We start from the raw sequence: 115,343 nt of genomic DNA on the forward strand, positions 1-115,343 counted from the left end.
TGGTTGCCGCAGCCGAAACCGTTGCGAGCCTGATCACCAACCCTGCCGCACTGAACCCACTGGAAGTGCTGGCCTGGCCGGGCGTACTGGTCGCCGATGCGAGCGACCCGCAAGCGCTGAATGCCGACGCGCTGGCCCTGTTCAATCAAGGCCTGAAAGAGTTGAAGGCCGGTCGCGAGCGCGAAGGCGCGGAGCTGGCACGGCTGATCAACGAGCGCCTGACCTCTATCGAAGAAGACGTCGTGACCTTGCGCGAGCTGGTGCCGCAGATGCTCGCCACCCAACGCCAGAAAGTCCTCGACCGCTTTGCCGACATGAAGGCAGAGATGGATCCGCAGCGCCTGGAACAGGAAATGGTCATGCTCGCGCAAAAGAGCGACGTGGCCGAAGAACTGGATCGCCTGAGCACCCACATCATCGAAGTGCGCCGGGTGCTCAAGTCCGGCGGTGCGGCCGGACGCCGCCTCGACTTCCTGATGCAGGAACTCAACCGCGAAGCCAACACACTGGGCTCCAAGGCCTTCGACCCGCGCAGCACCCAGGCCGCCGTCAACCTCAAAGTGTTGATCGAGCAGATGCGCGAACAAGTGCAGAATATTGAGTAAGGCTACCCCGACATGACCCACAGCACCGGCACCCTGTACATCATTTCCGCCCCCTCGGGCGCAGGCAAGAGCAGCCTGGTCAAGGCTTTGACCGACGCCAAACCGGAAATTCGCGTTTCCGTCTCGCACACCACCCGCGCCATGCGTCCGGGTGAAGTGGACGGCGTGAACTACCACTTCGTCTCGCGTGAAGCGTTCGTGAAGATGGGCGAGCACGGCGACTTTCTCGAGCGCGCCGAGGTTTTCGGCAACCTCTATGGCACCTCGCAAAGCCACCTGCAGCAAACGCTGGACGCCGGTCACGACCTGATTCTGGAAATCGACTGGCAAGGCGCCGAGCAAGTACGCAAGCTGATGCCACAGGCACGCTCTATCTTCATCCTGCCGCCGTCTTTGCAGGCTTTGCACCAGCGCCTGACCAACCGCGGTCAGGACAGCGACGAAATCATCGACGGGCGGATGCGAGAAGCCGTCAGCGAAATGAGCCACTACGTCGACTACGACTACCTGATCATCAACGATGATTTCGCCCATGCACTGGACGATCTGAAGGCGATTTTCCGCGCCAATCAGCTGATTCAGAAGCGCCAGCAGCAGCTTCACGGCAAGTTGCTGGCCGAATTGCTCGGTTAATAAGCACTTCCCAAAACCGCTGCAAGCGCTTTACATTGGTGCTTGCAGCGCGTTGAAGAGCTTGGTCAAAAAATCAGCGCTTCCCTAATCGCTGGTGATTTTTTAAACTGTTGAGTCCGCTCGCCCAACCGGGCAGCGCGCATATTGCATTCGCTCCGAGGAATACCATGGCCCGCGTAACCGTTGAAGACTGCCTGAACCACGTGGAAAACCGTTTTGAGCTGGTCATGCTCTCTACCAAACGTGCCCGTCAACTGGCCACCGGCGGCAAAGAGCCACTGGTTCAGTGGGAAAACGACAAGCCTACCGTTGTAGCGCTGCGTGAAATCGCTGAAGGCCTGATGAGCTACGAGTTCATCGCCGAGCAGGAAATCGTCCAGGATGAGCCGCTGTTCGCAGCGTTCGAGGACGAGTCCAACGAGGCCGTCTAAGCCTATGCCTGGTCGACGTAGCACGGCGCGGGATCACAGCTTACGGCAGGAATTATCATGCCGAGCATAGACGCCCTCGCCGATCGCTTATCGACCTACCTCGGCAACGACCAGGTCAACCTGGTCCGCCGAGCGTATTTCTACGCCGAACAAGCCCATGACGGTCAACGCCGTCGCAGCGGCGAGGCGTACGTCACGCATCCTCTTGCCGTGGCCAATATTCTTGCCGACATGCACATGGACCATCAAAGCCTGATGGCCGCGATGCTGCATGACGTGATCGAAGACACCGGTATCGCCAAAGAAGCGCTGCAAGCGCAGTTCGGTGAAACCGTGGCCGAACTGGTCGACGGGGTCAGCAAACTGACCCAGATGAACTTCGAGACCAAGGCCGAAGCCCAAGCCGAAAACTTCCAGAAAATGGCCATGGCCATGGCGCGCGACATTCGCGTGATCCTGGTCAAACTCGCCGACCGCCTGCACAACATGCGCACGCTGGAAGTGCTGTCCGGCGAAAAACGCCGGCGGATCGCCAAGGAAACGCTCGAAATCTACGCGCCCATCGCCAACCGGCTGGGCATGCATGCGATCCGCATCGAATTCGAAGACCTCGGCTTCAAGGCCATGCACCCGATGCGTTCCGCGCGGATCTACCAGGCCGTCAAGCGCGCCCGGGGCAACCGCAAGGAAATCGTCAACAAGATCGAAGAATCCCTCGGCCATTGCCTCGCTATCGACGGCATCCAGGGTGAAGTCAGCGGTCGTCAGAAACACCTCTACGGCATCTACAAGAAAATGCGCGGCAAGCGTCGAGCCTTCAACGAGATCATGGACGTCTATGCGTTCCGGATCATCGTCGACAAGGTCGATACCTGTTACCGCGTGCTAGGCGCTGTACATAATTTGTACAAACCGTTGCCGGGGCGCTTCAAGGATTACATCGCGATCCCCAAGGCCAACGGCTATCAGTCGCTGCACACCACGCTGTTCGGCATGCACGGCGTACCGATCGAGATCCAGATCCGCACCCGCGAAATGGAAGAGATGGCCAACAACGGCATCGCCGCCCATTGGCTGTACAAATCCAGCGGTGACGAACAGCCGAAAGGCACTCACGCCCGTGCCCGCCAGTGGGTCAAAGGCGTGCTGGAAATGCAGCAACGTGCCGGCAACTCGCTGGAATTCATCGAGAGCGTAAAGATCGACCTGTTCCCGGACGAGGTCTATGTGTTCACGCCCAAAGGCCGGATCATGGAGCTGCCGAAAGGCTCCACGGCGGTCGACTTTGCCTACGCGGTACACACCGACGTCGGCAACAGTTGCATCGCCTGCCGGATCAACCGCCGTCTCGCGCCGCTGTCCGAACCGCTGCAAAGCGGCTCCACGGTCGAGATCGTCAGCGCCCCCGGCGCTCGCCCTAATCCGGCGTGGCTGAATTTTGTGGTCACCGGTAAGGCGCGTACGCACATCCGCCATGCGCTGAAACTGCAACGTCGCTCCGAGTCCATCAGCCTCGGCGAACGCCTGCTGAACAAGGTGCTCAACGGTTTCGACAGTTCGCTGGAGAAGATCCCGGCCGAACGCGTCAAGGCGATGCTCACCGAGTACCGCCTCGAACTGATCGAAGATTTGCTTGAAGACATTGGCCTGGGCAACCGCATGGCCTATGTGGTCGCCCGCCGCCTGCTTGGCGAAGGCGAGCAGTTGCCAAGCCCGGAAGGCCCGCTGGCGATTCGCGGCACCGAAGGCCTGGTGCTGAGCTACGCCAAGTGCTGCACGCCGATCCCGGGCGACCCGATTGTCGGGCACCTGTCGGCGGGCAAAGGCATGGTCGTGCACCTCGACAACTGCCGCAATATCAGCGAAATCCGGCACAACCCGGAAAAATGCATCCAGCTCTCGTGGGCCAAGGATGTCACCGGCGAATTCAACGTCGAACTGCGCGTCGAGCTGGAACACCAGCGCGGCCTGATCGCCCTGCTGGCCAGTAGCGTCAACGCAGCCGACGGCAATATCGAGAAAATCAGCATGGACGAACGCGATGGTCGCATCAGCGTGGTCCAGTTGGTGGTCAGCGTCCACGACCGAGTGCACCTGGCCCGCGTGATCAAGAAACTGCGCGCCTTGACCGGAGTGATCCGCATCACCCGCATGCGTGCATAACGCAACCCTAACAAGGAGTCATACATGACCAAGACTGTTATCACCAGCGACAAGGCCCCGGCCGCCATCGGTACTTACTCCCAGGCGATCAAGGCTGGCAATACCGTTTACATGTCGGGTCAGATTCCTCTGAACCCAAAAACCATGGAACTGGTTGAAGGCTTCGAAGCCCAGACCGTCCAGGTGTTCGAGAACCTCAAAGCCGTGGCTGAAGCCGCTGGCGGTTCGTTCAAGGACATCGTCAAGCTGAACATCTTCCTCACCGACCTGAGCCACTTTGCCAAGGTCAACGAGATCATGGGCAAGTACTTCGACCAGCCATACCCGGCCCGCGCCGCCATCGGCGTGGCTGCCCTGCCGAAGGGTTCGCAGGTTGAAATGGATGCCATTCTGGTCATCGAGTGATGCGCACGGCGCGGCCTTCAAACGCCGCGCCGACTGCTGCAAGAAAAGGTTTTGAAAGGATTCCACGATGCGCAAAGCGCTAGCTCTCCCGCTGCTCGCCATTTTTCTCGGCGGCTGCGCCAGCAACCCTGCCGACCGTGACATCAGCGGCACCTGGATCAACCAGGTGGCGATCGATGCCGCAGCCAAGGGCGGCCCCCTGCGCGAAGCGCTTCAGGCTTACGGCCCGAACCTTGAGTGGGACGTCAACACCAAGGCCAGTCAGGCCCGCTACACCAACGGTTTTGAGAACGTCGAAGGACGGCTGCTGGGTGAGAAATCCGGCGCCTGGAAAGTCGACTTCTATGGCAGCTCCGCCAGCGAGCTGAAACGTGATGGCGGGCAGTTGCAGCAAGCCGCCAGCGATAACGAACCTGAGCAACTCTTCGATCGTGCACAGATTCCGGTGCCGGAAGGCGCACCGATCGGTGCCAGTTTCGAACGTGCGCTGTATTCGGCCTATATGGGCGGCAACTGGACAATCGCCAGTGGTCAGGGCGAAGGCAGCACCGTGCAGTTCCAGGCTGATGGCCAGGTTTCCGGTTTGCCGGGTGCCGACCGTTATGCCTTGTGCCTGGCGGGCGATTGCGCGTCGATGAGCAGCACCAACGACAACATGTGGTTACAGCTCAACGGTCAGGGCAATGCCTACATCTTTGCGCGCAAGGGCAAGGAACTGGAGATTTTCCAAGCCGTGAACACGGCACTGGCGGATGAAATGCCGCAGTACACGCCGGGCGAGCGCAAGTGGTTGCTGGAGAAGCAGTAACCCGCTTCTGAAACCACTGAAGATCAAATGTGGGAGCGAGCCTGCTCGCGAAAGCGGTGTATCAGGCAATATCACTTTGACTGACACACTGCTTTCGCGAGCAGGCTCGCTCCCACAGTTGTTTTGTGTTGTTAAAAAGTCAGCATTTACCTTCGAGGATCGCGGCGTAGCCTTCGCGATAGCTTGGGTACGTTGGTGTCCAACCCAACGCCTTCGCCCGGGCATTGCTGCAACGTTTGCTGCCGGTGCGCCGCACGCTGGCGTCGTCCGCCCATTCGGTAACGCCCAGATACTCGCGCAGCCAGCCCACCACTTCAGCTAAAGGCGCCGGCGCATCGTCGACGCCAATATAGTAATCCTCCAGCTTTACACCCTGACGAGCCTTCTCCAACAGGAACGCCAGCAATCCAGCTGCGTCATCGGCATGAATCCGATTGCCATACAGCGGCGGCTCGACGGCTACGCGATAACCGCGACGCACTTGAGTCAACAGCCATTCGCGGCCCGGGCCGTAGATGCCGGTCAGACGCAGGATGCTCGCCGGAAGGCCACTGTTCAGCGCCACCTGCTCCGCTTCCAGCATCAACCGCCCGGAATAACCAGAAGCAATGGTCTCGGATGTCTCGTCAACCCACTCGCCATTCTGCTGCCCATAAACGCTGCTGCTGGAAACGAAGATCAGTCGCTCAGGGACTTGGCCGTAGTCATCCAGCCAACTCAGCACATTCTGCAAACCCTGCACGTAAGCCGCGCGATAACCGGCCTCGTCGTGATCGGTGGCCGCGGCGCAATACACCAGATAGTCCACCGCCCCCACCGGCCAGGTCGCCGGGCAGTCCTCGTTGAACAGGTCACCGGCAACGCCGATCACCCCAGCAGGCAGCTTCGAAACGTCCCGGCGCAGGCCGTGAACTTCGTAGCCAGCCGCCAGCAATTGCGTGGCCAGACGACTGCCGACATCACCACAACCGGCAATCAAAACAGAAGGCGCGGACATCAAAAAACTCCCATCGGAAAGGTACAGACTAGCTCTGGCACAGGACGAACGGCTAGCAATGCAGGAAAAAAAGATACTCTATTACTTTTGTTAACAAGAATTACTTGCAATAATGCACGCCACTTTTGTTCTCGGCCTTACGAGGCCTGGTAGAGCATCACCGTTTTTCTATCTCAGGTCCGGCCAGCATGACACGTAATCAAATTCCCGCTTCGCCAACCAATCGACCTCGCGCCTGGAGCGCAGTGGCGGCTCTGCTGCTCAGCCTGATGCTGGCACCGACTGCCGCATTCGCCGACGCCCAGGCACCTGCAACGCCAGCCGCCACCGAGCAAAGCGCACCAGCCGCTGCTCCGGCTGCCCCGGCCGCTACCGATCCAGTGCAAGCGGTCGATGCGGCCGACGCCCCTGAAATGCTCGAAGCCGACAACACCTTGGGCATGGTCCACGACCTTTCGCCGTGGGGCATGTACCAGAACGCCGACATCATCGTGAAAATCGTGATGATCGGTCTGGCCATCGCATCGATCATCACCTGGACCATCTGGATCGCCAAAGGCTTCGAGCTGATGGGCGCCAAGCGTCGTCTGCGTGGTGAAATCGCTGCGCTGAAAAAAGCTACCACCCTGAAGGAAGCCAGCGCCACCGCCGGCAAGGAGGGCACCCTCGCCAACCTGCTGGTCCACGACGCCCTCGAAGAGATGCGCCTGTCGGTCAACAGCCGCGAGAAAGAAGGCATCAAGGAACGCGTCAGCTTCCGTCTTGAGCGTCTGGTTGCCGCCTGCGGTCGCAACATGAGCAGCGGCACCGGCGTGCTCGCCACCATCGGTTCCACCGCGCCGTTCGTGGGCCTGTTCGGTACCGTGTGGGGCATCATGAACTCCTTCATCGGCATCGCCAAAACCCAGACCACCAACCTTGCTGTCGTAGCGCCCGGTATCGCTGAAGCGCTGCTGGCCACCGCACTGGGCCTGGTTGCAGCGATTCCTGCGGTAGTGATCTACAACGTCTTCGCCCGCTCCATCGCCGGTTACAAGGCGCAGGTTTCCGACGCCTCGGCAGAAGTGCTGCTGCTGGTCAGCCGCGACCTCGACCACCAGCCTGAGCGCAGCTCGCAGCCGCACATGGTTAAAGTGGGGTAATCGGCCATGGGCCTGCATTTGAAAGAAGGCGCAGACGACGATCTGGCCGAGAACCACGAAATCAACGTCACGCCGTTCATCGACGTGATGCTGGTGCTGTTGATCATCTTCATGGTGGCCGCGCCGTTGGCCACTGTGGATATCAAAGTCGACCTGCCTGCCTCGACCGCCAAACCGGCGCCGCGGCCAGAGAAACCGGTTTTTCTCAGCGTGAAAGCTGATCAGCGCCTGTACATCGGCGACGATGAAGTGAAGGCCGAAACCCTTGGCGCCGTCCTCGACGCCAAGACTCAGGGCAAAAAAGACACCACGATCTTCTTCCAGGCTGATAAAGGCGTGGATTACGGCGACCTCATGAGCGTGATGGACAAGCTGCGCGGCGCCGGTTACCTGAAGGTCGGTCTGGTCGGACTTGAGACGGCAGCCAAGAAATGATCACGACGCGCCATAAGCTGACGCGTTACAGCGGTAGCCTGGCCGTGGTGCTGGGCGTTCATGCGCTGGCCATCGCGCTGGCGCTGAACTGGACCGCCCGCCCGCCCATCGAATTGCCGCCGCAGGCAATGATGGTCGAGCTGGCCCCGGTTCCGGCCCCGCCACCGCCTGCTCCGCCGAAAGTCGTCACACCGCCGCAGCCACCGGCTCCGGTTGAAGAGTTGCCGATTCCGAAGCTGGCCGAAGCACCGAAAGCGGAAATCGCGGTGCAGAAACCCAAGCCGAAGCCAAAACCTAAACCGCCGAAGCCGGTCGAGAAGAAGCTGCCTGATCCGCCGAAGGAAAAACCTTCCGAGGAGAAACCAGCCGACACCCAACCGACTCAGGCACCGACGGAGAAATCCGCCCAGCCTGCGCCGGGTCCTTCGCCAGCCCAAATGGCTGCGAAAGCCAGTTGGCAAGGCACCTTGCTCGCGCATTTGGCGAAGTACAAAAAATACCCGCAAAGTGCTCAGGCGCGGGGTAAAGAAGGCTTGAACCGTCTGCGCTTTGTGGTCGATGCCGAAGGTAATGTGTTGTCGTTCGAACTGGTAGGCCGCTCCGGCAACGCCGATCTGGACCGGGCCACCTTGGAAATGATCCGCCGCGCGCAACCGCTGCCCAAGCCACCGGCCGATATGTTGACCAATGGCTCGATCGAAATTGTTGCGCCGTTTGTGTACTCCCTCGAACGCCGCCGCTAAGCAACACCGCAATACCCTGTGGGAGCGAGCCTGCTCGCGAAGAGGTCGTGTCAGTCAGCCCATGCTTGTCTGACCCAGCGCTTTCGCGAGCAGGCTCGCTCCCACAAGGGCTCTCCGTTAGCCGGAAGAACCAGCCAAAAAGGCACCGAAAGGTGCCTTTTGCATATCTGGCAACGGCAAACCGACATTGCCCGGTGTCGCATTCCTCACTCAGTCTGATAACGTGCGTCTATCGATTGCAGCCGGTATGCTTGGCCCGCATCTTCATGGACGCTTGCTATGACCCTCACAGAATTACGCTACATCGTTACCCTCGCCCAAGAGCAGCATTTCGGCCACGCCGCCGAACGTTGCCACGTCAGCCAGCCGACCCTGTCGGTGGGCGTGAAGAAGCTTGAAGACGAACTCGGTGTGCTGATTTTCGAGCGCAGCAAAAGCGCCGTGCGCCTGACCCCGGTTGGCGAAGGCATCGTCGCCCAAGCGCAGAAAGTCCTTGAACAAGCCCAAGGCATCCGCGAACTGGCCCAGGCCGGCAAGAACCAGCTGACCGCGCCACTGAAAGTCGGCGCGATCTACACCGTCGGCCCGTACCTGTTCCCGCACCTGATTCCACAACTGCACCGGGTCGCCCCGCAGATGCCGTTGTACATCGAAGAAAACTTCACCCACGTGCTGCGCGACAAACTGCGCAACGGCGAGCTCGACGCGATCATCATCGCCCTGCCGTTCAACGAAGCCGACGTGCTGACCCTGCCGCTGTACGACGAGCCGTTCTACGTACTCATGCCGGCCCAGCACCCGTGGACACAGAAAGAAACCATCGACGCCGGGCTGCTCAACGACAAGAGCCTACTGCTGCTCGGCGAAGGCCACTGCTTCCGCGATCAAGTGCTGGAAGCCTGTCCGACCCTGACCAAGGGCAACGACGGCGCCAAGCACACCACCGTCGAATCCAGCTCGCTGGAAACCATCCGGCACATGGTCGCCTCCGGTCTGGGCATCTCGATCCTGCCGTTGTCGGCCGTCGACAGCCATCACTACGCCCCCGGCGTGATCGAAGTGCGTCCGCTGTCGCCACCGGTGCCGTTCCGCACCGTGGCCATTGCCTGGCGCGCGAGTTTCCCGCGGCCGAAAGCCATCGAGATCCTCGCCGACTCCATTCGCCTGTGTTCGGTGGCCAAGCCAGCGGCACCGGTTACGGCCGGTTAAGCGAGCGTCATGACTGAGCTGTCGCAAGTGTCGGTGACGGCACTCAAGGGTGTCGGCGAGGCCATGGCCGAGAAACTGGCCAAGGTCGGTCTTGAGAACCTTCAGGACGTGCTGTTTCACCTGCCGCTGCGCTATCAGGATCGCACCCGCGTGGTGCCGATCGGTGCGCTGCGACCGGGGCAGGACGCCGTGGTCGAAGGCACCGTCAGCGGCGCTGACGTGGTCATGGGCCGCCGGCGCAGCCTTGTCGTGCGCCTGCAGGACGGCACCGGCGGCCTCAGCCTGCGCTTCTATCATTTCAGCAATGCACAGAAAGAAGGCCTCAAACGCGGCACGCGGGTTCGCTGTTACGGCGAAGCCCGGCCCGGCGCGTCAGGACTGGAAATCTACCACCCGGAATACCGCGCCATCACCGGTGACGAACCGCCGCCAGTCGATGAAACCCTGACCCCGGTTTATCCACTCACCGAAGGCCTGACCCAAGCGCGTCTGCGTCAGCTGTGCATGCAGACGCTGACGATGCTCAAGCCAGACACCTTGCCCGACTGGCTGCCAACCGAACTGGCGCGCGACTATCAACTGGCGCCGCTGGCCGATGCGATCCGCTACCTGCACAACCCGCCCGCCGATGCCGACGTCGATGAACTCTCCCTCGGCCATCACTGGGCGCAGCATCGCCTCGCTTTCGAAGAACTGCTGACCCATCAACTGTCGCAGCAGCGTCTGCGCGAAAGCATGCGTTCGCTGCGCGCCCCGGCAATGCCGAAAGCGACCAAGCTGCCACCGAAGTATCTGGCCAACCTCGGCTTCAGCCCGACTGGTGCGCAACAGCGTGTCGGCAACGAAATCGCTTACGACCTCAGCCAGCACGAACCGATGCTGCGGCTGATTCAGGGCGACGTCGGCGCGGGCAAAACCGTAGTCGCCGCCCTCGCCGCCCTACAAGCGCTGGAGGCCGGCTACCAAGTCGCACTGATGGCGCCGACCGAGATTCTCGCCGAACAACACTTCATCACCTTCAAGCGCTGGCTCGAACCGCTGGGCATCGAAGTGGCGTGGCTGGCCGGCAAGCTCAAGGGCAAAAACCGCGTCGCCGCGCTGGAACAGATCGCCAGCGGCGCGCCGATGGTGGTCGGCACCCACGCGCTGTTTCAGGACGAAGTGCAGTTCAAGAATCTGGCGCTGGTGATCATCGACGAACAGCACCGCTTCGGCGTGCAACAGCGTCTGGCGCTGCGGCAGAAAGGCGTCGGCGGGCGCATGTGCCCGCATCAACTGATCATGACCGCCACGCCGATTCCGCGGACGCTGGCGATGAGCGCCTACGCCGACCTCGACACCTCGATCCTCGACGAACTGCCGCCCGGACGAACGCCGGTTAACACCGTGCTGGTCACCGACACCCGTCGCGTCGAAGTCATCGAACGCGTGCGCGGTGCCTGCGCCGAAGGCCGTCAGGCCTATTGGGTGTGCACGCTGATTGAAGAATCCGAAGAGCTGACCTGTCAGGCCGCCGAAACCACGTTTGAAGACCTCACCCTCGCCCTCGGCGAACTGAAAGTCGGACTGATTCACGGGCGCATGAAACCCGTCGAGAAAGCCGCCGTCATGGCCGAATTCAAGGCCGGTAACCTGCAACTGCTGGTCGCGACCACGGTGATCGAAGTCGGCGTCGACGTGCCCAACGCCAGCCTGATGATCATCGAAAACCCAGAGCGCCTCGGCCTCGCGCAACTGCACCAATTGCGCGGCCGCGTTGGCCGGGGCAGCGCCGCCAGCCATTGCGTGCTGCTCTACCATCCGCCGCTGTCGCAGATCGGTCGCCAGCGTCTGGGCATCATGCGCGAGACCAACGACGGTTTCGTCATCGCCGAAAAAGACCTCGAACTGCGCGGCCCCGGCGAAATGCTCGGCACCCGCCAGACCGGCCTGCTGCAATTCAAAGTCGCCGACCTGATGCGCGACGCCGACCTGCTGCCCGCCGTCCGCGACGCCGCCCAAGCCCTGCTGGAACGCTGGCCGACCCACGTCAGCCCATTGCTCGACCGCTGGTTGCGCCATGGGCAGCAATACGGCCAAGTGTGAGCACCGTCGCAGTTTCTGACAGATCGTTCTGACCAAGCTGGTTATACTCCTGCCATTGTTTCAAAAACGGATACAGATCATGACCGAAGCCGCTCTCGCCCCCGAATCCCCGCACGCGCCGTCTGTCATTCGGCTGCTGCTAGGCAAGCTGGGCATCGCCTACGAAGAAGTGCTCGATCACCACGGCCTCAATGCATCGCGCAAGGTACAAGCCGTGTTGCTCGACGACGCCGTCGGCGCGCTGATGGTGCTGTTTCCGCAGAGCCAATTGCTCGACCTCAACCGCCTCGCCGAACTGACTGGCCGTCGCCTCACCGCCGTCTCCACCGAGCGTCTGGAAAAAATGCTCGGCAAACACAGCCTGAGCCTGCTGCCAGGCCTGCCGGCGCTGACCAGTTCGCCGTGCCTCTACGAAGAAAGCCTGCTGCGTGAGCCGAAGTTGCTGATCAACTCCGGCGAGCCGGGCCTGCTGCTGGAAATCGCCAGCGAAGACTTCAAGACCATGCTGACCAAGGCCAGCGCCGCCAACTTCGGCGAAGCCCTGAGCAGCATCCGCCCGAACCTCGACCGCCCGGACGATGACCGCGAGGAAATCACCCAGGCCGTGCAAGCGTTCACCGCGCGGCGCATTCAGCAGCGTCTGGAAGCGACCATCGAAATTCCGCCGCTGGCCGAGACGGCACAAAAAATCATCAAGCTGCGTGTTGACCCCAACGCCACCATCGACGACATCACCGGCGTGGTTGAAACCGACCCGGCGCTGGCCGCGCAAGTGGTGAGCTGGGCAGCGTCGCCGTACTACGCCTCGCCAGGCAAGATTCGTTCGGTGGAAGACGCGATCGTCCGCGTACTCGGCTTCGATCTGGTGATCAACCTTGCGCTGGGCCTGGCCCTCGGCAAGACCCTGAGCCTGCCGAAAGACCACCCGCAACACACCACGCCGTACTGGCAGCAATCGATCTACACCGCCGCCGTCATCGAAGGCCTGACCCGCGCCATGCCGCGCGCCCAGCGCCCGGAAGCCGGCCTGACGTATCTGGCCGGTCTGCTGCATAACTTCGGTTACCTGCTGCTGGCCCACGTGTTCCCGCCGCACTTCTCGCTGATCTGCCGCCACCTGGAGGTCAACCCGCACCTGTGCCACAGCTACATCGAGCAACACCTGCTCGGTATCAGCCGCGAACAGATCGGCTCGTGGCTGATGCGCTACTGGGACATGCCCGATGAACTGGCCACCGCTCTGCGCTTCCAGCACGACCCAAGCTACGACGGCGCCTACGCCGAATACCCGAACCTCGTCTGCCTGGCCGTGCGCCTGCTGCGTGGACGCGGGATTGGCTCTGGACCGGATGAAGATATTCCGGATGCGCTGCTTGAACGTGTGGGCCTGACCCGCGACAAAGCCAACGACGTCGTCAGCAAAGTGCTCGAAGCCGAAGTGCTGCTGCGTGAACTGGCTTCGCAGTTCAGCCAGGCCTGAACGCAAGCGGGCAAGCGACCTCCAGTTGGAGCGACGCTTGCCCGCGATATACCCAACCTCCGGCTTAATCCGACTTGTTCAGGTAACGGATCACCCAGCCTTTATCGGTCCCCGAGTCGGTGAAATACACTCCGCCCACCACGATACGCCCATCATCCATCACGGCCATGCCGTGTGGGTATTCGAAACCCGCGCTTTCATTGAAAACAGTAAATCCCGTACCGAAGAAAGAAGGGTCCGGAGAACCATCCGCCTGAAAGCGTGCGGTAACCGCGCTGAGAGTCTCGTCAAACACACCGTTGCCACTACTACCGCAAACGATGACTGAACCGTCCGTACGAGGCACGCAATGCAACCACCTGACGCCTTGGGAGACAGGTGACGAAATCAGTGGATTACCACCATTGAACACCCGATTGTAGGAACCGCTGAAATTGAGCACCGCAATCAAGCCTTGAGGCACGCCGTTCACCGCCGCACCGCCGGCCACAACGATTTTGTCGTCGACTATTGCCGCAACGTCCAGGCTGATCCATTCATCGCGGGGCACATATACCGCTCCTTTGGTTCCAAATCCCCTGTCGACCTTGCCCGCTGCATCGAAACGAGTCACGTAAGCGCCAGGCTTACCCACCGCGAAATAATTGCCGCAGATCACCACGGCGCCGTCAACCTGGGTCGCGACCGCTTGCGCAACGATGTCCGAAGGCGAAATCTCTGCAAGCTCTATGAACGCAAAGCCAGTGCCGTTGAAGGTCTCATCGGGTGAGCCATCCGGCTCGAACCTCAGAACGATACCTTTTTCCCGTCCGGCAGCATCTCTAACGGTACTGACCACGACGATTTTTTCATCCAGTTGTTGAGCGGCCATCCCTGCTGCGCCAGCCGTTGCGGCACCGCTGCCAGACTCTTGCACCACCCCGGAATATGCGCCTCCTCCCATCTTCTCGTAAGGAAGATAAAGCACGCCTTGTTCGCCGAAGGACGTTTGCAGTTGCCCGTCCTCGCGCTGTCTGACCAGCACCAGGCCCGTCGAGTATTTCGCGCCTTCTGCCGAGTACTCAGCACGGACCAGCCAACCGCCATCGCTCAGCGGTGTAAACCCGAGGATCCGGCTCATGTAGAAATTTTCTTTCAGGCTGATCTCGAAATAGCCGGAGTCTTCTCCACCGAACGCTGAGTCGAGAGCACCGTCTTCAAGCAGACGAACGATCCCCGTAGGCGCACCGGGTGTCGAAAGGCGAACGGCAACCAGCAATTTGTTTTGCGGCAGCGCCAGCAACGCCCTCACGTCATATCCCGAGAACCCGGGGAACGGAAATCTGAGGATGCCAGCGTCGCCAAAGGTCGGATCGAGAGACCTAGGGGTCGAAATACTCTGTGTTTGCGTCATGAGCTTGCTCCATCAAGTCGTTGAAGTCCCTTAACGCCGGAACTGGAACTTGAGTAGAGCATCGCGACGGTACACAAAACACCTGATAGAAATGACAGTCCGGATGTCTTTGCGAGCCGAAATAATGGCCTTACAAGACAAGCGCACCGTTATTCAGTGCGCGTGCATGGGTTTGTTCAAGCGAACGACTTCTTAAGCTTTAGCCGTCGCCTTTCTTGGTTTCAAATACTTCATCAACCCTTGGAACCACATCACCAGCGCCGGATTGCCCTTGAGCTGGATCGACTTGTCCTGAATCCCCTGCATAAACGCCAACTGCTTGTTCTTCGCCTGCATCGTGGCAAAGCCATAACCGGCATCTTTAAACGCAATCGCAAACGCCGGCTCTGCCACCACGCCAGACTTGCTGGTGATGCGCTGATCCTTGACCACGAAATGCCGCGCCACTTTCCCATCCAGCGTCTGCAGCTGAAACACCAGATCCTTGTCACCCAACTGCTGCTGGAACGCAGGATTTGTCCGGCTGGCCTTCCCCATCAACAAACCCATCATCCACAGAAGAAAACGAAATTTCATGCGCACAGCCTCAAAAGGAAAATGAACGGCCGGGGCAGTGTAAGGGATTCGGACGATAACGCCAGTATCTGACTCTGTTGGAGGATGATACAGACCATTTCCTGCACGATGACCGCCAAGTCACGATTCAGCGCTCGCCCACTGATCACCTTTCCTACACCTGTTGAAACACATCCCTGTAGGAGTTGGCGAAGCCTGCGATCTTTTGATCTTCCGCCCCGCGAATCTATGGGAAATTTCCTGCAAAGTGCGGGGCTGTGCCTGAACTAGGCGAGTTGCTGCGGTGGGGATAGGCTCTGTGTGTCGCCGCAAAATCGGTGGCCGGATGTGCAAGTCCGAACTCGGGGAAATCAATTAACTGCTCAGGATTTACACCGATGACCGATGAAACATTCAGCACTGAAGCAACCTCACCCTACGAATCCCTCAATTCTAAGAAAGTCCACGAAGCCGCCGAACGCGCCCTCGACCACCATTTCAAACCAGCCGTCGAACCACACCCCAAACGCGAGAACGGCCTCTTCAAACTCTCTTCCGGCACCGACGCCGAAGCCCTCATGGCCAACGCCTCCGAAGACCTCCTGTCCATCAGCGTCATCGCCTGCGACCTCGCCGAGGACCTCCACGGCTCCCGCCGCTCGGTGACCCTTACCCTGAGCAGAATGGCGGATGGCGTGCGATTGATGGTGGAAGGGACGCTCGACCAGATTGAAGTGCGAAGCGTGGCGGCCAAGCCGTAGCGAGATTTGCGGATGAAAAAAGGGGACGTTATGTCCCCTTTTTGAATATTCCCTGCTTCACCACTGGCAACCTGTTTCAGGTTTCGAATCCACGTTGTAATCGTTTTCAAACGAATACTTCTTTGCGGATTTGTAATTCGTATACGTCATCGCATCAACCCGGCCACCCTGAGTGACCATCTGATACTCACCTGTTAGTGCGCCATCAACTACTTCAACCCAAGTTGTCGTGTACTGGTAGGGCCGGCCATAGACCAATTCCTCTTGTTCAGTATTGCGATGAACCAGAGTGATGGCCTTCTTCGACTTGCTGTACTTGACGCCAGCACCGCTCCACTTGGCGACAGAGTCGTAATAGGTTCTGAATTCAAAATTTATGGGTTTGCCTTCGTAGGAGCGGAAGCAAAAAACCTCGGTCGTGACCTCGCTATGAGCCGCCAGAGGAACGAAAACGAGCAACGCGGAAAACAATGCAGACGAAAATTTCAAACCGAATATTCCTTTAGCGGTTCATGGGTAATAAAAAACATGCTTTCAGCAACTCAACGAGCGCTGGTCACGCCTCTGGCGCCACAGCGCTGCGCTCAACCACCCTCGCCGGGATCTTCGAAGCCTTTCCCGCTTCCGACATACGCGATGCGTATTGCCTGTACGCCGGCACCGCTCGCTCTTTATCGTTCATAGCCCAATAGCTATCTGCGAGATTCAGGTAAGCCACCGTCCGCTCTGGGTTGTGTGCAATTACCGCATTCAACAGTTCAATGGACTCTACGTAGTAACCCGCTTCGCCGAGTAGAAAACCTAGGTCGTTGGACCAGCCAGGATGCTGTCGGAAGTAGTACTTTCCGGTGATATAACTCTCAGGAGAACACGCGCCATGTGAATCATCGCCCATCAGTGCCTCACCCATCACTCTTTTGAAAGAGCTGCTGTCACCCTTCCGATACGCCGCCAGCGCCGTATCCAGCAGGTCCGCCGAATAGACAGTCATGAGTTTTTTATAACCGCCCTGAGGTCCGCTAATGTTCGCAGCCCGCAGCTTTTGAAGAGCCTCGAACCCATCGAAGGACGCCAGAGTGATAGAGCCCAATGTCCGCACCGGCAACTCCGCCACGCTGATGAGCGAGCGATCGCAATACTCGTTGTTAACCAACTGCAATATTTGCTTTAGCTCAAACTGCCTTGAACTTCTATTGAAGGCGAACAACAGGTTGAAGTTGTAAACTGCGTTATCTTCTTCGCTGGTTACCAGCGCGATGTAATCCCCTGCCTCAACGAACGGCTGCTTGACCACAGCTTCCTCAGCCTGCGGATCAATGACAGTCATGACGCCAGGGCGACCTTTGATTACATGGACGCTGAATACACCCTGAAGCGCAGACGAGTACTGACTCTTGATCAGAGGCAGCGCCTTCGACGTATCGAGCAAGATGTCCTCGTCACGCGCTTGTTCCGACGCAATCAACAATCGGTTAGAAACTTCGTCCGCATCGCCCGCCAGCACAAACACCTTTTGCCGTGATGCATCACCCAGCAAGCTAGCCGGAATTTCCTTCAGGACTTGTGGGGCAGCGAGTGCGTATGAAGTGGTTAGCAGCCCAAGGCTCAACACGATAAAGCGGAAGAACATATTCACTCTTTCAGTCCCTGAATTTCGGATCGCTCAACGACGCGTTGCGGAATCTTCTGCGCTTTACCGGCGGCACTCATCGCGTCGCGGTACTCGCGGTAATAACGCTGCGCTTCCTCTTGGCGATCAAGTCGCCATAGCGAATCAGCCATGTTCAGCATCAGCACTGTGCGTTTGCCGACAGCTTCAACGCCTCGATAAAACTTCAGCGCCAACTCATCGTTGCCGCCCTCGGCCAAGTAGAAACCGAGGTCGTTGTAAGCCTGAACACTTTGCGCCGGGGGATGACACGCCATGTAGGATTCCGGGCTTAAAAAGCTCAGGCTCCATTCGATGGACTCTGCGCGGGACTGTGCCGGCTCGATACTCGAAGCATATTTCAGCAGGTCCTTGGGTGGCTTAGTCTCCAAGACAGGATTGAGCACCCCGCCCTCTTCGGAAACCCATTGCTTGCCTACCCATTTACCCTCACAAAACCGCTCGTAACTCTCAGCAAGCACGCAACCGGTTTCCATCGAAATCAAATCGCAATGCCCTTGTGATGTCGCTATTTCCTCACCGTTCTCACCTATGACTACGCCGTACTCCACCGCAGTCGCCAGTAGAAATTTTTTGTCAGGGCTGAGCCATTCAGGATAAGCCTGGGCACCAATGCCGGCATGAAACAACGGGAACGTTTTTCCATTCGCGGTGAACCAGGCAGTGGTAGATTCCACGACGGGTGATGTCCATTTTTTTGCCTGGAACGTCACTGTGTTTCCGGCGCCTCCCACTATTGGCGGGTCAACGGCAAAGACATTGGTAGCGCTGAACAAGCTGCCGATCATCAACACCCACTTAAGGCTGGCCATAGCAAATCCTTTTCGCCGTTAGCCGGCCTTTTGTTTTGTCAGGCACTTTGCATATCCGTCCGCAAACTTGGCGTCGAATGACAACGCCACCGGTTCATCCAGCTCGGCCGAGGTGTTGAGCAATTTGTGAGTAGCCGGGGTGTATTTGATCCAGCCAATCGTGCCGCTGCCGTCGGTGTCGAAAAACAGCTGAGCGCGCACTACTTCACCGTCGTCCTCGTCGATCAGCAGGTTGACCTTGTCCTTGACGACATAACGAAACGGAAAATCGCTGCTCCTGACAAGCTCAGTAAGGTAGCCGTAGCAACTCCCTTCACTGGCAGTCGCGGGCAGTGAATGAGGTAAAAGCGAAAGCGCAATCAGCACAGGCCGAATGAAAAACCAGTTCATCCACTCACTCCTCATCCATCGGCGACGATTCCACGTCGGTCATGCTCAGCAGCCGGAATTCGTTGCTCACAAACTCGTAGTAACGATCCCGGTTACCACTTTCCAACGCATTCCCCTGCGCATCTTCTTCGCCGTCGAGCGTGATGCCGGAGACGATGATCAAGCGGCTGTCGGGCTGATAGGCCATGCCGAAGGTGCTGCCGTCGTAAGCATTCGGCAGACCGCCAACGACTTCCCCAGTCTGAGCATCCAGCACTTCGCCGCAAATGGCGCTACCGCCACAGCCGAGCCTGTGAAGGATGTAATGGCCGGCGAAGTTGACCTTGCCTTTCAGGGCTTGCACCCGTGCCTGATCCATCATTGGGCTGCTGTTTTCTTGCGGCACCAGCTTATGGTTGGAGCCGGTGAAAACTGGCGTGACGGTGTAATCCTTGAAGGTTGGATCGGCAGCGAATGCCATGGACGCGGCAACCAATAACAGGCTGCCGAGAAGAACCGAAAATCCTTTCACGCTGTAGCTCCGTCGACGTAATGCATTTTGGGGATGTTCATTCGAAGGCAATGCCGCGCACCGCTTTCCTGATTTGCTCGAACCCTTCGTTGCTGATCGCCAGCGGGGCGGATGAACCCGATTCCGCCGAGCCGATCAGCACGTATTTGCCCCTCAGCAGGCAAAAAGCGACGCGGGTTATGTGCCGTCGGGACTTGTCGTGGAAACCGAAGATGAACCCCGAAGACTTCTCTCCACCCCATTGCTCAAAGGTGTAGGTGTTCGCACGACCGGCCAGCGAGTTGGGTACCCAGCCCTGATCGGTACGGGTCGCCGGACACCTGCGGTCGTTGTCGTCACGCAGTATTTGCACCGCAAACGCATCGTCTTCCGGGGGTTTCCAGTCGGTGAGAAGCGAAAAGTACTCCGAGTTTTCACACATCAAACCAAACCACGGCTGGCTCAGGTCACCGTGTTTCTCGAAGTGCCAATCGGCACCACTTGACGTCTGCGCTTGCCACAAGCTGGGGGCGCTGGACGGTTTGGGCAGTTGTTTGGCTGCGACAAATACCGAATAGAAATCGTCGAACTTCAGCCATTGGTTCTGCAGCAGTGGCATGGAGAACCGACACGAACCCATGTCTACAACTGTCTCGGTCGGGCCTTGCGCAACCGGCGACTGGCCGGGCTCGTTACCGACCAATACAGGACCTGCGCCAGTCACATAACCCATCTGTAAAAGCACGACCAGACCAATGATCAATTCGCGGAGGCATCGTAGTTTCACGTCACATCCTTCGAATTGATCAATTGCAATTCACCATCCCGATACAACACCTCACACCCCACCCAAGCCGGATCCACCTGCGGCATCACCGCCGACGGCTTTCGCAACTCACGCAGCAACGTCGAGCCATGCGACAAGCGCCCACCCATCCGCGCAATCACTGCCCGCGCCGTTTGGTAATGCGCGTGCCGCCCCGGATCGAGTGTGTCTTCGAGCAAGATGTCGGCGCCGAGGATGCCCTGCACCTGCCCCGGATAAATCATGAACCCGGTGGCCTGCTCCGCACCTTCGCGACCGTCCTGCCAGAAGCTGCCGTCGCGGGTGCGCACGTCGGGATGCGGCGCGAACCAATGCTCGCGGTCCGCCAGTGGCATGGCGTGATGAAGCCGGAAGAAGATGCGCATGAGGTTGTCGCGATACCACTCGCGCACTTGCAGGTAGTAGCCGCGCAGGCCCGGCAGGCCGCTCGAATGCGCGAGGCGGATCAGCCCTGACCATTGCGGGAATGGCTGTAGCGGCAGTTCGCTCGATGCGGGTCGAGGTGTAGCCGGATCGGTTTCCCACGGCAATCGATGCGGACTGTTTTCAAGGTTGTCGTAAGCGGTCGGCGGGCGACCCAGCCAATCACCGCCACTGCTGGCCAGCGCCGTGGCAATGCACAGATTGCCTTGCACCACGAACACGTAAAACCGGGTGAACCAGTCCGCGAGTTGTTGGCCACCGGCAGCTTGGGCGACAAGTTCGGCCAGTTCTCGATCAAAGCGTTGCAAGCCGTTTTCAAGATTCAGCAAATGGCGGCGAGCCTTGCGTTGCATACGCAAAAACAGCGGCAACGAACGCAGCATCTTCAGCGGTTGCCATGGCAAATGCGGCGTCGCGCCACCGACTTCACCAGCGTAGTTACTCGCACTGATGCCCCAGTCGGCCAACCGGGCGAGGAACAGGTCATTGTTGATGTAGGACGCGCCGCCGAACACCGCGGTGAACGGCTCGTTGTCCTGCAACACCCGCGCATCCCACCGCGCCATGATCGCCGGAATACTCGCAGCTGCTCGGCGCTGGGCGTATTCCACCAGCACGCTCGGTTGCGGCGGCAGGATCTCGGCGATGTTCGCGGCGGTCAGGTGTCTGCGCCAGCCGTAATCGCTGATCGGCCGGTATTGCAGCAGCCACAATTGCGAGCCATCCCAGGCCCATTCGACGTCGCCGGGCACGTAGTGGAACACACGCAGTACGTCTTGCAGAAAGTGCCAGAGCAGGTCTTCGGTCAAGCCATGGGCCGGCGTGAACGTGCCGCTGCGCCACGCATCGCCGAGCCGCGAAAGCGTTGATCGCGAGGGGCTGACGTGACCGTCGGCCAGCGATTCGAGATGGCCTTCAACCCACTCCAGTTCTACCGAGAGATGGCGCACAAACGCGATCCCGGAAACTACCGGCGTGATGAAGCGTTGCACCACCACTTCCTCGACGCCTTCGGCCGTCAGTTCGGCGATGCGTTTCGGCACGTTGGCGGTCGGTTCGCGCAGATAGGTGGTGCTCAAACCGGCATTCGCCGAATCGGCCTGATCCTCGCCATAACTGGAGGAGCGCACCGCCCAGGTCACATCAGGTTGGGCGGCGAGAAATACCGGCAGGCGCGGATCGCTGCAATCGTTGAGCGTCAGCGCTGCCGGCACCGGTTGCCGGGCCAGTTCAGCCAGGCGCAAACGCCCGCCCTTGGTGTGCGCGACAAACCCGCGCTCGCCCGACTCCAGCCACTGCGCGAACTGCGCGGGCGAGTCGATCCACGGGTAATGACCCCAACCGGGTTTCAGGCTGATGGTCAGATCTGCGCGGGCGAGAATCGCCGACCATGCCGCCGCTTGCTCGATGCCGAGCACCGCATCCTGATCGCCCCAAACCAGCTCGACCGGATCGGTGATCCACTCCAGCAGTGGCAACGCGGTATCGGCGCGAATCAGATCCCAGTGCGGCACAAACGCACGGCAGCGCGCATAGCCGGCGCCCATGCGCTGGTACTGCGCAGGCGTCCAGGTCTGGTGGGAGAACTTGCGCGCGAACAGCGTGGGTTTGTTCGACAGCAGCCAATGAATGGTCTTGCGAATCGGCAGCGGAGACATCAGCGCCGGCAACCGCCGCTGCCACAAAAATGCACCGACCGGCGCCAACAAAACGCTGCGCGAAAAGTGCCCGGGCCGACGTTGCAACGCATGCAATACAAGCAAGGCATTGACCCCGACCGCCATGATCGCGCTGCCCTGCTGGGTCATCGCCAGCAAGGTCTGCGCGTAGTCCGCTAGATCCACACAGGGTGGCTGCGGATTGGCGCCGAAGCCCGGCAACTCCAGCGGCACCACGTCGTAGCGCTGGAAGTGCGGCAGTGCGTCGTCCCACCAATCGGCAGCGCTACCGTTGCCGGCCAGCAGGTACATCAACGGCTTGCTCATGAGCGATCCTCAGGTCAGATCGCGCAGAGCGGCGTCGAGGGTTGGATAGCGGAATGTGTAGCCAGCCTCGGTCAAACGCTGCGACACCACGCGCTGACCGTCGAAGAACAACTGCGCCATCTCGCCTGCCAATGCGCGCACTGGCGCGGCGGGAATATGGAACCACACCGGACGCTTGAGGACCTTGCCGGCCTGCTCGGCGAACGCGGCCTGACTGACCGTTTCGGGCGCGACCATGTTGTAGGTGCCGCGCAGACTGTCGTCGTTGAAAGCCCGCGCGATCACCTGAAGCACATCGTCGCGATGCACCCAGCTCATGATCTGCCGACCATCGCCCATGCGCCCGCCGAAACCCAAGCGAAACGGCAGCAGCAACGGTGTCAACGCACCGCCGGGGCCGAAGACCACGCCAAGACGCAGTACCACCTGACGCACGCCAAACTCGGTGGCCGGTTGCGCGGCGGCTTCCCAACGCGCGCAGAGTTCAGCCATGAAACCGTCGCCCTTGCTGGCGTGTTCATCGAGGTTTTCGCTGGCATCGCGCACGCCGTAGAAGCCGATGGCCGAGGCTTGAATCCATAGCGTTGGTTTTTGCTTGGTATTCTTCAGCCAGGTTATCAACGCTTCGGTGGTGCCGACTCGACTGGCGAGCAGTTGCGCCTGACGCTTGGGAGTCCAGCGTGGGCCGGCGACAGGGGCGCCGGCGAAATTGATCACTACGTCAAAGGCTTCGTCGTGGCTGAGCTCGCTGAACGAATGCACACAGCGAGCGCGGCCGTTGAACAGGTTGGCCGCGTCCAACGGATCGCGCGTTAGGACGCTGACCGAATGGCCGGCGTCTAGCAGTTGATTGACCAAGGCTTCACCGATAAACCCGGTGCCGCCAGTGATCAGCACACGCTTGAAAGCGCCGCCGGCAAACGGGTTGGATTGGCTCGGTGCCTTTACTGAAGAAGCCTTCCGGCGGTCATGCCGATACAACCAGAACAGCGGCGGCAACAACACCAGCAACGCAAAACCGTCAAGCCACAGGTGCGACCAGACCTGTTGTTGCGCTGAGAGCCACATGTCCTGCGGCGCCCATAACAGGATGCCGGCGCTCAACCAGCCCCAGACTGCCGGGGTTTTCAAGCGATTGCCCAAGTGCACCAGCGCGAGCATGTACAACGAATAACTTTGCAGCGTCGCGCCGAACAGCGCGAGCCACCAGACCTGTTGTTCGTGGCCGGCGGCGGGTACTGCGTCGGCGCCCCAGAATGCGAGTTCGAGGGTGTGCAGATAGCCGTCGAGTAATCCGGAATGGCCCGCCCAGGTCAGGGTGAGGCCGGCGAGAATGTGCACGACTGCGGCGGCGTATAGCCAGAGCACTAACGCTGGGCGAAGGGAGTTCGAGGGGGCTGGCATTCCGTGTCCTGAGCGCATTCCTTGGGGGTGGGGAGTTTAAAGGAAAATGGTGGTCGTCAGATGCTCAAGTATTAAACGTTTAAGCGCTGCGGATTCTGGCTCAGCGCATATGAAAACGCGTTAGCCATGATGGCGGAACGCGTTTGATCACATCGCGGTGAAAAGGCGTCGGGCGCTGTAAACGCCCTTCTTCACTTAACCGCACTAAAAGCAGCTGCTGGCCACTATCGGTTCGGCCACTTCGGACTGAAGTCGCTTAATCGCATTGATGCCCGAGTCGTTACCTTTGTCGGCAGCAAGCTGATAACAGGCCAAGGCGCGAGGAGTATCTTTCTTTCCTAGATCGCCGCTTTTCCAATAATCGCCTAACGAAACGAATGCATGCGTTGATCCCATGGTGGTAGCACGAATCAACTCTTTTTCAACGTCCAGCGGGCGCTGGCAGGGTCCTGAACCGGCCAATTCATTGCCAAAACAATAGAAGCCAGCCAACGACTCAGCACCGCTCGGTGAATCAACGGCTGCTGCTTTGAAAAGAGCCTCAACTTTGCCGTATTCCAATTGCGGGGCCATACCCGACAGACTCAGCCCGGCCGCAGCCGAACTAGATATAGGATCACCTGAAGCGGCCGCGCAAAGGTAATTTTCCAAAGTCGCCTCAAAAAGTTCTCCTGTCAGTCGGTATTGCTCAAGGCCGCCCAAGCCAGCAAATCCTTGTCCGCGCTGCCAACAGAAATTCTCCGCACGACTCATTTTCCGCGTACTGGCTACAGAAAGCTCTTTATCAGGAATCGACCAGTCCTCAACCCCATCAAGCGTCCAGCAGGACTTCCGCGAAAAGTTGAAAATCTTGATATTGCTGTTGCCAGCGCGTTTATCCACAACGTTAACGTGGCGGTCATCCACCTTCTCGATCTCTATTCCTTCCACTTTCCCATCGGGCACAGCCACCATTAAGGGAAACGCCATATCGCGTCCCACCTCCGCAGTAACGTAAGTCACAATCCGCCCAATATCCGACGTCCCCTTTAATACCAGCAGCTTCACGGCCTGCGCAGTTAGTCGCTTCTGCGATTCGGCATTAGCGGAGAATGCTGGAAGAAACTGTGCAAAGTCTTGCGTAGGGCACGAGCCACGTCCAATTGTCGGGCCACTTCCGGTATCGGACGCGATATTGTCCAAAAACACTGAACGGTCACGACTCATACTGGCGATGCAATTGTTCACCGCTGCCACATGCGCCGAAGAGCCCGGTTCCGTCTCCAACGCATCGACCTGGCAATCGGTATCGCGCAGTTTGATCCAGGCGCGCTGAGCCTCCTGAACCGTTGCCTTTTGGCTCGCCGCAAGAACTGGATCGGTCTGATATCCACCTTCGAGCCGAACCATCAGTTCTTGATAACTGGTATTCAACTGCTTATCTGCAGCAACCTTGGCACTCACAGAACATCTTTCCCTCTGAGAGTTCGTAGTGATATCGACACATGCATCGTCAGCAAATGCATGTCCCCCCAACAGAGATAAACCACCAATCAGCACGGCGGGCAGCACCGGAATAAGATATTTACTCAAGGCAAATTCCAACAATATCTTGCGAAAGTGTATTTTTAAGTCGTGCTTATTCTTCAAGGGAGATAGCCATTTTCAGAGTAGATCCATTCAGATAAACGACTGCTTCGCGCCCATTAATATCGACAGGGGTAGGATTTTGGATCATTCCTTCATCACTAGCCTTCGCAATTTTTGTTAACGTCTTATCCGCAACATTGGCACGCCAAATAGTTTCATCACCATTCTTGAAATAAAACGTCGGCCGTGACTTGCTCCAAATCGGAGCATATATATTCCAACCGGCCTCGGGCCGACCAGCCTGCGCTATCGTTTCATACCCTGAGGTGTGCGAGTAGTACGCTTGCAATTTTCCATACTCACCACCCCAACCGAATGTCAAACCACTAACAGCATTTTCATCAGTATTTGGCCACTGCTGGAACAGCAAACTGCTTTCCAATGGCGGAGATTTTGAACCGAGCTTATAAACCATCCCCCGCAGCTGATTCTTAGAGAGTTGCTGTCGATAGTAAAACGCCCCATCAAAGATTCCCGCAAACCTTTTCCCTTCGTCGTTTGAACCCAAACTCAGAGCACCATCAAAACCGATATCTTTCGCAATCGTGTGCAATACCGGCCTGTCGTTGCGATCAACGTACTCATATAGATTACCCCGGTACGCAATCATCGCCGCATCAAAATGCCCTTCAAACACGATGACATGCAACATGCCTGAAATTGTTTCAGCGGAGATCAAAAATCGTTCGACAGCCCCTTTTTCATTGGGAAGCCATGCTAAATCAATGACCTTCCATGAGCGCTCAAACTGTGTGTACGGCTTATCACCCAACATTAACTTAATATCTTTCTGAGTCGGCCTAGGCGCAATAGAAACCGGTGTGAGAAAGCTTATCTGCTGCACATAAGCTTCCTCTAAACACTCGACTGACTCACAAGAATTACGCTCTGACTCAAGCCAATCACTTTCGATTATTTGTAAAGCTCGCCGATTTTTTATCGGTTTGAAGACCTCACTGAGCTTTTCGTCCATTGCGGACAAAGAAGGAGAACTACAAATTTTCCTCTCTACTTCCGTCGAAGCTTTGCCACAGTCGAAACTCGCAGAAAATGCGACCGAACTGAATAGCAAAAAGGTTAACGATAAAAAGCAAGGGAGCAAATATATATTTTTCATTGAATCAGCCATCGAAGAAATTTTCCCACCATCGAAACGGATACGTTTACGCTCCGCCTCAAAATCAAAGAATTTTGGCGCAACAAATAAATCCGTCCCCTCTCACAGTCAAGACATGCTGTCCATCAGCGCCATCGCCGCAAAACTAGCGGACGACATCGAAGGCTCGAACCGCTCCGTAGCGGTGGCCCTTGTCCGAATTGCCGATGGTGCACAAATTATGGTGGAACGCGCTTTGGACCATTTGGAAGAATTGATAGCGGTGAGGCAGACAGTGAATACGTAAGAGGTACCTGTGGGACGGACTAAAAAATAAATCCGTCCCTTTTCCTTGCGTCCCTTTTCCTTAATAAATAGATCCGTCCCTTTTATTCGTTTCTCTCACTTTATCCCGTCACGAAATCTCACTTAAAATCTTCAGCACTTTTCGGGAGCGACTCAACACCCTTTAACGCCTTTCGATTTATGAATGAGTAGCTTCCTCTCTCACAAGACTTTCTAGAAATAAGCTCTCCATCTTTTAGAACAGTTAAAAAACTTCTATATGCCTGCGAAACAAGATATGTATACCTTCCATTATAAAATTTTATTATATTCAAACTCACGCTACCTTCAGAGGCATTAACTATATAAAAACGGCCTTTGGGAGGAACTTTACTTTGTGGATATAGAAGCTCTATTTTTCCAGGTACACCATACCTATACTGCACATAACCGGAGTTCGGATTAACATTACCTGATGCACATACGGAAACAATTTTCCCAGCCGGAAGCGGGCAGCTGAAATAGATATCTTCCTGAGCACTACAAAGAGTAACATCCTCCGCGTCCTGCTCTTCTTCTGCAAATGCTGCAGATACAAAACAACCAAACACATAAACCACAAGAAAAACTCTTAAAAACTTTCTTATCTGCACATCAACATGCAAGAATTTGTTCATTTGAAATATTCTCCTTCCCATATTTTTTTAAAATTCTCCTTTCTTGCTACGCGACTATTTGTATTATAGTTTACAATATCTGTAATTGAATCCACCGCCGCTTCCGTTGGCCCTGCATCTGCCCTTATGTGCAAGTTATGGTCTACCCAAAAATAGCCTGCCGAACGAACCGCATACTTCATTTGAACTAACAAATCTGGGGTCTCTATAAAATCGTGATCCTCATTTGGCCACCTGCTTAAATTACTTCGATACCATGTTGTAAAGTCTCTATAGTTTACTCTTCCCGTTAACTGCTTCAGTCCCCGCCCGCGAAATTTCCAACCATCACCAGTTGCATAATCTCCATTCCCTAACTGCGCTCGGCCGCCATATGCTCGATTAGCGACTTCTACATAATCCGCTTGCGTCACCGAAGTCCCATCGGCCTTTATCGGTTTAACAGTCTGATAACCGAGGGCATGTGCCGCACTAGGGTTATTCGAAAAGTACGAGAACGTAGCTATTAGAGAAGTAGCCTTCCACAAGAAGCTTTCTTCCACACTTAGTGTGGGTCCTGTCTCTTGCATTACCTGTGCAAAAAAATGACTCCTGCGCAGTGGTGTATCAAGCTTAAAGAAATCAATATTAGCGTTGAGTTCGTCAGCTATCGCCTGAAGGTCTACATATTTCGACGGGCCAAGTCCGGGGTAGATCTTTTTCATCATATCCAAAGTAAACTCAAACTTTGGCTTCACCTTGATATATTCAATAAACTCTATCGGATGAAAATGCCAAACAAGTCCATCAGCAGGAACCTCTGCCTTACCAGACAGTTCACTCCAGAACACCAATTTATCGATACGTGTCTTCTCATGGGCGAGCGTCTTTGGTGAGCCTTCCAAAATCTGCGGCAATCTACCCCACTTCGCTTCGCTGGACGTGTCCTTCCACTCAGTTGGATGATAGGCAATAAGCTTTGACCAATGAGACCTAAGCTCAGCATTTTGCAATGCCTTAGGAAAATCCTCTGGTGTAACTTTCCCGTCTGCGTTTCCAAGCCTATCTAGGTCACTGTATAGGCCTTTAAAAAATTCTGGCATATCATCTGGATCAAGGAAGCCATCTGCGACAGCACTCGACTCCTTTACAATCCGAAAGCCAAGCTTTTCCCAATCGTGCTGAGAGATTATCTCCGCTTCGCCTTTTGCGATTAGGCCTGTTTTACTTTGGCCATCCTCTTCAACCTTTGGCTCATACCATTCATCTGGATTTTTGAATATTGGAACTTTACTCAGTTCAATGGCATGGTCCGAAACCAACTCCACAACTCCCGTCTGGGGAGGCTTGTTTAACAAAGTTTTATTTGCGGACAATCGCAAAAATTTCTTCCCAGTGGCCAACCCAGCTGGATTTTGTAAAAACTCTTCCAATTTTTGATCTGTTGTAAAGACCTCGATATGAACCTGGTGCTTGCGAGTTGCCTCACCGCTCTCATCAAGAAGATTTTCCATCAGGCCTAAGTAACCAATAGGATTTCCTGCCTTGATACCGATACTGGTAATGACGACTTTCTCAAAAGCCTCATCAACGGGAGTCACTGTATCCCACCGCATCGCTGGCGATGGAAGCTCATTTTCGACGCAAGCCCAAAACGTTGGCGGCACCGCTCCGCCCCCTCCGGGGCCGCCGCTAATTAGCGTGCATTCGGCCATGCGCCTAGTCTCTCCAGCGATATTCAGGTTGACAACTTTTTCGCTGTCGAAAGTAACAACACTTGTAGCTACCAATGCTATAGAGCCAACTGGTGGCCCCGCATTTTGCCCGTTGGCTTGTATTGCCGGAGCGCTGTATATCGGTAAAGGTTGTGGCCCTACTGTCGCCTTTACTTTGCCGTGCCAATAATTCGGTTTTTCTCGCTGCGGAGGTAAAACTTCGAACCAACTTGGTCCTGCAATGGCGCCACCAGTTGTTGTTCGAGGATATACCTCACCATTTTTTTTGTAGGCAAACCAAGCCTCCTGACCCACAGAGCGGCCTGCCACACTTCCCTTAAGAATTTTGCCCTTGGCATAAACCTCAACTGTTCCCTTTTTTTCGAGAATCTCAAACTCTGTGCCTGCAGCGATTGCTCCATAAGTATGGCAACCAGGTTCACCCTTAGCGTCGCTACGCGCAGTAAAACCACCGGCGATCATTTTGATTCTTTGATTAGGCGCTTCTTCTGGTGACAATGGATACCGATCAAACGGTAATAAATGCATGTACAAGCTGTAAAATGTCAGCTTGTTCTGTTTACCTTTATTCGCGCCTTCTTCGGTATTTGGTGGTGAATGATATTCGTGACGCACCAAACAGAAAGAATTAGTATACTTCAGAGACTTAGAGCCCTCGCCCTCACCGAAGGTTGATGTCAAGTAATCCTTGCTCAAGCGATAAGCGACAACTTCACCATCAGCAATACAACGCACAGGTTCCTGTAGTACACATTGAGGCGCACTTAGGTCACTAATATGGATTCCACCATGCCAGAATCTGTTATTTCCCAGTAAATAGTGCCCTGACGTCTCAGTTCCGATAGCCTGATAAATCTCTTCGGCATCTTTAAACTGCTTCCCATCGGACTTTCTTATGGGAAACTCAAACTTAATCGTCGGAACGATTATTTCCGGAGTTGTGCTTTGGGTCGAGGAGTCAGTCATTCTTTGCTTCCTGCAAGCTTACAGTCGAGCTCTTTGACTCAACCCATTCCTGTTTGGCGACCATCGGACTTGATGACTTCGCAGTTAAAGTTGTCATTTTCAATAGCACTTTAGCTCGACCAAAAAACATGCTAACCGGGACAGATGCAGTTGGCATTCCCATAATCAATTTTTTCTTAAAAGCACGATTCATGTCTTTTACTCAGAAAACACAAAAAAGGCCTTCGGCTTAACCTTCTCAGGCACCGCATTCCCCAACGCCTGATCCATCAAACTCCCCGCCTTATCCTTATCCGCCGCCCCCGGCAGCACCGGCGGCTTAATCCCAATGCCCGTGCCCGACCCAGCCGACCCACCGGCATTGATTTTGATCACCGGCCCAACCACCGTGACCCCACCGCCATCCAGCTTGATAAAGCTCCCACCCCCAAGAATGGTCAGCTCCGTCCCCGCCTCAATAACGATCTTGTCCCCAGCCTTAAGATGAATCTCTTTCCCCACGCTGGTGAGCTGCGCAGTCCCCAGCTTCACATGCTGGTTCTGCCCAATCGTCAGGTGATCATCCAGCTTCGCTTCAACCTTGCGATCGGAGATCGTGGTGCGGTGTTCCTCGGCCTTCAACTCGGTATAGGTGTTCTTCACCACCGTGTCATGACGCTCATTCCCGACCCGAATTTTCTGGTCATGCTCAACGTTCTCATCCCAATCCCGCTGGGCATGAATGTAGATCTGCTCCGCACCTTTCTTGTCTTCAATACGCAGTTCGTTGTAGCCGCCACCACCCGGTGAACTAAGGGTTTTGAACACGCTGCGAGTCTTGTTCGCCGGCAATGCATACGGCACCGGGTTTTCCTTGTGGTACAGGCAACCGGTGACGAGGGGCTGGTCGGGGTCGCCTTCGAGGAAGGTGACGAGGACTTCCATGCCGATGCGCGGGATGCTGATGGCGCCATAGCGGTCGCCGGCCCAGGAGCTGGAGACGCGCAGCCAGCAGCTGGTTTTGTCGTCGGCCTGGCCTTCGCGGTCCCAGTGGAATTGCACTTTGATGCGGCCATATTGGTCGCAGTGGATTTCTTCGCCTTTGGGGCCGGTGACCATGGCGGTCTGGCTGCCGAGCACGCGCGGTTTCGGGTGTTCGAGGGCCGGGCGGTAGAACACGTCCCACGGGGTGGCGAGGAAGGTGTTGCGGTAGCCTTGGTGAAAGTCGTCTTTGTTGTCGGTGGTGTCGCTGGTTACGCCTTCTTCGAGGACTTGCGGCTGCTTGCCTTCGTGAAAGATTTCGGTGAGCAGCCACAGGTCGTTCCACTCGCTGCGCGGGTGGTCGGACATGGCCATGAAGTGGCCGCTGACCAGTTTGGTCTGGTCGCCACGACCTTCGGCCTGACGGTAGTCGGCGCGGTGGCGTTCGAGGGCGCGTTGGCTGAGGAACTTGCCGCGCGCACGGTCGATGAAGCGGCCCGGGTAGTCGTAGTCTTCTAGGTCCGGTTCAGTGCTTTCGCCGTCGGGTTTGTACGCGGCTTCCATTTGCAGGCGCGGCTTTTCGAAGTCGTAGTCGCGGCGTGTGGTGCGGCTGGTGCGGGTTTCCAGGCGCAGTTTGAAGCCTTTGATCACCGGTTCTTCAGCGACCATGCCGCTGCCTTGTACGTACGCGGTCGGCTGGCCGAGGTCGGGGAACACGGTCTGGTCGTCACCGAACACCAGCAGGTGGGCTTTTTCGCTGTGCTGGAAGTGGTAGTGAATGCCTTCCTCTTCGCACAGGCGCTGGACGAAATGCAGGTCGGTTTCGTCGTATTGCACGCAGTAGTCGCGATCCGGGCACGGCTGGCTGAGCTGGAAGCTGTAGGCGTTGCCCTTGATGCCGTGTTCTTCGAGGATCAGCGCGATGATTTTCGGCGCCGACATCTGCTGGTAGATGCGCTGGTTGGTGCGGTGATGCAGGTATTGCAGTTGCGGCACCATCGACACTTTGTAGCGGGTCAGGCGCTTGCCGGCATCGCCTTGGGCGACGCGGTAGATCTGGCCGTGGATGCCGGAGCCTTGCGGATCGAACGCCAGAAACGCTTGCTTGTGCAGCAGTTGTTCGAGGTCCAGATCAGGGTTTTCGCTGACCAGTTCGAGGTCGAAACGAAACGGCTGGCTGATGCCTTCGGTGCCGGTGAACGACAGCACTTGCAGGTCGCCGACGTAGTCTTCGACCTTGAGGCTGAAGTGGGTTTCGTTAGCTGGGTTGAACATAAAGTGCTCCCTGTTCGAATGTCATCCGTTACGCCCGAAGTCGCAACCGTTGCAGCCAGGACGAAGTGGCGCCCAAGGCGTCACGCAATTGTTGGGCAGTGATGGTGCGTTCTGCCGGGTCGAAGCTCAGCGCGGTTCGCAGCGCTGGCCAGCCGTGTTTGGGTAGATTCGCTGGTGCTTGCAGTTCGCGCTCCAGGTGCTCGTCGCGGGCCTGGGTCGAGGGCAAGCGGCGGAACGGGTGTTTGCCGCCCGCCAGTTCATAGATCACGCAGCCCACGCCGTACACGTCCGCGCTGGCCGACAAGGGTTGGCCCTCAAGCAGTTCGGGGGCGGCGTAGCCCGGGGTCCAGGCGTTGAAGCGTTCGCGGCTCAGGTGCGGCAGGCCGGGCATCACGCCCTCCTCTGCCTGACCGAGGCCGAAATCGAACAGGCGCAAACCGTCTTCGCTGAGCATGACGTTGCTCGGTTTCATGTCACCGTGCAGCACGCCGCGACCGTGGGCGTAGGCCAGCGTGTCGAGCAGCGGCAGGACGATGTCGCGCAGTTCTTGCCACGGCAGGCCGAGGGGCCGCTCGCAGAGTAATTTGTCCAGGGTCAGGCCACGCATGTATTCCATGGTGATGAAGGCCCGCTGGCAATCGGTGTCGACTTCAAAGGTGTGCGCACGCACGACGTTGTCGTGGCGCAGGCGTCGGGTCAGGGCGAACTCGCTGTAGAGCAAGGCACTGGCGTCCGGCGATTCGGCAAATTCTTCGCTGAGGATTTTCAGCGCAATGTAAGGATCGGGATCACCGAACTGTTCGTGCAGCAGATCCCGCGCCCGGTAAACGGCGCCCATGCCACCGGCCCCGAGCAGACGCTCGAGGTGGTAGCGACCGGCGAGTACATCCGGCAGTGCACCGATGCTGGCCTTGGTCGGCGCCAGCAAAGGTTCTGCTTTGTTTTCCTTGGCGAAGGCGAAGTAGGTCAGGTTGTTGGCCTGTTCTTCGCTCATCAGCAAGTCATCGACTGAGGATTCGATTTCAGTCATTGGCGGATCACCACGGCTGTCAGGTTGTCGCGCGCGGCGCCGCGCAGGGCGCCGTCGAACAAACGTTCCAGCGCCACGTGCGGCGCGCTGAGGCTGAGGGCGTTGCCGAGGGCATCGCTGCTCAAGCCCTGATACAAACCATCGCTGCAGAGCAAAAACGCATCGCCCGGATAGACCTCGAGTTCGAGGACATCCAGGGTCAGTTGTTCAGCGGCGCCGACGGCTCGGGTCAAGGCCTGAGCCGCCGGGTGCGCTGCCGCTTGTTCGACGCTCATTTGTTGCTCGTCGATCAATTGCTGTTGCAGCGAATGGTCCTTGGACAGCTGATACAGCCGCTGCCCACGCCACATGTAACAACGGCTATCACCGGCCCAGATGCAGGCCGCGCGATTGCCTTCCACCAACAGCGCCACGACGGTGCTGCCCATGATGCTGTCGTGACGCCCGGCGGTGACCGTCAACTCCTGCCCCAAACGCCGGTTCAGCCAGTGCAGGCACTGGCGAATGGCTTTGAGGCGTTCGTCGAAGTCCTCGTGTTGCGGCAGTTCAGCCAGGCTGGCGACGATCAACTGGCTGGCGATGTCGCCACCCTGATGACCGCCCATGCCGTCCGCGACCACCCACAGCCCCTGCTGTGGCGAGTCGAGGAAAGCATCTTCGTTGCGCGCCCGCACCTTGCCCGGGTCGGTACGCGCCGCGCTGCGCCAGGCACTGGCCACCAGCATCAGAGCTGCACCGGCATACGGAAGGTGCGCAGTACGCCCATGTCGAACGGGTTCGGCGTGCGCTGGCTGGTCAGCAGGTAGTTGGCGCGCAGGCCACCTACGTCGGCTTTCAGCACCAGCACGTCGCGACCGCTCAGGTACTCGGTCTGCATCAGGTCGAACAGGCGGAACAGCGACCATGGGCCGGAGTTCTTCTCGATGCCGATCGGGCGCCCGGCCATCTTGTCCATGACCAGACTGGTGCGACCGTCTTCAGCATCGGTCGGCCATTTGAACGACATTGGCAGAATCGGACCGTGGCGGTATTCCATGGTCTTGTCACCGAACTTGAACTCGGAACGGCTGACCGCCGGGTCGAGGGTGTACGGCTCCAGTTTGAACTGCACGGTCGGCTCGGCCGGGTTGATCGAGAAGAAGCTCTGACGAATCGTCAGCGCCGCCGCCATCTGGTCCAGATACATCTTCGACACCGGCAGGCTGTGACCATCGACACTGCGCATCCGGTAGTTGCCCGGATCGCCGCTGACGAACGGACGCATGTAGCTGTCGAAGAAGCGGTCGACGGTGCCTTGCGCGCGGAAGAACTCGCGGAAGTCGCTGATCGCCACGTCGCTGGTGCTGCTGGCGCTGAACGGATAACGCTTGCTGATGGTTTTGCCATACACGCTGAACAGCTCGTTCTGATAACGACCGTTCAGGTATTGGTAAGCATCGTTGAGCACCAGACGCCACGAGTCTTCGGCCAGCACGTTGAACCAAACGCTGAGCGGACGCGGCAGACGGCTGGACGCATTGCGCAGGTTGGTCAGCGCATCACGCTGGCCGCTCATGCGGGTTTTCGCCATTTCGAACGCGGCTTGTTCCGGCGTGCTGGAACGGGCCAGACCGGCCAGTTGCAGTTGCAGGTCGTTGAGCGCGCTCAGTGCAGGCGTCAGGTCCGCCGCCGGGCCGTTGTTGTCATCGAGCAAACGATGCAGCGGTTCGAAGCGGCGTTGCAGCGACTTCTTCGCGGTATCCGGCAGGTTCTTCGCCACGTTCATCGCCGAAGCTTTGTCCGCGACAGCCGAGGCCAGTTTGCCGACTTTACCCAGTTTGCCTTTTTGCCCGGCCAACGCATCGGCCGCATCACCGGCTTCATCCACCGGGTCAGCAGCGGCCTGGAAGCGGGTGTTCTCGCGCACTTCGGTCAACAGCGCCAGCACCGGCGAATTCGCCGAGGTCAGGCCCGCCAGTTGCTCGGCGCCTTCACCGGCGTCGCTGATCGGCGGCAGTGCCACCTGGCCAACGGCTTCGCTCCAGTAATTGGCGTAGTCGCGGAAGTACAGTTGCTCCAGTTCGACCATCAGGCGACGCAAGTCCATGTCGCTGATGCCCGCACCTTCGCCCAACACCCAGTTGTCACGCAGGATGTCGGTGACCAGCGCCGAACCCTGCACCGAGAAATACTGCTGATAACCGGTTTGCGTGTAGAACCCCGGGATCACGTATTCGGTGCCGATAAACAGCGAGCCTTGTGGACCGAGGTGTTGGCTGAAACGATAGTCCGGCAGGTTGCGCGCCTGCTCGCGTAGCATGCGGTAAACCACGGTGGCCAGCGATTCGCTGCGCAAGACCTGACGTGCCTGAGTGACCAGTTGGTCGTTCAGCGGGTAGATAAACGGCTGCTTCAGCAGACGCTCCAGATGCGCGCTCAAACCGTTCTGCACAGCGGTGTTGCCGGTGTAGCGCGTCGACCAGTCAGTGGCGACCCAGTCCTTGAGCCACGCGGCATCACGACGGTCTTTCATGTTCAGCATCAGGTACGCGCGCAGGCTGTTGAGCAGACGGTCGCGGTCCTTCATGTTGGCGCGGATCTGCCCTTCGAGCATGGTCGCAACCCGTGGCAGCAGTTGCTTTTCAAGCTCGCGCTCGTAAGCCTCTTTGACCACTGGATTGACGTCTTCGCCTTGATACAGACCGCCACGTTCGTGGTAGGAAACGTCGCCCTTCTTCGGGAAGATCTGCGTCGCGGCGTAGCTGCTGTCGAGGGTTTTCAGCACACCCATGGCGTCATCACGCGGCGACAATGCCGTGCGTTGCTGCGTCCAGTTCTGCGCCAGATTGCGCAGGTTTTCCAGACGCTCGTAGTTGGCCGAGAAACCGCCCGCCCAAAGCATGCCGAACAGTGCCAGCGCAGCCAGTGCGCCAACGTACAGCGCACGCTGGCCCCAATGAATACGACTGCGTTCGCGCTTGTCCAGACCGGCCAAGTCGGATTCCGGGAAAATCACCTGGCTGAACAAATGATGGATGAACCGCGAGCGACCGCTGCGCAGGGTCGGCAGCACGCCGGCGCTCATGCCGAGGCTGGCGCCGATGCCGGCGGTGGTCGCATCCATCTCTTGGGTCAGGTGCGGTGCGCTGGTCAGGTAGAAACCACGCAGTTGCGTGGCACGCTGATAGCGGTTGCCGGTGAACGCCATGTCGACGAACAGGCACAGGCGCTCGCCGATCTGCCCCAGTTGATGCGGGAAGTCGAGGATGCGGCCACGGCGCTGAGTGTCGCGCTCGGAGTGCATGCGCATGATTACTTGGCTGTTGAGGCGACGCAGCAGTTCTTCGAACTCGTTGCGCAGCACAGCGACATCGGTGCCGACCTGATCCTTGCGGAAACTGGTGCCGAGCACTTGATCGCTTTCTTCGCGGGTCAATTGATCGAAGAACTCGTCGAAGCCGAGCAGCTTGTCAGCCTTGCTCAGGACCAGATAGACCGGTACGTCGACGTGCAGTTTCTGATGCACGTCTTGCAGACGGCCGCGCACTTGGCGCGCCAAAGTATCGATGTCCTGCTCACTGCCGCCGAGCAGGGTTTCCACCGGAATGGTCACCAGCACGCCGTTCAACGGACGCCCACGACGACGCTTGCGCAACAGCTCGAGCAAGGTGGTCCAGGCGCTGCCGTCGACTTCTGCGTCAGGCTGGGTCATATAGCGGCCGGCGGTGTCGATCAGCACACCGTGATCGGCGAAGTACCAGTCGCAATGACGGGTGCCGAGGGTGTCGCGGGTCAGCTTGCGGTCGATCTTGTTGATCGGAAATTCCAGACCGGAGAAGTCCAGCAGGCTGGTCTTGCCGGAGGCCTGCGGACCGATCAGCAGGTACCACGGCAAGTCACTGCGCCAGCGCTCGCTGCGGCCGCGATACAGGCTCGAGGTCTTCAGGGTTTTCAGCGCGTCTTTGAAGCGTGCCTTCAACTCCTTCTGCTCTTCGTCGATCAGCTCTTCGCGGCGGATACGATCCTGGCCGTCTTCGCTTTCTTCCTCGGCCTTCTTGCGGATCCCGCTGCGCCAGCTGACGAAGACCATGGTCAGGCCCCAGATCAGGAACAGCACAGCGATGGTCAGCAAGCGCGCGGTTGCGCTCTCCCAGAACTTGTAGTCATCCACCGCCAACAACGGGCCGACGAACCACACCAGCAGCGCCACGAACAGCACCAGCAGCAAGGTCCAGACCCAGGTCTGGCGCAGGAAGGCGCCGACTTTCTTGAAAAACTTTTTCATCACACGTCCCTGTTTACGGCTGCGACTGCGGTTGCACCGCGGCCGGATCAAGCGGCTGATAAGGTTGCAGAACGGTGTCGCGCTGCTCGCCCAAGACCCAGGCGAAGCCCGAATACATCACCACCAGACAGACGAAAGTGAACAACACCACCATCCACGCCGGCACGATGCGCACCAGGTTGCGGCGCTGATCGTTCAAGCCTTCCCAGTGCGGCGACAACTCGCGCGGCACGTCGCCACGCAACTGACGAATCTGCCGGTACAAGGCGTCACGGATGCCTTCAAGCTCGAGCATGCCGCGTGCCTGTACGCGGTACTTGCCTTCGAAACCGAGGGACAGGCACAGGTACATCAGCTCGAGCATCGGCAAGTGCTTGACCGGGTTTTTCGACAGGCGATCGAGCAACTGGAAGAACTTCTCGCCACCGAAGGTTTCGTTGTGGAAGCTGCTCAGCAGGCTCATCTGCGACCATTCGCTTTCGTTGCCCCACGGCGTCGTCACGACGGCTTCGTCGACCACGGTGCAGAGCACGTAACGCGCGGCCATTACCTGGCTGCTTTCGGCGCCGTTGTGCAGGGCGCGTACTTCAAACAATTTCAGCCCGGCAGTCAGACGCTCGTTGAGTGCGTACAAGTCTTCGCGGGTTTCGCTGTGCTTGAGGCGCACCACTTCCGAAAGCAGCTCGGACGAGGCCGCCACCAGCGAATTGAGGCTGATGTTGAACGCTTCCGCCGGGCGCAGGCGCGCGGCGTAGATCATGCGTTCTTCCAGTTGCTCGAAACGCGGCGGCGCGGCGAAGTCGGTCAGCGGACTCGATGCCGGTCCGTGGCCTTGACGATCGAGCAGGACGGTTTTGTCGTCCTGGCTGTAATCCGTTTCCTTGATCATGTCGGTCAGTTCCTGATGGCCCAGAATTTCAGTTCAAGCTCGGCAAATTCGCCGGACACGTGGAACGCGAAACCGCCGGAGCGCTCGAGTTGTGCCAGGTCTTCGGAACTGAGTTCGAGGATGAAATAGGTTTTGTTCGAATGGAACGCGATCTGCCGTGGGGCCACCGGCAACGGTTTGACCTTGATCCCCGGCAAGTGCAGGTTGACCAGTTGGCGGATACGCTCCACCGGGCCGACCTTGAGGTGCGCCGGCAAGCGATGGCGCAGTTCTTCGGAGTCGCAGTTGGCACTGGCTGCCAGCACGAACGACGCCGAGCCGAGCAGTTTGTGATCGTGCAACGGCGAGACGATGATGCCGTACTGACGCGCTTGCAGGATCAGTTCGATGGCGTGCTGTTCGAGCACCATCGACAGCACCTGACGAATCGCTTCCATCAGTTTGCGGAAGCTTGCGCCCTGATCGGCGTGGGAGTAGCGGCTGTCCAGACGCGGACGTTTGCTCTCGCCGGAGAAAGTCGCCAGATCGCCGAGCATGGTCAGCAACGTGCGGTACAACTCTTCCGGGTGCACCTGCTCCAGGCCGAGGTAATGGCGCAGCAGCAGTTCGGTGCGGTTGATCAGTTGCAGCATCATGAAGTCGCCGACTTCGGCACCGCCGATCTTGCCGTTGGAGCGGATGCGCTCGGCAATCGTGTCGCCACGGTGGTTAAGCATGCTGATGACTTCTTTCAGGCACGACAGCAGATAGCTGGAGGCGTGGGCCTGAATGTAGGTCGGCACGAAGTCCGGGTCGAGGCTGATCACGCCGTCGGGGGTGGTGTCGAGCACGTCGCAGATTTTCAGCTTTACGTAGGCCTGATCGCTCTGCTGCTCGCCGAGCAACAGTTTGAAGTCCGGGCGACCGCAGCTGACCTGGCTGGCGGAATCGTCGCCGGCGTTGGAGTCAGCCACTTCGGCGTCATACGCGGTGTAACGCGCGAGCACGTCGGACTGCTCCGGACGGCGCGACTCGATGTGGTTACCGGTGACCAGCGGCAGCGCCAGATAGATCGGCGTGTTACCAGTGTTCGGCGGCACGTCCAGCGCCAGCGGCTCAGTGTTGCCACCGAGTTCGAACAGGCTGCCATCCGGCAGAATCCCCGAGGCTTCACTGATCACCAGTTTGCCCATGTTGAGGAACTGCAAGTCGATCTCCAGATTGAGGAAACCCCAGGTGTAGCCACCCAGCAACTGAGTGCGGGTTTTCATCTGGTGATCGTAATAACGATCGTTGTGCTGGAAGTGCTGCGGCCGCAGCAGCATGCCTTCCTGCCAAATGACTTTATGGGTATTCATGATCAGTCATCCGCCTTGGCGAGCACTTGATTGGTGTTGCGGATGCCGGTCTGGTCCAGAGTCAGATCGACTTCGGTGACTTCCAGCGGAGTGATCTGAACGGTGTGGCGCCATTGGGTGTCCGGCAAGTCGCGGTAAGCGGCGAGAACGCCAACATAAAGGCTGCCCTCTTCCACTTTGAGCTTCATCTCCACGGTTTCACCCGGGCGCAGCTCGAGTTCTTCGCTGGCCACCAGATCCGGGTTGAGGGATTCCTTGGCGCGCTCGTAGAGGCTGAAGAAGTCAGCGTTCTCGAAGGTCACCGGGTGCTTGAGTTCGAACAGGCGCACGACGATCGGCGACGGCCGACCATTGAGGTCCGGGTTGAGCTGATCGCTGCCGGTCAGCTTCAGGTTGATCTTTGTCACTTTCGAGTACGGCGACAGCGACGAGCAACCGGCGAGCAACACCAGCACGGTGAGCGCAGTCAGCGTCTTGAAAAAAGCGGTCGAGCGGCGAGACATGCGCATCATCCTTGGTGGTCGGTGTGGAGGGTGGAGATCAGGCGAATCTGTTCTTCGTAGGCTTGGGCGAAGTCGCGGGCCAGCAGACGCTCGCTCCAGTCATCGTCCTGACGCAGCGCCTGGTGATAACGGCCGAACGCTCTCCAGCGCCCGCCCGAGGTGGCGATCAACGGTTTGTTGTCACGCTCGAAGCGCAGGGTCAGTTGCTCTGGCGAGAAGTGCTCCAGGGTGCCGCGCACGGCGGCGCGGCTGGCGGTCAACAGTGCCACTTGATGCGCCTGCAGATCGCGGAACGCGCGGGAGATGGCTTGCTCGGCCGGCAGATGGCCGGGCTTGCTTGGCTGCAACAGAATCTGCAGTGCTTCGCTCGGGTCGACGGCAAATTTCAGCGGGTTCTTGTTGGTGCCTTGCACGGTGGTCTGGGCCAGACGCAGTTCGTTTTTCAGCTCGGAACGGGTACGCAGGCTCTGCTGCAAACCGCCGATGCTCTGCCGCAGCAAGCGCGCAGCATTCAGTGCCAGGGCTTCGCGCTCATCGTGGCTGAGGCCTTTGACGTCGACACCCAGCGCCGCACCGAAGTGCTCCCAGAAACCTTCGCTCTGACGCTCAACGGCTTTCGGCGCCGGAGCTGGCTCAGGTTCGGCGGGCGCGGCGATCAGCTCCGGCACCATCAGGCTTTCCATGTCGATACGCGCGTAGTCGGCGCGCTGACGGGAGTCTTCCGGTTTGGTGTTCGGTGCCAGCAGTTCGTCGATTTCCGAGTAGACGCGCTCTTGCTGTTCGAGGGCGTTGAGCGGGTCGAGATCGAGGAACGCATCATCCGGAATGATGCTGCCGGCGGCACGTGGACGGCCGACTTCGCCGTCGAAGGTCGCCGGGTCACGCACCAGGCGCGCGCGAATCTCGAAGTCGCCCAGCACGTAGGTGCTGCCGTGCTCGATGCGCACCGGTTCGCCTTTGTGCAGGCGTGCGCCGCTCTCGCCATCCTGAACACCGTTGCTGCTGGTGTCGGTGAGGAAGAACGTGCCCTCGCGGTAGCTGACAATCGCGTGGTGATTGGACAGGTGACGCTTGCGGTCAGGGATGATCCAGTCGCAGTCCTCGCCCCGCCCGATCACGCCGCCGGCCTGTTTAAAGGTCTTCTGGCACAACTCGGTGGGCACGAACTGCTTGGTGTTCAGCATTTCGAAAACCAATTCCATGTTTGATGCTCCTTGCGGTCACTTGCCGCGATTGACCGCTTGCGGATCACCCAACGGGCGATAGTCGTTGTCGTTGAATTTGTAATTACCGCTACAGCCGCCAAGGCCGCATAGAACGACGAGGGTCAGCAGGGCAGCTTGCCAGTGACGAACAGACATCAGAGGGTCTCCAGGTGTAGACAAAGCACAAAGCGCCGACCCTTGCGGGCGGCGCTGAAATTGGTTTTTGTGGGGATTTCGATGACGTTTTGCCTACCCATCGAAATCTCCCAGATTGATGTTCAGACGGCCAAGCCGATACAGCAGCGTGCGCCTTGGCAGGCCCAGTTCGCGGGCGGCGAGGGTCTGGTTGCCGTCGTTTTTGCGCAGGCAATCGAGCAATAACGTGCGTTCGACCTGCTCCAGACGTTCGCGCAAATTCAGGTGGCTGTTGTCTTCCGGCATCGGATCCATGCGCAGGGAAAAATGCTCGGCGAGCAACTCACCGCCCTCGCACAACAGCACCGCGCGCTCGACCAAAGCCTTTAGTTCACGCACGTTGCCGGGGAAGTTGTAGCCGGACAGGTGTTCCAGCGCCGCGCTCGACCAGCGCACCGGATCGCGCTGCAAATACGTGCAGGTCTTCTCGGCGAAGTGCTGAGCCAGTTCGAGGATGTCGCCTTCGCGCTGACGCAGTGCCGGCAGCTCGATCGGGAATTGCGCGAGGCGGTAGTACAAGTCCTCGCGGAATTTGCCCTCGCTGACCAGCGTCGACAGATCGCGGTGGGTCGCGGCGATGATGCGTACGTCGATCTTGTGGGTGTCGTTGGAACCCAGCGGACGAATCTCGCCTTCCTGCAACACGCGCAAGATCTTCGCTTGCAACGACAGCGGCATGTCGCCGATTTCGTCGAGCAACAGCGTGCCGCCATTGGCCGCATCGAACAGCCCCGCACGGTCGCGGTCGGCGCCGGTGAAGGCACCTTTGCGATAGCCGAACAGTTCGCTTTCCAGCAGGTTTTCCGGGACCGCCGCGCAGTTCTGCACGATGAACGCCTGAGAACGGCGCGGGCCGCAATCGTGAATCGCCCGCGCGACGACTTCCTTGCCGGTGCCGGTTTCGCCGCGCAGCAGCACGGTGTACGGGCTGTGCAGGACTTTGCTGATCAGCGAATGGGTCTGGCGCATCGCCGCGCTTTTACCGATCAAGCCATAGCCACTGATGCTCGGCACGCTACGCGCGACTGTTGCCGATTCCGCCAGCGGCTGGCGCAAGCGTTGCAGCAAATGCAATTGGCCCAACACGAACGAGCCGAGCTGACCGAGAGAATCGGCAAAGCCTTGCAGGTGGGTGCGACGGCGGCTGGCGCACAGCAGCAGGCCTTCGACTGCCTTGTGCTGATTGACCAGTGGCACGCACAGCAGCGACTGCCACGGCGACGTTGCCGCTGGCAGGAAACTGGTTTCGTGCAGGCTGCCGCTCAAATCGTCGAGGCACACTACGCGGTTCTGGCACAGGGCAAATTGCAGCAGTTGCTCGCCGTTGTAATCCGCCGGCAGGCTCGCCGCTTCGCGCGGTTGCAGGGCGCCGTCGAGGCATTCGGCGTTCATTCCCAGGCAGGTGTGGGTGGCGTCGAGCAGATACAGCTGCGTCAATTCGCAACCGCTCAGCTCGGCCAGACCGCGCACGAAGTCACCCAGCAACGCAGCACCGTCCGCCGCCCGCGACAGACTGGCGAACTGCGCCAGCAACGCTTCGGCATAGACCAGTGGCTGCGGCACCTGAGTGAACATCACACCCACCTCAGGCGAACTCGCAGGTCACGCTGGCTTCGCCGTCGAGCGTGGCATGCACACGTTTGAGGCTTTCGCCGGTGGCCATGGCGTCGAGCAGACGATCCGCCACCAACGGCAGCACGTGTTGATCGAGCAGATGGTCGATCAGACGCGCGCCGCTGTCGCTTTGCGTGCAACGCTCGGACAGGTGATCGACGAGGTTCTGGCACCAGCTGAAATCCAGCTGACGACGGTTCAAGCGCTCGCCGAGGCGACCGAGTTTGATCTCGATCAGCTCGCGCAATACCGGGCCGCCGACCGGGTAGTACGGCACCACTTTCATCCGCGCCAGCAGCGCCGGTTTGAAGTGTTTGCTGAGTACCGGGCGAATGGTTTCTTCGAGCACTTCTGCCGTCGGGCGTGCGCCGTTCTCGCAGAGGTCGCTGATCTTGTCGCTACCGAGGTTCGAGGTCATCAGGATCAACGTATTGCGGAAGTCGATCTCGCGACCTTCGCCGTCGTTGGCCACGCCTTTGTCGAAGATTTGGTAGAACAGGTTGAGCACGTCCGGATCGGCCTTCTCGACTTCATCGAGCAGCACTACCGAGTACGGCTTTTGGCGCACGGCTTCGGTGAGCATGCCGCCCTCGCCGTAACCAACGTAGCCTGGTGGTGCGCCGATCAGGCGGGAGACGGTGTGCTTCTCCTGGAATTCGGACATGTTGATGGTGGTGATGAAGCGGTCGCCGCCGTACAGCAGATCAGCGAGAGCCAATGCGGTTTCGGTCTTGCCGACGCCGCTCGGGCCGACCAGCAGGAACACGCCAACCGGTGCGTCAGGTTTATTCAGGCCGGCAGCGGTGGCGCGCATCGAGCGATCCAATGCGTGCACGGCTTGTTCCTGACCGCGAATGCGCGTGCGCAGGTCGGTGGCGAAACTGGCGACTTTGGCGTTGTGCTCGCGGGCCAATTGCGCCAATGGCACGCCGGTCCAGGCACTGATCACTTCGGCGACCAGACGCGGGCAAACTTCGAAACTGACCAGGCGCTCTTTGACTTGGGCGGCGGTCAGGGCACTGTGGGTTTCGTTGAGCTGGGCTTCCAGCGCTTCGACACTCTGGCCTTCTTCAACCTCAGCGGTGACGGTTTCGATCACGGTGCCTTCGGCGTCTTCTTCAACGGTCACCACTGGCTCGATCGCAGCAGCTTCGCGGGCCTTGGCCAGTTGCTGACGCAGTTCCAGCAGGCGCTCGGCCAATTGCTTCTGTTCAGTCCACAGGGTTTCCAGCGCGACCATTTCGTCTTCGGCTTCGTCGAGACGAGCTTCCAGTGCGTCCAGCGCTTCGTGGTCGATCAGCAAGCCAGCTTCGGCATCGCGGCGCAGGGCCTGACGCTGACGGCCACCTTCAGCCAGTTCGCCACGCAGGCGCTCAAGGCTTTCCGGGGCGGCGGCGAGGCTGATGCGTACGCGGGCGCAAGCGGTGTCGAGGACGTCGACGGCTTTGTCCGGCAGTTGCCGACCGGCCAGATAACGTGCGGACAGTTCAGCGGCCGAGACCACCGCGTCATCGCGCAGATAGATGCCGTGGCTCTTCTCGTAAACCTGGGCCAGACCACGGAGGATGGTCACCGCTTCGCTGACAGTCGGTTCGTGCAATTGCACCGGTTGGAAACGACGGGCCAGCGCCGGGTCTTTCTCGAAGTATTTCTTGTACTCGGCCCACGTGGTCGCGGCGATGGTGCGCAGTTCGCCACGGGCCAGTGCCGGTTTCAGCAGGTTGGCCGCATCGGAACCGCCGGCATTGCCGCCCGCGCCGATCAGGGTGTGGGCTTCGTCGATGAACAGAATGATCGGTTTCGGCGAGGCTTTGACTTCGTCGATCACGCCTTTGAGACGACGCTCGAACTCACCTTTGACGCTGGCGCCGGCCTGCAACAGGCCCATGTCCAGCGACAGCAGCTCAACGCCTTTGAGCACTTGCGGCACTTCACCAGCGGCGATGCGCGACGCCAGGCCTTCGACGATGGCGGTCTTGCCGACACCGGCCTCACCGACGACGATCGGGTTGTTCTTGCGGCGACGGGCGAGGATGTCGACCATCTGGCGAATCGCGCCGTCACGGCACAGCACCGGGTCGAGTTTGCCGTCACGGGCCTGTTGGGTCAGGTTGTGGGTGAAGCGCTGCAACAGCGATTCGCCCTGCGCCGCCGGTTTGCCATTGGCCGCCGGTTGTTCCTGTTGCGACAGGGCAAATTCCTTCAGGCGATCGATGTTCAGCTTGGCGAGCAGCGGCTGATAACGGCTGCCGGCGTAGCGCATCGGGTTGCGCAGCAGCGCGAGGATCAGCGCGGCGTCTTCGACCTGGGTCTGGCCCAGTTCAAGGTTGGCAACCAGCAGCGCATCTTGCAGCCACTGCACCAGTTCCGGGGCGAACACCGGATTGCGCGAGGCGCTGTGTTCGACGCGCGATTGCAGCGCGGCGCTGAGCTCACCGGCGTCGACGTCTGCATCCTGCAGTGCGCGCGACAACAGGCCGTTAGGACGCTCGAGCAGGCCGAGCATCAAATCTTCGACGAGGATCTTGCTGCCACCACGGGCCACGCAACGCTCGGCAGAACGTTCCAGATCACGACGGGTTTCGGCGTCCAGCGCCTGGATGAGTTGTTGCAGGTCTACGTTGATCATGGCTCACGTCCTTAATGAATTTTGCTGCCCAGGGTCACCACGCCGTCCGCTTTTTCGCGGCCCAGCCAACTGGTCCAACCGAGGCGACAGGCGTTCTGCTCACCGATGCGCAGTTCGCGGATTTCTTCCTGGCGCAACACCAGGCGGATGTCGTAATCGAGCGGGTCACGCAAGGTGAACCGCACCAGCGCGCAGAGCGGCTGGTAACCGAAACCGATCGGCAGGAATTCGTGGAATCGCTGCCAGTCGAGTTCGGTGATGTGAATGCGGAATTTGCCGCTGCGGTCGCGCACGTGTTCGCCAAGCACAAGGTCTTCACCGAGCAGGCTGTTGGCGCGGCCCAAACGATTGCGCTGCTCTTCGAGGATTTCCACGCGGCGCTCGATGCACTGCTCGATGACCAGGTCTTCGTGCTTGAAGTAGTAACGCAGCACGGCTTCGATCAGCGCCGCCGAGTGCGCCCGCAAACTGAGCAAACCGAGGTACGGCAGCAGGCGTTTCCAGTTGAGCTCCTTGGCCTTGCGGATCTCGTCGCCGCCCAGACCGATCAGCGCAAACAGCTGCGCCGAAAACGGGTCGAGCGCGCCGCTCTGGAAGCTTGCGCGATAGCGATACTTGCGCCAGATCGGCAGCATCAGCCGTTGCAGGCGATGGTGGAACAGGTCGAGGAAGTTGCGCGTCGGGTTGCCGTCTTCGCTATCGCCCAGGGCCTGTTCGCCGTAGAACGCCGGCAACGGCGAACCGGAACCGACCAGGCCGATCAGGTTGAAACGCATGCGCGCGCGCATCTGCCCGTGTTCTTCGAAAAACTCCACGCGATCGACGTCGCTGCGCGGAAAGCCCAGGCTCGGGTTGGCTTGGAACTCCACGTGGTCGTACAGATCGTCTTCGCTCAGGTGCGGGTGTGCCTCGCGCAGCCGGTCGATCACCAGCAGCACGGCCTGAAACAGCGAGTACTCGCGTATTACCTTGGTCAGCCCGCTTAAAGCAGGGGCTGCAGGCCCATACGTGGTGTCCATTGGTACACCTCTCCCTGTGTGCTTTTTACGCGCAGCTCATGGAATGAATTGAGACTGGCGTAAAGCGCGAAAAACTCGTTAAGAACCGAAGCGAAAACGAACAGGTCGCCCTCGCCGATATACCCTTCCGGGTCGATGGTCAGTTCGGTGCGCAAACCGCGCACCGGCAACCCACGGTGCAAGCGGTCAACGTGGTGATGCTTGATGTGCTTGAGGCCGCCGAGCAGGCGTTTGCTGACCTTCTCCGCGTGCTGGTCGTAGTAGCGCGGCAGGTCGTAGGTTTCGAGAATCACCTTCAACGCATTGACGTCGGCCAGCGACAGATAGTTAAGCGACATGTTGCTGATCAGCTTCCACAGGAAGTCACGGTTCAGCGGTGGCGCGAAGCTCGACGTGGCCGGGGTGATGTTGCGGAAACTGAGGAACTCCGGCGTCTCTTCGCAGGCCATGCAGATGTCGCCAAGCTTGAGCTTGCGCGGCAGGTTCTGGTTGGTGCAGATCAGCTCGATCGACAGGGTTTCGTGGGCTTCGGTGTGGCGGATGCCGAAGCTCAGGTAGGTGTCGAGGCCGTCGTGCAGCAAGGACGAACGCTGGCGAATGCTGTAGTGCGGACGGCTGTTGGGCACGTCGAAACTCGGGTCGTGCTCGAAGGATTCGAACGGCACGTACTCCTGATAACCGAGACCGCCGGGCTTCCAGCCGGTCACGGTTTCCACCGAGAACACGCCGCAGTTTTCCAGATCGTATTCCGCTGGCAGCAGCAGGTATTCGTCCTGCTTGCCGTCGAGGCGGATCGGCAATGCGTCGTGGGCGAACAGGTTGGCAATCGGCGTGCAGAACAGCTTCACGTTGTCCAGGGTCGGCCGCATGCGCATGATGCCGCTCTTGCGAATATCGAAGCGCAATTCCAGGCCACGCATCTGCTTGAGCGTGTCTTCCGGCAGCGCGTTGATGATGTCCAGACCGTTAACGTCGACGAACAGGAACTTGTCTTGGAAGGCGAAGTATTCCTGCAGGTAGCGATAACCACGGAAGGTGTTCAGCGGATACGGGATCAACGCTTCTTCTTCGGCAAAGCCCACCGGTTTGACCCGATCACCGGGAATCTTGAACGCCATCGGCTTGCCGCTGACGCCATCGATCGGTTTGCCGGCACCGTCGAGCGGGATCAGTTCGATGCCTTCGAGGTTGCGCAACAGACTCAGATAAAGCATCTGGCTGATGTAGCGTTCACCGGCAAAGTGCAGACGCAGCTTGCTCAGTTCCAGCTCACCGAGGTGACCGTCAGCGCTCATTTCCAGACGCAGGCTGAGCAGCGAGCCGTCGCCCTTCACCGAATAGTTCAGCGCAGCCAGATCCAGCGGCAACACGTCGGTCGGGTAGCAGGTGCGGAAGCGGCAACGCACGTCTTCAATCGGCTTGCTTTCAATCGGTGTATCACGCTCGACGCGCAACGCCGGCCCGGAACGCTTGAGCGGATCGAACTGCAAAATGCTGAACGCCGGCAGCGGGCGCATGTAGTTCGGCCACAGCAACTGCATCAGCGAATGGCTGAGTTCCGGCAGCTCGTCATCGAGCTTCTGGCGCAAGCGTCCGGTCAGAAACGCAAAGCCTTCGAGCAACCGCTCCACATCCGGATCCCGCCCGGCCTGCCCCAGATACGGCGCCAACGCCGGACTACGCTCGGCGAAACGGCGACCGAGTTGGCGCAGTGCGGTGAGTTCGCTTTGGTAGTAGTGGTTAAAGGACACGGGTTACCTGCCTGGTAGTGGAACGCATCAAAAAAATATCCTGTAGAGCGCGACTGTCACGCCGGCACAGACGTAACCGCCAATCAGGAGAAACGGCACAATCGAGATCCAGCCGTACGCCATGTAAGCGTCCCTGGACGGCCCGACGAACAGACTGAACAAGCCATACAGCATCCATGGCACGGCGTAGAACGGGATGAACTTCACCGGCGCCCACCAAACCATCCGCAGTGCCTGTTGCTCGTTGCGGCTCTGCGCCGATCGGGACATCCACAGCGAGAAACCCAGAAACCCGGGAATGCCCCACCACAACAGGTACTGCCAGCGGGTCTCGGACGAATCGAACGACGAGTACTCGCCATTCCACAGGTCATAGGAAGTAATCGCCAACACCGCCAGCAATGGCCACCACAATGCAGCCATGAAGAAGCTGAGTTGCGCGCGACTGAGCATGAGCATCTCGCTTGATGAGTCGGTCATCATGCGTCCGTTTCCTGCCCCGGGGTCGCTGGCACGTATTTATTCATCGCTGCGCAACTCCCTGTTTTTGCGGCGTGATCGCGACACCCGTATAGACATAGAGCTCTTCACCGCCGTAGCCACCAATTGCCGCAGCGCTGAGTGGATGGCTGTCCCTGGTGCCATATCGAACCCAGCCTTCAGTCCACATCCCACCATTTTCGTGACGAATTTCCACGTAATAGTCCGGCGCTTCGTGCTTGGTAATCTCGACGAATACCCCGCCATCCTCGGCGCCAACCCACAACGCGCGGGGATGCGCGAACAGCTTTGGTTCGGTCGAGCTTTCCATTCGCACCAGCAGCGTGAAGCCGACCAGAATCGCCAGCAAACCGACCGAGCTGAGAAAAGCGATGAGACATTGCCAGGCTCTGAGTTTCATCGAGCCAACCCGAACAAGTGCTTCATGGGCAGAAAGCCCCGGTATCGACCGTCCACGAACGGACAGCTTTTTCTTCAGTTTTTTTAATGCTCGCTACTGCCTTTCGCAAGGTCTGCGCGTCGATGGACTTAGTCGCGTTCTGGCTTTTGATCGACAGGCTGTACTGGTCGCTGATCTGACCCGATACGTCTTCACCGAATGACTGGTAGTTGCCGATGGAACTGCGCTGGTTCTGGTTTAACGTGAAACTGCGTGGCTGATTGTCATAGTTGGAGTCGTTTGCCAGCGTCAGTTCCAGCGGTACTCCACAAGTGTTCAGCAGGTAAACATCATTGCGATAGACCTGCTGCGCAGCGCATGCAGTCAGCGAAACGAAGCACGCGAAGAAGCTTACCCATCTCATCATCAAAATCGTCCTTGGCCGTTTCATGGACAAACCGATGCCTCGCTGATTGTCCACTCGCGCTGGTACACCTGCTGAGCAGCACAGCCATAAAGGGAAACGAACGGCAAGATGAGACCGGTCAACCTAGTCATCGAACTCGACCCTTGCCAGCCAAAGCAGGCTTTTGACGTCTTGTTCAGACGCCGCCATTCTCTTTTGCAGATCAGCGGAGGACTGCGTGTAACTGCTGAAGTAATGCATGACATCCACCTCGCCGGCGTTCGGCGTCGGATGGTTGTCCTTAGGGTTTTGCATCAATGTCGATGTTTCTTTGTGAGTCCAGGAGTAACCGGGGATGATTCCCCCGCCGTACTCATTGAGAATCAAATGACCAAACTCATGAGCCGACGTTTCTTTGAACTCTTCTCTGGCAACGTCTCTAGCGAACTCTGGAGTTCGACGTCGTTGAACAACGTAGCTTTCATAGGCATAACCGGCGTTGTGATAAACCTTTCTTGCAATCGCAAGACTGGTGGAACGACCGAAGTCCGCCGACAGCGAATCAATCAGAGGGAAATTCCCGGCTTTGGGCTCGACGTTGATCTCGGTTTTGACCGTGACTTTGTAAAGGCCTTTGCTGGTCGTGATGCCCTCGGCGATACCGCCGCCGCGCGCGCCATTACGCGACCAGTACAACTCGATACCTTCCTTGGCCCAGCCAAGCAACGTGCTGAAAGGCGTGGGTACCAGTCCGGGTGTGGAACCACTGCTGCCGCCATCCGAAAAGCTCGGGCGTAACGTGACTTCAACGGTCTTGGCGTTGCGGTCAACACGCACATCGACCCATTTCACCTTTTTAGCCGTGCAATCAAGCTTCACTTCAGTCACTTGCTGTTTTCCCGCCCCGGTCGCAGTGAGGCGCACTTTCAGGTTCGGGCTTTTCAGGACTTTGGTATCGAGGACGCCGGCTGTGTCGTAGCCGTCCCATTGCCATGGATGCTTGCCTGGCGGGAGGAACGGCGCGGTATTGGCTTCGGCGTATACCAGCTTCTCGCCGTCCAGCACCTCCAACTTCACACTGTCAGCAGCGTCCATGCGGTTCTCGACGACGAAATCGACCAACTCACGGTTTTTCGATGTTCCTGATTTCAGCTCGTCGAAGTCTGGAATTTCCAGCGGCGTCAGTACCGAGTTGCCACCGGACTTTAAACCCAGTCGGTAATCCAGCGCCGCGATAACCGCTATGGCGGCAAGCCCCGAAAATGGCACTGGCGAATGCGAATTCCCGATGATCACCGTCCCGGAACCTGCCGTAACCTTGTTGCCGTGAGAGCCAACGGAGCCGACCGTCGCGGCCGGTTTGCCATTGATCAAAACCGTGGTCGCCAGATCGCCGGCCATCGCACCACCACACGCCGAGGCATCGCCTTGGCGGGCGGCCGCGAGGCCGTCGAAGAACACGTCGCCGGAACCGGCGGCGATCGGGTTGGTACCGTGGCCTGGAAGTGGGCAAGCGGTGGGGTCGGATACGCGTGCTGCGGGTTTGCCAGACATCGGGATCTCCTTATGTGACCTTCACTTGTCCGCTGCCATCCAGGCGCGCGGAAAAACTGACCTGACGCTTGAATCCTTCAACTTCCAGCAGGCCTTCGATACTGAAGGCCAGTCGAAGCTGATCGTGGTCACGCGGCAGGGAAATGACACGCACATTGCTCAGGCGCGGCTCGTAGGCTTCGATGAAGTTTTCGATGGCCAGACGGGCCTGACTCAGGGAGTCGTGCAGGCTCAGACGCATGTCATTGAGATCGGGCAACCCGTAGTCGGCCAGCGTTTGCACGCTGCCGGCCCGGGTGCTGAGCATTTTGGCCAGATGGGCAGCCACTGACGCCATGGCACAAGCCTCAAGGCTGTTGCCCTTGCGTAGTTGCGCGTCGCCGTTGAGGCGTTCGAACAGGCTGCCGTATCCGTCCATGAGTCGCTCTTACTCTTTGTCCAGCTTGCCAACCAGCGACAGGGTGAAATCGGCACCCATGTACTTGAAGTGCGGACGCACGTTCAAGCTCACGCGGTACCAGCCCGGCTCGCCCTCAACGTCGCTGACGATCACTTGCGCAGCGCGCAGCGGACGACGGCCACGCACTTCGGCGCTCGGGTTTTCCTGGTCGGCGACGTACTGACGGATCCACTTGTTCAGTTCCAGCTCGAGGTCGGTACGTTCTTTCCACGAACCGAGTTGCTCGCGCTGCAGCACTTTCAAGTAGTGAGCAAGGCGGTTGACGATCATCATGTACGGCAGTTGGGTGCCGAGCTTGTAGTTCAGCTCTGCGGCCTTGCCTTCTGCGCTGATGCCGAAGAACTTCGGCTTCTGCACCGAACTCGCGGAGAAGAACGCCGCGTTGTCGGAGCCTTTACGCATGGTCAGGGAGATGAAGCCTTCCTCGGCCAGTTCGTATTCACGACGGTCGGAAACCAGAACTTCAGTAGGAATCTTGGTTTCGATTTCGCCCATGCTTTCGAAATGGTGCAACGGCAGGTCTTCAACCGCGCCACCGCTCTGCGGGCCGATGATGTTCGGGCACCAGCGGAATTTGGCGAAGCTGTCGGTCAGCTTGGTGCCGAACGCGTAAGCAGTGTTGCCCCACAGGTAGTGCTCGTGGCTGTTGGCAACGGTTTCCTTGTACACGAACGATTTCACCGGGTTTTCTTCCGGATCGTACGGGTTACGCAGCAGGAAACGCGGCACGGTCAGGCCAACGTAACGGGAGTCTTCCGAAGTACGGAAGCTCTGCCATTTGGCGAATTGCGGGCCTTCGAAGTGGTCTTTCAGATCTTTCAGATCCGGCAGGCCGGTGAAGCTTTCCAGACCGAAGAATTTCGGGCCGGCCGCAGCGATGAACGGCGCGTGGGACATGCACGAAACGCTGGCCACGTACTGCATCAGCTTGACGTCTGGCGAGCTTGGCGACATGTAGTAGTTAGCGATGATCGCGCCCACAGGCTGACCACCGAACTGGCCGTATTCAGCGGTGTAGATGTGCTTGTACAGGCCCGACTGCATGACTTCCGGCGAATCTTCGAAATCGTCCAGCAGGTCTTCTTTCGAGACGTTGAGGATTTCGATCTTGATGTTTTCGCGGAAGTTGGTGCGGTCGACCAGCAACTGCAGACCACGCCACGACGATTCCAGGGCCTGGAAGTCCGGGTGGTGCAGGATTTCGTCCATCTGACGGCTGAGCTTGGCATCGATCTCGGCAATCATGCGGTCAACCATGGCCTTCTTGACCGGCTCACCGTTGTTCTGCGGCTTGAGCAGTTCTTCGATGAACGCCGACACACCGCGCTTGGCGATGTCGTAGGCTTCGTCGTCCGGAGTCAGACGGGTTTCGGCGATGATGCTGTCGAGAATGCTGTACTCGCCGTTGCCGGCGCTCTTCTCTTGTGCTGCGCTAGTGCTCATTGTGTTGGCTTCCTTGGCTGGAGTCTCAGGCGTCCGGGGCTGCGGCGTTCAGGCCCAGCTCACCGAGTACGCGACCGCGGGATTCGTCGTCGGCGAGCACGCCTTCGATGGCTTTACGGAACGCAGGTGCGTTACCCAGCGGGCCTTTGAGGGCCACCAGCGCATCGCGCAGTTCCATCAGTTTTTTCAGCTCAGGCACTTGCTCGACCAGGCTGGCCGGGTTGAAGTCCTTCATCGAATTGACGCGCAATTGCACAGCCAGCTCGTCGGCCTCGCCATCTTCCTGCAGACGGTTCGGCACGCTCAGCGTCAGACCCAGTTCTTGCTTGGCCAACACTTCATCGAAGGTCATCTTGTCGATGCTGATCGGCTTGCGATCTTCGATTTTGCGATCGTCCTTGCGGTGGGTGTAGTCACCGATTGCCAGCAGCTTCAGCGGCAGTTCAATCTCTTCCTGAGCACCGCCGGTGGCGGGTTTGAAGGTGACGTTGATGCGTTCCTTGGGGGCTACCGAGCCTTCTTTGGCCATGGCTTTTCTCCTTGCGGTTGTGGCCCTGGGGCCTATTCGAGTACCACTTCGAGGTCGAGGTGGCACAGCCTGCGATAAATCTCTTCCTTGCGTTCACGTACGGCATGGTTCTGCGGCAACAACTCGCAGCAGCTATGCAGTAGATGCAGCACTTCCAATGCAAGATCGGGCTCCCAGGCGTGCAGGCCTGAGTCCTGTAATGTCTGATCGAGGGTTTCCAGCTGGTTCTTGGCCAGTTCGTATTTCTTGGCCATGAAGCACAGGCGCGCGAGGGCGAACTGCCAGAAGAAGCGCTCGCGCCCACCGTGGGCCGATTGCAAACCCTGCTTGAGCGTCTGCACGGCAGGCTTCAAGCCTTCCTTGCGCAGCAGCGGCAAGACTTCTTCAAGGGCTTTTTCCCAGGCCGGCTGGGTTTCGACGTTTTCGCTTTCGACCTTGCGCGGCGCACTGGCGCTTTGCAGGTGCGGCATGACGTTGGCGGCGATCCACGCCCGGGTGGACGGATCGGCAAACGGCGCGCCGTCATGGAAACGCAACTCGACAATGCCGGGCAGCCGTTGAACCAAAAGCGCGAAGTGGATTTCCACTTCGCGCATTGCCAACTCGGCGTTGAGGTTCTGGAGACATTCCCAGACCATCCTCTGGCCATCGAACCAGAACGGCGCCTTCGCCAGGCTCGCCTCCAGTTCCACCAGCAGGTCGGCGTATTTGCCCTGATCGAAACGGTCCTGATAGAGCTTGAGTTTTTCCAGCGGCAGACCGCGCAGCACGGTGATCTGCTCGGCGTTGCGCTCGGGCACCGCGTCAATGGTCATCCACAGCAGCGTGCGGTTCAGGCGCAGCGCGCGCAGGTCGGTGGCTTTCTGCTTGAGCCACCAGGCGCACAGCGGGCGGGCGCTTTCCTGCTGGGCGCGCAGGGCTTTGTGCGCGTCTCGTTCGTTGTCGATCGGTGCGCCGGGGGTGAGCAACTGGCTCGCCGCCTGTTTGACCTGCGCCACCGCCGCACCGACCACACCGGGGGCCGGCTGATTGTCGGCCGCGCGCTGGATCATGGTTTTCAGGCGACGGGAGATCGGCAGCAGCAACGGCGAATCATCGCCCAGATGCTCGGCGCAAGCGGCCTCAAGACCGGACAGGTGCTCGGAGAGCTGCCGGAACATCGGCAACTGCTCTTTGATCGCGATGTTTTCGGTGATGACCTGCTCAAGACGCGGCACCAGCCAACCGATGGCGGCGGCACGGGTGCGGGCTTTGAGCGGGTGAACGTCGGCCCAGTTGTTTTCCGACAGATGGTGCAGCAGACCGAGACCGGCCAGCAGCCCGGGGAAGGATTCGCGCTGGTACAGCGACCAGGTCAGCCAGGCGCCGACACGCAGATCCTTGGATTGGGTACGTAGAAGATTTTCGCTGTTTTCGCGGATTTTCAGCCAGTCGATCTGCCCGCTTTCGTGCATCGACGAGGCTTTGGCCAGCTCGCTTTCCAGTGCCTCGAATTCGCTCGAAAAACGAACGTCTTCGCCCGCGAAATTCTCTTTGGAAACAGAGACTTTTGCGAGTTCGAGGTAATGGGCGGAAAGTTTGCTTGAGTAGGACATCCATGGCCTTTATTTAGGATTACAGTCATGCGCCTATTGGAGTTGCGGCGGCGCGGGACAGTATCGAAGAGCGGTGAAGCGACTCATCCAATTGAGATGTGCTCTTTCAAGTGGGCGCATCGTAATCACTATGATGGCCACTAGCAAGCATCTGATTAAACAACAAGACGAAGTGTTCATTGGGGTCTGTAGGAGATCGCCCTATATGTTGCAAGGGATTCCCTGATAGTCATTTATATTCGCCGCATTTTCTTCTCCCCCGCCAAAACGCTGATCTAGAGCGTTCCTGGACGGGGAAACGACATCCTGCAGGACGCCCGTCCCAATACAAGGCGGCGAGCATGACAACTCTCAAAAAAAATAGAAGTAGGATTCTTCCGAAAACCCACAGACTTATTTCAACAATTGCACGATGACAATGACGAACATAAAAAGTGCCATCAATTTGATGGCAAAGTATTGTTTGAAACTTTCAAAGTCCCGGAAATACTGCACAATCGTGCTAACTCGATAATGATCGAAGTAGCCTCCAACAGGCATTTCCGCCCATTTACACATCACCTTACAATGCGCACCTCTCTGACAACTGTCACAGATACTTCTTACATCTGGTGCAAGAAGGCGTTTATACGTTTGCCGCTTGAGCCAAAGCCCGCATAGCAAATACCGCGCCTCCTTCGGGCGCCTGCAAGGAGATTCAACACATGGAATTGAAAGCTTTTTTTCTGACTGCGCTGATGTGGCTTCCCGTTACCCAGGCATCTGCAGATACCGCGCCTCTGGACGGCCATTACTATCTGTCCGGCGCCATGGAAATGGGCGCCGAGTTGCTGCTGCGCAAGGACGGCACTTTTGACGCGGGCGTGGCGTACGGCAGTGCCGACGGTTTTGCCAAAGGCACCTGGCAGGTGGAGAACCAGACAGTGACGCTGAAAAGCGCAACCAAACCTGCATCCAGCAACGATCTGTCCGCCCTGTTCCAGGATCTGCAACTGGCGATCGAGCCAAACTGCCTGGCCGTAGACTTTGGCAACGGCAAAGCCTGTTTCCGCAAATAACCTGACATACAGCCATAAAAAATGGGCACCCGACCGCAATCGGTGTGCCCATTTTTTATTACAGTGTTCCCCCGCTATTCAGGGGATCCGCCGCAATTAAGGATTAACGCTGTCTTTCAACGACTTGCCTGGCTTGAACGCAACGGTGTTGCTGGCCTTGATTTTAACCGGCTCGCCGGTCTGCGGGTTTTTGCCGGTGCGGGCGCCGCGGTGGCGTTGCAGGAAGGTGCCGAAGCCGACCAGCGTGACGCTGTCCTTGCGGTGCAGAGCGCCGGTGATTTCTTCGAGAACGGCGTTGAGTACGCGGTTGGCCTGCTCTTTGGTCAGATCTGCTTTTTCAGCGATTGCAGCGGCGAGTTCTGGTTTACGCATTAGTGAAGCCCCTTTGACGGTTTTTTGTTGTTATGTCCGTGCTGTTCTCGTTGGAACAGCGCCCAAGGCGCCGCAGGCTCTACTCTGCGGCAGACGGGAGTGAGAATGGCACGCGGATACCGGCGGCGCCAGTCTCCCCGCGACCTTTGTAGGGGCAAAAGCGGGGTGATTCCGACAGAACGACCGGTATTTACGCCAGCAGGGCCGGAAGCTGTTTGTTCAGGGCGAGTTTTTCCAGCACCGCTGCTCCGGTCAGCGCGTAGCCGAGCAATTGGCCGTCGGCGCTGTGGCACAGGGCCTTGATGTCGGCGCCCTGCCCTTCAACGCTCCAAACGCCCTCGCTACCGCGTGGCGGTGGCGATACGACCAGTGGGCAGACCGGGGTTTTCACGGTGATCGGCATCGGGCCGTAGCTCACTGCAGTCGGGTTGCCTGCCAGGGTTTGTGCCAGCGCACGCGCACAACTCATGAGGGGCATCACGTACAGCAGATTCAGCCCGTCGACCTCGGCGCAGTCGCCCAAGGCGTAGATATTGGCGTGAGAGGTTTTCAGGTGCCGATCGACCACGACGCCGCGATTGACCTGTACGCCAGCGGCCGCCGCCAGATCGATGCGCGGACGCAGGCCAATGGCCGAAACCACCACGTCGCAAGGAATGACCTGGCCGTCGGACAGATGCGCTTCAAGGCCGTCGGCGACTTTCTGCAATCGGGTCAGCACCGGGCCGAGATGAAATTTCGCACCGAGGCTTTCCAGTCCGGCCTGCACGGCTGCCGCTGCGGCCGGGTGCAGCAACATCGGCATGACCTGTTCGCAAGGCGCCACCAGTTGCACTTCATAGCCACCGAGAATCAGGTCGTTGGCGAATTCGCAGCCAATCAGGCCGGCGCCGAGCAACAGCACCCGGCGCTTGCCGGCCGCCGCTGCGCGAAAGCGCGCGTAGTCTTCAAGATCGTTGATCGGAAACACCAGATCGGCGCCATCGCCCTCGATCGGTACGCGCACGGTTTCTGCGCCCCAGGCGAGGATCAGATCACGGTAATAAACCGCTTCTTCGCCAATCCACAGGCGTTTATGGCCGGCATCGATGCCGCTGATACGCGTGTGCGTGCGCACCTCGGCTTTCAACTGCTCCGCCATCGCGCCCGGTTCAGCCATGCTCAGGCCATCGGCGTCCTTGTTCTTGCCGAACCCGGTGGAGAGCATTGGTTTGGAGTAAGAGCGGCCGTCATCAGCCGTAATCAACAGCAACGGGGTTTCGCTATCGAGTTTGCGAAACTCGCGGGCCAGGTTATAGCCCGCCAGCCCAGTGCCAACGATGACGACAGGTGCGCTCATGCCTTACTCCTTTCGATTTGCTTAGTTGATTTCGATCATTTCGAAGTCCATCTTGCCGACGCCGCAGTCCGGGCACAGCCAGTCTTCCGGCACGTCCTGCCACAGGGTGCCCGGCGCAATGCCGTCATCCGGCCAACCGTCGGCTTCGTTGTAGATCAGGCCACAGACGATGCATTGCCACTTTTTCATTCAGGTACTTCCTCAGGGTTCAGGCTTAGTGCCGGCGCGGACGGTCGATGGGTGCTGCGCTGCCATCCGGCTCAGGGCGTTTTGTACTGATGGAGTCGGTCAGATGCAAGCCTGTTCGGCGCAATGGCGACCCGGATCAATCAATAGCGCAGCTCGCCATGGTAAGCTCGCCGCCTCATTTGCGGCCAATAATGACTCATTGTGCAACATTCAAATGCCTGCCCGACCCCGCTCTGGCTGACCCAAAGCCGACTGACGCCCCTCCCCGATTCGTTGACCCTCGACTGGTTGTTCGACGAAGGCTCCCTCACCCGCCGCCTGACCCGGCTGTCCGACGACGGCTTTAGCGTGACGCCGCTGTTTGAAGGCTGGGACACCCTGCGACCTGACGAATGTGCAGCGCTGGATCTGGCTGAGGGCAGCGAAGGCTGGGTGCGCGAGGTCTATCTGCGCGGCCACGGCGAGGCCTGGGTATTTGCCCGCAGCGTCGCCTCGCGCGCCGCCCTGCAAGGTGATGGTTTGCACATGGACGAACTGGGCAGTCGCTCGCTGGGCGAATTGCTGTTTTGCGATCAGGCGTTCCAGCGTCGCGCCCTCGAAGTTTGCCACTACCCTGAACAATGGCTGCCGCAAGCCGCCAAAGCGTCGGAACTGTGGGGCCGCCGTTCGCGTTTCGACCGTGGCGCGCTGAGTGTGCTGGTCGCGGAAATCTTCCTGCCGAGCCTGTGGAGCGCCGCCCGCGCCCATCCGGAGAACTGCTGATGTATCAGAGCTTGCTCAAGTCACTGAACCGCTTGAACCCGCGCGCCTGGGATTTCATTCAGCTGACCCGGATGGACAAGCCGATCGGCATTTACCTGCTGCTGTGGCCGACCCTGTGGGCACTGTGGATAGCTGGCAAAGGCTCGCCGTCACTGGCCAACGTGGTGATTTTTGTCCTCGGCGTGGTGCTGACTCGCGCCGGTGGCTGTGTGATCAACGACTGGGCTGATCGCAAGGTCGACGGCCACGTCAAACGTACCGCGCAGCGGCCATTGGCGGCCGGCAGAATCAGTTCGAAAGAAGCGCTGGTGTTCTTCGCCCTGTTGATGGGCGTGAGTTTTCTGCTGGTGCTGTGCACCAACGCGCCGACCATTTGGTTGTCGCTGGGCGGTCTGGCGCTGGCCTTCACTTATCCATTCATGAAGCGCTACACCTATTACCCGCAAGTGGTGCTGGGCGCGGCGTTTTCGTGGGGCATGCCAATGGCGTTCACTGCCGAGACCGGTGAGTTGCCGGCGGCGGCGTGGCTGTTGTGGATCGCCAATCTGCTGTGGACGGTGGGTTATGACACCTATTACGCGATGACTGACCGTGACGACGATTTGAAGATCGGCGTGAAGTCGACGGCGATTCTGTTTGGCGAGGCGGACCGGGTGATCATCCTCAGTTTGCAGGCGTTGTCGCTGGGTTGCCTGTTGCTGGCGGGGTCGAAGTTCGAGTTGGGGACCTGGTTCCATCTCGGCTTGCTGGTGGCTGCTGGCTGTTATGCGTGGGAGTTCTGGTACACGCGGGATCGCGACCGGATGCGCTGCTTCAAGGCGTTTTTGCACAACCACTGGGCCGGGTTGGCAATTTTCGTCGGGATCGTGCTGGATTACGCATTGCGCTGATCCACAAACCTGTGGGAGCGAGCTTGCTCGCGAAAGCGTTGGGTCAGTTGGCACATAGGCTGACCGAGACGACGCCTTCGCGAGCAAGCTCGCTCCCACAGGTGATTTGCGTTTACTTGTGCTCGTGCACCACGTGCCACACTTCCTTCATGCCGTCGCCTTTCATTTCTCCAGGTTTCTCGTCCTTCATGAAGGTGTACAGCGGTTTGCCATCGTAGGCGTACTGCATCATGCCGTCATCACGCTTGATGACCGTCCATTTGCCCTCAGCCTTGGCCCCCGCCGGCGCCATCATCGGCGGCCAGTTTTTCGCGCAATCGCCGTTGCACATCGACTTGCCGCCAGCGTCCTTGTCGAACGTGTAAACGGTCATGCCTTTGTGATCGACCATCATGCCGCCCTTCATCATGGCCGGCTCGGCAGCCATGGCAAACCCAGGCAGAGTCAGGGCGGCAGCCATCAGCAGGGCTTTAAAAGAAACAGTCATTTGAGTCATGGAAACCTTCTTTTGTGGTTGTCAGGATTCGGACTTAGAGCTTAGTTCAGGATTTGCACAATCGCTGGCGGACTAAAATACTGTCACACGACTGCAATAATTCCGTTATCTAATGCGGCGCAAGACAGTTAAATGACAAGAGGATTAAGGCATGGTTGGCAGGAGCATTCTGATCGTCGACGACGAAGCGCCCATTCGCGAAATGATCGCCGTTGCGTTGGAAATGGCCGGCTATGACTGCCTCGAGGCAGAGAACTCGCAGCAGGCACACGCCATCATCGTTGACCGCAAGCCGGACCTGATCCTGCTCGACTGGATGCTGCCCGGCACCTCCGGCATCGAGCTGGCCCGCCGCCTCAAGCGTGACGAGCTGACCGGGGACATCCCGATCATCATGCTCACCGCCAAGGGTGAAGAGGACAACAAGATCCAGGGTCTTGAAGTCGGCGCCGACGACTACATCACCAAACCGTTTTCCCCGCGCGAACTGGTCGCCCGCCTGAAAGCCGTGCTGCGTCGCGCCGGCCCGACCGATGGCGAAGCGCCGATCGAAGTCGGTGGCTTGCTGCTCGACCCGATCAGCCACCGCGTGACCATCGACGGCAAACCCGCTGAAATGGGCCCGACCGAATACCGTCTGTTGCAATTTTTCATGACCCACCAGGAGCGCGCCTACACCCGTGGCCAGTTGCTGGATCAGGTCTGGGGCGGCAACGTCTATGTTGAAGAGCGCACCGTCGACGTGCACATCCGCCGCCTGCGCAAGGCCCTCGGCGACGCCTACGAAAATCTGGTACAAACCGTGCGCGGCACTGGCTACCGGTTTTCCACCAAGGCCTGAGCCGACCGCCAGACTCGCTGACAAGGACCGTATTTCCCGTGAATCAAAACTGGCATGGCACCCTGATTCGCCACATGCTGCTGCTGGTCACCGCCTGCCTGGTGATCGGCCTGATCACCGGCTATTACGGCTGGAGCCTCGCGGCGGGTCTGGGGATTTATCTGGGCTGGACGCTCAAGCAATTGCTGCGCCTGCACGAATGGCTGCGCCAGCATCAACCCGACGAAGCACCGCCCGACGGCTATGGCCTGTGGGGCGAGGTGTTCGACAGCATCTACCATCTGCAACGCCGCGACCAACGGGTGCGCGGGCGGCTGCAAGCGGTGATCGACCGGGTACAGGAGTCCACCGCCGCGCTGAAAGATGCGGTGATCATGCTCGACAGCGACGGCAATCTGGAATGGTGGAACCGTGCTGCCGAAACCCTGCTCGGCCTCAAGACCCCGCAAGACAGCGGCCAACCGGTGACCAACCTGGTGCGCCATCCGCGCTTCAAGGAATACTTCGAACAGGAAAGCTACGCCGAGCCGCTGGAAATCCCCTCGCCAACCAACGATCGCGTGCGCATTCAGCTGTACCTGACCCGCTACGGCAACAATGAACACTTGATGCTGGTGCGCGACGTCACACGCATCCATCAGCTGGAACAGATGCGCAAAGACTTCATCGCCAACGTCTCCCACGAGTTGCGCACACCGCTGACGGTGATCTGCGGCTATCTGGAAACCCTGCTCGACAACGTCGAAGAAGTGAACCCGCGCTGGAGCCGCGCGCTGCAGCAGATGCAACAACAGGGTGGGCGCATGCAGACGCTGCTCAACGATTTGTTGCTGCTGGCGAAACTGGAAGCTACTGATTACCCGTCGGACAACCAGCCAGTGCAGGTCGACTCGCTGCTGCAATCGATCAAGAGCGATGCGCAGCAATTGTCCGGATCGAAAAACCAGCGCATAACGTTGGAAGCCGACGCCGGCCTGTTGCTCAAGGGTAGCGAGGCGGAATTGCGTAGCGCGTTCTCGAATCTGGTGTTCAACGCGGTGAAGTACACCCCGGCCGAGGGCAACATCCGCATTCGCTGGTGGGGCGACGACCAGGGCGCGCACCTGAGCGTGCAGGATTCCGGGATCGGCATCGACAGCAAACACCTGCCGCGCCTGACCGAACGTTTCTACCGCGTCGACTCCAGCCGGAACTCCAACACCGGCGGCACCGGCCTGGGCCTGGCCATCGTCAAACACGTGTTGTTGCGCCATCGCGCGCGCATGGAAATCAGCAGCGTGCCCGGTCACGGCAGCACGTTCACCTGCCATTTCGCCCCGGCTCAGGTGGCCCAGGCGCGGGCGATCAGCGCCGCCGAGTGATACCGGCCAGCACGCGCCACTAGGCAATCGCCAAGTCAGCCGCTACATTGGCTGACTTGTGCCTGCCTTTCAGGCGCGACTTTTACCTCTTTTGAATCACACGGAACCCGCAAAACTCCATCATGGACCCTTCCCCTGGCTTGTCCCTCGCAACAATATTCGCCGATTTCGGCATGATCCTTTTTGCTCTGATCCTGGTTTTGCTCAACGGCTTTTTCGTTGCGGCGGAATTCGCCATGGTCAAACTGCGCTCGACCCGGGTCGAGGCCATCGCTGACAAAAACGGCTGGCGCGGGCACATCCTGCGCACCGTGCACAGTCAGCTCGATGCGTACCTCTCGGCGTGTCAGCTGGGTATCACCCTCGCCTCGCTTGGCCTTGGCTGGGTCGGTGAGCCGGCCTTTGCGCACATTCTCGAACCGCTGCTGAGCGCGGTCGGCGTGCAGTCGCCAGAAATCGTCAAGGGCGTGTCGTTCTTCACCGCGTTCTTCATCATTTCGTACCTGCACATCGTGGTCGGCGAACTGGCCCCGAAATCCTGGGCGATCCGCAAACCCGAATTGCTGTCGCTGTGGACGGCGGTGCCGCTGTACCTGTTCTACTGGGCGATGTACCCGGCGATCTACCTGCTCAACGCCAGCGCCAACGCGATTCTACGGATTGCCGGCCAGGGCGAACCCGGCCCGCATCACGAACACCATTACAGCCGCGAAGAACTGAAACTGATCCTGCACTCCAGCCGTGGCCAGGACCCGAGCGATCAGGGCATGCGCGTGTTGGCCTCGGCGGTGGAAATGGGCGAGCTGGAAGTGGTCGACTGGGCCAACTCTCGCGAAGACCTGATCACCCTCGAATTCAACGCGCCGCTGAAAGAAATCCTGGCGATGTTCCGTCGCCACAAGTTCAGCCGTTATCCGGTGTACGACAGCGAGCGCCAGGAGTTCGTCGGCCTGCTGCACATCAAGGATCTGCTGCTGGAACTGGCGGCGCTGGATCACATTCCCGAGTCGTTCAACCTGGCTGAACTGACCCGTCCGCTGGAGCGCGTGTCGCGGCATATGCCGCTGTCGCAGTTACTGGAGCAGTTCCGCAAGGGCGGCTCGCACTTCGCCGTGGTCGAGGAGGCTGACGGCAACATCATCGGCTACCTGACCATGGAAGACGTGCTGGAAGTGCTGGTCGGCGATATTCAGGACGAACACCGCAAGGCTGAGCGCGGGATCCTCGCCTATCAGCCGGGCAAGCTCTTGGTGCGTGGCGACACGCCGCTGTTCAAGGTGGAACGCCTGCTGGGCATCGACCTTGATCACATCGAAGCGGAAACCCTTGCCGGGCTGGTTTACGAAACCCTGAAACGGGTGCCGGAAGAGGAAGAAGTGCTGGAAGTCGAAGGCCTGCGCATCATCATCAAGAAGATGAAAGGGCCGAAGATTGTACTGGCCAAGGTGTTGATGCTGGATTGATGGGCTGATCCAGCACCGCGCCGCCCCTTTCGCGAGCAGGCTCGCTCCCACTCAGGAATGCATTTCAACTGTGGGAGCGAGCCGGCTCCGGGCGGCGTTCCGACGAAGGGGCCAACAGGTGCAACAGATCATTGCTTGCCCAACGCAAAGTTGGGCAACGCCCCCAGCGGCTGGTTGAACTGATACGGAATCGACACCAGCCCCTCCCCGGTATTGCGCTGCACCACAAAGTGCAAATGCGGGCCGCTGCTGTTGCCAGTGTTGCCTGACAGCGCCAGCGGACTGCCCACCGTCACCCGCTGCCCTTCGCGCACGCTCACCGAGCCTTGCTTGAGGTGCAGGTACACGCCCATGGTGCCGTCGTCATGCAGCACCCGCACAAAGTTGCCGGAAGCATCATTGCCGCGTCCGCTCTGTGAATTCTCGGTCTTCACCACCACCCCCGCCCGCGCGGCAATGATCGGCGTGCCCACCGGCATGGCGATGTCCATCGCATAGCGATTCTTCGGCCCGTAGTGGCTGTACTGGCCGTTGGCGCCCTGACTCAGACGGAACGGCCCGCCACGCCACGGCAGCGGATAGCGATAGCTCTGCGCCGTACCCGCAGGGTCGCCCAGGGCGTACTGGAACTGCGGCGTATACACCAACGGCTTGCCGCCGGTAATTGCCGTCAGCAGCGCCAGGCGCGTGTTGCTGCGCGCCGGCAGCACCCGGCGGATGGTTTGCGCCGGCGCACCACGCACATTGCTCATCCCGGTAAACGCCAGGGCCACCTCGACCGGCGCGTACAGATCGTTGCGCACGAAGACCACGTCGACGCCTTTCTGTTTCTTGATATCGAGATAAACCTGCCGCTCCAGGCGCTCGACCATGCGGTCCTGAAAGACGAACACCTGCGAGCCTTTGCTCGGCCGGTCGCTGTAGGAGACCACGCCGTTGGCATCGGTGGATTTGTAAATGGTCATGGCCACAGCCGAGGTGGCGGCCATGAAGAGACCACAGAAAAACAGCAGGCGCGCGAGCATGGGCAAAAGTCTGTCGAAGTGAGGCCTGGGAATGAGCCTAGCAGGTGAAGCAGACCAGGCTAGTCGACAGATGTTTCAAATTGGCAGGTGCGGGAGATGGGTGGTGCTTTTGATGGCCCCTTCGTCGGAACGCCGCCCGGAGCCGGCTCGCTCCCACATTTGGAATGCATTCCAGGGTGGGAGCGAGCCTGCTCGCGATAGCGGACTGTCAGGCGACGAAGATCAAGCGCCCGGAACGAAGTGCTTCTGCGCCGTGCCGCGAGCGATCAGGCGGGAGATGTAGTCGAGCTTCTGCGCATCCTGATCGACAAAGCGGAAGGTCAGTTGCAGCCAGTCGCTGTCGGCTTTCTGCTCATGCGCAACGATGGCGTGCAGGTAACCGTTGAGGCGGGCGATTTCAGCGTTGTCGCCCTGCTCCAGGTCGAGCACGGCGCTGTCGAGGATCTGCGGCAGGGTGTCGGTGCGTTTGATCACCAGCAACGCTTCCTTGATGCTCAGCGCTTTGATCACGCATTGCTGGGTGCCGCTTGGCAGGCGCAATTGGCCTTGACCGCGACCGCCGACCGGCGCTTTCGACGCTGCCGGGGCCTGAACCGGTGGGCTGTTGAGCAAACCACGCGACGGTGCTGCGGCTGGGGCTGGCGCAGCGGCAACCGGTTTGGCGAACGGGTTGACCGCTGCGGCGGCTGGCGCGCCGCCAACCACGGCAGGTTTGCCGCCGGTCAAGGCGCTCAGGGAATCGTTGCCGAACGCCGAGTTCATCTTGGTCGGTGCGCTGTTCATCAGGGTGTCGAGCTTGCCGACCTTGTTCAGCGCCTGCTTGACCTTGGTCAGCAGTTGTTCGTTGGTGAACGGCTTGCTGACGTAACCGGAGACCCCGGCCTGAATCGCCTGCACGACGTTTTCCTTGTCGCCACGGCTGGTGACCATGACGAACGGCATGGTCTTGAGGTTGTCTTGCTCGCGGCACCAGGTCAGCAGTTCGAGGCCGGACATTTCCGGCATTTCCCAGTCGCACAGAACCAGGTCAAACGCTTCTCTGGCCAGCATGGCCTGAGCCTTTTTACCGTTGACGGCGTCCTCGGTGCGGATTCCCGGGAAGTAATTACGCAGGCACTTTTTCACCAGGTCACGAATGAACGAAGCATCGTCCACGACCAACACACTGATCTTGCTCATCCAACACCCCTATTAAAATCCCGGCAAGCATAACGCTGGCTGATGGCACATTGCCAAAACTCTTCAGTCACGCCGGGACTTTTCGTTCGCGGGTGCTGCTTTTTAATTCGATCTGCCTTGTGAAAAGCAGAAACAAAAACGCCCGGCCAAAGGGCCGGGCGCTTTTCTCAGGCAATCTTACTTATCGTCAGCATCGCCCGGAACATTAGCGGTTTCGCCGCTTGTCCCTTCAACTTCTTCCTTCATGCGCTTGAGGCCCATGTGGCGCACGTCGGTACCGCGCACCAGGTAGATGACCAATTCGGAGATGTTGCGCGCGTGGTCGCCGATCCGCTCCAGCGAACGCAGCACCCAGATGATGCTCAAGACCCGCGAGATAGAGCGCGGGTCTTCCATCATGTAGGTCGCCAGTTCGCGCAGGGCGGTCTTGTATTCGCGGTCGATGATCTTGTCGTATTGCGCCACCGACAACGCCAGATCGGCGTCGAAACGGGCAAACGCGTCCAGCGCATCGCGAACCATGTTGCGCACTTGGTCGCCAATGTGGCGAACCTCGACGTAACCACGCGGCGCTTCGCCTTCTTCGCACAGCTGAATCGCGCGGCGAGCAATCTTGGTCGCTTCGTCACCGATGCGCTCAAGGTCAATCACCGACTTGGAGATGCTGATGATCAGACGCAAGTCGGAGGCCGCCGGCTGACGACGGGCGAGAATGCGCAGGCATTCTTCGTCGATGTTGCGTTCCATCTGGTTGATCTGGTCGTCGATCTCGCGCACCTGCTGAGCCAGGCCGGAGTCGGCCTCGATCAGCGCGGTCACCGCGTCATTGACCTGCTTCTCGACCAATCCACCCATGGCCAGGAGGTGGCTGCGCACTTCCTCGAGCTCGGCGTTGAACTGCGCGGAGATGTGGTGGGTAAGGCCTTCTTTACTAATCATGTTGGCGTCCTTGGAGCGTCCGGTAAGGTGCGGTGGGCCGCAGCGTCAATCTGTGAATAAACCGCAACTGTCAGCCATAACGACCGGTGATGTAGTCTTCGGTCTGCTTCTTCGCCGGATTGGTGAACAGGGTGTCGGTGTCGCCGAATTCCACCAGTTTGCCCATGTACATGAACGCCGTGTAGTCGGACACCCGCGCCGCCTGTTGCATGTTGTGCGTCACGATGACGATGGTGAACTTGGATTTCAGCTCGTAGATCAGCTCTTCGACTTTCAGCGTCGAGATCGGGTCGAGGGCCGAGCACGGTTCGTCGAGCAGCAGCACTTCCGGCTCAACCGCGATGGTGCGGGCGATCACCAGACGCTGCTGCTGACCACCGGACAGACCGAGTGCCGATTCGTGCAGACGGTCTTTGACTTCGTCCCACAGCGCCGCGCCTTTCAACGCCCACTCGACCGCTTCGTCGAGGATGCGCTTTTTGTTGATGCCTTGAATGCGCAGGCCGTACACCACGTTTTCATAGATGGTTTTCGGGAACGGGTTCGGCTTCTGGAACACCATGCCGACGCGACGACGCAGTTCGGCGACGTCTTCGCCTTTGCGATAGATGTTGTTGCCGTACAGGTTGATCGCGCCTTCTACGCGGCAACCGTCAACCAGATCGTTCATGCGGTTGAAGGTGCGCAGCAAGGTCGACTTGCCGCAGCCGGACGGGCCGATGAAGGCGGTCACGCGCTGTTTCGGGATGTTCATGCTGACGTCGAACAGCGCTTGTTTCTCGCCGTAGTACAGGCTCAGGCCCGGTACTTCGATGGCCACGGTTTCCTGTTCGAGGTTGAGGCTCTGCTTGTCGCGGCCCAGGGCGGACATGTTGATGCCGTGGGTATGTGCTTCGTGCTGCATGGGAGGCTCCCTGTGCTAACAAATTCGGTTCGGAACACTGCTTGTTGCAGCTTCCATCAATATTGCGGTGGCCGCGGATCAATGTGGGAGCGAGCTTGCTCCCACAGGGTTCGCTTCGTCCTTAGCTATCCAGCGCTTTGTATTTTTCGCGCAGGTGGTTGCGGATATACACCGCCGACAGGTTCAACGTCGCGATCACCAGCACCAGCAACAGCGCCGTGGCGTACACCAGCGGACGCGCCGCTTCGACGTTCGGACTCTGGAAGCCGACGTCATAGATGTGGAAGCCCAGGTGCATGATCTTCTGATCCAGGTGCAGGTACGGGTAGTTGCCGTCCACCGGCAGCGACGGCGCCAGTTTCACCACACCCACCAGCATCAGCGGCGCCACTTCACCGGCGGCGCGAGCCACGGCGAGGATCATGCCGGTCATCATTGCCGGGCTGGCCATCGGAATCACGATCTTCCAAAGGGTTTCAGCCTTGGTCGCGCCAAGGGCCAACGAGCCTTCACGCACGGTGCGCGGAATACGCGCCAGACCTTCCTCGGTCGCCACAATCACCACCGGCACCGCCAGCAGCGCCAAAGTCAGCGACGCCCAGAGCAGACCCGGTGTACCGAAAGTCGGTGCCGGCAGCGCTTCCGGGAAGAACAAGCGGTCGACCGAACCACCGAGCACGTAAACGAAGAAGCCCAGACCGAACACGCCGTAAACGATCGCCGGAACACCCGCGAGGTTGTTCACCGCGATACGGATGATCCGCGTCAGGGTGTTCTGCTTGGCGTATTCACGCAGGTACACCGCCGCCAGCACGCCGAACGGGGTGACGATCATCGCCATGATCAGGGTCATCATCACGGTGCCGAAGATCGCCGGGAAGATCCCGCCTTCAGTGTTCGCTTCACGCGGGTCGTCGGAGAGGAATTCCCAGATCTTGCTGAAGTAGAAACCGACTTTGGTGAAGGTGCTCATCGCGTTCGGCTGGTAGGCGTGAACCACTTTGCCCAGACCGATTTCGATCTCTTTGCCGTTGGCATCGCGAGCGGTCAAGGCATCGCGGTTGAACTGCGCATGCAGATCGGCCAGACGCGCTTCGATGTCCTGATAACGCGCATTCAACTCGGCACGCTCGGACTCCATGTCCGCTTGCGCGGTGGCGTCGAGTTTGCCTTCCAGTTCCAGTTTGCGACCGTGCAGACGGATGCGCTCCAGGCCTGCGTTGATTGCACCGATGTCAGTCTTTTCCAGCGACTTCAGTTGTGCAGCCAGACCGTTCACACGGTTGATCCGCGCCTGCAACTCAGGCCATGCAGCCTCGCCTTCGGCGATGACCTTGCCGTCCTGTTTGACGTTGACCAGGTAGCCGTAGAAGTTGCCCCACTCGCGACGCTCGATCGCCATCAATTCTGGCGGCGTGGTCTGGTTGGTCAGCCACTCGCCGACGATCCAGGTGAAGTCGTTGCCGTTCAGGTCACGGTTGCCGACCTTGATCAGCTCGCGGGTCATGAATTCCGGGCCGACGTCGGGCACCGGCAAACCGGCGCTCTTCAGTCGGGCACGCGGCACTTCTTCTTTCTGCACCACTTCGCCAACAACCAGATGCTGGGCCTGGCCGGGCACGTCGTAGCTGGCATGCACCAGATCCGCCGGCCAGAAGTGACCCAGACCGCGCACGGCAATCACCGCCAGCAGGCCAATGGTCATGATGACCGCGATGGACACCGCGCCACCGCTGATCCAGACGCCCGGGGCGCCGCTCTTGAACCATCCTTTCAAGGAGTTCTGTTTCACAGACTTCTACCTTTGCTTAAAGCGACGAGTATTTCTTGCGCAGACGCTGACGAATCAGTTCTGCCAGGGTGTTCATGACGAAGGTGAACAACAGCAGCACCAGCGCCGAGAGGAACAGCACGCGGTAGTGGCTGCCGCCGACTTCCGACTCGGGCATTTCCACCGCGACGTTGGCGGCCAGAGTGCGCAGGCCTTCGAACAGGTTCATTTCCATGACCGGGGTGTTGCCGGTGGCCATCAGCACGATCATGGTTTCGCCGACCGCGCGGCCCATGCCGATCATCAGCGCCGAGAAGATCCCCGGGCTGGCGGTCAGAATCACCACGCGAGTCATGGTCTGCCACGGCGTGGCACCGAGTGCCAGCGAGCCGAGGGTCAGTCCACGCGGCACGCTGAACACGGCGTCTTCAGCGATCGAGTAGATGTTCGGGATGACCGCAAAACCCATGGCCAGACCAACCACCAGTGCGTTGCGCTGGTCGTAGGTGATGCCCAGGTCGTGAGAGATCCACATGCGCATGTCGCCGCCGAAGAACCAGTTCTCCATGAACGGACTCATGTACAGCGACAGCCAGCCTACAAACAGGATCACTGGAATCAGCAGCGCACTTTCCCAACCGTCCGGGACTTTCAGGCGGATCGATTCAGGCAGACGGCTGAAGGTGAAACCGGCGACCAGAATGCCGATCGGCAGCAACATCAGCAGGCTGAAAATGCCCGGCAGATGCCCTTCGACGTATGGCGCGAGGAACAGACCGGCGAAGAAACCGAGGATCACCGTCGGCATCGCTTCCATCAGCTCGATCACCGGTTTGACCTTGCGGCGCATGCCCGGGGCCATGAAATACGCGGTGTAGATTGCAGCAGCAACCGCCAGCGGCGCGGCCAGCAGCATCGCGTAGAACGCGGCTTTCAGCGTGCCGAAAGTCAGTGGCGAGAGGCTCAGTTTCGGTTCGAAATCGGTGTTGGCGGCGGTCGATTGCCAGACGTATTTAGGCTCGTCGTAGTTCTCGTACCAGACCTTGCTCCACAGCGCGCTCCACGACACTTCCGGGTGCGGGTTGTCGAGCAGCAGCGGTTGCAGCTTGCCGCCGGCTTCGACGATGACACGGTTGGCGCGTGGCGACAGACCGAAAACACCTTGACCATCGACCACTTGATCTACCAGCAGCGTGCGGTGCGCGGTGCTGTGGAACACGCCGAGCTTGCCGCTGGCATCCAGCGCGAGGAAGCCTTTGCGACGCTCTTCGGCGGTGATTTCAACGATTGGCGTGGTGCCCATCTGGAAGGTGCGAATTTGCTTCAGGCGCAGTTCGCCGTCGGTGTCACGGGCCATGAACCACTGGGCCAGACCACCCTTGGAGTCGCCGACGATCAGCGAGATACCACCGACCAGTTGAGTGGTCGCGGTGACTTCGGCATCAGCGTTTTCCAGCAGTTTGTAGCGACCGTTGAGGCTCTTGTCGCGCAGGCTGAACACATCGGCCTGAGCGCGACCGTTGACCACGTACAGCCACTGCTGGCGCGGGTCGACGAAGATGTTTTTCACGGGTTCAGTCATCTGCGGCAGATCAATACGCTTCTGCTCGTTGGTGACTTCACCGGTCATCATGTTTTCTTCGCTGGTCAGCGACAACACATTGAGTTGCGAACCGGTCGAACCGACCAGCATCAGCGTCGTGTCGGTGGCATTCAGGCTGACATGCTCCAGCGCACCGCCGGCTTCGTTCAACGCGATCGGCGTCTCGCCGTACGGATATTCAATCGCCGGGGTGATGGTTTTCTTGCCATCGGGGTAGCTGACTTTATAGGTGTGACGGAACACCAGCGCCTGGCCATTGGACAAGCCCACGGCTACCAGCGGGTGGCCCGGCTGATCTTCACCAATCGAGGTCACGGTGGCGCCAGCAGGCACCGGCAGATCGACGCGCTTCAGTTCAGCGCCACTGTCGATATCAAAGAACAACGCCTGGCCCTTGTCGGAAACGCGCATCGCCACCTGATTCTGCTCTTCGAGCGAAATCATCAGCGGCTTGCCGGCGTCCTGCATCCAGGCCGGGGTGATCGAGTCTTTCGCGGTCAGGTCGGCACCCTTGAACAGCGGCGCGACCACGTAGGCGAGGAAGAAGAAGATCAGGGTGATGGCTGCCAGCACCGCCAGACCGCCAACGAGGACGTACCAGCGGGTGAAGCGATCCTTGAGCGCGCGAATGCGGCGCTTGCGTTGCAGCTCAGGCGTATTGAAATCAATGCGCTTGGGAGGATTAGTAGTCATGTGGGAATTGGCCAGATCATTCATGCGCTCACCCTAGCGATCCTGTATGACAGAAAGATGACAATGCAGTGACGCAGCAAATCCACCGCCAGCGGGACTGGCAGAGGATCAAAAATTTGAGGTGTGGAAAAGGCCGGCCTGCAAGCAGATCCGGCCTTTTACCTGAGTCCGGCGGGGTTCACCCCAGACTCAATTTGTTACTTCTTTGCGACTTCAGCGCCGCCTTCCTGCAGACCCAGGTCAGCCAGTGCTTTTGCAGCAACCTTGGCTGGCAGTGGGATGTAACCGTCTTTCACCACAACTTCCTGGCCCTGTTTCGACAACACCAGTTTCACGAACTCAGCTTCCAGCGGAGCCAGAGGCTTGTTCGGGGCTTTGTTGACGTAAACGTAGAGGAAACGCGACAGCGGGTACTTGCCGTTCAGGGCGTTTTCTTCGGTGTCTTCGATGAAGTCAGTGCTGCCCTTCTTCGACAGCGCCACGGTTTTCACGCTGGCAGTCTTGTAGCCGATGCCCGAGTAACCGATCCCGTTCAGCGAGGAGCTGATCGACTGCACAACCGACGCCGAACCTGGTTGTTCGTTGACGTTTGGTTTGTAGTCGCCTTTGCACAGGGCTTCTTCTTTGAAGTAGCCGTAAGTGCCGGATACCGAGTTACGACCGAACAGCTGCACTGGCTTGTTGGCCAGGTCGCCGGTCACGCCCAGGTCGCCCCAGGTTTTCACGTCGGCTTTGGCGCCGCACAGACGGGTCGACGAGAAGATCGCATCAACCTGTTCCATGGTCAGGTGCTGGATCGGGTTGTCTTTGTGTACGAAGACAGCCAGAGCATCCACGGCAACCGGGATAGCGGTTGGCTTGTAGCCGTACTTCTGCTCGAAAGCAGCCAGTTCGGTGTCCTTCATCTTGCGGCTCATCGGGCCCAGGTTGGAGGTGCCTTCAGTCAGCGCAGGTGGCGCAGTGGCGGAGCCGGCGGCCTGAATCTGGATATTTACGTTCGGGTATTCTTTTTTGTAGTTCTCAGCCCAGAGGGTCATGAGGTTGGCCAGGGTATCGGAGCCGACGCTGGACAGGTTGCCCGACACACCAGCGGTCTTGGTGTAGCTCGGGATAGCAGGGTCAACAGCGGCAACCGCGTTGGCAGTCGCAACGCCAGCAGCGACAAAAGTCATTGCCGCCATCAAACGCTTCAGTTTCATGCCTTACTCCTAGCAGATAGGGTGTGTTAAGTCGGGGCCAAGTATCAGCAGGCCGTGTGAACACTCTATGGCTGAAATATGACAATTGGATGAAAGGCCAGCATCCGAGGTTTTACCGGATGATTCGTGGTGCCCTCATTCGCGAGCAGGCTCGCTCCCACAGTTGAAATGCATTCCAAATGTGGGAGCGCGCCTGCTCGCGAAGGCGCCGGGAGTATTGAGGAGATTTCGGATCAGCGCCCCTTCTTCCAGAGCCACGCCCCCACCAGAATCCCCATCGCACACAGCACCGCCACATAGTAGGCAGGCCCCATCGCGCTTTCTTTCAGCAGCAGGCTGACCACCATCGGCGTCAACCCGCCGAAGATCGCGTAAGCCACGTTGTACGAGAACGACAACCCGCTGAAGCGCACCACCGGCGGGAACGCTTTGACCATCACGTACGGCACCGCACCAATGGTGCCGACCAGAAAACCGGTCAGCGCATACAGCGGGAACAGCCAGTTCGGGTGATCGGCGAGGCTGTGATAGAAGGTCCAGGAACTGATCAGCAAGCCCAGGCAACCGAACACGAATACGCGACCTGCGCCAAATCGATCGGCTAGTGCGCCCGAGATAATGCAGCCGATGCTCAGGAACACGATCGCCAGACTGTTCGATTGCAGCGACTCGGTCGGCGTGAAGTGATAGACCGTTTGCAGCACGGTCGGAGTCATCAGGATGACCACGACGATGCCCGCGGAGAGCAGCCAGGTCAGCAGCATCGAGATTGCAATCGCCCCGCGATGGTCACGCAGCACTGCACGCAGCGGCACTTCTTCGGCCAGCGCCTTGCGCTGTTGCAGTTCGGCGAACACCGGGGTTTCGTGCAGCCAGCGGCGCAGGTACACCGAGAACAGACCGAACACGCCGCCGAGCAGGAACGGAATCCGCCAGGCGTAATCGGAAACTTCCGCAGGCGTATAGATGCTGTTGATCGCGGTGGCGACCAGCGAGCCGAGCAGGATGCCGGCGGTCAGGCCGCTGGTGAGCGTGCCGCAGGCGTAACCCATGTGTTTTTGTGGGACGTGTTCGGAAACGAAGACCCACGCCCCCGGCACCTCACCGCCAATCGCCGCGCCCTGAATCACCCGCATCACCAGCAGCAGGATCGGCGCCCACATGCCGATCTGCGCATACGTTGGCAACAGACCCATGATCAGGGTCGGCACGGCCATCATGAAGATGCTCAGGGTGAACATCTTCTTGCGCCCCAGCAGATCGCCGAAGTGCGCCATGACGATGCCGCCCAACGGCCGCGCGAGGTAGCCGGCGGCGAAGATGCCGAAGGTCTGCATCAGGCGCAGCCACTCGGGCATGTCGGCCGGGAAGAACAGCTTGCCGACCACGGTGGCGAAGAAAACGAAGATGATGAAATCGTAGAACTCCAGCGCGCCACCAAGGGCGGACAACGACAGAGTCTTGTAGTCATTGCGGGTCAACGGTCGTGCGGGTTGCTCGGGCTGCGCGAGGCTCGAAGGCGCTGTGGTCATGGCAAGGGCTTCTCTTATAGTCGGATCTGCCGCCACAACAACGCTGGCGGTGGCTTGGGCAGGTTCGGCACCATAGCAAATTGTTCGAAAAAGCACATGGAGGCGCGTATTTGACGGTCGAAATGAGAACCGGATGGTCGTCGTGGAGTCTACCGACCGATATACTCGCAACCTGCTCCGGTTTGTAGGGGGTTGCTGTGCGAAAACGTCGTTGGCCCGACCTTTGCTCGGGATTAGCCGGTTTCGCAGAGTTTCTCCTTAGGCGCCTGATGGAAAACGTGACGAACGTCGTATGTTCGGTGCTGAATCGTTTTTCCCGAAGACGGCTACCACCAGCAATACCAACGAAGAGTCACGGGTCAGAGGCACCCCCGGCATGATAGAGCTCGAACAAGAAGATCCAATCCCGCAAGGCGACCTGGCCCTGCAAATCACCGCACTTCCACGTGAAACCAACGGCTTTGGCGATATTTTCGGCGGCTGGCTGGTGGCGCAGATGGATTTGGCCGGCACCGCAATGGCCAGCCGTGTCGCTGGCGGCCGTGTCGCCACCGTGGCCATCGATCGCATGGCGTTCCTCGTGCCGGTGGCAGTCGGCGCGCAATTGTCCTTTTATACCCAGACTCTGGAAATCGGCCGTAGCTCGATCCAGATGATGGTTGAAGTGTGGAGCGACGACCCGCTGTCCAGCGAGTGGCGTAAAGTCACCGAAGCGGTCTTCGTCTTCGTCGCCATCGACGGCAGCGGCCGCACTCGCTCGGTTCCACCGCGCGCGCGCTAAACCTCGCGGCCGTTTGACGGTCGATAGTTGTCCTTGTTACTGATCGAGAGCTGTCCCATGAACACGCCCAACGTTGAAGCGGTGAAACTGGATGAACTGAACTGCTGGCGCATCCGCCACGGTCAGGCCGAAGTGCTGGTGGCCCAGCAAGGCGCGCACATCCTCAGTTATCAGATCGATGGGCAGCCGCCGATCATCTGGCTCAACGACAAGGCCGAGTTCAAGACCGGCAAAAGCATCCGCGCCGGCGTGCCAGTGTGCTGGCCGTGGTTCGGCAAGTTCGAACGCAACCCGCAGAGCGTCCAGGCCATGTACACCGGCAACCAACCGGCGCCCGCGCACGGTCTGGTGCGGGCGATGGATTGGGAGCTGGGCGGCATCGAATCAGAGGCTGACGGCGTCAAGGTCGAATTCAAGCTGCCCTACCCCGAAGGTGGCCTGCCGGGCTGGCCGCATCAGGTCGATCTGACCCTGACCCTGCATTTGTCCGAGCAATTGAGCTTCAGCCTGACCAGCCATAACCGTGGCAGTGACACCGTCAGCCTGAGTCAGGCGCTGCACACGTATTTCGCGGTCAGTGATGTGCGCAATGTGCACGTCGACGGTGTCGATGGCTTGAATTACATCGAGACGCTGGATGACTGGAACACTCACAGCCACCAAGGTGACCTGCATTTCGCCGGTGAAACTGACCGCATCTACCTCGATGCGCCGCCACAGCTGAGCATCGTCGACCCGGCCTGGGAACGACGCATTGTGCTGACGGCTACCGGCTCACGCACGGCGGTGATCTGGAACCCGTGGATCGATCGCGCCGCAGCGCTGGCGGATATGGACAACGATGGCTGGCAGCGCATGCTGTGCATCGAGACGGCGAATGTGATGGATGACGTGGTTACGCTGGCACCGGGTGCGAGCCATACCATGGGCGTCAGCGTCGCCAGCAAACCGCTCTAACCAGCACCGCAATACAAAATGTGGGAGCGAGCTTGCTCGCGAAGGCGTTGTATCAGTCAACATTCAAATGTCTGATACACCGCTTTCGCGAGCAGGCTCGCTCCCACAGTTGCTTCGTGGTGATTGTTAGAGATCAGATTCCTGCACCACCCGCACCTTGTCCGCTTCCAGCGCATACGCCGCGTCCGCCAGATCATTACTGACCTTCTCGACTTTCAGCGTGCCGGTCACCCACAACGGCGTGTAGATGTCATCCAGCTTCAACCCCTTCGGATAACGCACCAGCACCAGTTGATTCGGCGGCGGTGGCGGCACGTGGATGCACGCGCCCGGATACGGCACGAGGAAGAACAGCGTACTGCGGCCCTTGGCGTCGGATTCCAGCGGCACCGGATAACCACCGATGCGGATGTGCTTGGCATTCATCGACGCCACGGTTTTGGTCGAATACATCACCGCCGGCAGACCTTTGGCCTGCTTCATCCCGCCCTTCTCGGTGAAGGTGCCGGTGGCTTCCGGGGAGTTGTGGTCGATTTCAGGCATGGCCTCAAGGGCCTTTTGATCCGACTTGGGCATCAGTTCGAGCCAGTCGGTTTCCGGCAGTTCGCCGGCGTGGGCCAAACCGCTGCCCAGGAAAAGGAGAGTCAACAGAAGACGGCGCATGAAGGTGCTCGGTATAGAAAGGAAGGAACGTTGAATCGCCGAGCATTCTAGCCCTCCCGGCCACGTTGGCCGAGAGGGCTTTGTCGCTTTGGATCAGTTCTTTTTGATCAGGCCGTAGATCACCAGCAACACGATCGCGCCGACCAGTGCGCCGATGAAGCCTGCGCCCTGACCTGCCTGATAGATGCCCAGGGCCTGGCCGCCGTAAGTGGCTGCCAGCGAACCGCCGATACCGAGCAGGATGGTCATGATCCAGCCCATGCTGTCATCGCCCGGTTTCAGGAACCGCGCCAGCAGGCCGACGATCAAGCCGATAAAGATGGTTCCGATAATTCCCATGGCAATTCCCTCTCAGTAGTAGATATGCGAAGCCTAGTCAGACTTTGGCATCCTGCCATGAGAGAACAGCGGCCCCTGAATGGTTCCGCCGCTGCCACATGAAACTGTCGTTACTCGGCGATCAGCGCTTCGACCTTGACGATCTGCGCTTGCAGCGTGGCCATGTCGGCGCAGCGCAGGTTGGCGTGGCCAACCTTGCGCCCGGCCTTGAAGGCTTTGCCGTAGTGATGCAGATGGCAGTCTTCAATCGCGATGACTTTCTCAACGGGCGGTACAACACCGATGAAGTTGAGCATCGCGCTCTCGCCAACCTTGGCCGTCGAGCCCAGCGGCAGGCCGGCAACGGCGCGCAGGTGGTTTTCGAACTGGCTGCACTCGGCGCCTTCGGTGGTCCAGTGCCCGGAGTTGTGCACGCGTGGGGCGATCTCGTTGGCTTTCAGGCCACCGTCGACTTCAAAGAACTCGAACGCCATCACGCCGACGTAGTTCAACTGCTTGAGCACACGGCTCGAGTAGTCTTCGGCCAAGGCCTGCAACGGGTGATCGGTGCTGGCAACGGACAGCTTGAGAATGCCGCTGTCGTGGGTGTTGTGCACCAGCGGATAGAACCTGGTTTCGCCATCGCGAGCACGCACGGCGATCAGCGAGACTTCACCGGTGAATGGTACAAAACCTTCCAGCAGGCAGGACACGCTGCCCAGTTCGGCGAAGGTATCGACTACGTCTTCCGGCTTGCGCAGGACTTTCTGGCCCTTGCCGTCGTAACCCAAGGTACGGGTTTTCAGCACGGCCGGCAGACCGATCGAAGCAACCGCAGCGTCCAGATCGGCTTGCGATTGAATGTCGGCGAAGGCCGGCGTCGGGATGCCCAGATCCTTGAACATGCTCTTTTCGAACCAGCGATCGCGAGCGATACGCAAGGCTTCGGCGCTCGGATAAACCGGGACGAATTGCGACAGGAATGCCACGGTTTCGGCCGGGACGCTTTCGAACTCGAAGGTCACCAGATCGACTTCATCGGCCAGTTGGCGCAAATGATCCTGATCGCCGTAATCGGCCCGCAGGTGTTCGCCCAGCGCGGCCGCACAGGCGTCCGGCGCAGGGTCGAGAAAAGCGAAGTTCATGCCCAGCGGAGTACCCGCCAAGGCCAACATGCGACCCAACTGGCCGCCACCGATTACACCGATCTTCATCTCAACAACCTCAGGCAATACGTGGGTCTGGATTGTCCAGGACGCTGTCTGTCTGCTCGGCACGGAAGGTTTTCAGTACCGCGTGGAACTGTGGATGCTTGGCGCCGAGGATGCTCGCCGAGAGCAGCGCGGCGTTGATCGCGCCAGCTTTGCCGATGGCCAGGGTTGCGACCGGAATGCCGGCCGGCATCTGCACGATCGACAGCAGCGAGTCGACGCCCGAGAGCATGGCCGACTGTACGGGTACGCCCAGCACCGGCAGGTGGGTCTTGGCCGCACACATGCCTGGCAAGTGGGCTGCGCCACCGGCACCGGCGATAATCACCTCGATGCCGCGGCCTTCAGCCTCTTCGGCGTACTGGAACAGCAGATCCGGGGTACGGTGGGCAGAGACCACTTTGACCTCGTACGGGATGCCGAGCTTTTCCAGCATATCGGCGGTGTGGCTAAGGGTGGACCAATCGGACTTGGAGCCCATGATCACGCCAACCAGTGCACTCATCGTCGCGCCTCTTCTCTCTGGAGCGCCCGCAGGCGCGTCATAAAACAACAAGCCACGCAGGTTGCGTGGCTTGATTGTACGAAAAATGGCCGGACGTGCCGGCCGAAGGCCGCGCAGTATACCGCAAAGAAAGCAATAAACAGCCCCCCGCGCGACCATCTGTCATCTGCCGCAAATGCCCGGTTTTATTGACCTGAAGGTCAGCGCAGACACACCTCAAATTCCATTGTGGGAGCGAGCTTGCTCGCGAAAGCGGTGTGTCAGTCGCCATCCATGTTTCTGACACGACGCCTTCGCGAGCAAGCTCGCTCCCACAATTGGCTCCGCGGTGGCTCAGGAAGCTTGGGCAGCACCGCCTTCGAGCTTGCGCCACAACAGCCGGACGTTGGCTTTGCGCACCAGCGCGCAGCGATACAGACGAATCTCCAGCGGCACGTGCCATTGCGGGCCGCCGCAGACCACCAGTTCGCCACGGGCCAGTTCCGCGCGCACGCTCAGTTGCGGCACCCAGGCGATGCCCAGCCCCTCCAGCGCCATGCTTTTCAGGCTGTCAGCCATCGCGGTTTCGTAAATAGTGGTGAAGCGCAACTGACGCTGACGCAGCAATCCATTCACTGAACGCCCTAGAAACGCGCCAGCGCTATACGCCAGCAACGGCACGCTCGCCTCTCCTTCCAGATCGAACAACGGCTTGCCCTCGGCATCCGCCGCGCACACCGGCAACATCTCGGTCTGGCCCAAATGCAGCGACGGGAAGATCTCCGGGTCCATCTGCATCGCCGCGTCCGGGTCGTAGAACGCCAGCATCAGATCGCAGCCACCTTCACGCAGCGCATGCACCGCGTCGCCGACGTTGGTCGCGACCAGTCGCGTGGCAATGTTCAAACCTTCATTGCGCAGTTGCGCGATCCAGCGCGGAAAGAAACCCAGTGCCAGCGAGTGAGCGGCAGCGACTTGCATCACTTCACCCTGCCCGCCTTCCAGATGATGCAGGTGGCGCAGCACTTCACCGAGCTGTTCGACCACCGTGCGCGCGGTCACCAGAAACAGCTGTCCCGCCGCCGTCAATTCGATCGGCGTGCGCGAGCGATTGACCAGAGTCAGCCCCAGTGCCGCCTCCAGACTGCGGATCCGCCGACTGAAGGCCGGCTGGGTCACGAAGCGTCGTTCGGCCGCTTGCGAGAAGCTGCGGGTGGCGGCCAGGGCACTGAAGTCCTCGAGCCATTTGCTTTCCAGATTCATCACGTCCTCCCGGACACGCACCAAAACAGGTCACACGTCTGCCGCGCACGCGGCGTCACACGGGCATTATGCCGAATGTGCATAGGGCAGTGCTTAACAGCATTGGCCCAAAAATTCGCACAAGCCTAGCATTCGCAGCGTTCCGGCACAGACCGGGTCCATATCGAGATGATTTCTATCATGTCCTCCGCTGCATCTTTCCGCACAGAAAACGACCTGCTTGGCGCCCTCGAAGTACCGGCTCAAGCGTATTACGGCATCCAGACCCTGCGAGCGGTGAATAACTTCCGTCTCTCCGGTGTTCCGATTTCGCATTACCCGAAACTGGTTGTCGGTCTGGCAATGGTCAAACAGGCCGCTGCTGACGCCAACCGCGAGTTGGGTCATCTGAGCGAAGCCAAGCACGCTGCCATCAGCGAAGCCTGTGCCCGATTGATCCGCGGTGATTTCCACGAAGAGTTCGTGGTCGACATGATTCAAGGTGGCGCCGGTACTTCCACCAACATGAACGCCAACGAAGTGATCGCCAACATTGCGCTCGAAGCAATGGGTCACCAGAAAGGCGAGTACCAGTACCTGCACCCGAACGACGACGTCAACATGGCGCAGTCGACCAACGACGCCTACCCGACGGCGATCCGCCTCGGTCTGCTGCTCGGTCACGACACCCTGCTGGCCAGCCTCGACAGCCTGATTCAAGCGTTCGCGGCCAAGGGCAAAGAATTCGATCACGTCCTGAAAATGGGCCGTACCCAACTGCAAGACGCCGTGCCGATGACCCTCGGCCAGGAATTCCGTGCCTTCGCCACCACCATGGGCGAAGACCTGGCCCGTCTGAAGACGCTGGCCCCGGAACTGCTGACTGAAGTGAACCTGGGCGGCACCGCGATCGGTACCGGCATCAACGCCGACCCGCGTTATCAAGCGCTGGCGGTTCAGCGTCTGGCACTGATCAGCGGCCAACCGCTGGTTCCAGCCGCCGACCTGATCGAAGCGACTTCCGACATGGGCGCCTTCGTGCTGTTCTCCGGCATGCTCAAGCGCACCGCGGTCAAGTTGTCGAAGATCTGCAACGACCTGCGCCTGCTGTCCAGCGGCCCACGCACCGGCATCAATGAAATCAACCTGCCAGCGCGTCAGCCAGGCAGCTCGATCATGCCTGGCAAGGTCAACCCGGTGATTCCGGAAGCTGTGAACCAGGTTGCATTCCAGGTCATCGGTAACGACCTGGCGCTGACCATGGCAGCCGAAGGCGGCCAACTGCAGCTGAACGTGATGGAGCCTTTGATCGCCTTCAAGATCTTCGACTCGATCCGCCTGCTGCAACGCGCCATGGACATGCTGCGCGAGCACTGCATCGTCGGCATCACCGCCAACGAAGCGCGCTGCCGTGAACTGGTCGAGCACTCGATCGGTCTGGTCACCGCACTGAACCCGTACATCGGCTACAAAAACGCCACCCGTATCGCCGGCCTCGCCCTTGAAAGCGGCCGCGGCGTACTGGAACTGGTGCGCGAAGAAGGTCTGCTCGACGAAGCCATGCTCGCCGACATCCTGCGCCCGGAAAACATGATTGCTCCGCGTCTGGTTCCGCTCAAAGCCTGAACCGACACGTTACTTGTAGCACCGCTCACCAGGTCGAGGGACTAGACACCTCTCACCTTTTGAGGGCTTGGGGATTTAGTCCCCAGGCCCTTTTTTTTAACTTTCTGCCCCTGAGACCCGTATGTCTGGGGATTGCTTTATGGGGGAGCGAGCCTGCTCGCGAAGACGGCGGCACATTCAAAAACGATGTGTCTGCGATATCGCTTTCGCGAGCAGGCTCGCTCCCACACAGAGCAGTTCCTGCACAAGCCCGGCGCCGGTAACGCCGGGTGTTTCAAAGCCTCGTTTCGTCGCTTGCACCACTACCGTGCAGACGGGCGCGTCACTGATCGGTATAGTGCCGCCCCTCTTCGCGTGAGCGGTCGTCGGTAACGAGGCCACAACCCATGCGAAACCCGAACTAATAACAAACCCGCGAAATGGATCCGGGACGAAACCGTCGCCTCACCTGTCGTGCCGTGCGCACACCGGTGTAACACGATATTTCTTCCATCCAGCATTTGCTTACACAATAAACAGCGAGGAAAAATCCATGCTCGAAGTCATTAACGACTTCCTCTCAGGGAAAGTACTGATCGTGCTCATTGTCGGGCTCGGTAGCTACTTCACGATTCGCTCGCGTTTCGTTCAATTGCGTCACTTCTTCCACATGTTCGCGGTCTTCCGCGACAGCCTCAAGGGCAGCGCCGGGCAACTCAGCTCGTTCCAGGCCCTGATGCTCAGCCTTGCCGGCCGCGTCGGTGCAGGCAACATCGCCGGTGTCGGCATCGCCGTGACCTTGGGTGGTCCGGGTGCGGTGTTCTGGATGTGGGTGACCGCACTGGTCGGCATGTCCAGCAGCTTCTTCGAGTGCACCCTGGCGCAGGTCTACAAGCGCGCCGATGGTGATGGTCTGTACCGTGGCGGTCCGGCTTACTACATCCAGCACGGCCTTAAGCTCAAAGGCATGGCGGTGGTGTTTTCCGTCCTGTTGCTGGTCACCTACGGCTTCGCCTTCATCGGCCTGCAGTCCTACACCGTGACCCACTCGCTGCAGAACGCCTTTGAGTTCAATCCACAACACACCGGTATCGTCCTCGCGGTGCTGCTGGCCATCACCTTCCTCGGCGGCATCAAGCGCATTGCTTCGGTGTCCGACCTGCTGGTACCGATCAAGACTCTGGCCTATATCGGCGTGACCCTGTACGTGATCGGCACCCAGATCGAACACGTGCCAGCCATGCTGGAAACCATCTTCAAGAGCGCCTTCGGCCTCGACCCGGCCTTTGGCGGCCTGCTCGGCAGCGCCATCGTCATGGGCGTGAAGCGTGGCGTGTTCGCCAACGAAGCAGGCCTGGGCAGTGCGCCGAACGTCGCCGCCGTAGCCGCTGTGAAACACCCGGGCGCGCAGGGCGTGGTTCAGGCCTTCAGCGTGTTCCTCGACACCTTCGTGATCTGCACCTGCACCGCGCTGCTGATCCTGCTGTCGGGTTTCTATACCCCGGGCTTCGAAGGTGACGGCATCGTCCTGACTCAAAACTCGCTGGCCGCCGTGGTCGGTGACTGGGGTCGCATGTTCGTCAGCGTCGCGCTGTCGCTGTTCGTCTTCACCTGCATCCTTTACAACTACTACCTGGGCGAAAACAGCCTGCAGTTCCTCACCCGCAACCGCGCCGCGCTGATGATTTTCCGCGGCCTGGTGCTGGCGCTGGTGGTTTGGGGTTCGATGCAGGACCTGTCGACCGTGTTCGCCTTCGCCGACATCACCATGACCTGCCTGGCGTTCGTTAACCTGGTGGCCCTGGCCATGCTGTTCAAGGTCGGCATGCGCGTAATGCGCGACTACGACGGGCAGCGCCGCGCCGGCGTCAAACAGCCGGTGTTCGACTCCAGCAAATTTACCGATCTGGATCTCGACCTGAAGGCCTGGCCGACCCCGTCTGCCGCTGACGCCAAGGCCGAAGCCGAGCCGCAAGGCGTGCCTGCAGCGCAACGCTGACAGGTGAATGACGGGCGCATCCCCTGCGCCCGTCAGTTATTGTGATGCAATAACTTGTAGGAGTGAGCCTGCTCGCGATCGCGGTTGATCAGTCGACATTAATGTTGAATGGGATGCCCCCTTCGCGAGCAGGCTCGCTCCCACAAGGACCTCATCCTTCCGGAGAATCCCCATGAATTCGTCGACCTACCCCGCCGCCCAACACGTCATGGTGCTCTACACCGGTGGCACCATCGGCATGCAGGCCAGCGCCAATGGCCTGGCCCCGGCGTCCGGTTTCGAAGCGCGGATGCGTGACTACCTGCACAGCCAGCCTGAACTCGTTGTACCGCAATGGCGCTTTCGCGAGATGTCGCCGCTGATCGACAGCGCCAACATGACCCCGGCCTATTGGCAGCAATTGCGTGAAGCGGTGGTCGATGCCGTGGATGTGCAAGGCTGCGACAGCGTGCTGATCCTGCACGGCACCGACACTTTGGCCTACAGCGCCGCAGCGATGAGCTTCCAGTTGCTGGGGCTGAATGCTCGCGTGTGCTTCACCGGCTCGATGTTGCCGGCCGGTGTTACCGACAGCGATGCCTGGGAAAACCTCGGTGGCGCACTGGTCGCCCTCGGCCAGGGCCTGGCGCCGGGCGTGCACTTGTACTTCCACGGTGAACTGCTGGCGCCGACCCGTTGCGCGAAAGTGCGCAGTTTTGGCCGGCATCCGTTCAAACGACTTGAGCGTCAGGGCGGCGGCGTGAAAGCGCCTTCGATTCCAGCGTCGTTGAACTACAACCAGCCGAAACAACTGGCCAAAGTTGCCGTGTTGCCACTGTTTCCCGGCATCAGCGCCGAAGTCCTCGACGGCCTGCTCGACAGCGGCATTCAGGGGCTGGTGCTGGAATGCTACGGCAGCGGCACCGGTCCAAGCGATAACCCCGAGTTCCTCGCCAGCCTTGGCCGGGCGCGGGATAACGGTGTGGTCGTGGTAGCGGTCACGCAGTGCCATGAAGGTGGCGTTGAGCTGGATGTGTATGAGGCGGGTAGTCGTTTACGCGGTGTTGGCGTGTTGTCGGGTGGCGGTATGACCCGTGAGGCGGCGTTCGGCAAGTTGCACGGGTTGCTCGGTGCAGGGCTGGACATTGCGCAAATGCGCCAGCTTATGGAATTGGATCTTTGTGGTGAGCTGACATCACCGCAGGACTAACCGGGATTGCCGTATTTACACTGAAAAACGAGCCGCTCTTGACTAACCCCGAAAGCAGCGGCTCGAGTTAACTACTGCTCTTCCCAGATTTCAAAAATACCGGTGACTTCTTTAGGAATACCAGGATACGCCTCTGGATTGAACTCAGCCTTAAGCGATCCATAATACCGCCCACTTACATCATCGTAACTAACCGTTAACTGCCCACCCGTCCTCCAAGGTATAGACGCATTGTTGAGATTGTACGAAACCAGCGGATACTCGTCATTTTTTAGCGTGATATAATTATCTCCGCGCTCGTCTCGAACGCCGAAAGCCGCGGAGATCTCCGCAATATCTTCACTTACAGACAACGATAAAGCGGAATATATCTATCTTCCCCGTCTACCGTCGCTTTCAATTCACCCCTTAAAGCCTTAGCCCCTCTCGAGTGAGAGTCTTTATTCGCTTGTTTAGTGTCCATAACCACACCTTAATCAATTAACCAATCCAATTGAATTTGCACATCCGATTTATTATCAGCCCTGATCAACGCCTCCAGATGAAGCTATCAAGCCACCAACCTTGAGCCGGGCTAATCGAGTGCGGTGATTTAATATCATGCCGGATCGGAATTTAATTGTTGATTATTGAAAAAGACCCTTCAGTCAAATTCCAGCTTGACCCTGGCGCTGAAATAACTGCTGAAAGATTTCCTTCATAACCCCCAGCACCATCTTCAGCCACCCTGAGATTGCCACCACTCCAAGAAACAAATTCGCCGTTGACCCTGTAACTGACATTTACATCTGCTGCACCCTGTTGCACTTCCTGTCCTAATTTATCTTTCGGAAATCTTGTAGAAACCACTCCAGTGACCGAATTGGCATCACCAAATTGAAAGGTCAGACTTCCACCAATATCGAAAAAGCTAAACGCTCTAAGTTCTTCCTGCCCACCATTGACTTTGACGCTCAGCCGACCTTCTACGGCTTTGTTACCCGACGTTGGCTTTTGATTTGAACCCACCATGGCACACGCTCCATATAAATAATTGATTGCCGCCTCTTTCAAAAACAAAACTAGACCCGCGTAAGTAGCCGGTCAAGAAAAAAACAAAAAACAAGTTTGCACCTTTAAAAAACATGCTTTTTCAGACAGGCGGGCAATTTTTCAGCAAAAACCTGTCAACTATTACAGTATCAACCTCAAAGAAAACAGATTAACCTGAGGTGCCAACATATTGCGTTTGTTGTAATAGCCCAATTAACAAATTCGACTTGTTCTTACTTGCACAAGCGGCGAACAACTATTAAAAGCAACTAATAGACGCCAGCATGGCGGCACGCAACTTGCTGCAGTTCCAGGAACTGACTCTGGAAGAAGCCCATGCTCCACTCCCACCTCACCACCCTCAACGCCGTCTCGCTGGTGCTCAACACCTTCAAGGCCGAAGGCTTGTCGAGCGAGGCGCTGCTGGCCGGCAGCGGCATCAGTGCGGCGGATCTCAGTCGGGCCGACACGCGCATCACCACCAATCAGGAGATGCAGGTTTGTGCCAACGCTGTCGCGCTCAAGCATGACATCGGACTGGAACTGGGCCGGCGCATGCACGTTTCCTGCTACGGCATCCTCGGTTACGCCCTGCTGACCTGTGCCACCTTCGGTGACGCTTTGCGCCTGGCGATCCGCTATCCGGCGCTGTTGGGAACACTTTTCGAGCTGAGCCTGGAAGACGATGGCGAGCAGGTCTGGTTCGTTGCCGCCGATTATCGCGAGAGCCCGGCGATGGCGGTGTTCAATGCCGAGTTCTGCCTGGTGTCGCTGAAAGTCATTTGCGATGACTTGCTCGGGCATACGCTGCCGTTGCTGACGACGCGGTTCGAACACACCGCGCCGGACTATCGCGACAGTTATGCCGAGCACTTCGACAGTGCGCTGCACTTCGGCGCCAAGGACAACGCCTTTGCCTTCGCCCGGCGCTGGCTCGAGCAGCCGCTGCCACTGGCGGATGCGATCACCCATCAAGCCATGGCCGAACGCTGCCGCAAGCAGAATCTGGAGTTCACCGGGCGTCAGGCATGGTTGGGGCGGATTCGTCAGTTGCTCAGCGCGCAGTTGAATGCCGCGCCGGGGCTGGAAGGTCTGGCGCTACAGATGAAGTGTTCGCCGCGTACGTTGCGCCGCCATCTCAAGGACATGGGCAGCAGCTATCAGGAGCTGCTCGATGAGCTGCGTTTCGAGCGGGCCAAGCAGATGTTGTGTGAGGATCAGTTGCCGATTTATCGCATTGCCGAGACCCTCGGCTTCAGCGAGACCGCGAGTTTCCGCCATGCCTTCGTGCGCTGGAGCGGCGTGGCCCCGAGCCAGTTCCGCCCGCACTGATTGTTGACCTGTGGGAGCGAGCCTGCTCGCGAAAGCACCAGATCAATCACATCCATGTTGGCTGACACGCCTTCTTCGCGAGCAGGCTCGCTCCCACAGGAGATTGGTCGTTTCATTCCCCGCACCCTCGACAAGGGGCGAATTGCGGTCAGAGGTTTTGGCCATATCGATCCCCTTTTGGCCTTTCCTGCCGTTCTCCGATTGATTGCTTGCCGCAACACTGGATGCAACCGAATCAGCCCTGCGGAGAACAACAAATGCTGACGATCTACTCAGACGATCACCACCTGCACCATGGCCGTTGCGAACTCATCGATGGCCAGCTCAAGCCGTGCTTCGAGATGCCGTCGCGCGCCGACCACGTGCTGCAACGCGTACAGAATCAGAATCTCGGCGCGGTCGAGGCACCGAAGGATTTTGGCCTGGAGCCGATCGCGCGCATCCACAGCCGCGAATACCTCGACTTCTTCAAGGGTGCATGGGCGCGCTGGACGGAATTCAACACCGACGGTGACTTGCTGCCCTACACCTGGCCAGCGCGCACCCTGCGTGCGATCAAACCGACCAGTCTGCACGGCCAGCTCGGTTATTACAGCTTCGACGGCGGCGCACCGATCACCGCTGGCACCTGGCAAGCGGCGTACAGCGCGGCGCAAGTGGCCCTGACCGCGCAAGCAGAAATCCAGCGCGGCGCACGCAGTGCCTTTGCCCTGTGCCGGCCACCGGGACACCACGCCGCCAGCGATTTGATGGGCGGTTATTGCTACCTCAACAACGCCGCCATCGCCGCGCAGGCATTCCTCGATCAGGGCCACAAAAAGGTTGCGATCCTCGACGTCGACTATCACCACGGCAACGGCACGCAGTCGATTTTCTACGAACGCAGCGACGTGTTGTTCACCTCGATCCACGGCCACCCGGAAGCGGAGTTCCCGTTCTTCCTTGGCTATGACGATGAGCGCGGCGAAGGCGCCGGTGAAGGCTTCAACTTCAACTATCCGCTGCCGGCCGGTTCCGGCTGGGACGTGTGGAGCGCGGCGCTGGATCAGGCCTGCGACGAGATCGACCGCTATGGCGCCGACATCGTTGTCGTGTCGCTCGGTGTCGATACGTTCAAGGACGACCCGATCTCGCAGTTCAAACTCGACAGCCCGGACTATCTGGCGATGGGCAAGCGCATTGCCGCCCTCGGCAAACCGACGCTGTTCGTCATGGAAGGTGGCTACGCCGTCGAAGAAATCGGCATCAACGCAGTGAACGTGCTGGAAGGTTTTGAACAATGAAAACCCTCAAGCAGGTCATCGCGCCAGCCTTGTGCGTCGCGCTGCTGAGCGGTGTTGTCCACGCTGAAGAACGCACGCTGCGCGTCTACAACTGGTTCGACTACATCACGCCCAAGGCACTGGAAGACTTCAAGGCACAGAACACCCAGACCAAACTGATCTACGACATCTTCGACACCAACGAAGCGCTGGAGGCCAAGCTGCTCACCGGTAACTCCGGTTACGACGTGGTGGTGCCGTCCAACGTGTTCCTCGCCAAGCAGATCGAAGCCGGGGTGTTCCAGCCGCTGGATCGCAGCAAACTGCCGAACTGGAATCACCTCGATCCGAAACTGATGAAGCTGATCGAAGCCAATGATCCGGGGAATAAATTCGCCGTGCCGTACATGTACGGCACCATCCTCATCGGTTTCAACCCGGCCAAGGTCAAAGCCGCACTGGGCGACAATGCGCCGGTCGACAGCTGGGACCTGATCTTCAAGGAAGAAAACATCAGCAAGCTCAAGCAGTGCGGCGTCGCCCTGCTCGACTCGCCTTCGGAGATTCTGCCACTGGCCCTGCAACACCTGGGGCTCGATCCGAACAGCAAGAACCCGGCGGATTACGCCAAGGCTGAAGCACTGTTGATGAAGATCCGCCCGTACGTGACCTACTTCCATTCGTCCAAGTACATGGCCGATATCGCCAACGGTGACATCTGCGTGGCGGTCGGTTATTCCGGCAGTTTCTCGCAAGCGGCCAACCGGGCGAAAGAAGCCAGGAACGGCATCGTGGTCGACATGCGTCTGCCGAAGGAAGGTGCGCCGATCTGGTTCGACATGCTCGCGATTCCCAAGGGCGCGAAGAACACCGAGGACGCCTACACCTTTATCAACTACCTGCTGCAACCGGCGGTGATTGCTCCGGTCAGCGACTTTGTCGGCTATCCGAACCCGAACAAGGACGCCACCGGACTGGTCGATCCAGCGATCCGCAACAACCCCAACCTGTACCCGACCGACGCAGCGATGAGCACGCTGTACACCCTGCAACCTTTGCCGCGCGATGCCGAGCGGGCACGCACCCGGGCCTGGACCAAGATCAAGTCCGGCACCTGAAGACCCTGCACATTCGAAGACCCGCCCATGCGGGTCTTTTTTTGCGCGCAAGATGTATCTACCGCACGCCACCTCGATCCGCCGCCTACCTTGCCCTGCTCCGCCGCCCTTTTGGCGCTCCCGATCAGAGCAGGAAATGCCCCATGCCCCAAACCTCCCCCACCAGCGCCGTCGATGTGGTGACCCAACTGGTGACCGGCCCGTCGCTGCAGGAAGTCGCCACGAAGACCCTGCGCCCGGCATTGAAGACGTTGTACCCGGACCTGGATATCGACCCGCAACAGGCCATGGTCGTCAGACCGACCTGGCTGATCGACAACGATCAGGTCGTCCCCGGGCGCAGTCAGATCGAATCGCTGAGCGATGCACTGGTACGCCTGGGGCTGTCCGGTACAACGGTGACCTACCTCGATGGCGAACATTTCCTGACGCTGCGGCCCGAACTTGAATCGACCCTTCACTTGCCGGTGAAGATCGACGCCATCGGATGCCTGCTCAATGAATTGGCACCGCTGCTGTTCGTGGCTTACAAAGAACAACAGGTCAATTACTGGGACGAATTCACCTATCCCGGCCAACCGCGCTGGCAGCAATTGTCGGATGCTTTACGGGGCGTCTGGAACGTTGATGCCAGCGTTGGCTGGGATGCCGACCAGTTAGCCATGGCCGCTGCCGTTTACAACAACCCCGATCAGCGCCAGCGCTTGTCGACCGACCGCTACAAGACCCGCGCGTGCCTGATCGATCTCGACCAAAGCGACGCTGACACTACGACGCATTTGACCTTGCTCGACACCGCGGTATTGATCGGAACGGTCGCCGAACGCACCTTGATCCTGACTTACTCGGTGATTCAGGGGTTTCAGTGCTTTGATTCGCTGGACGAGCTCGGCGAAGCACTGCCCAGTCGTTTCTGGCACAGCGCTGCCGACACCAGCGTCCAGTGGCGGCTGGTCGAACCGCAGGGTAATTTCTTCGACCAACAAGCGTGCACGTTGATTGCCCTGGAGGCCGAAGCCCTCGGCGAGATCAATTTCTTTTCCGGCTCGACGTCTAACCCGCTCTACCCCCACCCCGGGACAGCCGGCAACCCGCGGCAACCGACGCCGCGTCTCGAGCCGCATTTCGAACGACTGCGGCCGATGCTGCCTGCGTGGCTGGACAGTGCGTCTGCCGACGATCAAAGCCGCTACAGCCGACACCTGCTGGACCTGACAACGGTGCAGCATTCCAACCACGGCCAATCGTTTCAGAGCGAAGTCGCCAGCCTGCAAACATTTACCCGCAATACGCTGACGCAACAGCTGCGCAAAGATCATCCGACGGCCAGCGACGTGGAGATCGACGAGATCGAAATCAGCATCACCAGCCTGGTGGTCTGGGGCACTTTCGTATTGCCCGGCCATACCCAGACCAAGACGCTGTCGCTGACGGAACTCGCCCTGCAAAACCTCGCCGAACAACCGCTGGGTAACAAAACCCTGCGCTACAGGGACGACAGCGCATTACCGGACTGGCTAAGTGTGGCTTACGTGGAAAAACTGGTCAGCGCCATCGACATCGGCAAGACCTATCCGCAGCACCTGAAAACCCTGCTGATCGATGACAGCGCCAAAGCTGCCGTGCTGCAAACGCTCTACACCAGCCAGTTAGCCAGCGAGCTGCCGTTGCTGGCGTTGCAACAGAAAATCCAGGGCATGGCCGGCCTCAGTGAGCTGGGTTACCGCTATGTCGTCGCCGCGTTGGCCAACACCGACGAGGGGCGTCACGTCGACCTCGAAGAAATCGTCATCCGGCCACTGGCATTCGTTGCGCACCGCAGCAGTGCGCAGGCAGACACGGTCAACAACATGTTCGTCATCGGCCCGCGCGATGCGAGCAAAGGGCCCTGCGTGCTCTATCGGCCGTTGTTCGAAATGGTCTTGCTCGAATATTCCAGTCACGCCAATCTGCTCTACGCGATACAGCATTCGCGACATCTGCGCGAGTCGGTACTGGCTTGGCTTGCGGATGACGTGCGCTTCAATTACAGCCAGTTCGTCTTCACCGCCCAACTGCCGTCGGTGTGGATAATCCCGCAACTGTTGATCAACCCGACCACCGCTCTCGACATGTCCGGGCCTGTAGCCCTGAGTAGCGCGGCGATTGAAAGCGATGTGCTGGCGACACTGCATCGCAGCAATGTCGACGCCATCATCACCCAGGCCGATCGGCAGTCGGTGTCCAATGCCGAAGCGCGGTGGGCGACCCTGAAAAGCGGCGGCTGGATGCTGTTCAATGCCGCGTTGCCGTTTCTTGGCCGCAGTATCGGCATGGCCGCATGGCTCTGGCAGATCATGGACGACCTGCAGGAAGTCAGCGACGTTGCCAATCAGCAATCCGGCGAGACCGCCTGGACCGCCATCGCCGATATCCTCCTCGCGCTGGGCATGGTGCTCGCCCATCGTGCCGCCTTCGGCAACAAGTCTCAGCCGGAACCCCTCAGCGCCGCGAAAAAAAACCCGCTGATCGTCGAGCCCGCTCCGGCCATCAGCAAACCGCTGCAGTTGCCCGACGTAACCGACACGCAACTGTCGGGAGCTCACGCCATGTCGATCAACGTGGTCACCGCGTTGCAGCGCTCGCCCGTGGCGCTGGCGGCGCTGCTCGACACGTTCAACATCGCCAGACCCAGAGGTCTCGGCAGCGCAGCCACTGCCGGCACGCACCAGTACCTCCACGCCCACAACAATCGATGGTACGCACCGGTCGGCCAGCGCTGGTTCGAAGTTCTGGTCAATGAACACGGGGATGTGCAAATCACCGACTCACGCCGGCGCGCGCCACGTGCCGGGCCTCTGTTGAGTCATCTGGCAAGTGGTCAATGGGTGATTGATCTGCGCATGCGCCTGCGCGGCGGCGGACTCGAAAGTCGCCTGAAAAAGAGCCGGGAGAAAAAAACCGCAATCGCGACCACGCTGACCAACGAGATCAAGGCGTTCGACCAGACGATGGACGCCAAGCAGACGCAGCTCGACGCAGACCACGTCGCCCTGCGCGACGCCCCTCCGGAGGCGCAGGCACAGGCGCTGAAAAACTACCTGAGCACGCTCGATACACAGGCCAGGGCATACGGCGCGAATATCGAAAAGATCAAGGCGTTGAACCCGCTGAACACCGTGCCCAACTATCGTACGACCATGATCCAGCGCTTGGAGATGCAGCTGTTTCTAGGGCAAGAGTGGCTGACCCAGCAAGCTGCCGATTACCAGGCCACGTTGAAGACGATGACCACGATGCTGGAGGATGAAGCCAGCCATGCACCGCAGGCGTTTACCGTGGCCTTCGAGAACATGACCGATTTGTCGCAGGGCATCATCGAGAAGGTGGAGTCGGCCCAGACTCGCTTCGATGAATTGCGCCTGTTGGGCAAAGAAGCGGTCGAGGTGCTTCACGCGTATCAGCGAGCACTGCCGAACTACAACCTCAACGACCTCAAACTCTTGCAGATCTGCCTTGGCCAGGAGATCAGCGTCAAGCCTGGGGCCTCGGCGATGCGTACCCGCGCGTACGAAGCGGTAAAAGCGCTCCTTGAAGACGCTGCGTTGAATATCCAGAGCTCGCTGAATCTGACCGCCGATGAAAGCCTGAGCGACCTGCGCGAGCGCATCGATGCCTTGAACACTGTTTCAGAGCAGTTCACCGCGGTCGATCAACGTTTTGCCGACATGCTCGGTACCTATGCCGAGCAGATCAACAGCGCTCGCCTGGAGCATGTGCGCCATCGGGTCAGCGCGTTCAGGGCCCGCACCGACGAGCGACTTGCCGACCTGCTGCGCAACAAACATCTGCTGGAGCAACAGCCCGGTCCGTCGCGACCGGCAACGGCATCCGTACACAAAATCATCAAGACCAAACTCAAAGGCACGCTGGTTGGCAAACGCAAGAAGACTACCGACGGCCAGGACAGCGACCTGGTTGAAGTGCGGACAACGCTGAGCGGCGTCATTGCCACGTTCCGCGAGGAATCACCCGGGGTCTGGGTCGAACAAGGCACACCAGCGCCGCCACGTCCGGCGATCACGCCCAAGCCGGGGTTGAATAAGAGTGTCCGTGAGGGGCAGACCTTGCTCGACGGTCTCGCGGTATTCCATCGGCAGATGGATGCGCGGATCAAGCAAGGGACGCGGCTCCCGGTCGAGATCGAGGAGGAGTACCACCGCCAGGCCAGCCTTTTGCGCAAAGCCAATGCCGCCATCGATGAGGCGTTGACGGTCAGCAATCTCACCGCTGATCTCAAGGCGCCCACCGAGGCGCTTGGGCACGCGCTCGACCAGGCCGCGAAGACGCTCGAAGACAAAGGCACCAGCGCGCGGATCAAAATGATCAAACAACGACCACCGACCGCAGCGGGAGTCGAGTGGCTCAAGGACCAAAAGCAAGTGACGATTGCCCAGACCGTCACGCGCCGCCGCCTGCGCGGTCACGCCAATGATTTTCTCGATGAGTACGCAATACGCGATGCCCACACCGACAAGGTGCTGTGTTACGCGCACTTCCATTACCCAAGTGCCGACGCCGCCGTCGTGCCTTTCCCCGCAGGGCATATGAAAACCGTTGCGCAACAACGCCTGGGCGGTGCGTATGAGCCGAGCAATCTGAACAATCAGGAGCTGATTGATATTTATCGCAGCAAGATTTCCCGGCAGTCGGCCGAGGCCTTGTTCTTTACCCCAGCCACGCCTGCCGCAACCGGCTCAACGCCGCTTTGATCGCAGGTTCCGGTACGGCGGCGAAGCCCAGGACCAGACCGGCGCGCTGCGCCGCAGGCGTGGTCGAATCCGGCAGCCAGTAATTGCTCAAGCCACCGATTTCCACGTCCACGCGAGCGGCTTGTTCAATCAGTTGCTGCTCGCGCTCGATGCTGCTCACTGCCACCGTCAAATGCAGCCCGGCGGAGACTGCCGGCAGGTTACCGACACCGGCCAGGCCCAGTGGCCAGCCCTCGAGCAGCATATTGCGGCGGCTGAGCGCCGCGCGGCGCATACGCCGGATATGCCGCTGGAAATGCCCGGCGGCCATGAACTCGGCCATCACCGCTTGCGTACTCACCTCGGAATGGCGGACGTCCACCGCGCGGCGTCGCGAAAACGTTTCCACCAACGCCGCAGGCAACACCAGATAGCCGAGCCGCAATGCCGGGAAGGCGACTTTGCCGAACGTGCCGACGTACAGCACGCGTGCGTTCTGATCGAGCGCCGCCAATGGCGCCAAGGGTGCGCCGGTGTAACGGTACTCGCCGTCGTAGTCGTCTTCGATGATCCAGCCGTTCGTGCGCTCGGCCCACGCGAGCAATTCCAGACGCCGCGCCAGACTCATCACCACGCCTGTCGGGTATTGATGAGACGGTGTCACGTAAGCCACCCGACAATCGCTGAGCCCGGCCATGGCGGCGCAATCAATGCCCTCGCTGTCCACCGCCACCCCGTGCAATCGAGCACCGGCCACAGCGAACGCGTGACCGGCTGCGCGATAGCCCGGATTCTCGATCGCGACACCGTCGCCAGGCTCCACCAGCAGCTGTGCACAAAGGCTGATGCCTTGCTGTGCGCCGCTGGTGATCACAATTTGTTCAGCCGAGCACTGCATGCCACGCGAGCTGCGCAAATACGCTGCGATCATTGCGCGCAAGCGCGCATCACCCGCAGGATCGCCGTAGCACAGTTGCTGCAAATCCGGTTTACGCCAGAAAGCCGCATTCAGCTTGGCCCAGACCTCGAAAGGGAACAGATCGAATGCCGGTACGCCGACCCGAAAAGCCCTCGGCGGACCGCTCGGTGGACGCGGTAAATGGTTGTTTTCCAGGCGCGAAAAAGTCCCGCTGTGGATAACTTTACTGGATGAAATCACAGGCAAATCCAGCCAATCTGTGGATAAGGTTGTGGGTAAGCCTGTCGATAAGCCTGTGGATACTTTTGTGGATAGTTTTTTTGCCGAGGTCAGTGGCTGCGCCAATTGCGCGACATACGTGCCGTCCCCGACCCGCCCTTCAATGAAACCTTCGGCATACAGTTGATCGTAGGCCCGCACCACGCTGTTGCGGGAAATTTCCAGAGCCGCCGCAAGATCCCGACTGGCCGGCAAACGCGTGCCACTGGCCAGGCGTCCATCGATTACGCGCAAGCGCAAGGCCTGATAGAGCTGGCGGCTCAGACCTTGACGGCGATCGAGCTCAATACCGGCCGGATTGAAGGGCATGGACAAGGTCGGCGAATCGGACATGGCAATGGACCTATGAAATTGGTCGGTAATGGCTCTTACAACAGACCAATAGCCTGCCTACGATGCAGGCATTCGCCAAGGAAAATTTCTCCATGTATACGCCGCGCGCTTTTGCCATCGACGAGTTGTCCCAACTGCACGAGCTGATCCTCAATACTCGCCTCGCCGTGCTGGTCACCCATGGCGAAAACGGCCTGCAGGCCAGCCATGTACCGCTGCTGTTGCATTGCGAGCAGGGCGAGAACGGCACGCTTTACGGGCACTTGGCCAAAGCCAATCCACAGTGGAAAGACTTGCGTGACGGCGCCGAGGCCCTGGTGATTTTTTCCGGCGCCGACGCTTATGTCAGCCCGGGTTTTTACCCCAGCAAGGCCGAGCACGGCAAAGTCGTACCGACCTGGAACTACGTCGCCGTCCACGCCTATGGGCATGCCGAAACCTTCAGCGATGGCGGACGGCTGCTCGACATTGTCAGCACCCTCACCGACCGCCATGAGGCTGGCCGGGCCCAGCCGTGGAGCGTCGCCGATGCGCCCGCCGACTACATCGACGGCATGCTCCGGGCGATTGTCGGTTTCGCCATTCCCATCGACCGCCTCGAAGGCAAGCGCAAGCTCAGCCAGAACCGCAGCGCCGAAGACATCGCCGGCGTGCGCGACGGGTTGGCCGCCAGCCCGGAAATCAATGATCAAACCCTCGCCCAATTGATGCGCTAAGGAAATCAGCATGAGCACAATCGACATTCGCCCGGTCACTGCCGGTGACCACGCCGCGTGGTTGCCGCTGTGGCAGGCCTATCTGCGCTTCTACAACGCCGAACTGCCAGACGCCGTGACACACAGCACCTGGCAGCGTTTCCTCGACCCGAGCGAACCGACCCATGCGGCATTGGCCTGGGCCGATGGCAAAGCGGTCGGCATGGTGCATTTCATCTACCATCGTTCGAACTGGAGCGTCGAAAACTCCTGCTACCTGCAGGATTTGCTGGTAGCACCAGACACCCGCGGCACTGGCGTCGGTCGCCTGCTGATCGAACATGTCTACGCCGCTGCCAAGGCAGACGGTTGCTGCAAAGTCCATTGGCTGACCCACGAAAGCAACGCCACCGCGATCCAGCTCTACGAGCGCATCGCCGAGCGCCCGGGCTTCATCCAGTTTCGCAAAGCCATTTAAGGAGACGCATGCATGACCACTTCACTGGCCGACTGGAAAGGCGCCCCCGCCCCCACCGCCACCCTGCTCGAAGGCCGCTTCATTCGCCTGGAAAAACTTGACCCGGTGCGCCATGGCGACGACTTGTTCGCGGCACTCGAGGGCCCCGGCGCCGACCCGAAACTGTGGGATTACTTGCCCTACGGCCCGTTCCCGCAGCGCAGCGTTTTCAACGATTGGCTGAACAACCACGCGGCGCACAGCGACCCGTATTTCTTCAGCGTCATCGATCGCGCGACCGGTCAGGTACAAGGCATCCTCAGCTTGATGTCGATTGTCCCGGCCCAGGGCCGTATCGAAATCGGCCACGTCACCTTCGGTGCGCCGATGCAGCGCTCGCCGAAAAGTACCGAAGCGGTGTATCTCCTGGCCAAACACGCCTTCGACCTCGGCTATCGCCGCCTCGAATGGAAGTGCAACAACGGCAACGCCCGCTCCAAGTACGCCGCCGAACGACTGGGCTTCAGCTTCGAGGGCGTGTTCCGCCAGCACATGGTGGTCAAGGGCCAGAACCGCGACACGGCGTGGTACTCGATTCTGGATGGCGAGTGGCCGGCGATTGCGGCAGGTTTCGAGCGATGGCTGGCGGATGAAAATCAGACGCCCGACGGGCAGGTGAAAGGCTTGGTTGAGTGTCGCTCCTGATTGCTTGAAAACAAAAGATCGCCGCCTGCAGCAGCTCCTATAGGGTGAATTAAATCCCATGCAGGAGCTGCCGAAGGCGGCGATCTGTTGCTCTGCTGTCAGCCGAGCTTTTGCGCAAGCACCGCAATGTGTTCCGGCCCGATTCCGCAGCAACCGCCCAAATGGCTGGCGCCGCGCTGCTGCCAATCAATCGCCCAATGCAAGTAACCCGGCGGATCCAGATCCTCACGCAACGGATCGAGCCCGTCATTGGCCGTGGCTTCTTTTGGCTGCGGCGGAAACGCATTGGCGTAAGCGCCAATTTGAATGTTCACCCCCAGACGCTCGAAGGTTTCACGCGCAGCATCAATCGCGGCACCAATCACTTCCGGCTGACTGCAATTGAACAACAATGTTTCGACACCCAATTCGGCCGCCACCGCAGCGGCTTCGGCGACAGGCTCACCGGAGCGCAAGCGCGGCACGTCATCAGTGTCTTCGTCCTTCAAGGTGAATGACAACCAGAACGGTTTGCCATCCTTCGGCAGTGCCGCATGAATGGCACGCGCCTCGATGATCGAACTCTGGGTTTCCGCCAGCCACAGATCAACGTGCGGTGCCAGGCCATGGACCAAGGGCGCCAGCAACTCGGCCACTCGGTCGGCGCTGAACAGATCCGGACGATAGGAACCAAACAGTGGCGGCAATGAGCCGGCCACCCGCACGGATTTCCCCGAGGCTTGCACCGCACGCCGTGCCAGTTCACCGGCCAACGCCGCCAGCGCCTGCCCTTCAACGGCGAAGCGCTCTTCGCCAATATGGAACGGCACCACGGCATAACTGTTGGTGGTAATCACATTAGCGCCACTGGCGATATACGCAGCATGAACCGCCTCGACCGCTTGCGGTGCTTCGCTCAATGCCAGCGCCGACCATTCCGGCTGACGGAATGGCGCCCCGGCGCGCTGCAACTCACGGCCCATGCCGCCATCGAGAATAATCGTGCTGCCTGCGCCCATATGCTTTTCACTCATATGCTTATGAAAATAACTCACTATCAGAGTCGTTCTTATAACTATTTAATACGCACCATTCCGTTAAAAACAACCTCTTTTTTGCTCAGGGATCGACTGTGAAATTTCAACCGCTACTGGCCCTGGGCCTGATGATTCTGGCCGCCTCCACACAAGCCTTTGGTGGCACTACGCTGGATCGAATTGAGCAAAAGAAAGAACTGGTCGGCGTGCTGATGGAAAGCTATCCACCGTTCTCATTTCTCAATGACCAGAACCAGCTCGATGGCTTCGACGTGGACGTCGCCAAAGCCGTAGCTGACAAGTTGGGCGTCAAGCTACGACTCGAAACGCCGTCGTGGGACGTCATTGCCGCCGGCCGCTGGAGCGGGCGCTACGACATCTGCATCTGCTCGATGACACCGAGCAAGGCCCGCGCAGAAGTATTCGATTTCCCGGTCGAGTACTACGCCTCGCCAGCAGTGATCGTGGTCAACGCCAAGGATGAGCGGATCCACGATGCCAAGGATCTGAGTGGCAAAAAAGTCGGCCTCACCAGCGCGTCCAGTTACGAAAGCTATCTGAACAAGAACCTGGTTATCGAAGGCGCGGAAGACACGCAGTTGCAGTACCCGTTCGAAGACGTGCAGATCGCCCCGTACGATACCGACAACGTCGCCTTTCAGGATTTGGGGCTGGGGGCCGGCGTGCGCCTGGATGCAATCCTCACCAACCTCGTCACCGCGCAGCCACGCCTGAACCAGGACAAGCGCTTCAAACTGGCGGGTCCGGCGCTGTACTCGGAGCCGAACTCGGTGGCCATCGAAAAGGGTGACGCGCAATGGGACGCCAAAGTGCGCGAGGTGTTCGCGCAACTGAAACAGGACGGCACGCTGAGCAAGCTGTCGCAAAAATGGATCGGCGCTGATATCAGCCAATGACTTCTTTCCCGACACCGCCACAGCCACCACAACCGGTAGCTGAATCACGCCTGCAGCGATTGTTCGGTTTTCGTACGCGGCTGTACCTGACATGGGCTGCGCTGTTCTGCCTGTTCGCCGGGTTCTTCCTGAGCTTCGACCTGAAGTTCTCGATCATCCTCGACAAACTGCCCAATCTGGTCGGCCTGCACCTGGCGCCCAACGGCTTTTTGCAAGGCGCGGCGCTGACGCTTTTCCTCTGTGCATGCTCGATTGTCGCCTCGTCCCTGCTGGGCTTCATCACAGCATTGGCACGCCTGTCGAAAAGCGCCGTGGCGTTCGGCATCGCCAGTTTTTACACCTCGTTCTTTCGCGGCACGCCACTGCTTATCCAGATCCTGCTGATCTACCTGGGCTTGCCGCAACTGGGCATCGTGCCTGGCGCCATCGTCGCAGGCATCATCGCCCTGTCGCTCAACTACGGCGCCTATCTCAGCGAGATCTTTCGCGCCGGCATCCTCGGGGTCGACCACGGCCAACGCGAAGCATCGCTGGCATTGGGGATGCGCGAGACAGTGATTTTCTGGCGGATCACCCTGCCGCAAGCGATGCGCACGATCATCCCGCCCACGACCAACCAGTTCATCTCGATGCTCAAGGACTCGTCGCTGATTTCGGTGATGGGCGTCTGGGAAGTGATGTTTCTCGCCCAGTCATACGGGCGCTCAAGCTACCGCTATATCGAAATGCTGACGACGGCGGCGATCATTTACTGGCTGATGTCGATCGGGCTGGAGTTGATTCAGGCGAAAATGGAACGCCATTATGGAAAGGCATATGTGCGGCGTAGCTAGGGCGATCAGCACATTGCGGGCTGCGTCGGGTTTTAATTGGTCTCTCGGCGTACCCGCACGACGCCCATTTTCAGGCCAAACAATCGGAATATTGAGTCCAACGACCTCAACGTCTGATTACCCTCAGCGTGCTCTATGTGTATCAACGTGCGGACCGAAATTTTGCACATCTTAGCGAATTGGATTTGATGCAGCCCTGTCACCTCCACTCGTAAACGGCGGACGGCTTCGCTGATGTCCAATGTCCCGTCGGCCAGCGCTTCTTGGATGCTTTCGATGAGCGCCATGCGCTCAGCTACCGTCAGGCTCATTGCAGATCCCACGCTTTCATTTCCTCTACTTTTAAATACATTTCAACAGAGCCTTCATTGATGCCGGATGCAATGTAGTGCATTCAAAGCCTGATAGAACGCCAAAATCTGCAACAAAATGCAGATTTACTCCTGACAAGCGAAATCTGAATGCAAAACAATGCAGATCAGCAACCGACATCATTCTGTAAAAACCCTTCGCTATACAGGACGGCCCGCTTATAACAAGAAGGCCGTCCACTCATGCCGTTCCCGCCCCAGCGCCTGTCCCTCGCCATTGCCCTGTTGATCACCGCCACGGCAGCCCACGGCAAAACCGTGCAGATCGACACCGCCACCACGGCAGCGCAAACGCTGGGAGGCAGCGATACGCTAACGATTTCCGCGCCGGGCAGCATCACCAACAGCGGCAAGGCTGTGAGCCTGAAAGACAAGACCAGTGGCGCAGGTGTGGTGATCGATAACGCTGGCAAAATCGTTTCCAGCGGTGGCCGGGCCATCGACAGCAGCGGCGACCTGACCCAGTCGCGCAACTACACGATTTACAACCGCAGCGGCGGGCAGATTCTCGGCGCCAACGACGCTTTGCGCATCGACAGCAATTTTGTCAGCGGCAGTCTGTTGATCGACAACAGCGGCGTGATTCGCTCGACCACCGGCCAAGGGCTGGACCTCGATGCGCTGCGCAGTGACGGTGTGAAGACCACCATTATCAACCGCGCCGGCGGGCTGATTCGCGGCGACGCCAGCGACGGCATGAAGACCGGCGCCAACGCGACAATCACTAACTACGGCGAGATTTCCACTGGGGATTCGCACAATGCCGACGAGAAATTCGACGGCATCGATATCGATTCCGCGAGCGGCGTCAGCGTGACTAACTACGGAGTGATTTCCGGTGGCCGGCATGGCATCACTACCGACCTTGGCGCGACGCTGATCAACTACGGGCAGATCACCGGCCGCAACGGTTCCGGGTTCGGTTCCGACGGCGATGGTACGGTGATTAACCACGGCACCATCACTGGAGCTTACTCAGGCTTGCAAGCGAACGGTGACGGCGATGGCGTGGACATCGACAAGATCGCCCACGTCGAAAACTACGGCACCATTCAGGGCGTCGGTGCCGGCGGTGTCGACAAGGGCGGTTTCGCCAACGGCAGCGAAGGTATCGCGCTGGGTGGTGGTTACATTCTCAACGCCAGTAGTGCACTGATCAGCGGTGCCGACAGCGCCATTCTGGTGGACGACGGCAGCGGCGGCTCGGGGCTGGCGGCGACCAGACTGGAAAACTTCGGCACCATTCAAGGCCTCAACGGTTTCGGCGTGAAGCTCGTCGGCGAGTTCGCCGACAGCGTCATCAACGGCGGCACGATCACTGGCAGCAATGGCCTGGCACTGGATCTGGGTGCCGGCAACGACAGTCTGACTTTGCGCAACGGCAGTCGCTTTGTCGGCCTGGTGGATGGCGGCAGCGGGTACGACCGGGTGGTGATGGACGACGCGGCCGGTGGCAGCTTCGGCGCCAGTCGTAACTTCGAATGGCTGGAGGTCAAGCAAGGCGCCTGGACGCTGACCGGCCATGATGATTTCAGCGACGGCGGCGCGGTGCGCAACGGCGCTACCCTGATCAACCAAGGCAGCATTGCTGGCAACCTGACCGTCGACGCGGGCGGTGTGTATGCCGGTGGCGGCTCGGTGGGCAATCTTAACGTTAACGGCATTTTGCGCACGGACACCGGGCTCGGCCGCGCCACGATCGTTCACGACTTGACCATGGGCAGCGCCGCCACCCTCGCCTACGGCGTCAACGCCGACGGCAGCAGCGCGCCGGTACAGGTTGGCGGCATCGCCAATCTCAATGGCGCAACCCTCGCGGTGAATCCCGGCAGCGGCACGTATCCATGGCAGAGCCATTACACCGTGCTGCAAGCGGCGCAGGTCAACGGCACCTTCGGCAAGGTCAGCAGCGACTATGCGTTCCTCACGCCCACCCTCGCCTACACACCCACCCAGGTCGATCTGACGTACACCCGCAATGACGTAGCCTTTAATGAGCTCGCCACGACCGGCAACGGTACAAACGCCGCCAACAGCCTGGCATCGATCGGCAAAAACAGTGCGCTGTACAACGCCTTGCTTAATACCAGCCAAAGCAGCGCCGGCGCGGCAATCGAGCAACTGGCCGGCGCCAGCAACGCCAATTTGACCAGCGCCACCCTCGGCGCCAGCAGTCAGGTCGGCAGCAGCATGCTCTCGGCGATGCAGCAAATGGGCGGCAGCCCGGGTTTGATGGTCGGTCTCGATCAACGCGACACCCCCGTGCTGGCAGCCAATGGCGTGCCGTCCGAGGCGCGCAATCTGAATGACCCGAACGCGCGCGGCCGTCTCTGGCTGCAAGGCATCGGCGGCTACGGCAAACTCGATGGCGAACACGGCAGCAGTGGTCTGGAACAACGCACCAAGGGCAGCGTGCTCGGCGCCGACTGGTCGCTGAGTCCGGCCTGGCGTCTGGGCTTGCTGGGCGGTTATTCGAAAACCGATCTGGACGCCAGCGGCGTCGACGGCAATGTCGAGAGCTGGCACGCCGGCGTCTACGCGCTGCATCAAAACGGCCCGCTCTCGCTGCGTCTGGGAGCGGCGTACAGCGGCCATCAAGGTGAAAGCAAACGCACCATCGCCTTCAATGGTTTCAACGATCGCCCGAAAGGCGACTACGACGCCGACAGTCAGCAAGCCTTCGCCGAACTCGGCTACGCCATGGGCAGTGGCCGGCTCAGTGCCGAGCCGTTCGCCAGCCTCGGCTATCAGCGCTACCACCGCGACAGCTATAAGGAAAAAGGCGGCACCGCCGCGCTGCAAGTCGACAGCCAGACCCAGGACAATTTCAGCAGCACCTTCGGCCTGCGGCTGGCACACCTGAGCAGTCTGGACAACGGCATGAGCGTGACACCGCGCATGGCCGCTGGCTGGAAACACACCTATGGCGATGTCAGCAGCTCGACTCGTCAGGCCTTTATAACCGGCGGCACGGCGTTCAGTGTCGATGGCAGCTCGCTGGATCGTGACAGCCTGGTGCTGGAAGCCGGGCTGGATGTGGGGATCTCGGCGCGGCATACCCTGGGTGTGGGGTACAGCGGCGAGATCGGCAGCAACAGCCGCAATCATGGTTTGATCGGGCAGTGGCAGATGAGTTTTTGAGGGTTGAACAGCCGGCGGGGTCTTGAATGGTTGTAGGAAAAAGAGCCGCTGCTGCCGAGTAAAAATCCTGGTTGCGGATCTCGCGGTCATTTTCTACAAAACGATGCGATGTCGCCTGCAAGGCTTCGGGAAGCAGCCGACATCGGATTTTTTTGGGCATCAATAGAGTTGGGTCTCCTGCTAACCGAGGCTCGACTCAATGTCCGTTCGACACACGTTCAAACCAAAACACCTGGCTTTGGCCATTTCGCTGGCACTGTCTTGCGTGGAGCTTGCCATCGCTCAGCAACCCGCTGAAGTCGTTGATTCAACCGCAGTAGCGAATGTCACTGAATTGTCCGAAACCAGCCCAAAAAAAATAGCGCTTGAACGACTGAAGGGATTTCTCACCGACCCAAGTACGGTGCCCATCGCTTTTAAAACCCCTGAAGAAACGTTTAAAGGTACCGCTGTAAACGATCTGATCACGCTCACGGACGGCGCAAGCTTTACCGGCCTGCTGGATGGTGGCGGGGGAGATAACGTCCTGTTCCTGGATGCAGCGGCAGGCGGCGAGCTGAAAGACACGCGTAATTTCAACGGCCTGTTCCTCAGCCGGGGCGATTGGGCGCTGAGTTCCAGGGGAGACTTCAAGGAGGGCGTGCTGGTCAATAGCGGTACCGCGTTGACCAACCTGGGGAGCATTAAGGGCGACGTGTATGTCGCGAGTGGTGGCAGCTTTGCCGGTAAAGGTGTGGTGGGAAGCCTGGAGGTCGCCGGCCTGCTCACCGTCAATGAGGTGCTAGGCAGTCCGCGCGTGAAAGGCGATTTGCGCTTGTCCCCAACCGCCGAACTGGCTTATGAGGTCACTCCCGGTGGCAGTCAAACGATCAAGGTCGATGGCACTGCAAGGCTGGAAGGTGCAACCCTGAAAATCGTTGCAACACCGGGAGAATATCCGCAAAGCAAGCAGTACAAAATAATCGAAGCCGCCAAGGTAGAAGGTGAATTCGGTACGGTCTTAAACGACCTGGCCTTCATGACAGCCACACCTCAATACAACAAAAAATCCGTCGGACTGACTTACGCCCGTAACGGTGAGCCGCTTGCGGGCGCTGCCACGACAGACAACGCTCGTGCCGCTGCCGAAAGCATTGTCGAACCACCTGCCGTTACGGAGTCCGTCCCATCGCCAATGCCGGACGAACCTCTTGTTGCGCAAGTTAACGAGACCGCCGAACAGCCCGCTCCTGCGCCACTTAAACCCGCAAACGCAGCCGTTGCCGCGCTACTGACCAGCGACAAAAAAACCGCCCCCGTCGCCCTCGAACAACTCGCGGCCGGCAGCAACGCCAACCTCGCCAAAGCCACGCTGAGCAGCATCACTCCGGTGAGCGCGAGCATGCTCTCGGCGATGCAGCAACTGAATAGCCGTTACGGCTCTGCCTACGGTTCCGGCAACTCACCGCGTCAGGCGGCTGGCGGTGCCGACTCCGGACGGGTGTGGATTCAGGCACTGGGCCATGGCGGCAAGGTCGACCGCGACTTAGACAGTACCCTCAAACACGCCACCCAAGGTCTGGTCATGGGCGCCGACTGGCGGCTCGATGAGCAATGGCATGTCGGTCTGGTTGGCGGTAAGTCGCAGACGAAACTTGACGCCCGGCAATACGATGGCGACCTCGACAGCTGGCACCTCGGTGCCTACGCCGTGCGCCAGGACGGACCGTTCTCACTGCGTTTCGGGGCGACCTATGCCAGTCATGACGGTGACAGCAAACGTCGTGTGGCCTTCAACGGCTTCAGCGATCGCCTCAAGGGCAATTACGACGCCAACACCCAACAGGCCTTTGCCGAACTGGCGGTCAATGTTGGCCGGCACAATTCGACGCTCGAACCGTTCGCCAGCCTCGGTTATCAGCGCTACCAGCGCGACAGTTACAGCGAAAAAGGTGGGGACGCGGCGCTGAAAGTCTTTGGGCAAACCCGCGACAACCTCAGCAGCACTTTCGGCCTGCGTACGGCGAAAATCACTCGGCTGGATAACGGCATGAGTCTGACGCCACGCTTCAGCGCTGGCTGGAAACATACCTTTGGCGAGATTGAAAGCGACACCCGCCAGCAACTGGTCAAGGGTGGCAAACGCTTTGAAATCGCCGGTGCCGCGCTGGATCGCAACAGCTTGTCGGTGGACGCCGGCCTCGACCTTGGACTGTCCGCCAATCACACGGTCGGCGTGGGTCTCACTGGTGAGATGGGCACTGACAGCCGCACTCACGGCGTGATGGGCCAATGGCGCATGGCGTTCTGACAGATTGAACATCGTCACTGCGGGAACGAGCCTGCTCGCGAATGCGATCTGTCCGTTGAATAAATATCGACTGACACTCCTCTTCGCGAGCAGGCTCGCTCCCACATAGGCCTCAGGTGATGCGGACAAATTCCGCATGAAAAAAAAGGGGAGCACATGCCCCCCCGAGGTTTAAAGCGTTGGATCGCGACGGTTATCTCAGCCTTCGATCTCGATCAGAATTTCACCCGGATTGACCCGATCACCCTTGGCCACATGAATCGCGGTGACCTTGCCGGCGATGGCGGCCTGGACTTCGGTTTCCATCTTCATCGCTTCGGTAATCAGCACAGCCTGGCCGGCCTTGACGGTGTCGCCCTCCTTGACCAGCACATCGACGATGTTGCCGGGCATGGTGGTGCTGACGTGGCCAGGTGCCGAGGCTTGCTTGCGCTTGCTGCTGCCGCCACTGACGAATTCGTTGAGCGGCTCGAACACCACTTCTTCCGGCATACCGTCGATGGACAGATAGAAATGACGCTTGCCCTCTGCCTTGACGCCGACACCGGTGATGTCGACGCGGTAGGTCTCGCCGTGGACGTCGATGACGAACTCGGTCGGCACGCCTTCGCCGCCCGCCTTGGTCACACCGCCGGCTTCAGGAATCGGCAACAGCACTTCCGGGGTCAGGGTGCCGGCGGCACGCTCTTCGAGGAATTTGCGGCCGATGTCCGGGAACATCGCGAAGGTCAGCACGTCTTCTTCCGACTTGGCCAGTGCGCCAATGTCGGCGCGCAGCTTGGTCATTTCCGGCTTGAGCAGATCGGCCGGACGCACGTCGATGACTTCTTCACTGCCGATGGCCTGACGACGCAGTTTTTCGTTGACCACGCCCGGCGCCTTACCGTAGCCGCCTTGCAGATACAGCTTCACTTCGTTGGTGATGGTCTTGTAGCGCTCGCCGGCCAGCACGTTGAAGAACGCCTGGGTGCCGACGATCTGCGAAGTCGGCGTCACCAGCGGCGGGAAGCCGAGGTCTTCACGCACGCGCGGGATTTCCGCGAGCACTTCGGCCATGCGGTTGAGGGCGCCCTGCTCTTTCAACTGGTTGGCGAGGTTGGAGATCATCCCGCCTGGCACCTGGTTGACTTGCACACGAGTGTCTACCGCAGTGAATTCGCTTTCGAACTGGTGGTACTTCTTGCGCACGGCGTAGAAGTACAGGCCGATCTCTTGCAGCAGTTCAAGGTTCAGACCAGTATCGAATTCGGTGCCTTTGAGTGCAGCGACCATCGACTCGGTGCCTGGATGGCTGGTGCCGGAAGCGAAGCTGGAGATCGCGGTGTCGATGTGATCGGCGCCGTTTTCGATCGCCTTGAGCTGGCACATGGTCGCCAGACCGGCAGTATCGTGCGAGTGGATAAACACTGGCAGCGACTGCTCGGCTTTCAGTGCGCGAACCAGTTCGCCAGTGGCGTACGGGGTCAGCAGACCGGCCATGTCCTTGATCGCCACCGAGTCGCAACCCATGGCTTCCATTTGCTTGGCTTGTGCCACAAACGCATCGATGGTGTGCACCGGGCTGGTGGTGTAAGCGATGGTGCCTTGCGCATGTTTGCCGGCCGCTTTCACCGCTTCGATGGCCACGCGCAGGTTACGCACATCGTTCATCGCGTCGAAGATGCGGAACACGTCGATGCCATTCACCGCAGCCTTGGCGACGAAGGCTCTGACCACGTCGTCGCTGTAGTGGCGGTAGCCGAGCAGGTTCTGCCCGCGCAAAAGCATTTGCAGACGCGTGTTAGGCAGCGCCGCGCGCAGTTGGCGCAGACGCTCCCACGGGTCTTCTTTCAGGAAGCGTACGCAGGCGTCGAATGTCGCGCCGCCCCAGCACTCCAGCGACCAGTAGCCGACTTTGTCGAGCTTGTCGCAGATCGGCAGCATGTCTTCGGTGCGCATGCGGGTGGCGAGCAGCGATTGGTGAGCGTCGCGCAGGATGGTATCGGTGACAAAGATCTTCTTGGACATTGTTGTATTCCTCACAGGCCTGCGTGGGCGGCGATGGCGGCGGCGATGGCCAGGGCCAGCTCTTCGGGTTTGCGCTTGATCGAGTAGTTGGTCAGTTCCGGATGGCTTTCAACGAAGCTGGTATTGAACTGGCCGCTACGGAATTCCGGGTTGCGCAAGATTTCCTGGTAGTACGCGGCGGTGGTCTTAACACCCTGCAGACGCATGTCGTCGAGGGCGCGCAGGCCACGGTCCATCGCCTCTTCCCAGGTCAGTGCCCAGACCACCAGCTTCAGGCACATCGAGTCGTAGAACGGTGGAATGGTGTAGCCGGTATAGATCGCTGTATCGGTGCGCACGCCCGGGCCGCCGGGGGCGTAATAACGGGTGATCTTGCCGAAGCTCGGCAGGAAGTTGTTCTTCGGGTCTTCGGCGTTGATGCGGAACTGCAACGCGAAACCACGGTGCTGAATGTCTTCCTGTTTCACCGATAACGGCAGGCCGGAGGCGATGCGAATCTGCTCGCGGACGATGTCGATCCCGGTGATTTCTTCGGTGATGGTGTGTTCCACCTGCACCCGGGTGTTCATCTCCATGAAGTACACCTCGCCCTCGGCGAGCAGGAACTCCACGGTGCCGGCATTTTCGTAACCCACTGCCTTCGCTGCACGCACCGACAGGTCGCCGATGTAGGCGCGCTGTTCCGGGGTCAGTTGCGGACTCGGGGCAATTTCGATGAGCTTCTGGTTGCGACGCTGGATCGAGCAGTCACGCTCGAACAGGTGCACGACGTTGCCGAAGCTGTCGCCGAGGATCTGCGCTTCGATGTGCTTGGGGTTGACGATGCATTTTTCCAGGAACACTTCGGCAGAACCGAAGGCCTTGGTCGCTTCGGAAATCACCCGAGGGAAATTCTGTTCGAGTTCTTCGCGGCTGTTGCAGCGACGGATGCCACGACCGCCACCACCGGAGGTGGCCTTGAGCATGACCGGGTAACCGATGCGGTCGCCCTCGACCAAGGCTTCTTCGATGTCGGCCACGTTGCCTTCGGTGCCCGGCGTCACCGGTACGCCGGCCTTGATCATGCTGCGGCGCGCTTCGGTCTTGTCGCCCATGCGGCGAATGACTTCCGCCGACGGGCCAATGAATTTGATTCCGCGTTCGGCGCAGATATCTGCCAGCTCGGCGTTTTCCGAGAGAAAACCGTAGCCCGGGTGCAGCGCATCGCAGCCGGTTTCCACGGCCAGGTTCACCAGCTTGCGCGGGTTGAGGTAACCGGCCAGTGGCTCGGCACCGATGCTGTGGGCCTCGTCCGCACGCTTCACATGCAAGGCATGGCGGTCGGCGTCGGAAAAAATCGCTACCGAGCGAATGCCCATTTCGGCGCAGGCTCGCACGATTCGTACGGCAATCTCACCACGGTTGGCGATCAGGATCTTTGTTATCACTTGGAGGTTCCCTTGAGCCGGTGGCACCACGACCTGCTAGACCCAGGTCGACGCGTGACCAAATGTTTCAATTTAGTCGCAGGTCCACACTAGCGCTCATGAGGGATTAACAAAAATGAATAAAAATTGGGTCAGGCATAAGCAAAGACTTATAGTTGATTTATCAACTAGCCGTCAGAGCCTATAAAAAATGCGTAAGTCCTTGATGCGTATGACATTGCGTCAATTGCAGATCTTCAACGAAGTGTGTGATTTACGCTCGTACAGCCGCGCAGCCGAGGAAATGTCCCTCACACAACCGGCCGTCAGCCTACAGATTCGTCAGCTGGAAGAGCTGATCGGCCAGCCATTATTCGATTATGTCGGCAAAAAACTCTACATGACCGAAGCCGCCGAAGCACTTCAGCGCGCCAGTCGGGACATCTTCGGACGCCTGGAAAACCTCGACATGCAGCTGTCGGACATGCAGGGTTCGCTGCAAGGTCAGCTGAAACTGGCGGTGGAATCCAGCGCCAAATACTTCGTCCCGCACCTTTTTGCCGCGTTCAAGCGCCAGCATCCGGAAGTGAACCTGCAACTGACTGTGGTCAACCGCGGCCAGGTGATTCGCAGGCTGTCAGACAACCGCGATGACCTGGTGATCATGTCGATGGTGCCGCAGGACATGGGCCTGGAATTCCTGCCGTTCCTCAACAACCCGATCGTTGCCGTGGCACGCCCGGATCACCCATTGGCGCACCTGGGCCCGCTGCGCTTGCAGGATCTGGAACCCTATACGTTGCTGATCCGCGAACCCGGCTCGGGCACGCGACTGGCGTGCGAAGAGTACTTTAAGGAGAAACGCGTGCACTTCACCCAGACCCAGGAAGTGGCCTCGGCCGAAGCTCAGCGTGAATGCGTGGTGGCGGGTCTGGGCCTGGCGCTATTGACGCGCCACGCCCTGAACCTGGAGCTGGCGACCGGCGGGCTGGTGGAACTGCCGATCGAGGAACTGCCGCTGCTGCGTAGCTGGTGCCTGGTGCAGGCCAAGGCGAAACGCCTGTCACCGGTGGCGCACGCCTTCCTGGCGTTTATCCGCAGCGAACGCGTGCAGATCAGCGCGCTGGTTGAGCGCTTCGACGGGAAGCTGCGGGTGCCGCCTGCCAGTGAGTGATCTCGGGAAAATCGCCGATTTCGGCTTGAAGCTGGCGAAGTTCGAAGCGGTCTTCGATAGCGCGACGGAATTCCATGCGGCGCTGGTCTTCCTGCTGACGACGGGTTTTCGCGGCGCTGTTGCGTTCTTCGTAGGGCTGAGCCATTTCGAGTCTCCCAAGGCGATGACGGGAGTTTCACGATAGGCGGGAGGGATGACGGTTTGGCTTCGCGGGGATGACAGTGCGATGAAAGTTGCAGTGTTTTGAGGACGCTTTCGCGAGCAGGCTCGCTCCCACATTTGATCTCGGTATGACACAGAGTTTGTATACCCCGGAGATCCCCTGTGGGAGCGAGCCTGCTCGCGAATAAGGTCGGAACGACCTTAGATGGCTTCAGTCATCCAGGGCTTTGGCGGCTTTGGGCGACAAGCGCAAGCTGCGCAGACTGCGCTTCACGCTCTTCAGGTGATTAACCAGGCTCGGCCCGCGCGCCATCGCCACGCCCATCGCCAGCACATCAATCACCACCAGATGCGCAATTCGTGAAGTCAGCGGCGTATAGATTTCGGTGTCTTCGTGCACATCGATTGCCAGATTGACCGTCGACAGCTCAGCCAACGGCGTCTGGCTCGGGCACAAGGTGATCAGCGACGCCCCGCTCTCACGCACCAGATTGGCGGTGATCAGCAGATCCTTGGAACGCCCCGACTGCGAAATACAGATCGCCACATCGGTGGGCTTCAGCGTCACCGCCGACATCGCCTGCATGTGCGGATCGGAATACGCCGCCGCCGTCAGCAGCAAACGGAAGAACTTGTGTTGAGCATCAGCCGCCACCGCGCCCGAGGCACCGAAGCCGTAGAACTCGACACGTTGCGCCTGCGACATCAGCGTCACCGCGCGCTGCAACTCGACCGGATCGAGTTTCTCGCGAACCTCCATCAAGGTGTGCAACGTGGTGTCGAAAATTTTCAGGCTGTAATCGGCGACCGAGTCGTCTTCATGTATCGCGAACTGGCCGAAGCTGGCACCGGCGGCCAGGCTTTGCGCCAGTTTGAGTTTGAGGTCCTGGAAACCGGAGCAACCGATGGCGCGACAGAAGCGCACGATGGTCGGCTCACTGATGCCGACGCTGTGGGCCAGATCGGCCATGGAACTGTGCATCACCGCCGCCGGGTCAAGCAGCACGTGGTCGGCGACCTTGAGCTCCGACTTGCGTAACAGGTGACGTGACTGGGCGATGTGTTGCAGCAGATTCAAGGGGCTGGACTCTTCTTATGGGCAAGGATGTAGCACGCTTGTAGTTATACTACATGAATTGGCTTTTTGCCTGCTCAATGCGTAACTCGATGTCCCCATATCAGGCGCGATGAGGTGCATGTAGCCCTTAAAACGGTTTTTCCTGTTCACGCAAAAGCCCGGCCAGACTGGCAGCTTCCACGGGCCGGCTGATCAGATAGCCCTGCACTTCATCGCAACGCTCGGCGCGTAAAAACTCCAGCTGATCCTGTCGCTCGACGCCTTCAGCCACTACTTTCAACGACAGCCCATGGGCCATGGCGATGATCGCGCGAGTTATCGCCGCATCTTCGCTGCCCTCACCCAACCCGCGTATGAACGCCTGATCGATTTTCACGTAATCCACTGGTATGCGCTTGAGGTAACTCAACGACGAGTAACCGGTGCCGAAGTCGTCGATAGCCAGTTTCACCCCCAGATCGCGCAGTTGCTGGAAGGTCGCGATGATGTGTTCGACGCTGTCGAGCAACTGGCTTTCAGTCAATTCCAGCTCGAGGTAGTGCGGCGCCAGCCCGGTTTCCTCCAGCACTTGCCGCACCAGACTGACCAGCTTGCCCTGACGCAATTGATGCACCGACAGATTCACCGAAACGCGGATCGGCTCCAGCCCCTGACGCTGCCATTCGCAAGCCTGCCAGCACGCCTGGCGCAGGACGAATTCGCCGATCGGCCCGATCAGACCGGTTTCCTCGGCCAGCCCGATGAAATCCCCCGGCGGCACTCGGCCCATGGTCGGATGATCCCAGCGCACCAGCGCTTCCGCCGCGTTCAAGCGACCTGATTCGAGGCACAGCTTGGGCTGATAGAACACCTTCAGCTGCTTTTCCTCGATGGCTTTGCGCAGCTGGTTTTCCAGCTGCAAGCGCTCAAGTGTGCTGGCCTGCAAGCTGTCGGTGTAGAACTGGAAGTTGTTGCCACCCAAGTGCTTGGCATGTTGCATGGCCATGTTCGACTGGCTGACCAGCGCAGAAATCTCCCGGGCATTGTCCGGCAGCATGCTGATGCCCATCGACGCGCTGACCACCAGTTCATGCCCTTCCACGGTCAGTGGTAAACGCAATTTGCTCGACAGGCGTGTGGCGACCCGCGCCAGACTCGACAAGTTGCCGTAGGCGTCGAACAGCACCGCGAACTCATCACCGGACAAACGGGCGATGGTGTCGGCTTCCGGCAAGGCGTTAACCAGCCGGCGCGCCATCTTCTGCAGCAATTGGTCGGCGATTTCATGGCCCAGGCTGTCGTTGAGCAATTTGAAGCGATCCAGATTGATGTGCAGCAACGCCAGACTGCGCCGGCCCTGACGCGAACGCTGATGCGCTTCATGCAGGCGCTCGCGGAACAGCGAACGATTGGCCAGCCCGGTGAGCTCGTCGTAGTGGGTCAGGTAACGCATGCGTTCTTCGGATTCGCGCCGCGCAGAAAGATCGGCGAAGAAGCCGACAATATGACTGACATTTCCCCGACCATCACGCACTGCATTGAGTTGCAGCCACTGTGGGTACAGCTCACCGTTCTTGCGCGTTTCAACCAATTCGCCCTGCCAACTGCCGTGCTGTTCCAATGCATGGCGGATCGCAACGTAATGGCGGCGAGCATCGCGGCTGCACGGCAGCTCGACGACGTTGCGCCCGAGCATGTCCTCGATGTCGTAACCGGTGACCCGACTGAACGCCTGATTGATCGCGATCAACGCGTAGTTCGGGTCGAGAATGACGATGCCTTCACTGGCCGCTTCGAACACCGTCGCTGCCAGACGCTGCTGTTCCTCAAGGCGTTTACTGGCGCTGATGTCGCGACGGGTGCCGACCATGCGGATCACCTGCCCGCTGTCGCTGCGCTCGACCGCGCGGCCACGGTCTTCGATCCACACCCAGTGACCATCGCCGTGGCGCACGCGGTACTCGATCTGATAATCCTCGGTACGGCCTTTCAGGTGTTCGATCAACGCATGTTTGAGCGCCGGCACGTCTTCCGGGTGCAGGCGAGGTTTGAGGTCACGAAGGATAGCCGTGACGTATTCCGGCGCGAGGCCGAACAGCTCCTGAATCTGCGTGTGGTGGACCTCGTCGGTTTGCAGGTTCCAGTCCCACAGCCCCAGCTCACTGGCCTTCAACGCCAGTGCCAGCCGCGCTTCGCTTTTGCTCAGGGCCTGATTGGCGGCATCCAGTTCGCGACTGCGCTGGGCGACGCGGTTTTCGAGTTCGACCTGCGCTTCGCGCAACTGGCTTTCGG

98 protein-coding genes and 1 pseudogene (2 of these 99 cut by a window edge) are annotated in these 115,343 nt (G+C 59.4%); 37 read left to right on the forward strand and 62 right to left on the reverse strand.

The genetic code is table 11. The features are described 5' to 3' along the window. The 6 genes from A8O26_RS01340 to A8O26_RS01365 all read left to right on the forward strand — a co-directional run. Positions 1-605: the 3' portion of a YicC/YloC family endoribonuclease gene (locus A8O26_RS01340; protein ID WP_064116434.1), read on the forward strand. It extends 259 nt beyond the left edge of the window; 605 of the gene's 864 nt are visible here — the last part of the coding sequence; its start codon lies beyond the left edge, outside the window; it ends in the stop codon at positions 603-605. Positions 606-617: 12 nt separating this feature from the next. Further along, a complete protein-coding gene (gene gmk / locus A8O26_RS01345; RefSeq protein WP_064116435.1) occupies positions 618-1,238 on the forward strand; it encodes a guanylate kinase in 621 nt (206 codons plus the stop codon). Between the two features lie 167 nt (positions 1,239-1,405). Beyond that, positions 1,406-1,669, forward strand: a complete 264-nt coding sequence (gene rpoZ / locus A8O26_RS01350; protein WP_016985812.1) for a DNA-directed RNA polymerase subunit omega — start codon at positions 1,406-1,408, stop codon at positions 1,667-1,669. A 57-nt stretch (positions 1,670-1,726) separates the two neighbouring features. Next, the gene (gene spoT / locus A8O26_RS01355) at positions 1,727-3,832 is read left to right on the forward strand and encodes a bifunctional GTP diphosphokinase/guanosine-3',5'-bis pyrophosphate 3'-pyrophosphohydrolase (protein WP_007920338.1); all 2,106 of its coding nucleotides are present in this window, start codon (positions 1,727-1,729) and stop codon (positions 3,830-3,832) included. 24 nt (positions 3,833-3,856) lie between these two features. Then, a complete protein-coding gene (locus A8O26_RS01360; RefSeq protein ID WP_064116436.1) occupies positions 3,857-4,237 on the forward strand; it encodes a RidA family protein in 381 nt (126 codons plus the stop codon). Positions 4,238-4,304: 67 nt separating this feature from the next. Beyond that, positions 4,305-5,045, forward strand: coding sequence for a hypothetical protein (locus A8O26_RS01365; protein ID WP_064116437.1), 741 nt, complete (start codon positions 4,305-4,307; stop codon positions 5,043-5,045). Between the two features lie 139 nt (positions 5,046-5,184). On the opposite strand, the gene A8O26_RS01370 is transcribed toward A8O26_RS01365, so the two are convergent. Next, a complete protein-coding gene (locus A8O26_RS01370; RefSeq protein WP_064116438.1) occupies positions 5,185-6,042 on the reverse strand; it encodes an SDR family oxidoreductase in 858 nt (285 codons plus the stop codon). A gap of 188 nt (positions 6,043-6,230) precedes the next feature. Between A8O26_RS01370 and exbB the strand changes: the two genes are divergently transcribed. The 6 genes from exbB to A8O26_RS01400 all read left to right on the forward strand — a co-directional run bounded on the left by exbB (position 6,231) and on the right by A8O26_RS01400 (position 13,136). Further along, entirely contained in the window at positions 6,231-7,184 is a 954-nt protein-coding gene (gene exbB, locus A8O26_RS01375; protein WP_064116439.1) for a tonB-system energizer ExbB, read from the forward strand. A 6-nt stretch (positions 7,185-7,190) separates the two neighbouring features. Beyond that, positions 7,191-7,619 (forward strand): TonB system transport protein ExbD, encoded by a 429-nt coding sequence (exbD, locus tag A8O26_RS01380; RefSeq protein ID WP_016985807.1) that lies wholly within the window; start codon positions 7,191-7,193, stop codon positions 7,617-7,619. Next, positions 7,616-8,362 carry a TonB family protein gene (locus A8O26_RS01385; protein WP_064116440.1) on the forward strand — a complete coding sequence of 249 codons (747 nt, stop codon included), beginning with the start codon at positions 7,616-7,618 and terminating at the stop codon, positions 8,360-8,362. Before exbD ends, A8O26_RS01385 begins: the two co-directional genes overlap by 4 nt. A 279-nt stretch (positions 8,363-8,641) precedes the next feature. Further along, complete coding sequence (locus tag A8O26_RS01390; protein WP_007920331.1) at positions 8,642-9,571, forward strand: hydrogen peroxide-inducible genes activator; 930 nt, start codon at positions 8,642-8,644, stop codon at positions 9,569-9,571. A 9-nt stretch (positions 9,572-9,580) separates the two neighbouring features. Beyond that, the gene (recG, locus tag A8O26_RS01395; protein WP_064116441.1) at positions 9,581-11,656 is read left to right on the forward strand and encodes an ATP-dependent DNA helicase RecG; all 2,076 of its coding nucleotides are present in this window, start codon (positions 9,581-9,583) and stop codon (positions 11,654-11,656) included. A gap of 79 nt (positions 11,657-11,735) precedes the next feature. Next, the gene (locus A8O26_RS01400) at positions 11,736-13,136 is read left to right on the forward strand and encodes an aminoacyl-tRNA deacylase and HDOD domain-containing protein (protein ID WP_064116442.1); all 1,401 of its coding nucleotides are present in this window, start codon (positions 11,736-11,738) and stop codon (positions 13,134-13,136) included. Positions 13,137-13,200: 64 nt separating this feature from the next. Here the strand turns inward: A8O26_RS01400 and A8O26_RS01405 are convergent, their stop codons facing one another. Then, positions 13,201-14,529 carry a hypothetical protein gene (locus tag A8O26_RS01405; RefSeq protein WP_064116443.1) on the reverse strand — a complete coding sequence of 443 codons (1,329 nt, stop codon included), beginning with the start codon at positions 14,527-14,529 and terminating at the stop codon, positions 13,201-13,203. A gap of 192 nt (positions 14,530-14,721) precedes the next feature. Then, entirely contained in the window at positions 14,722-15,105 is a 384-nt protein-coding gene (locus A8O26_RS01410; protein WP_064116444.1) for a hypothetical protein, read from the reverse strand. A gap of 377 nt (positions 15,106-15,482) precedes the next feature. Between A8O26_RS01410 and A8O26_RS01415 the strand changes: the two genes are divergently transcribed. Beyond that, the gene (locus A8O26_RS01415; protein WP_064116445.1) at positions 15,483-15,845 is read left to right on the forward strand and encodes a DUF6124 family protein; all 363 of its coding nucleotides are present in this window, start codon (positions 15,483-15,485) and stop codon (positions 15,843-15,845) included. 57 nt (positions 15,846-15,902) lie between these two features. Here the strand turns inward: A8O26_RS01415 and A8O26_RS01420 are convergent, their stop codons facing one another. The 10 genes from A8O26_RS01420 to A8O26_RS01465 all read right to left on the reverse strand — a co-directional run bounded on the left by A8O26_RS01420 (position 15,903) and on the right by A8O26_RS01465 (position 26,317). Next, positions 15,903-16,334, reverse strand: a complete 432-nt coding sequence (locus tag A8O26_RS01420) for a hypothetical protein (protein WP_064116446.1) — start codon at positions 16,332-16,334, stop codon at positions 15,903-15,905. Positions 16,335-16,401: 67 nt separating this feature from the next. Then, entirely contained in the window at positions 16,402-17,475 is a 1,074-nt protein-coding gene (locus tag A8O26_RS01425) for a tetratricopeptide repeat protein (RefSeq protein ID WP_064116447.1), read from the reverse strand. 2 nt (positions 17,476-17,477) lie between these two features. Further along, positions 17,478-18,326: a tetratricopeptide repeat protein gene (locus tag A8O26_RS01430; RefSeq protein WP_064116448.1), complete on the reverse strand. Its 849-nt coding sequence runs from the start codon at positions 18,324-18,326 to the stop codon at positions 17,478-17,480. Positions 18,327-18,344: 18 nt separating this feature from the next. Beyond that, on the reverse strand, positions 18,345-18,716 hold the full coding sequence (locus tag A8O26_RS01435; protein WP_064116449.1) for a hypothetical protein: 372 nt from the start codon (positions 18,714-18,716) through the stop codon (positions 18,345-18,347). Between the two features lie 4 nt (positions 18,717-18,720). Further along, complete coding sequence (locus A8O26_RS01440) at positions 18,721-19,176, reverse strand: hypothetical protein (protein ID WP_064116651.1); 456 nt, start codon at positions 19,174-19,176, stop codon at positions 18,721-18,723. A gap of 88 nt (positions 19,177-19,264) precedes the next feature. Continuing rightward, positions 19,265-19,969 (reverse strand): hypothetical protein, encoded by a 705-nt coding sequence (locus A8O26_RS01445; RefSeq protein WP_253756606.1) that lies wholly within the window; start codon positions 19,967-19,969, stop codon positions 19,265-19,267. Positions 19,970-19,989: 20 nt separating this feature from the next. Then, positions 19,990-22,440 carry an alpha/beta fold hydrolase gene (locus A8O26_RS01450; RefSeq protein WP_064116451.1) on the reverse strand — a complete coding sequence of 817 codons (2,451 nt, stop codon included), beginning with the start codon at positions 22,438-22,440 and terminating at the stop codon, positions 19,990-19,992. Between the two features lie 9 nt (positions 22,441-22,449). Next, entirely contained in the window at positions 22,450-23,844 is a 1,395-nt protein-coding gene (locus A8O26_RS01455) for a TIGR01777 family oxidoreductase (protein WP_081265139.1), read from the reverse strand. A gap of 204 nt (positions 23,845-24,048) precedes the next feature. After that, positions 24,049-25,416, reverse strand: a complete 1,368-nt coding sequence (locus A8O26_RS01460) for a lysozyme inhibitor LprI family protein (RefSeq protein WP_081265146.1) — start codon at positions 25,414-25,416, stop codon at positions 24,049-24,051. A 46-nt stretch (positions 25,417-25,462) separates the two neighbouring features. Further along, on the reverse strand, positions 25,463-26,317 hold the full coding sequence (locus A8O26_RS01465) for a hypothetical protein (RefSeq protein WP_253756609.1): 855 nt from the start codon (positions 26,315-26,317) through the stop codon (positions 25,463-25,465). 100 nt (positions 26,318-26,417) lie between these two features. Between A8O26_RS01465 and A8O26_RS30110 the strand changes: the two genes are divergently transcribed. Next, positions 26,418-26,876 (forward strand): DUF6124 family protein, encoded by a 459-nt coding sequence (locus A8O26_RS30110; protein WP_253756613.1) that lies wholly within the window; start codon positions 26,418-26,420, stop codon positions 26,874-26,876. Between the two features lie 118 nt (positions 26,877-26,994). Here A8O26_RS30110 and A8O26_RS29235 read toward each other — a convergent pair whose 3' ends face one another. The 23 genes and pseudogenes from A8O26_RS29235 to tssA form a co-directional block, all read right to left on the reverse strand. Next, on the reverse strand, positions 26,995-27,531 hold the full coding sequence (locus A8O26_RS29235; RefSeq protein WP_081265140.1) for a hypothetical protein: 537 nt from the start codon (positions 27,529-27,531) through the stop codon (positions 26,995-26,997). Beyond that, positions 27,528-30,212, reverse strand: coding sequence for a glycoside hydrolase family 19 protein (locus A8O26_RS01475; RefSeq protein ID WP_064116453.1), 2,685 nt, complete (start codon positions 30,210-30,212; stop codon positions 27,528-27,530). Before A8O26_RS01475 ends, A8O26_RS29235 begins: the two co-directional genes overlap by 4 nt. Positions 30,213-30,410: 198 nt before the next feature. Next, positions 30,411-32,447: a type VI secretion system Vgr family protein gene (locus A8O26_RS01480; RefSeq protein WP_064116454.1), complete on the reverse strand. Its 2,037-nt coding sequence runs from the start codon at positions 32,445-32,447 to the stop codon at positions 30,411-30,413. A gap of 28 nt (positions 32,448-32,475) precedes the next feature. Beyond that, a complete protein-coding gene (locus A8O26_RS01485; protein ID WP_064116455.1) occupies positions 32,476-33,477 on the reverse strand; it encodes a serine/threonine-protein kinase in 1,002 nt (333 codons plus the stop codon). Next, on the reverse strand, positions 33,474-34,202 hold the full coding sequence (locus A8O26_RS01490; protein WP_038359322.1) for a PP2C family protein-serine/threonine phosphatase: 729 nt from the start codon (positions 34,200-34,202) through the stop codon (positions 33,474-33,476). Before A8O26_RS01490 ends, A8O26_RS01485 begins: the two co-directional genes overlap by 4 nt. Then, positions 34,202-37,741: a type VI secretion system membrane subunit TssM gene (gene tssM / locus A8O26_RS01495; RefSeq protein WP_064116456.1), complete on the reverse strand. Its 3,540-nt coding sequence runs from the start codon at positions 37,739-37,741 to the stop codon at positions 34,202-34,204. Before tssM ends, A8O26_RS01490 begins: the two co-directional genes overlap by 1 nt. A gap of 13 nt (positions 37,742-37,754) precedes the next feature. Continuing rightward, positions 37,755-38,630: a type IVB secretion system protein IcmH/DotU gene (icmH, locus tag A8O26_RS01500; RefSeq protein WP_064116457.1), complete on the reverse strand. Its 876-nt coding sequence runs from the start codon at positions 38,628-38,630 to the stop codon at positions 37,755-37,757. Positions 38,631-38,635: 5 nt separating this feature from the next. Beyond that, entirely contained in the window at positions 38,636-39,967 is a 1,332-nt protein-coding gene (gene tssK, locus A8O26_RS01505) for a type VI secretion system baseplate subunit TssK (RefSeq protein WP_064116458.1), read from the reverse strand. 2 nt (positions 39,968-39,969) lie between these two features. Then, positions 39,970-40,470, reverse strand: coding sequence for a type VI secretion system lipoprotein TssJ (tssJ, locus tag A8O26_RS01510; RefSeq protein ID WP_007920299.1), 501 nt, complete (start codon positions 40,468-40,470; stop codon positions 39,970-39,972). Positions 40,471-40,475: 5 nt separating this feature from the next. Further along, a complete protein-coding gene (gene tagH, locus A8O26_RS01515) occupies positions 40,476-41,672 on the reverse strand; it encodes a type VI secretion system-associated FHA domain protein TagH (protein WP_064116459.1) in 1,197 nt (398 codons plus the stop codon). Between the two features lie 18 nt (positions 41,673-41,690). Next, complete coding sequence (locus tag A8O26_RS01520) at positions 41,691-41,831, reverse strand: hypothetical protein (RefSeq protein WP_034152084.1); 141 nt, start codon at positions 41,829-41,831, stop codon at positions 41,691-41,693. Between the two features lie 93 nt (positions 41,832-41,924). Beyond that, the gene (locus A8O26_RS01525; protein WP_064116460.1) at positions 41,925-43,445 is read right to left on the reverse strand and encodes a sigma-54 interaction domain-containing protein; all 1,521 of its coding nucleotides are present in this window, start codon (positions 43,443-43,445) and stop codon (positions 41,925-41,927) included. A gap of 10 nt (positions 43,446-43,455) precedes the next feature. Next, entirely contained in the window at positions 43,456-46,113 is a 2,658-nt protein-coding gene (gene tssH / locus A8O26_RS01530) for a type VI secretion system ATPase TssH (protein ID WP_064116461.1), read from the reverse strand. Between the two features lie 11 nt (positions 46,114-46,124). Then, entirely contained in the window at positions 46,125-47,132 is a 1,008-nt protein-coding gene (tssG, locus tag A8O26_RS01535) for a type VI secretion system baseplate subunit TssG (RefSeq protein ID WP_064116462.1), read from the reverse strand. Further along, entirely contained in the window at positions 47,096-48,883 is a 1,788-nt protein-coding gene (gene tssF / locus A8O26_RS01540) for a type VI secretion system baseplate subunit TssF (protein WP_007920286.1), read from the reverse strand. The genes tssG and tssF overlap by 37 nt, the downstream gene beginning before the upstream one ends. Positions 48,884-48,910: 27 nt before the next feature. Then, positions 48,911-49,363: a hypothetical protein gene (locus tag A8O26_RS01545; protein WP_064116653.1), complete on the reverse strand. Its 453-nt coding sequence runs from the start codon at positions 49,361-49,363 to the stop codon at positions 48,911-48,913. A gap of 43 nt (positions 49,364-49,406) precedes the next feature. Continuing rightward, positions 49,407-49,784, reverse strand: a complete 378-nt coding sequence (locus A8O26_RS01550) for a hypothetical protein (RefSeq protein ID WP_064116463.1) — start codon at positions 49,782-49,784, stop codon at positions 49,407-49,409. Between the two features lie 22 nt (positions 49,785-49,806). Beyond that, the gene (locus A8O26_RS01555) at positions 49,807-50,190 is read right to left on the reverse strand and encodes a hypothetical protein (protein ID WP_253756616.1); all 384 of its coding nucleotides are present in this window, start codon (positions 50,188-50,190) and stop codon (positions 49,807-49,809) included. Between the two features lie 1,239 nt (positions 50,191-51,429). Beyond that, positions 51,430-51,723: pseudogene (locus A8O26_RS30115) on the reverse strand (PAAR domain-containing protein); the annotation flags it as partial. 10 nt (positions 51,724-51,733) lie between these two features. Continuing rightward, positions 51,734-52,141, reverse strand: coding sequence for a type VI secretion system baseplate subunit TssE (tssE, locus tag A8O26_RS01565; protein WP_007920274.1), 408 nt, complete (start codon positions 52,139-52,141; stop codon positions 51,734-51,736). 9 nt (positions 52,142-52,150) lie between these two features. Beyond that, positions 52,151-53,626: a type VI secretion system contractile sheath large subunit gene (gene tssC, locus A8O26_RS01570; RefSeq protein ID WP_007920272.1), complete on the reverse strand. Its 1,476-nt coding sequence runs from the start codon at positions 53,624-53,626 to the stop codon at positions 52,151-52,153. Between the two features lie 25 nt (positions 53,627-53,651). Beyond that, the gene (gene tssB / locus A8O26_RS01575; protein ID WP_003229587.1) at positions 53,652-54,155 is read right to left on the reverse strand and encodes a type VI secretion system contractile sheath small subunit; all 504 of its coding nucleotides are present in this window, start codon (positions 54,153-54,155) and stop codon (positions 53,652-53,654) included. A 32-nt stretch (positions 54,156-54,187) separates the two neighbouring features. Continuing rightward, on the reverse strand, positions 54,188-55,750 hold the full coding sequence (gene tssA, locus A8O26_RS01580) for a type VI secretion system protein TssA (RefSeq protein ID WP_064116465.1): 1,563 nt from the start codon (positions 55,748-55,750) through the stop codon (positions 54,188-54,190). A gap of 704 nt (positions 55,751-56,454) precedes the next feature. Between tssA and A8O26_RS01585 the strand changes: the two genes are divergently transcribed. Next, positions 56,455-56,808, forward strand: a complete 354-nt coding sequence (locus tag A8O26_RS01585) for a hypothetical protein (RefSeq protein ID WP_064116466.1) — start codon at positions 56,455-56,457, stop codon at positions 56,806-56,808. A 96-nt stretch (positions 56,809-56,904) separates the two neighbouring features. On the opposite strand, the gene A8O26_RS01590 is transcribed toward A8O26_RS01585, so the two are convergent. The 3 genes from A8O26_RS01590 to A8O26_RS01600 all read right to left on the reverse strand — a co-directional run bounded on the left by A8O26_RS01590 (position 56,905) and on the right by A8O26_RS01600 (position 58,708). Further along, a complete protein-coding gene (locus A8O26_RS01590) occupies positions 56,905-57,180 on the reverse strand; it encodes an HU family DNA-binding protein (protein WP_003213368.1) in 276 nt (91 codons plus the stop codon). 190 nt (positions 57,181-57,370) lie between these two features. Next, positions 57,371-58,519 carry an NAD(P)/FAD-dependent oxidoreductase gene (locus A8O26_RS01595; RefSeq protein ID WP_064116467.1) on the reverse strand — a complete coding sequence of 383 codons (1,149 nt, stop codon included), beginning with the start codon at positions 58,517-58,519 and terminating at the stop codon, positions 57,371-57,373. A 21-nt stretch (positions 58,520-58,540) separates the two neighbouring features. Continuing rightward, complete coding sequence (locus A8O26_RS01600; RefSeq protein ID WP_003437744.1) at positions 58,541-58,708, reverse strand: rubredoxin; 168 nt, start codon at positions 58,706-58,708, stop codon at positions 58,541-58,543. A gap of 201 nt (positions 58,709-58,909) precedes the next feature. On the opposite strand from A8O26_RS01600, the gene A8O26_RS01605 reads away from it, so the two are divergent. Both A8O26_RS01605 and ubiA read left to right on the forward strand, forming a co-directional pair. Further along, positions 58,910-59,470, forward strand: a complete 561-nt coding sequence (locus A8O26_RS01605) for a chorismate--pyruvate lyase family protein (RefSeq protein ID WP_064116468.1) — start codon at positions 58,910-58,912, stop codon at positions 59,468-59,470. Beyond that, positions 59,470-60,360, forward strand: a complete 891-nt coding sequence (gene ubiA / locus A8O26_RS01610) for a 4-hydroxybenzoate octaprenyltransferase (RefSeq protein ID WP_064116469.1) — start codon at positions 59,470-59,472, stop codon at positions 60,358-60,360. The genes A8O26_RS01605 and ubiA overlap by 1 nt, the downstream gene beginning before the upstream one ends. Positions 60,361-60,472: 112 nt before the next feature. Here ubiA and A8O26_RS01615 read toward each other — a convergent pair whose 3' ends face one another. Beyond that, entirely contained in the window at positions 60,473-60,856 is a 384-nt protein-coding gene (locus tag A8O26_RS01615) for a COG4315 family predicted lipoprotein (protein WP_064116470.1), read from the reverse strand. Positions 60,857-61,007: 151 nt separating this feature from the next. Here A8O26_RS01615 and phoB point away from each other — a divergent pair, with 151 nt between their 5' ends. The 3 genes from phoB (at position 61,008) to A8O26_RS01630 (ending at position 64,521) form a co-directional block, all read left to right on the forward strand. After that, the gene (gene phoB / locus A8O26_RS01620; RefSeq protein ID WP_007896474.1) at positions 61,008-61,697 is read left to right on the forward strand and encodes a phosphate regulon transcriptional regulator PhoB; all 690 of its coding nucleotides are present in this window, start codon (positions 61,008-61,010) and stop codon (positions 61,695-61,697) included. 74 nt (positions 61,698-61,771) lie between these two features. Beyond that, positions 61,772-63,058: a phosphate regulon sensor histidine kinase PhoR gene (gene phoR / locus A8O26_RS01625; RefSeq protein ID WP_253756631.1), complete on the forward strand. Its 1,287-nt coding sequence runs from the start codon at positions 61,772-61,774 to the stop codon at positions 63,056-63,058. Between the two features lie 122 nt (positions 63,059-63,180). Then, positions 63,181-64,521, forward strand: coding sequence for a hemolysin family protein (locus A8O26_RS01630; RefSeq protein WP_008078763.1), 1,341 nt, complete (start codon positions 63,181-63,183; stop codon positions 64,519-64,521). A 128-nt stretch (positions 64,522-64,649) separates the two neighbouring features. On the opposite strand, the gene A8O26_RS01635 is transcribed toward A8O26_RS01630, so the two are convergent. The 8 genes from A8O26_RS01635 to A8O26_RS01670 form a co-directional block, all read right to left on the reverse strand. Continuing rightward, on the reverse strand, positions 64,650-65,546 hold the full coding sequence (locus A8O26_RS01635) for a peptidoglycan DD-metalloendopeptidase family protein (RefSeq protein WP_064116472.1): 897 nt from the start codon (positions 65,544-65,546) through the stop codon (positions 64,650-64,652). Positions 65,547-65,768: 222 nt separating this feature from the next. Then, on the reverse strand, positions 65,769-66,725 hold the full coding sequence (locus A8O26_RS01640) for a response regulator (protein WP_064116473.1): 957 nt from the start codon (positions 66,723-66,725) through the stop codon (positions 65,769-65,771). Between the two features lie 177 nt (positions 66,726-66,902). Beyond that, positions 66,903-67,664: a phosphate signaling complex protein PhoU gene (phoU, locus tag A8O26_RS01645; RefSeq protein WP_007954334.1), complete on the reverse strand. Its 762-nt coding sequence runs from the start codon at positions 67,662-67,664 to the stop codon at positions 66,903-66,905. Positions 67,665-67,734: 70 nt separating this feature from the next. Further along, on the reverse strand, positions 67,735-68,568 hold the full coding sequence (pstB, locus tag A8O26_RS01650) for a phosphate ABC transporter ATP-binding protein PstB (RefSeq protein WP_064116474.1): 834 nt from the start codon (positions 68,566-68,568) through the stop codon (positions 67,735-67,737). Positions 68,569-68,689: 121 nt separating this feature from the next. Then, positions 68,690-70,360: a phosphate ABC transporter permease PstA gene (pstA, locus tag A8O26_RS01655; RefSeq protein ID WP_016985764.1), complete on the reverse strand. Its 1,671-nt coding sequence runs from the start codon at positions 70,358-70,360 to the stop codon at positions 68,690-68,692. 16 nt (positions 70,361-70,376) lie between these two features. Continuing rightward, complete coding sequence (locus A8O26_RS01660) at positions 70,377-72,410, reverse strand: ABC transporter permease subunit (RefSeq protein WP_172828111.1); 2,034 nt, start codon at positions 72,408-72,410, stop codon at positions 70,377-70,379. Positions 72,411-72,832: 422 nt separating this feature from the next. After that, entirely contained in the window at positions 72,833-73,834 is a 1,002-nt protein-coding gene (locus A8O26_RS01665) for a phosphate ABC transporter substrate-binding protein PstS (protein ID WP_064116476.1), read from the reverse strand. A gap of 233 nt (positions 73,835-74,067) precedes the next feature. Then, positions 74,068-75,366 carry an MFS transporter gene (locus A8O26_RS01670; RefSeq protein WP_064116477.1) on the reverse strand — a complete coding sequence of 433 codons (1,299 nt, stop codon included), beginning with the start codon at positions 75,364-75,366 and terminating at the stop codon, positions 74,068-74,070. Positions 75,367-75,742: 376 nt separating this feature from the next. Here A8O26_RS01670 and A8O26_RS01675 point away from each other — a divergent pair, with 376 nt between their 5' ends. Both A8O26_RS01675 and A8O26_RS01680 read left to right on the forward strand, forming a co-directional pair. Further along, complete coding sequence (locus tag A8O26_RS01675; protein WP_003229628.1) at positions 75,743-76,147, forward strand: acyl-CoA thioesterase; 405 nt, start codon at positions 75,743-75,745, stop codon at positions 76,145-76,147. Positions 76,148-76,204: 57 nt separating this feature from the next. After that, positions 76,205-77,104, forward strand: a complete 900-nt coding sequence (locus A8O26_RS01680; RefSeq protein WP_064116478.1) for a D-hexose-6-phosphate mutarotase — start codon at positions 76,205-76,207, stop codon at positions 77,102-77,104. Positions 77,105-77,230: 126 nt separating this feature from the next. On the opposite strand, the gene A8O26_RS01685 is transcribed toward A8O26_RS01680, so the two are convergent. From A8O26_RS01685 to A8O26_RS01705, 5 genes are all read right to left on the reverse strand, one after another. Beyond that, the gene (locus A8O26_RS01685; protein WP_064116479.1) at positions 77,231-77,767 is read right to left on the reverse strand and encodes a DUF3299 domain-containing protein; all 537 of its coding nucleotides are present in this window, start codon (positions 77,765-77,767) and stop codon (positions 77,231-77,233) included. A 93-nt stretch (positions 77,768-77,860) separates the two neighbouring features. After that, positions 77,861-78,106 (reverse strand): GlsB/YeaQ/YmgE family stress response membrane protein, encoded by a 246-nt coding sequence (locus A8O26_RS01690; RefSeq protein WP_003229635.1) that lies wholly within the window; start codon positions 78,104-78,106, stop codon positions 77,861-77,863. Positions 78,107-78,216: 110 nt separating this feature from the next. Continuing rightward, positions 78,217-79,299, reverse strand: a complete 1,083-nt coding sequence (locus A8O26_RS01695; protein WP_064116480.1) for a 5-(carboxyamino)imidazole ribonucleotide synthase — start codon at positions 79,297-79,299, stop codon at positions 78,217-78,219. A gap of 10 nt (positions 79,300-79,309) precedes the next feature. Beyond that, a complete protein-coding gene (gene purE, locus A8O26_RS01700) occupies positions 79,310-79,801 on the reverse strand; it encodes a 5-(carboxyamino)imidazole ribonucleotide mutase (protein WP_007954291.1) in 492 nt (163 codons plus the stop codon). Between the two features lie 333 nt (positions 79,802-80,134). Beyond that, a complete protein-coding gene (locus A8O26_RS01705) occupies positions 80,135-81,043 on the reverse strand; it encodes a LysR substrate-binding domain-containing protein (protein WP_064116481.1) in 909 nt (302 codons plus the stop codon). A 180-nt stretch (positions 81,044-81,223) separates the two neighbouring features. Between A8O26_RS01705 and aspA the strand changes: the two genes are divergently transcribed. The 3 genes from aspA to A8O26_RS01720 all read left to right on the forward strand — a co-directional run bounded on the left by aspA (position 81,224) and on the right by A8O26_RS01720 (position 85,815). Next, the gene (aspA, locus tag A8O26_RS01710; protein ID WP_064116482.1) at positions 81,224-82,648 is read left to right on the forward strand and encodes an aspartate ammonia-lyase; all 1,425 of its coding nucleotides are present in this window, start codon (positions 81,224-81,226) and stop codon (positions 82,646-82,648) included. Between the two features lie 532 nt (positions 82,649-83,180). Continuing rightward, positions 83,181-84,626, forward strand: a complete 1,446-nt coding sequence (locus A8O26_RS01715) for an alanine/glycine:cation symporter family protein (RefSeq protein WP_064116483.1) — start codon at positions 83,181-83,183, stop codon at positions 84,624-84,626. A gap of 172 nt (positions 84,627-84,798) precedes the next feature. After that, positions 84,799-85,815 (forward strand): asparaginase, encoded by a 1,017-nt coding sequence (locus tag A8O26_RS01720; protein ID WP_064116484.1) that lies wholly within the window; start codon positions 84,799-84,801, stop codon positions 85,813-85,815. A gap of 615 nt (positions 85,816-86,430) precedes the next feature. On the opposite strand, the gene A8O26_RS29710 is transcribed toward A8O26_RS01720, so the two are convergent. Beyond that, positions 86,431-86,826, reverse strand: coding sequence for a hypothetical protein (locus A8O26_RS29710; RefSeq protein ID WP_155740629.1), 396 nt, complete (start codon positions 86,824-86,826; stop codon positions 86,431-86,433). A gap of 357 nt (positions 86,827-87,183) precedes the next feature. Between A8O26_RS29710 and A8O26_RS01725 the strand changes: the two genes are divergently transcribed. The 4 genes from A8O26_RS01725 (at position 87,184) to A8O26_RS01740 (ending at position 95,310) form a co-directional block, all read left to right on the forward strand. After that, entirely contained in the window at positions 87,184-88,179 is a 996-nt protein-coding gene (locus A8O26_RS01725; protein WP_064116485.1) for an AraC family transcriptional regulator, read from the forward strand. Between the two features lie 257 nt (positions 88,180-88,436). After that, positions 88,437-89,462: a histone deacetylase family protein gene (locus A8O26_RS01730; RefSeq protein WP_064116486.1), complete on the forward strand. Its 1,026-nt coding sequence runs from the start codon at positions 88,437-88,439 to the stop codon at positions 89,460-89,462. After that, on the forward strand, positions 89,459-90,559 hold the full coding sequence (locus tag A8O26_RS01735) for a polyamine ABC transporter substrate-binding protein (protein WP_064116487.1): 1,101 nt from the start codon (positions 89,459-89,461) through the stop codon (positions 90,557-90,559). The genes A8O26_RS01730 and A8O26_RS01735 overlap by 4 nt, the downstream gene beginning before the upstream one ends. Positions 90,560-90,702: 143 nt before the next feature. After that, positions 90,703-95,310, forward strand: a complete 4,608-nt coding sequence (locus A8O26_RS01740; RefSeq protein ID WP_064116488.1) for a dermonecrotic toxin domain-containing protein — start codon at positions 90,703-90,705, stop codon at positions 95,308-95,310. Here the strand turns inward: A8O26_RS01740 and A8O26_RS01745 are convergent. Then, a complete protein-coding gene (locus A8O26_RS01745) occupies positions 95,267-96,820 on the reverse strand; it encodes a PLP-dependent aminotransferase family protein (protein WP_064116489.1) in 1,554 nt (517 codons plus the stop codon). The two genes, A8O26_RS01740 and A8O26_RS01745, sit on opposite strands and share 44 nt — an antisense overlap. A gap of 92 nt (positions 96,821-96,912) precedes the next feature. On the opposite strand from A8O26_RS01745, the gene A8O26_RS01750 reads away from it, so the two are divergent. Genes A8O26_RS01750 through A8O26_RS01760 form a run of 3 tightly spaced genes read left to right on the forward strand, consistent with a single transcriptional unit; the run spans position 96,913 to position 98,677 of the window. Next, positions 96,913-97,536: an FMN-binding negative transcriptional regulator gene (locus A8O26_RS01750; protein ID WP_064116490.1), complete on the forward strand. Its 624-nt coding sequence runs from the start codon at positions 96,913-96,915 to the stop codon at positions 97,534-97,536. A 10-nt stretch (positions 97,537-97,546) separates the two neighbouring features. Beyond that, positions 97,547-97,993: a GNAT family N-acetyltransferase gene (locus tag A8O26_RS01755; protein WP_064116491.1), complete on the forward strand. Its 447-nt coding sequence runs from the start codon at positions 97,547-97,549 to the stop codon at positions 97,991-97,993. A gap of 12 nt (positions 97,994-98,005) precedes the next feature. After that, on the forward strand, positions 98,006-98,677 hold the full coding sequence (locus A8O26_RS01760) for a GNAT family N-acetyltransferase (RefSeq protein ID WP_064116492.1): 672 nt from the start codon (positions 98,006-98,008) through the stop codon (positions 98,675-98,677). 98 nt (positions 98,678-98,775) lie between these two features. On the opposite strand, the gene A8O26_RS01765 is transcribed toward A8O26_RS01760, so the two are convergent. Then, the gene (locus tag A8O26_RS01765) at positions 98,776-99,675 is read right to left on the reverse strand and encodes a homocysteine S-methyltransferase family protein (protein WP_064116493.1); all 900 of its coding nucleotides are present in this window, start codon (positions 99,673-99,675) and stop codon (positions 98,776-98,778) included. 113 nt (positions 99,676-99,788) lie between these two features. Between A8O26_RS01765 and A8O26_RS01770 the strand changes: the two genes are divergently transcribed. Then, positions 99,789-100,610, forward strand: a complete 822-nt coding sequence (locus tag A8O26_RS01770) for an ABC transporter substrate-binding protein (protein ID WP_064116494.1) — start codon at positions 99,789-99,791, stop codon at positions 100,608-100,610. Then, on the forward strand, positions 100,607-101,443 hold the full coding sequence (locus A8O26_RS01775; RefSeq protein ID WP_064116495.1) for an amino acid ABC transporter permease: 837 nt from the start codon (positions 100,607-100,609) through the stop codon (positions 101,441-101,443). The genes A8O26_RS01770 and A8O26_RS01775 overlap by 4 nt, the downstream gene beginning before the upstream one ends. 32 nt (positions 101,444-101,475) lie before the next feature. Here A8O26_RS01775 and A8O26_RS01780 read toward each other — a convergent pair whose 3' ends face one another. Further along, entirely contained in the window at positions 101,476-101,754 is a 279-nt protein-coding gene (locus A8O26_RS01780; RefSeq protein WP_064116496.1) for a helix-turn-helix domain-containing protein, read from the reverse strand. Positions 101,755-101,997: 243 nt separating this feature from the next. On the opposite strand from A8O26_RS01780, the gene A8O26_RS01785 reads away from it, so the two are divergent. Together A8O26_RS01785 and A8O26_RS01790 are read left to right on the forward strand one after the other, a co-directional pair. Then, on the forward strand, positions 101,998-104,955 hold the full coding sequence (locus A8O26_RS01785; protein WP_064116497.1) for an autotransporter outer membrane beta-barrel domain-containing protein: 2,958 nt from the start codon (positions 101,998-102,000) through the stop codon (positions 104,953-104,955). Between the two features lie 199 nt (positions 104,956-105,154). Further along, on the forward strand, positions 105,155-107,245 hold the full coding sequence (locus A8O26_RS01790; protein ID WP_064116498.1) for an autotransporter outer membrane beta-barrel domain-containing protein: 2,091 nt from the start codon (positions 105,155-105,157) through the stop codon (positions 107,243-107,245). A gap of 198 nt (positions 107,246-107,443) precedes the next feature. Here the strand turns inward: A8O26_RS01790 and oadA are convergent, their stop codons facing one another. Together oadA and A8O26_RS01800 are read right to left on the reverse strand one after the other, a co-directional pair. Continuing rightward, positions 107,444-109,252: a sodium-extruding oxaloacetate decarboxylase subunit alpha gene (gene oadA / locus A8O26_RS01795; RefSeq protein ID WP_064116499.1), complete on the reverse strand. Its 1,809-nt coding sequence runs from the start codon at positions 109,250-109,252 to the stop codon at positions 107,444-107,446. 11 nt (positions 109,253-109,263) lie between these two features. Beyond that, the gene (locus tag A8O26_RS01800) at positions 109,264-110,679 is read right to left on the reverse strand and encodes an acetyl-CoA carboxylase biotin carboxylase subunit (RefSeq protein ID WP_053125176.1); all 1,416 of its coding nucleotides are present in this window, start codon (positions 110,677-110,679) and stop codon (positions 109,264-109,266) included. Positions 110,680-110,869: 190 nt separating this feature from the next. On the opposite strand from A8O26_RS01800, the gene A8O26_RS01805 reads away from it, so the two are divergent. Further along, complete coding sequence (locus tag A8O26_RS01805; RefSeq protein ID WP_064116500.1) at positions 110,870-111,832, forward strand: LysR family transcriptional regulator; 963 nt, start codon at positions 110,870-110,872, stop codon at positions 111,830-111,832. Here the strand turns inward: A8O26_RS01805 and A8O26_RS29240 are convergent. From A8O26_RS29240 to A8O26_RS01820, 3 genes are all read right to left on the reverse strand, one after another. Further along, positions 111,774-111,977: a PA3496 family putative envelope integrity protein gene (locus A8O26_RS29240; RefSeq protein ID WP_008078845.1), complete on the reverse strand. Its 204-nt coding sequence runs from the start codon at positions 111,975-111,977 to the stop codon at positions 111,774-111,776. The genes A8O26_RS01805 and A8O26_RS29240 overlap by 59 nt on opposite strands. Positions 111,978-112,205: 228 nt before the next feature. Continuing rightward, a complete protein-coding gene (hexR, locus tag A8O26_RS01815) occupies positions 112,206-113,072 on the reverse strand; it encodes a transcriptional regulator HexR (RefSeq protein ID WP_007912071.1) in 867 nt (288 codons plus the stop codon). Positions 113,073-113,199: 127 nt separating this feature from the next. Further along, positions 113,200-115,343: the 3' portion of a GGDEF domain-containing phosphodiesterase gene (locus tag A8O26_RS01820; RefSeq protein ID WP_064116502.1), read on the reverse strand. 727 nt of this gene lie beyond the right edge of the window; the window shows 2,144 of its 2,871 coding nt (coding positions 728-2,871); its start codon lies off the right edge, out of view — the gene reads right to left on this strand; its stop codon occupies positions 113,200-113,202.

It is taken from the genome of Pseudomonas fluorescens, assembly GCF_001648775.1.
In the GTDB taxonomy this organism is placed as follows: domain Bacteria; phylum Pseudomonadota; class Gammaproteobacteria; order Pseudomonadales; family Pseudomonadaceae; genus Aquipseudomonas; species Aquipseudomonas fluorescens_M.

Excerpts from the sequence above, each read along its gene's own strand:
- tssB (WP_003229587.1), bottom strand. The coding sequence starts at position 54,155 with ATGGCCAAAGAAGGCTCGGTAGCCCCCAAGGAACGCATCAACGTCACC.
- A8O26_RS01630 (WP_008078763.1), top strand. The coding sequence starts at position 63,181 with ATGGACCCTTCCCCTGGCTTGTCCCTCGCAACAATATTCGCCGATTTC.
- A8O26_RS01670 (WP_064116477.1), bottom strand. The coding sequence starts at position 75,366 with ATGACCACAGCGCCTTCGAGCCTCGCGCAGCCCGAGCAACCCGCACGA.
- spoT (WP_007920338.1), top strand. The coding sequence starts at position 1,727 with ATGCCGAGCATAGACGCCCTCGCCGATCGCTTATCGACCTACCTCGGC.
- oadA (WP_064116499.1), bottom strand. The coding sequence starts at position 109,252 with ATGTCCAAGAAGATCTTTGTCACCGATACCATCCTGCGCGACGCTCAC.
- A8O26_RS01410 (WP_064116444.1), bottom strand. The coding sequence starts at position 15,105 with ATGAAATTTCGTTTTCTTCTGTGGATGATGGGTTTGTTGATGGGGAAG.
- A8O26_RS01715 (WP_064116483.1), top strand. The coding sequence starts at position 83,181 with ATGCTCGAAGTCATTAACGACTTCCTCTCAGGGAAAGTACTGATCGTG.
- A8O26_RS01675 (WP_003229628.1), top strand. The coding sequence starts at position 75,743 with ATGATAGAGCTCGAACAAGAAGATCCAATCCCGCAAGGCGACCTGGCC.
- A8O26_RS01425 (WP_064116447.1), bottom strand. The coding sequence starts at position 17,475 with ATGTTCTTCCGCTTTATCGTGTTGAGCCTTGGGCTGCTAACCACTTCA.
- A8O26_RS01720 (WP_064116484.1), top strand. The coding sequence starts at position 84,799 with ATGAATTCGTCGACCTACCCCGCCGCCCAACACGTCATGGTGCTCTAC.
- A8O26_RS01805 (WP_064116500.1), top strand. The coding sequence starts at position 110,870 with ATGCGTAAGTCCTTGATGCGTATGACATTGCGTCAATTGCAGATCTTC.
- A8O26_RS01690 (WP_003229635.1), bottom strand. The coding sequence starts at position 78,106 with ATGGGAATTATCGGAACCATCTTTATCGGCTTGATCGTCGGCCTGCTG.
- A8O26_RS01405 (WP_064116443.1), bottom strand. The coding sequence starts at position 14,529 with ATGACGCAAACACAGAGTATTTCGACCCCTAGGTCTCTCGATCCGACC.
- tagH (WP_064116459.1), bottom strand. The coding sequence starts at position 41,672 with ATGGAATTGGTTTTCGAAATGCTGAACACCAAGCAGTTCGTGCCCACC.
- A8O26_RS01360 (WP_064116436.1), top strand. The coding sequence starts at position 3,857 with ATGACCAAGACTGTTATCACCAGCGACAAGGCCCCGGCCGCCATCGGT.
- A8O26_RS01370 (WP_064116438.1), bottom strand. The coding sequence starts at position 6,042 with ATGTCCGCGCCTTCTGTTTTGATTGCCGGTTGTGGTGATGTCGGCAGT.
- A8O26_RS01545 (WP_064116653.1), bottom strand. The coding sequence starts at position 49,363 with ATGACCGACTCATCAAGCGAGATGCTCATGCTCAGTCGCGCGCAACTC.
- A8O26_RS01440 (WP_064116651.1), bottom strand. The coding sequence starts at position 19,176 with ATGGCATTCGCTGCCGATCCAACCTTCAAGGATTACACCGTCACGCCA.
- A8O26_RS01590 (WP_003213368.1), bottom strand. The coding sequence starts at position 57,180 with ATGCGTAAACCAGAACTCGCCGCTGCAATCGCTGAAAAAGCAGATCTG.
- A8O26_RS01745 (WP_064116489.1), bottom strand. The coding sequence starts at position 96,820 with ATGTCCGATTCGCCGACCTTGTCCATGCCCTTCAATCCGGCCGGTATT.
- A8O26_RS01685 (WP_064116479.1), bottom strand. The coding sequence starts at position 77,767 with ATGCGCCGTCTTCTGTTGACTCTCCTTTTCCTGGGCAGCGGTTTGGCC.
- A8O26_RS01755 (WP_064116491.1), top strand. The coding sequence starts at position 97,547 with ATGAGCACAATCGACATTCGCCCGGTCACTGCCGGTGACCACGCCGCG.
- tssH (WP_064116461.1), bottom strand. The coding sequence starts at position 46,113 with ATGATCAACGTAGACCTGCAACAACTCATCCAGGCGCTGGACGCCGAA.
- tssE (WP_007920274.1), bottom strand. The coding sequence starts at position 52,141 with ATGGACGGATACGGCAGCCTGTTCGAACGCCTCAACGGCGACGCGCAA.
- phoR (WP_253756631.1), top strand. The coding sequence starts at position 61,772 with ATGCTGCTGCTGGTCACCGCCTGCCTGGTGATCGGCCTGATCACCGGC.
- A8O26_RS01520 (WP_034152084.1), bottom strand. The coding sequence starts at position 41,831 with ATGTCTGTTCGTCACTGGCAAGCTGCCCTGCTGACCCTCGTCGTTCTA.
- A8O26_RS01640 (WP_064116473.1), bottom strand. The coding sequence starts at position 66,725 with ATGAGCAAGATCAGTGTGTTGGTCGTGGACGATGCTTCGTTCATTCGT.
- A8O26_RS01555 (WP_253756616.1), bottom strand. The coding sequence starts at position 50,190 with ATGATGAGATGGGTAAGCTTCTTCGCGTGCTTCGTTTCGCTGACTGCA.
- exbB (WP_064116439.1), top strand. The coding sequence starts at position 6,231 with ATGACACGTAATCAAATTCCCGCTTCGCCAACCAATCGACCTCGCGCC.
- A8O26_RS01550 (WP_064116463.1), bottom strand. The coding sequence starts at position 49,784 with ATGAAACTCAGAGCCTGGCAATGTCTCATCGCTTTTCTCAGCTCGGTC.
- phoB (WP_007896474.1), top strand. The coding sequence starts at position 61,008 with ATGGTTGGCAGGAGCATTCTGATCGTCGACGACGAAGCGCCCATTCGC.
- A8O26_RS01730 (WP_064116486.1), top strand. The coding sequence starts at position 88,437 with ATGCTGACGATCTACTCAGACGATCACCACCTGCACCATGGCCGTTGC.
- A8O26_RS01390 (WP_007920331.1), top strand. The coding sequence starts at position 8,642 with ATGACCCTCACAGAATTACGCTACATCGTTACCCTCGCCCAAGAGCAG.
- ubiA (WP_064116469.1), top strand. The coding sequence starts at position 59,470 with ATGTATCAGAGCTTGCTCAAGTCACTGAACCGCTTGAACCCGCGCGCC.
- tssJ (WP_007920299.1), bottom strand. The coding sequence starts at position 40,470 with ATGTCTCGCCGCTCGACCGCTTTTTTCAAGACGCTGACTGCGCTCACC.
- A8O26_RS01765 (WP_064116493.1), bottom strand. The coding sequence starts at position 99,675 with ATGGGCGCAGGCAGCACGATTATTCTCGATGGCGGCATGGGCCGTGAG.
- A8O26_RS01615 (WP_064116470.1), bottom strand. The coding sequence starts at position 60,856 with ATGACTCAAATGACTGTTTCTTTTAAAGCCCTGCTGATGGCTGCCGCC.
- aspA (WP_064116482.1), top strand. The coding sequence starts at position 81,224 with ATGTCCTCCGCTGCATCTTTCCGCACAGAAAACGACCTGCTTGGCGCC.
- rpoZ (WP_016985812.1), top strand. The coding sequence starts at position 1,406 with ATGGCCCGCGTAACCGTTGAAGACTGCCTGAACCACGTGGAAAACCGT.
- A8O26_RS01760 (WP_064116492.1), top strand. The coding sequence starts at position 98,006 with ATGACCACTTCACTGGCCGACTGGAAAGGCGCCCCCGCCCCCACCGCC.
- A8O26_RS01480 (WP_064116454.1), bottom strand. The coding sequence starts at position 32,447 with ATGTTCAACCCAGCTAACGAAACCCACTTCAGCCTCAAGGTCGAAGAC.
- A8O26_RS01740 (WP_064116488.1), top strand. The coding sequence starts at position 90,703 with ATGCCCCAAACCTCCCCCACCAGCGCCGTCGATGTGGTGACCCAACTG.
- A8O26_RS01780 (WP_064116496.1), bottom strand. The coding sequence starts at position 101,754 with ATGAGCCTGACGGTAGCTGAGCGCATGGCGCTCATCGAAAGCATCCAA.
- A8O26_RS29235 (WP_081265140.1), bottom strand. The coding sequence starts at position 27,531 with ATGAACAAATTCTTGCATGTTGATGTGCAGATAAGAAAGTTTTTAAGA.
- A8O26_RS01430 (WP_064116448.1), bottom strand. The coding sequence starts at position 18,326 with ATGGCCAGCCTTAAGTGGGTGTTGATGATCGGCAGCTTGTTCAGCGCT.
- tssG (WP_064116462.1), bottom strand. The coding sequence starts at position 47,132 with ATGGACACCACGTATGGGCCTGCAGCCCCTGCTTTAAGCGGGCTGACC.
- tssC (WP_007920272.1), bottom strand. The coding sequence starts at position 53,626 with ATGAGCACTAGCGCAGCACAAGAGAAGAGCGCCGGCAACGGCGAGTAC.
- A8O26_RS01450 (WP_064116451.1), bottom strand. The coding sequence starts at position 22,440 with ATGAGCAAGCCGTTGATGTACCTGCTGGCCGGCAACGGTAGCGCTGCC.
- A8O26_RS01785 (WP_064116497.1), top strand. The coding sequence starts at position 101,998 with ATGCCGTTCCCGCCCCAGCGCCTGTCCCTCGCCATTGCCCTGTTGATC.
- icmH (WP_064116457.1), bottom strand. The coding sequence starts at position 38,630 with ATGATCAAGGAAACGGATTACAGCCAGGACGACAAAACCGTCCTGCTC.
- A8O26_RS01475 (WP_064116453.1), bottom strand. The coding sequence starts at position 30,212 with ATGACTGACTCCTCGACCCAAAGCACAACTCCGGAAATAATCGTTCCG.
- tssK (WP_064116458.1), bottom strand. The coding sequence starts at position 39,967 with ATGAATACCCATAAAGTCATTTGGCAGGAAGGCATGCTGCTGCGGCCG.
- A8O26_RS01490 (WP_038359322.1), bottom strand. The coding sequence starts at position 34,202 with ATGCTGGTGGCCAGTGCCTGGCGCAGCGCGGCGCGTACCGACCCGGGC.
- A8O26_RS01695 (WP_064116480.1), bottom strand. The coding sequence starts at position 79,299 with ATGAAGATCGGTGTAATCGGTGGCGGCCAGTTGGGTCGCATGTTGGCC.
- A8O26_RS01595 (WP_064116467.1), bottom strand. The coding sequence starts at position 58,519 with ATGAGCGCACCTGTCGTCATCGTTGGCACTGGGCTGGCGGGCTATAAC.
- A8O26_RS01635 (WP_064116472.1), bottom strand. The coding sequence starts at position 65,546 with ATGCTCGCGCGCCTGCTGTTTTTCTGTGGTCTCTTCATGGCCGCCACC.
- recG (WP_064116441.1), top strand. The coding sequence starts at position 9,581 with ATGACTGAGCTGTCGCAAGTGTCGGTGACGGCACTCAAGGGTGTCGGC.
- exbD (WP_016985807.1), top strand. The coding sequence starts at position 7,191 with ATGGGCCTGCATTTGAAAGAAGGCGCAGACGACGATCTGGCCGAGAAC.
- A8O26_RS01775 (WP_064116495.1), top strand. The coding sequence starts at position 100,607 with ATGACTTCTTTCCCGACACCGCCACAGCCACCACAACCGGTAGCTGAA.
- gmk (WP_064116435.1), top strand. The coding sequence starts at position 618 with ATGACCCACAGCACCGGCACCCTGTACATCATTTCCGCCCCCTCGGGC.
- A8O26_RS01725 (WP_064116485.1), top strand. The coding sequence starts at position 87,184 with ATGCTCCACTCCCACCTCACCACCCTCAACGCCGTCTCGCTGGTGCTC.
- A8O26_RS01385 (WP_064116440.1), top strand. The coding sequence starts at position 7,616 with ATGATCACGACGCGCCATAAGCTGACGCGTTACAGCGGTAGCCTGGCC.
- A8O26_RS01365 (WP_064116437.1), top strand. The coding sequence starts at position 4,305 with ATGCGCAAAGCGCTAGCTCTCCCGCTGCTCGCCATTTTTCTCGGCGGC.
- purE (WP_007954291.1), bottom strand. The coding sequence starts at position 79,801 with ATGAGTGCACTGGTTGGCGTGATCATGGGCTCCAAGTCCGATTGGTCC.
- A8O26_RS01665 (WP_064116476.1), bottom strand. The coding sequence starts at position 73,834 with ATGAAACTGAAGCGTTTGATGGCGGCAATGACTTTTGTCGCTGCTGGC.
- A8O26_RS01400 (WP_064116442.1), top strand. The coding sequence starts at position 11,736 with ATGACCGAAGCCGCTCTCGCCCCCGAATCCCCGCACGCGCCGTCTGTC.
- A8O26_RS01485 (WP_064116455.1), bottom strand. The coding sequence starts at position 33,477 with ATGACTGAAATCGAATCCTCAGTCGATGACTTGCTGATGAGCGAAGAA.
- A8O26_RS01525 (WP_064116460.1), bottom strand. The coding sequence starts at position 43,445 with ATGTTCACTCAGGTGCCGCAGCCACTGGTCTATGCCGAAGCGTTGCTG.
- A8O26_RS01790 (WP_064116498.1), top strand. The coding sequence starts at position 105,155 with ATGTCCGTTCGACACACGTTCAAACCAAAACACCTGGCTTTGGCCATT.
- tssA (WP_064116465.1), bottom strand. The coding sequence starts at position 55,750 with ATGTCCTACTCAAGCAAACTTTCCGCCCATTACCTCGAACTCGCAAAA.
- tssM (WP_064116456.1), bottom strand. The coding sequence starts at position 37,741 with ATGAAAAAGTTTTTCAAGAAAGTCGGCGCCTTCCTGCGCCAGACCTGG.
- A8O26_RS01705 (WP_064116481.1), bottom strand. The coding sequence starts at position 81,043 with ATGAATCTGGAAAGCAAATGGCTCGAGGACTTCAGTGCCCTGGCCGCC.
- A8O26_RS01415 (WP_064116445.1), top strand. The coding sequence starts at position 15,483 with ATGACCGATGAAACATTCAGCACTGAAGCAACCTCACCCTACGAATCC.
- pstB (WP_064116474.1), bottom strand. The coding sequence starts at position 68,568 with ATGCAGCACGAAGCACATACCCACGGCATCAACATGTCCGCCCTGGGC.
- A8O26_RS01455 (WP_081265139.1), bottom strand. The coding sequence starts at position 23,844 with ATGCCAGCCCCCTCGAACTCCCTTCGCCCAGCGTTAGTGCTCTGGCTA.
- A8O26_RS01660 (WP_172828111.1), bottom strand. The coding sequence starts at position 72,410 with ATGCAGGACGCCGGCAAGCCGCTGATGATTTCGCTCGAAGAGCAGAAT.
- A8O26_RS01585 (WP_064116466.1), top strand. The coding sequence starts at position 56,455 with ATGGAATTGAAAGCTTTTTTTCTGACTGCGCTGATGTGGCTTCCCGTT.
- A8O26_RS01735 (WP_064116487.1), top strand. The coding sequence starts at position 89,459 with ATGAAAACCCTCAAGCAGGTCATCGCGCCAGCCTTGTGCGTCGCGCTG.
- A8O26_RS29710 (WP_155740629.1), bottom strand. The coding sequence starts at position 86,826 with ATGGTGGGTTCAAATCAAAAGCCAACGTCGGGTAACAAAGCCGTAGAA.
- phoU (WP_007954334.1), bottom strand. The coding sequence starts at position 67,664 with ATGATTAGTAAAGAAGGCCTTACCCACCACATCTCCGCGCAGTTCAAC.
- A8O26_RS01680 (WP_064116478.1), top strand. The coding sequence starts at position 76,205 with ATGAACACGCCCAACGTTGAAGCGGTGAAACTGGATGAACTGAACTGC.
- A8O26_RS01600 (WP_003437744.1), bottom strand. The coding sequence starts at position 58,708 with ATGAAAAAGTGGCAATGCATCGTCTGTGGCCTGATCTACAACGAAGCC.
- A8O26_RS01435 (WP_064116449.1), bottom strand. The coding sequence starts at position 18,716 with ATGAACTGGTTTTTCATTCGGCCTGTGCTGATTGCGCTTTCGCTTTTA.
- A8O26_RS01750 (WP_064116490.1), top strand. The coding sequence starts at position 96,913 with ATGTATACGCCGCGCGCTTTTGCCATCGACGAGTTGTCCCAACTGCAC.
- A8O26_RS29240 (WP_008078845.1), bottom strand. The coding sequence starts at position 111,977 with ATGGCTCAGCCCTACGAAGAACGCAACAGCGCCGCGAAAACCCGTCGT.